This window comes from Pseudomonas sp. LJDD11 (genome assembly GCF_024584215.1).
GTDB lineage: Bacteria > Pseudomonadota > Gammaproteobacteria > Pseudomonadales > Pseudomonadaceae > Aquipseudomonas.
The window spans coordinates 115,343-226,116 of record NZ_JANJFL010000004.1 but is presented as its reverse complement, the minus strand read 5'-3'; the positions used below and the strand labels follow the sequence as shown (position 1 = coordinate 226,116).

The window sequence follows — 110,774 nt, the reverse complement described above, 5'->3', positions numbered from 1 at the left end:
GCAACTGGACCGGCCACCACGGCATGGGCTTGGCTCCCCGCGAGCTGGAAGCCACGCTGCACGCCGCCAATGACCTGACCCAGAAGGAGATTGCGCGACTGATGGGGATCAGCCCCAAGACGGTCGAGAAGCGTATCGAAGATGCCCGCTTCAAGCTGGGGGCAAAGACGACACGCAGCCTGGTTCTTGAAGCCTTCAAACGCCAGATCATCAGCCCCGCTGCCGCTCTCATTCTGCTCCTGACGGCTCACGGTGCCCTGGCTCCTGAACCATTGGCCATGGCTCGCCGTAGAGAGGGCAACGAATCCGAAGTCGAAACCCGCATCGTCTCGCAGCGTTATGAGATAGCGCTGACGGCTTAACCCAACCCTGATTTTTGCGAAAGCCAACCATCGCGGCAGGTCCTCGGCTTGCCTGGAAAAACTGAAAGGAGTTCTACCCATGTTGATTCTGACCCGCCGTGTAGGCGAAGTGCTTTGCATCGGTGATGACGTCACCGTGACCATTCTTGGCGTTAGCGGCATGCAAGTTCGCCTGGGCATTAACGCGCCGAAGAAGGTTGCAGTGGATCGCGATGAAATCCGTGCTGCCAAGCTCGCCAACCCACGCACCGAGGGCACCAGCCATGTTAGCGCCTGACCGCATTACCCTGGTGCTGCGCCCCGCCGAAGGCTCCACCCTGGAAAAGATCGCGCCCTTCGCCGAAGCCGGCATGAGTGTCGCCGTCGGCCGCAGCCTTGCCGTGGTAGACGCCAAGATCGACGGCAACCTGGTCATGCATGCGCAAGCGATGCTCGACCTGTTACGCCGGATCAATGCCAAAGTGGGGGGCTATGACGCAATCCTCCACCACGGCGGCAGCCCTTCTGAACAGGCGTGGGCTGAACGCAACAAGGCACTGGCTGACATCTGGGATCTGCTGGACAAGGTGCAGGGTGCTGCCGGTACTGCCAGCCCTGCTGGGCCCAGCGCGGAATCCGATCTGGACGAGTTGGTCCAGGTCGCTTTGAACGACGCCCGCTACCGCTTCCTTCGCGAGCGCCAGCAGCTTGAAACCTTTGGCGACGGCCTGCAGGTGATGCGCGGCGATACCTGCCTGAGTGGAAACGCGCTGGATGTCGAAATCGATACTCGCATCAGCTTACAGCGCCTGGAACAGGTGGAGGACTACTCATGCGCGCCTTGACCATTTTTGCCTTGGTGGCAGTAGCCGGTCCTCTGGTGGGGCTGGCCGTAGCCGCCACTGAGCACACCGACTACGACGCGATCGTGTCGGCACAGGACGATGAGTACGGCGCGGTGTGCTGGATGACCTCAATGGGCGGTATCAGTTGCCTGCCCATGAGTCAGCTCAACACCCAAGCCGGAGGTGGTGGCACGGGCAACGACAGAGAAGCCTTCGCCAGCGAACAGCCCAAGGCTTGGCCAACTCAGGTACTCACCCCTGCCCCACCTCAGCACGGGGAGGTATTCCGGCTATGACCCGACACCAGAACGGCCCGCTTGGGCGGGCCTTGGTTGCGCTGTGGGAGGCCTTGCAGCGCCGTGAAACCACATTCGGTGAAGTGCTGGCCAAGTCTGCCGCCTGCGGCCTGGACGGGCGGCGGGTGCTGGCCGACCACTTCAAGGGGGCGTGCGATGAACAGGCTTGCTGAAACCGCTTTGAACCGTGCTCGCCAGCGCCAGGCTGGCAAGCCCCGGAAAGCCCCCAAGTCGAAGCCAGCGAAAATTGGTACCGCCTCTAATCATGTCGAAAGAACGGGCGTGGTCTCGCCGACCAAGTCCGTGATCAGCACTGGCTTTGTCGCACCAGGGCCAGTAGACCGCTACCTGTTCCTGCAAGGCCGCGACTGGGCGGTGGATTTGGTCAGGGCGATGCGTACCGATCCGGCCGCAAGCGTGATCGAGCGTCTTGCCGGTGCAACGGTAGGCAAGCCGGCCAGCTACGAGGCGGGTGTGCAGTCGGTGATTCGGGCGTTGCAGGAAAGCCGACCATGAGAATGAACAGTTCAACCCTGTACTCGGGCCGCAACCTAACCTGCCTACCGCCGTGCGCGGTAGGCAGAACCTGAGGAACCCGCCATGACAGCTGCAGAGCGATGCCGAGAACCAATTAGTCGCGACTTTGTGACCGAGGCCCGGATGGCCGAAATCCTGGACACGACTGTCCATGCGCTGCGCGCAAGGCGCGCACGCAATCAGATACCGCTCGGCGTATGGAACCGACACGGGCGGCTCATCATTTACAGCATCAGAAGGTATGACGAATGGCTGGAAAGTCAGTGGATTTGCCCACCGGGGTGGAAATCTTCCGAAAATCACTGCGCATCCGATTCACCTGGAACGGCGTTCGCAGAAGCGAGACGCTCCCCTATCCCACGACGCAAAAGGGGATCAAGGCTGCATCCCTGCTTAGAGATCAAGTAGTCGGCCTGATAAAAATCGGGATGCTTGACGATGCCAAGTACGCCGAGCTTTTCCCCGGCTCTTCATCAGCCGAGCGAGGCCTGCCTACATTTGGCGAATACGCTCAGCTGTGGCTGGATGGCAGAGAGATCGAGCAAGGTACGCGGGACAACTATAAGGGCACGCTCAACCTTTACTGGATGCCCTACCTCGCACGGACACGAATTGATCTGATTACAACGACCGGTCTGCGCAGGATCATTTCAAACATCGACTGGCACTCTGCAGATGTACGACGCAATGCCCTGGTTCGCATCCGAACCATCCTGGATGCGGCGGTGATGGAAGAGTTGATCATCAAGAACCCCGCTGAAGTTCTGGATGTCCCGAAGCGAAACACAACGGAGCCTGATCCCTTCACGCTCGATGAGGCCAACAGGATCATCGCTCGCCTTTACGCGAACGAATACTGGCCGGGACGGATATGGGGCGCGTTCTTCGAGTTCGCTTTCTTCACCGGTATGAGGTTGCAGGAGGTCGCGGCGCTGCGCTGGGACGCTATCGACCTCGAAAACCGTCATGCCAAGGTCTGCCGGGCGCTGGCCCAGAAGCAGATCAAGGAAAGGACGAAAACCAAAAAGAATCGCCACGTACTGCTCAATGACAGGGCATTGCACGCCCTGGCCTATGCCAAGGAGTACGCTGCACGCCGGCTCAGCAGCGGCGACGGCAGGGTCAAGGAATTTCCATATGCCTTCCCGCCGACCAAAGGCAACCAGTACATTCAGGAGACCTCGGCGATGCACAAGCCTTGGGGACCGGCCGTTAGAGAGCTGGGGATTCGCTACCGCCCCCCATACAACTGTCGTCACACGTATGCGACAATATGTTTAATGTCTGGCATGAACCCCGCATTTATAGCCCAGCAGCTCGGCCATAGCGTGCAGATGCTGCTGTCGACGTATGCCCGCTGGATTAATTCAAGCTCCGACTGGAGCGAACTGGAAAAGCTGGATATTGGTATCAAATCGGTATCGGCTGCTTCAGGACATAGCTAAGTTATTGATAGGTAAGGCACTTGATCTCTACAGCAAATATCACCATGCAATTCGGACCCAAACCTCTGTTCGAGAACGTCTCGGTCAAGTTTGGTGCCGGTAACCGTTACGGCCTGATCGGCGCCAACGGCTGCGGCAAGTCCACCTTCATGAAGATCCTCGGTGGCGATCTGGAGCCTTCGGGCGGTCAGGTGATGCTCGAACCTAACGTGCGTCTGGGCAAGCTGCGTCAGGATCAGTTCGCCTATGAAGAATTCACTGTGCTCGACACCGTGATCATGGGTCATGAAGAGCTGTGGAAGGTCAAGGCCGAGCGTGATCGGATCTATTCGCTGCCGGAGATGAGCGAAGCAGACGGCATGGCCGTGGCGGAGCTTGAGACCGAGTTCGCCGAGATGGATGGCTACACCGCCGAATCGCGCGCCGGTGAGCTGTTGCTGGGTCTGGGTATCGGTATCGAGCTGCACAACGGGCCGATGACCGAAGTCGCGCCAGGCTGGAAGCTGCGGGTGTTGCTGGCCCAGGCGTTGTTCTCGGACCCGGAAGTGTTGCTGCTCGACGAGCCGACCAACCACCTGGACATCAACACCATTCGCTGGCTGGAGAACATCCTGACCCAGCGTAACAGCCTGATGATCATCATTTCCCACGACCGTCACTTCCTCAACAGCGTGTGCACCCACATGGCTGACCTGGATTACGGTGAGCTGCGCCTGTTCCCGGGCAACTATGATGAATACATGACCGCTGCGACCCAGTCGCGTGAGCAGTTGCTGGCCGACAACGCCAAGAAGAAGGCACAGATCGCCGAGCTGCAAACCTTCGTCAGCCGCTTCTCGGCCAACGCCTCCAAGGCCAAGCAAGCCACTTCACGGGCCAAGCAGATCGACAAGATCCAGCTGGCCGAGGTCAAGCCGTCGAGCCGGGTCAGCCCGTTCATTCGTTTCGACCAGACCAAGAAGCTGCACCGCCAGGCAGTCACGGTCGAGCGCATGGCCAAGGGTTTCGATGGCAAGACCCTGTTCAAGGATTTCAGCTTCACCGTCGAAGCCGGCGAGCGCGTTGCGATCATCGGCCCCAACGGTATCGGCAAGACCACCTTGCTGCGCACCCTGGTCAACGAGCTGACGCCGGATGCTGGCAGCATCAAGTGGACCGACTCGGCAGAGATTGGCTACTACGCCCAGGACCACGCCCACGACTTCGAAGACGACGTCACCCTGTTCGACTGGATGGGTCAGTGGACTCAAGGCGGCGAGCAACTGGTGCGTGGCACCCTTGGCCGGATGCTGTTCTCCAACGACGAAATCCAGAAGTCGGTGAAGGTGATTTCCGGTGGTGAGCAGGGCCGCATGCTGTTCGGCAAGCTGATCCTGCAAAAGCCTAACGTGCTGGTGATGGACGAACCGACCAACCACCTGGACATGGAATCGATCGAGGCGCTGAACCTGGCGCTGGAAAACTATCCGGGCACGCTGCTGTTCGTCAGCCACGACCGCGAGTTCGTCTCGTCGCTGGCCACGCGGATCATCGAGTTGTCAGCCGATGGCGTGATCGACTTCAGCGGCACTTACGATGATTATCTGCGCAGCCAGGGTGTAGTCATCTAAAAGGCGCCTTGAAGCATCTGGCGGCAGGTCCGGTTCAGCCCCTGCCGCCAGATTTCAACGCCGCGTTACAGGCTCAGGCCTGCGGGACGCGAACCATCTCGATCCACACCGCTCCTTTGCCCGATGGGGCTTCGCTGACCCGCTTCAATTCGCCCTCCTGGCCAATTGCATAACTGCCCACCGTGTCACTTTTTTCCCCGCTGACCAGCAACCATTGTCCATTAGGCGACACGGCGATATTGCGTGGCTGCTTTTCCTGCACGGCGTAGTTTTCCAGGAAGCTGACCCGGCCAGTGGCGGTGTCGACCTTGAATACCGAAACCGAGCTGCTGGCCCGTTCGCTGATAAACAACAGGTTGCCCTGCGGCGTGATGCGGATGTCGGCCGCCCAGATGCGCGGCGTCGGGTCGTCCTTCAGGTCGTTATTACGCGCGTCGCGCACTTCACCGTGGGCCAGCTTCAGCCGCTCGGGGATGCCTGCCGCTTCGTTGATCAGGCTCAGCGCCCCGCTGGTCTGATCAATCGCATAGCTGGTAACGCTGCCACTCATTTCGCCAACGACATAAACGAACTTGCCATCTGGCGAGAATGCCATGTGGCGAGGCCCGCTATTGACGCTGGCATCGACCTGTCCGCTGCCGATGGGCACCAGGCTGCCTTGCGCGGTATCAAGACGGTACTGCAACACATGATCGACTCCCAGGTTGCCAGCGTAGGCAAACCGATTGCTCGGGTCGCTGCGCAGCGAATGGGCATGCAGGCCGGTTTTGTAAGTCTTGATCTGCGCGGCATCTGTGCTATCAACCGGCTGGATGCTCACCAGATCAGCACCGTAGGAGGCACCCAGCAGGTAGCGGCCGGTGTGGTCCAGTGACAGGTAAGCAAGGCTGTCAGCCAACGGGGCTTCAGAGAGCGTTTTCAAGTGGCCGCTGCCCGGCTCGATCTGGTAGCCCAGCACCTTGAAGGGCTTGGCGCGCAAGGCAGCGTACAGACGGCTGCCATCGAGTGAGGCGGCCAGTGGATTGACCTGTTCACCGGCACGAATCTGCTGCACCAGACTCAAGGCGCCATTGCTTTCATCAAGGCGATATTGAGAGATCAGGCCATCAGCCGGGCTGGAGATATAGGCGAAAGTCGCGGCATGGGCATTGAGGCTCAAGCCGGCTGCGATAGCGAACAACAGGGGTTTGATCATGAAAGGCGCCTTTGTTGTTTTGATTGTTATCAGTCATCCTATGACCAAGTATCAACCAACGGCAATCCCCTTTTGATGAAATAGTTAGGGTGCTTTCCTTTGCCACCTGCCCACGCCATGATGAACCACGCCCACCCAGCCGCCAGCGAAGCCGTCTCATGCCTGTAACCCCCGCACAAACCGGCACCCTGCCCGTCACCCTGCAAATCGTCAGCATCGTGCTGTACACCTTCATCGCGTTCCTATGCGTTGGGCTGCCCATCGCAATCTTGCCCGGCTATGTCCATGACCAGTTGGGTTTCAGCGCCGTCGTCGCGGGGCTGGCGATTGGTGCGCAATACCTGACCACCCTGATGAGCCGCCCGCTGGCCGGGCGTATTACCGACAATCTGGGCAGCAAGCGGACCATCGTCTACGGCCTGGCGGGGTTCGTGCTCGGCGGCACACTGACCCTGTTCGGCACGCTGAGCCAGTCGATTCCAGCACTCAGCCTGAGCCTGCTGATCGTGGCGCGGATGATCATGGGGGTGGCGCAGGGTTTTATCGGCGTGGGCACCATCAGTTGGTCAATTGCCAAAGTCGGCGTCGAGCACACGGCCCGCTCGATTTCCTGGAACGGTATTGCGTCGTACGGTGCCATCGCCATTGGCGCTCCGCTGGGCGTATTGATGATTGATCAGGTCGGTATTCACAGTCTGGGGGTGGCGCTGTTGGTCCTGGCCGGTAGTGGTTTGCTGCTGATTCGCCACAAGCCCTCGGTGCCGGTCATCAAGGGTGAACGGCTGCCCTACTGGTCGGTGTTCAGCCGTATTTCGCCCTATGGGCTGGCACTGACCCTGGCGTCCATCGGTTACGGCACCCTGACGACGTTCATTACGCTGTTCTACATCAGCCGTGGCTGGGAGGGGGCGGCCTGGTGTCTGACGTTGTTTGGCGTGTGCTTCATCCTTTCGCGGCTCTTGTTCATCGGCGCAATCAATCGTCTGGGCGGCTTTCTGGCGGCGATGCTGTGCATGGGCGTGGAAGTGGTCGGCCTTGGCCTGTTGTGGCTGGCACCCAATACCGGTTTTGCGCTGGCAGGCGCCGGCCTGACCGGCCTGGGGCTGTCACTGGTGTATCCGGCGCTCGGGGTTGAAGCGATCAAGCGCGTGCCGGCCACCAGCCGTTCAGCGGGCCTGAGTGCCTATGCCGTGTTTTTCGATCTGGCCATGGCGGTCGCCGGCCCGGTGATGGGGGCCATAGCCCTGGGCCAGGGCTATGGTTTGATCTTCTTCTACAGCGCCCTGCTCTCGCTGCTGGCGCTGGGACTGACCTGGTGGCTGTCGCGGCGGGTCTGACAGGCGCTGCTACACAACCATCCGCTTCAGCCACGAACGCCTGGTGCTGCGTTCGCGGCTGAAGCCGCTGCTACAAGTGCAAAGCCCCCGAATTATCCGCGAGGCTTGAACACCACTACACCGAGCGGCGGCAGGTTGAGCAGCAGCGATGCCGCCTGGCCGTGGCTGACCTGCGCTTGAGCCTGAACCTCGCCGGCGTTGCCGACATTGGAGCCGGCGTAGGTTTGCGAGTCGCTGTTGAGCAGTTCTTGCCATGCCCCCTCGAACGGTACGCCAACCCGGTAGCCCTCGCGTGGTACAGGGGTCAGGTTGCAGACCACCAGCAGCGGCTCACCACCTTTGCTCCAGCGCAGCCAGGCGTAGACGCTGTTGGCGTGGTCATCGCCGATCAGCCACTGAAAACCCATCGGTTCGGCGTCGCGCTCGTGTAGCGCCTTTTCTTCGCGGTACAGCCGGTTGAGGTCGCTGACGAGCTTCTTCACCCCGATATGCTCGGCGTATTGCAGCAGATACCAGTCCAGTTGCTCGTCGTGATTCCATTCGCGCCATTGGCCGAACTCACAGCCCATGAACAACAGCTTCTTGCCCGGATGGGTCCACATGAAGGCCAGGTAGGCGCGCAGGTTGGCGAACTTCTGCCAGCGGTCGCCAGGCATCTTGTCAATCAGCGAGCGCTTGCCGTGTACCACTTCGTCGTGGGAGATCGGCAGGATGAAACGCTCCGACCACGCGTACACCAGACCGAAACTCAGTTCGTTATGGTGGTGTGAGCGGTGCACCGGATCTTGCTGAATGTAATGCAGCGAGTCGTGCATCCAGCCCATGTTCCACTTGTAGTTGAAACCCAGGCCACCTTGTTCGGTGTGTTGGGTAACGCCGGGCCAGGCCGTGGATTCTTCGGCGATGACCAGCGCACCGGGGGCCTCGACTGCGACCACATCGTTGAGGTGGCGTAAAAAGTCGATGGCTTCCAGGTTTTCCCGACCGCCATAACGGTTCGGTACCCACTCCCCGGCCTTGCGGGAATAGTCGCGGTACAGCATCGAGGCCACCGCATCGACCCGCAGGCCGTCGATATGGAACTGCTTGAGCCAGTGCAGCGCCGAAGCCAGCATGAAGCCGTGCACTTCGGTACGGCCCAGGTTGTAGATCAGCGTGTCCCAGTCCTGGTGAAAGCCCTCTTGCGGGTTGCCGTACTCGTACAGCGCGGTGCCGTCAAATTGCGCCAGGCCGTGTTCGTCGGTAGGAAAATGCGCCGGTACCCAGTCGAGAATCACGCCGATTTCGGCCTGGTGGCAGGCGTTGACGAACGCCGCGAAGTCTTCTGGCGATCCATAGCGCGCAGTGGGCGCAAACTGCGCCAGCAGTTGATAGCCCCAGGAACCGCCGAATGGATGCTCCATGATCGGCATCAGCTCGATATGGCTGAAGCCCAGTTCCTTGACGTAAGGGATCAAGCGGTCGGCCAGTTCCCGCCAGTTGTATTGCCGCCAGGCCGTGCCGTCCTCGTTCTGCTCCATCTGCCAGGAACCGGCATGCAGCTCGTAGATCGACAGTGGCGCAGCCGGCGAGTGGCGATCGGCGCGGCTGGCCAGCCAATCGTGGTCCTGCCAGTCAAATTGCAGCGGCGCGGCAACTTTCGAGGCGGTGTCTGGCGGCAAAGTGGTGGCGCGCGCCACCGGGTCGCATTTGAGCGGCAGAATGCCGTGGGCACCGAGGATCTCGTATTTGTAGACATCGCCAGGCTGCAGGCGCGGAATAAAGATCTCCCAGATGCCCGACGGATGACGCACGCGCATCGGGTGCCGGCGGCCATCCCAGTTGTTGAAATCGCCAACCACCGACACGCGCCGGGCATTGGGTGCCCAGACCGCAAAGCGCACGCCTTGTACGCCATCAACGTTGATTACCTGAGCCCCCAGGCAGGCGCCAAGATCGCGGTGGTTGCCTTCCGAGAACAGGTAGATGTCCATCTCGCCCAGTTGCGGGCCAAAGCTGTACGGGTCTTCGGTGATGTGTTCGCCGCCGGCCCATTGCACTCTCAGCAGATACGGCTGCTTTTCAGCGAACTGGCCAACGAACAGGCCAGGCACTTCGCCCATGTGCAACTCGCCCAGCTCTTGCTCAGTGCCGCGGGCCAGCACTCGGGCACTCAGGGCGCCGGGCAGGTAGGCGCGAATGAACTGCCCGCCCTTGCCGTCGTCATGGGGGCCGAGAATGGCGAACGGATCGTGGTGCTCGGCACGGATCAAAGCTTCCGTGTCGACGGCAGCGGGCATTGGTTGGCGGCCCGCGCCGCTTTTGTCAGACGCATTCATTTCGACTCTCCATCGTTCAATTCCAGCAACCCACGTAGCCCTTGCCATAACCCTTGCAAAGGTACGGCCAACCAATCCGGGCGATTCTCGGCTTCGTAGATCACTTCGTATGCAGTTTTTTCCAGCGTAAACAGTTCCAGCGCTGCCGCCTCTCCCTGCGGGTCTTGCCAGGCATGCGCCAGGCCTTGGGTCGCCTTGCGATAGCCCTCAAGAAACGACTCGCGGGCCTGACGCAGATACTCACTCGCCACATGCTCACGCGCCGCAATCGCCTCTGCCGAGGTGTCCGCGCTCTGCGCGCTGCGCACGGCCATCGCCGCAGCGTAGTCGAACGAACGCAGTACGCCGCCAACATCCTTGAAAGGGCTGTATTTGCCACGGCGCTCATCCAGCGCACGCACCGGCTCGCCTTCAAAGTCGATCAGGTATGCATCTCCTTTAACCACCAGCACCTGACCCAGATGCAGGTCGCCGTGGACCCGCATGCGCAGCCCGCCCACAGAGGCCTTGGCCAGGGTCTGGACGTGTTTATCCAGCGCTTTACGACGGGTGAGCAGCTGTTCGACCAACAGCCAATCGGCAGGTTGCAAACTTTCGCGGCGCTGCTCGAGTAATTTCAGGGCATGGTCGAGTTGGGCCTGCACCCGTTTGGCTGTGGCCTGCGCCTCTTTGGTGCCCGTGTTTTCGGTGGCGAAATCGGGGTTGTCAGTCGGCGCCGCCAACACCTGATGCATCTCGCCGAGTCGCTGACCCAGGGTACGGGAAAAATCGGCCAGTTCGGCCAAGGCGTTATAAGCCTGCTCCTGGCTGGCGGTGCGCCGCGTCAGCTCGTCGCGCACCGCACGCTCCAGGTTGTTCTGGGTCCATTCCCAGGCATCGCCCTGATTGTCCAGATAGCCTTGGGCGATCATCAGCAGGTGTGGCTGACCCTCCGTGCCGATGCGCTGCAGCGAGCCGAGCAGCGGTGAAATGTTCGGGTAGCCGGCGGCCGTCAAGTAGGCGCCCATTTCCAGTTCAGGGTGAACACCGGCGCTGACCTTGCGGATCATCTTCAGCACCAACGCTTCGCCCACCACCACCGAGCTGTTGGATTGCTCGGCCGACAAATAGCGCACGGTCGACTCCTGATCAAGGCCCAGCGGCTCAAGCCGGGCGGTGGCCTTGAACTGCAAGTCGCCCTCGCCGCTGTCGATCACGGTGCCGTCCTGCATCGCCTGAACCAGGTTACGGATGAAGGGCTCCCGGGTGAAGGCATCGGTGATCAGGCCGACCTGAGCACCGCGCCGCACCCGAGCCAGGGCCAATTGCTGGGGCAAGGCGCTGCTGATGTCGTCCTCGGCCAACAGGCCGAACGGCAACTGGTAGCGCTCGGTCTGGCCGCCAGCAGTCACCTCGATTTCACTGAGCAGCACCGGCCGCAGCCCGTCAGAGAAGCGCACCGCATGGGCGATATTGACCTTGTCGATGGGCTTGTCTTTGCTGGCGAACCAGCGCCGCTTGGGCAAGTAGACCGCCAGCGAAGTGTTTTCGATGGTGCCGCGCAGCGGTTGTTCGAGCAGCTCTTCCAGTCGTTTCTTGAGTACCAGGGTCGGGAAGTCCGGCATGCTCTGCGCCGGTTCAACGTGCCAACTGGGCATTTGATTCTCCGCAGCGAGTAGAAACCAATGAAACCCGTAGGGGGCAAAGGTCAGCAGGTAAGTGAGCTGGCCAATGGGCGGAAACGCACTGCCGCCGAGCATTTCCACCGGCACCATGCCGGCGTAGGCCGACAAGTCCAGCTCCACCGCCTGGGCGGCGCTGGACATGTTGGCGACGCACAAAATGATCTCGGTGTGTCCGTCGGTACCGGTGTATTCCCGGGTGTAGGCCAGAATCCGTCGGTTGTTGGGCGACAACAGGTTCAGCGCACCACGGCCGAAGGCTTTTTGTTGTTTGCGTACTGCCAGCATGCGCCGGGTCCAGTTCAGCAATGAATGCGGGTCACGGTCCTGAGTCTCGACATTGACCGACTGAAAGCCGTACAACGGGTCCATGATTGGCGGCAATACCAGGCTGGCCGGGTCGGCGCGGGAAAAGCCGCCATTGCGGTCAATCGACCACTGCATGGGGGTACGCACCCCGTCGCGGTCGCCCAGATAGATATTGTCACCCATGCCCAGCTCATCACCGTAATACAGAGTCGGCGTGCCCGGCATCGACAACAGCATGCTGTTGAGCAGTTCGATCCGCCGCCGATCGCGCTCCACCAATGGCGCAAGACGCCGCCGAATGCCCAGGTTGATCCGTGCCCGGCGGTCAGCGGCATAGTGGTTCCACAGGTAGTCACGCTCGCGGTCGGTGACCATTTCCAGGGTCAGCTCATCGTGATTGCGCAGGAAGATTGCCCACTGACAGTTGGCAGGAATCGCCGGCGTCTGGCTGAGGATGTCGGTGATCGGGAAGCGGTCTTCCTGAGCCAGCGCCATGTACATGCGCGGCATCAGCGGGAAATGAAAGGCCATATGGCACTCATCGCCGTCGGCGCCGTTGCTGTCGCCGCCCTTTACGTCACCGCCCTTGATATCACCGCCCTTCACGTCACCGCCCTTGATATCACCGCCCTTCACGTCACCAAAGTACATCTGCGTGTCTTCAGGCCACTGATTGGCCTCGGCCAGCAGCATCCGGTCGGGATAATTGGCGTCGATTTCAGCGCGGATGCGCTTGAGCACCTGATGGGTCTCGGGCAGGTTTTCGTTGTTAGTACCATCGCGCTCGATCAGGTACGGGATGGCGTCCAGGCGCAAGCCGTCCACCCCCAGGTCGAGCCAGAAGCGCATCACCCCTAGCACCGCGTCCATCACCTGCGGGTTATCGAAATTCAGGTCTGGCTGATGAGAATAAAATCGGTGCCAGAAGTACTGACCGGCCACCGGGTCCCAGGTCCAGTTGGATTTCTCGGTGTCGAGAAAGATGATCCGCGTGCCCTCGTACTTTTGGTCAGTGTCGGACCACACATAGAAGTTGCGCGCTTTGGAGCCGGGCTTGGCATGCCGGGCGCGCTGGAACCACGGATGCTGGTCGGAGGTGTGGTTGATCACCAGTTCGGTGATCACCCGCAGCCCGCGCTTGTGCGCCTCACTGATAAAGCGCTTGGCATCGGCCATGCTGCCGTAGTCAGGATGCACAGCCCGATACTCGGCAATGTCGTAGCCGTCATCGCGCCGCGGCGAAGGATAGAACGGCAACACCCACAGGGTATTGACCCCCAGCCCGGCGATGTAATCGAGCTTGGCGATCAGGCCTGGAAAGTCCCCGATGCCGTCATCGTTGGAGTCGAAGAATGACTTGACGTGGACTTGGTAGATCACCGCATCCTTGTACCAGAGCGGGTCGTTGATGAAGCTGGCGGACCGCGTTTTTTGCGACTTTGACTTCGACTTCGGCATGGCGAACTCCCTTTGAACTACGTCGCGCTGATCCGCCAGATACCGAACGGCTGATAATGAGGATCGATGCGCATCCATTGCACCTTGCCGTACCAGGTCCAGCGGTGGCCGTTCATCAAGTCTTCGCCCTGTGTTTCGGCAGTGTCATGCAGCCCCATTTCCCAGAGCGGCAACTCGAAATGCGCTTCCTGGACGTTGTACGGATCAAGGCTGACCGCAACCAGGATGAAGTTGCTGCCGTCCTCGGTGCGCTTGCCGAAATACAGGATGTTGTCGTTCCAGACGGTATACAGCTTCAGGCCCAGATGGGTCTGCAAGGCCGGGTTCTGCCGACGAATCCGATTGAGCTGGGCAATCTCGGCGATGATATTGCCCGACGCGCTGAAGTCACGAACGCGGATCTGATACTTCTCCGAATCGAGGTATTCCTCCTTGCCAGGCAGCGGCGCCGACTCGCACAGTTCGAACCCCGAGTACATCCCCCACAACCCCGAGCCCATGGTGGCCAGCGCGGCGCGGATCAAAAACCCGGCGCGCCCGGAGTGATGCAGGAAATGCGGGTTGATGTCCGGTGTGTTGACGAAGAAGTTCGGCCGGTAGCAATCGCGCAACGGCGCTTGGTTGAGCTGAGTGAAATACTCCGACAGCTCGGCCTTGTTGTTGCGCCAGGTGAAATAGGTGTAGCTCTGCGAATAGCCGACCTTGCCCAGCCGCGCCATCATCGCAGGCTTGGTGAAGGCTTCGGCGAGGAACATGACGTCGGGGTGCTTGCGGCGCACATCATCGATCAGCCATTCCCAGAACGGCAGCGGCTTGGTGTGCGGGTTATCCACGCGGTAGATCTTCACACCTTCCGCGACCCAGCCAAGAATAATGTCGCGCAGTTCCAGCCACAGCGCAGGAATGGCGTCGGGTGCGTAGAAATCGACGTTGACGATGTCCTGGTATTTCTTCGGCGGGTTTTCCGCGTAGCGAATGGTGCCGTCCGGGCGCCAGCTGAACCAGCCAGGATGCTGCTCAAGCCACGGGTGATCCTGGGAACACTGAATGGCGAAATCCAGGGCGATTTCCAGCCCGTGTTCTGCCGCCGCAGCAACCAGAGCGCGAAAGTCCTCGCGGCTGCCCAGTTGCGGATGAATCGCCTCATGGCCGCCATCGGGGCTGCCGATGGCGTACGGGCTGCCCGGATCATCGGGGCCTGCGGTCAGCGAGTTGTTCGGCCCCTTTCGATGCGCGCGGCCGATCGGGTGAATGGGCGGGAAATACAGCACGTCGAAGCCCATGTCACGGATCATCGGCAGCCGCGCATGCACGTCATTGAATGTCCCGTGGCGCTGTGGGTCATCGGTGATCGAACGGGGAAACAGCTCGTACCAGCTGGCAAACTGCGCCAGCTCACGTTCCACATCCACTGGAAATTGCGGGCTGATGCTCAGGTAGCCACGGTTATCCGCCTGGGCCATCAGCGCCGCTGTTTCACTGCGCAGAAACAGCTCAACCCGGTGCTGCGCATCCTGGCCCTCAAAGCGTTGCAGCAGCGCCTGAAGCTGTTCGCGCAAGGCGCCCTGGCTGCGTTCAGCAGCGTGCTGCAGATGAATACGCCCCTCTTCCAGTTCAAGCTCGACCGGCACCCCGGCTGCATGCTTTTTTTCCAGCTCGTAGCGATAGCTGGCGAACTGATCGATCCAGGCTTCGAGCCGAAATACATAGCGGTCGACCGAGCCTGGGGTAAAGCGCCCCTGCCAGCCATCGTTGCCCAGCTCACGCATGCGCACACTGTGCCACTGCTCATCGCCCTCGGCACGCCAGCTCAATTGCACCGCCAGCTTGTCATGGCCGTCGGCGTAGACCTTGCTGGTCACATGGACCGGCTGGCCGACGATAGCCTTGACGGCGAAGCGCCCCGCTTCGAGCACCGGCGTGGTGTCTTCAATCACCACCCTGGGCAGTTGCAGCGCCTGGGTCAGTGACAGCGGCCGATTGACTTGCGAAACGACAAAGGCCTGGGCATCCGGACCGTAAGACTGTTGATTCATCGAGCCTCTCTCCTTACGCCTCTGGGACGCTCCGTTGAAGTTGAATGAGCTGCGCTCTTGAACAGGACCCGCGCGACGGCGGCCGCAAAGATTCCGAACGACCTGCATATGGAAAGTTCAAAGGTTTTAACGCCGTTGCCGATAGCCTCCGGTGCGCTCTGGGCATAGGTTCTTAACCTGCCGGGCAAGCATAGGAGGCTCTGGCGGATTTGCCCGCGGCGGCCACTTGTTATGCAAGCCAAATGGCCATCACTGTCTGTATGCTGAGCAGCGTCGAACAGGAAGAGATTTCAATGCAGGGACGTCCATCACGCGATTCAAGCAGTGCCGCCGCCGGCCCGTTGCCAGAGGACCGTGAACGCGCCACGCAGCTGCTGCGCCTGACCGTCATATTCATGCTGCTGGTGATCAGCACCTTCATGGCTGTCGAAGGCTGGCGCGCCTGGCGCGATTACCGCCAAGCGTTCGCAGCGGCCGAGAACTCGGTGAACAATCTGGCCCGTGCGACGGCCCAGCACGCCGAAGACGCCATTCGCCAGGTCGACATCCTGACCTCATTGCTGGCCGAACGTATCGAAGGCGATGGCCTGGAAAATATCGACGTGGGCAGAATGCACGCGCTGATGATCGAGCAGACCCGCATCATGCCGCAGTTGCACGGGCTGTTTGTTTACGATGCCAACGGCAAATGGATTGTCACCGACAAGACCGCTACCCCTGACTCAGCCAATAACGCCGACCGCGATTACTTTATCTACCACCGCACCCATACCGACCGTGCGGTGCTGGTCAGCCGGGTGGTCAGTAGCCGCTCGACCCAGGAACTGATCATTCCTGTCTCGCGCCGCCTCAACAATCATGACGGCTCATTTGCCGGGGTCATGCTCGGCACCGTCCGGGTCAGTTACTTCGTCGACTATTACGGCGACTTCAAAATCGACGATAAAGGCGCTCTGGTGCTGGCAATCCGTGACGGGACAATTCTGGTGCGCCGCCCCTTCGTCGCCGCGACCATCGGCAAGAGCCTGTCGCAAAGTGAAATATTCACCCGCTATCTGCCTTGGTCCAGCGCCGGGGTGGCCGAGGTCCGCGCGGTGGTCGACGGCACTTGGCGCCTGTATGGCTACCGGGCACTGAGCCGCTACCCGCTGGTGGTCGAAGCCGGCATCTCGCGCAGCTCAATCATCGCCCCCTGGCGCCAGGACCTGTTCAAGACCGGCCTCATTCTGTTGCTGTTGATTGCCGGGCTGGCCAGTTTTGGGGTTATCGTGATCCGCCAGTTGCGCGCGCGCATGAGCATGGAGACCGAGCTGCGCCGGGTACACGGGCTGGTCCGGGACATGGCCCTGACCGACAGCCTGACCGGCCTGGGTAACCGGCGCCGACTGGATCTGGCACTGGCCGAAGAGATTGCCCGGGCCCGGCGGCAGAACACCAGCCTGGCGCTGATCATGCTGGATGTCGATTACTTCAAGCGCTTCAATGACCGCTACGGCCACTCAGCTGGCGATGAGTGCCTGCGTCAGGTCGGCCAGGCCATTGCAGGCACCTTGCAGCGCGAAACCGACCTGGCAGTGCGCTACGGCGGCGAAGAATTCACCATTCTGTTACCCGATACGTCGCCGGCAGCGGCGGCGAAGATCGTTAGTGACCTGCTGGAGGCAATTCGCGGCCTGGCGATCGAACACCTCGACCACCCGACCGGTCAGGTCACCGCCAGCGCCGGCCTGACAGTCCACGCACCGCGCCGCGAAGACATTACTGCGCAGCTGATGATCAAAAGCGCCGACGCTTTTCTGTACGCCGCCAAGCATCGTGGACGAGATCAGTGGTGCGCCGCGCTGCAGCCAGCCAACGAGCAGGCCGCCGCTGCCAGCCCTTGAGTGCTGGCTGGAAAAAAAGCGACGCCCGAAGGCGTCGTAGAGCGGATCAGGCGATCAGTCCTGCCTTGAGTGCCTTGATCCGGGTGTTGATGTCTTGCTGGGCAATTTCCTGCTGTTGCTTCAGTGCCTCGGTAAACTTCTGATCGACCGCCTTCTGCTGCTCAGGACTCATCGCCTCGTACTGCTGCTTGCTGACACCCGTCAATTGCTCACGCAAGCGCTCGCTGGCCGGCTGCTGCATATAGTCAAGGAAGGCCTGCTGCGTCGAGGTCAGGTTCGACCCCTGCTCGGTCGACACTCCGTTGTCACCGTCGGCGACAGAGGCGGACAGCGATGACTGCCCCTGAGTCTTCAGGTTGAGCATCATCCGGGCAAATGACTCGTTATAGCCGGTGTCGCCCTGAGCATTACCTTGTGAGGCGGCACTGCCTGAGCCGGAGCTGAGCGTCGCCGCCGCTGCCTGCGTAATCGTCGGCACAAAGGCGCCAAACTCCTGAGACAGGTCGTCCAGCGTTCTGCGCCCGTTGACGAACCTGGAGGCCAGGCCTTCGAGCGTATTGTTGCTGACAAACATGATTGATCTCCTGCCGTTGCGGGGCTTTGTGGCCCCGATGAAGGTTCAGCAAGATAAGTGCCACTGTCGCGAGGCCTTGAATAACAAGGTGTCGGCCAATGCGCACGCGATTCAGCTTGCGCCCCGCTCGGCCATGGCTTGCCAGACCCGGCAAGCCTTTGCCGATCAGTTGGTCAGTGGCAGCATCAGACTGGCTTCAGGCATCGGTCTGGAAAAATGGTAGCCCTGCGCCTGCCCTGCACCGATCTCACGTAGCAGATCCAGGGTGACCGGATCTTCGACACCTTCGGCCACTACCGTCAGATCCAGTGATTCGGCCATGCGCACAATGGCGCGGACGATGGCCCGGCTTCGCGCACTGCTACTGAGTTCAAAAATGAATGACTTGTCGATCTTCAAGCCACTGAAATGGTACTGGTGCACGTAACTCAAGGATGAGAAGCCCGCGCCAAAGTCGTCGAGAACCACCGACACACCGTTGTCCGCCAGTTGCTTCATGGTCTGCCGGGCACGCTCGGGCTCAGCCACCAAAGCCCCTTCAGTCAGCTCAAGACAAATCCGCGACGGCGCTACGCCATGGTCAGCCAACAACGCCAGCACTTCGGCGGCGAACTCCGCCCGTGTGATGCTGTAGGCCGAACAATTGACATGCACGGCTGGCCAGTGCGCATTTTCCGGTAACGCGAGGATCTCGATCACCCGCTGCAACATGTACAGGTCCAGACGACCGATCAGCCGCAAGCCTTCCAGCGCTGACAGGAAGTTGCCCGGTGCAATCACCCGACCGTCCGGTTGATGCCAGCGAATCAGTGCTTCCAGGGCCAATAGCTTGCCACTGGTCACACAGACGATGGGCTGGAAATACGGCACCAGTTCGTCAGTACGCTTGAGCGCATTGCGCAGCGCGCCTTCCTGCTCGATCTGATCAGACACTTCGCGACGCAACTGCTGGTTGAACACCGCAAAACTGTCACGCCCGGCGTTCTTGACCCGATACATGGCGATATCGGCATCGCGCAGCAAGTCGTCAGGTTCTTTATGGAACTGCCGGTCAGCCCCTACCACGCCGATGCTGCACGACGAAAACACCGTATGGCCGTCGATTTGAAACGGCAAGTCAAAGGCCACCAGAATCCGCTCGGCAATCACGCTGCCCATCTCCAGCGACGCGCCTTGCGCCAGCACCGCGAACTCATCGCCGCCGAGCCTTGCCAACAAATCGTTACTGCGCATGCAACTGCGCAGGCGCTCAGCGGCCTGGATCAGCAGATCGTCGCCGCAGTGATGGCCGAGGGTGTCATTGACCAGCTTGAAACGGTCCAGGTCGATGAACATCACGATCAACTGCCGGTCGTCGTCGCAAAACTGCTGCCAGGCCGCCTGCAGGCGTTGCTGCAGATGGCTGCGGTTGGCCAGACCGGTCAGCGCATCGTGGGAGTTCTCGTACTGCAACTGGGCATTGGCCAGGTCCAGCTCACGGGTACGGTCATTAACCCTGGCTTCGAGCTGCAGGTTGGCGGTATGGATGGCTTCGGCGGCGCTGCGCCGTGACAGCGCGGTATCGATGTGCCGCGATACGAAGGTCAGCAGCTCTTGGTCGCGCAAGGTGTAACCCACCTCGGGCGAGTAGCTCTGCACCACCAGGATGCCGCGTACTTGCTCCCCCTCGAACAGCGGGATGCCCAGCCAGGACCAGGAACGATGCGACTCTTTCTGGGCCTCGATCTCGCCCTGGGCCTCCAGGCGCAGGGCTTGTTCCCGATCAATCAGGCAAGGACGCTGTTGACGGATGACATACTCGGTAAAACCCCGCTGGCCACGCCGGGTGCCGGGACGCGCAGTGCGTTCATCGACAAAATACGGAAACGCCACTTCACCGGTCGCGTTGTCATACAGAGCAATGTAGAAGTTCTGCGCCTCAAGCAACTCACCGACAATCACATGCAGGCCATGAAACAGCGCATCCATATCACCCTGCTGGCTGGCCAGCTCGGTGATCTGGAACAAGGCACTCTGCAGATGTTCGGCACGTTCACGATCGACCACTTCCTGACGCAATGCATGATTGGCCGCCGACAACTGCTGAGTGCGCAGCAGCACGGTCTGCTCAAGGTCGGTGCGATGCAGCAGCCGCTCCAGCGCCATGCCCACATGCTGCGCGACCACCTGGAACAACGTGCGGTCTTCTGTGCTGTAAATTCGCGAAGCGTCGTAGACCTGCATCGCCAGCATGCCGAACACCTCGTCGGCGGCGTTTTTCAGCGGCGCCCCCATCCAGAACTCAGGACGTTTGCCGGCGCAGAAGAACCGCCCCTGCGCCTCGCCCAACTCAATGTCATGAGCATCGACGAACAATGACTGGCCGCGGGTCAGCACATGCCCGGTCAGGGTTATCCGCTTTGGATCAAGAAACTCATAGCTGTCTGCGGCGGGCGCATGCTCGTCAGTGTTGTCGATGTAGTAAGGGAAGGTAATCTTGGCCCGCAGGCGGTCGTACAGCGCCAGAGAAAAATTCTCGGCGTCGATCAATGTCGTCAGTTGCTGGTGTACGCCTTTGATGAAGGTGCCGCGATCACGAGTGGAGCTGGCCAGCGAGCTGATTTCGTATAGCACTCGCTGGGTGGTCTGGGCGCGAATCAATGCCGCGCTCTGTAACAGCGACCCCAGATGCAGCGCCAGATCCGCCAGCCACGGAGTGTTAGCACACGATGCGCAAGCCAGCACCCAGCCCAGAGGTTCCTCGCCCATACCGGCGACCCGGCGCTGCAGGCCTCTGGCGCGACAAAATGCCTCGACATCGCTACCGGCAATGCGCTCGGGCCAATCGTAACCCTGACCATCGCAGCCGAGCAGATGCTTGTGCTCACCGGCCAGATAGGCCGCCCAGCGCTGCCCGGGATGCGCCGCTCTCAGTGCGTCGAGCAGCTCAGTAATGGCCGCCGAACGATGGCTGCCAGCCCTGGCCAACGGGTCATGCAGCGAGCGATGGGCATCGTGGATCACTATGGGAACATTCATGAAAGCAGCACATCCATAAACGTGGAGTCAGGTCCCGCATCCTGCTGGGAGAAAAGCTGGCTATTCTAAGCGACCGCCACTGATCGCACATAGCCATAAATGGCCAAGGCCGGCCGACGGGCACCCGCCTGCTCGTCTCCTGGCCGTTGACACGCGGCTCACAGGCGCGCGCAATGGTTATCCGGTTGAAACAATGGAGAAATGAACATGGCTAAGATCAACGTTTTAGCGGGGGATTTTCTTCAAGGTGATGGCGAATATCGCTCGGGCACCATCACACTTGTCACCCCGTTGTTTCCATGGCCGGGTATCAGCTTTCGGCACAGCGACATCAAATCGGTAGAAATCGCCAGCCAGGGACATAATAGAAGCCTTGAAGGCACTCTCGGACGCGGCTTGGCCGGCGCGCTGGTGTTGGGTGCGGTGGGCGCAGCAGCAGGCATGATGCTGGGCGGCGAAGGAAAGGAAATCACCTTTCTGGCGACGCTCAAGGATGGCCGGGCATTGCTGGGCGCTACGGACGACGGAACCTATCGCGCAATGGCGCAGCAAGTCAGCACAGCCTCTGGGACCGGGGATTTCTGATTATTGTTGAAAGAGCCCGGCATGCCGGGCTTTTTCATACGTTCAGAAAACTCTGAACCTTTATCGCTACAAACGGGACAAAGCCTGCAATGGAGCGATCCGTCGCAGACAGGAACTGTAAGAACGATGAAAGCCAGAGCGACCGTTATCTGCAAGCGCGATAACCAGATTCTGTACGTACGCAAACCCAAATCCCGCTGGGCGTTGCCCGGTGGCAAGATAGAAGCCGATGAAACCCCGCAACAAGCCGCGATCCGGGAACTCTGCGAAGAAACCGGACTGCACGACCTCGACCTGCGCTATCTGGCTCAATATCCCGGCAATCAAGTGCTGCATTACGTGTTCATCACCGAAGTGCCACAGCACGAAACACCCCGCCCGCTCAATGAAATCAGCGATTGCCAATGGCTGGCCGACAGTGAAATAGGCCAACGCAAGGCCAGCAATGCGACCCGGCGCATCATCCAGTATCTTGCCCGTCGCCACTGATCCAGCAGCGCAACTGCCAAGCAGCGCACAACTTCACAACCCTGCGCGAACCGCGCCTTGGTGAAGAGGTCTTACCGGCATTGAAAACAACCGATGCCGGAAAAACCATGAGCCTGATCGACTGCCCTGAATGCAATGCGCGGATTTCCGATAAAGCCTACGCCTGCCCACAGTGCGGCAACCCGATGAATGCAGGCCCGGGCAATCGCCTGCTCAGCGAAAAGAACATCGGCCAGATCGCCGGCGCGACGGGTGTGTGGCTGACCGCGCCATGGATTGCGCGGATGATCTTTGGCGTGGTGCTAGTGATTGCCGGCGCGGCGGTGCTGATTTTCAGATAAGCCAATGGTCGCAAGCCATGCGACCGGCAGCTGAAACAAGTGCAAAACAAAAAGGGCAACCCTTGTGGATTGCCCTTTTTGATACCGCCAGCAGAGGCGGATTTGTTTGGTAGGCACGATTGGACTCGAACCAACGACCCCCACCATGTCAAGGTGGTGCTCTAACCAACTGAGCTACGTGCCTGCTGTGGGGCGCATTCTACGGATATCCATAACCCTGTCAATCAGTTTTTTTCACTAAGCCACTGAAAAGATGGATTTTTATAATCCTCTGTGTGAACCCTTCGCGCCTCAAGCGGCTCAAAGAAGCACATGACATCCGACGGAATAATCATCGGGCGTCTTGCTTTTGACGCCAGAATGCCATCATATGGTATTAACACTTTAGTAGAGGTCCGCCATGGTTTCACTAATGACATTGGGTATCGACGAGACGGACTTCTCCTCGGCCACCGTGCAGGCCACCCTGCTTGCAATCACGACCCGCATGAACCGCATGGACAGCAACACCCCGGACGACAGCGGCGAGCTGGCCATGGATTATTCGCAACTTGCACTCTATGCAGACCGGCTGACCAACTTGCTGGCAAGCCCGAGCCTGCTCAAGCGCCCCTGAGCGCAAGGCTTACGCCTCAAGCCGGTTACGCCCCTGCGCCTTGGCCCGGTACAGGGCCTCATCGGCCGCTTCGACGATGGAACCATCCGCCAATTGCTGGCCGTTGAAGCACGCCATGCCGATACTCACACTGACCCGCCCATAGGGGCTGGCAGGGTGAGGGATACTCAGCGCCTCCAGACGCTGCAGTATCAAGGCCGCCACCTCCGACACGCCTTGGCTGTCGGTATCAGGCAGAATCAACGCCAGCTCTTCGCCGCCATAACGAGCAGCCAGGTCAGTGGCGCGCCTGACGCACCCGCCGATCGTCTGGCCAACCGCTTGCAGGCACTGGTCACCCGCCACATGCCCCAGGCTATCGTTGAAACGCTTGAAAAAGTCGATATCGACCAGCAACAGACCCAGTGTCGTGCCATTTCTCTGTGCGCGGGAAGACTCCATGAGCAGACGCTCATCAAAGCAGCGTCGATTGGCCAGACCCGTCAATGGATCCTGCAACGCTAATTGTTCAAGCTTCTCATTACTGCTCAATAACTGTTGCCGAGCAATCAGCAACTCCGATTCGCTTTCAATGCGCCGTTTGATATGCCGTAACAAGACCAGGCCGGCAGCCACGACAAAAACGATCAACACCGCCAATACCGCCAATGACAGCAGCGCTTCAAAACGCCAGTTGCGCAGAACTTCACTCTTCTCCCGGGCGACACTGACCAACAACGGCAACGTGTCACTTTGGCGAAAGGTCGAGATCCGCTCTACACCATCCAGACTGGAAGTAAATGTCGCATTCCCCGAGGAGCGACCCATGAAGTATTTTTTATAAATGGGCGACTGGGAAAAATCGCGCCCCATTTCTTCTTCGCGAAATGGATAACGCACCAGTAATTGGCCATGGGTAAACGCCAGTGAAATCGTACCGTTGTCACCCACATCAATTTTGCCAAACAGGTCGAGAAAGTTTTTGATGCCCAATGTAGCGGCCACCACGCCGGCGAACTGACCCTGCGAATCATTGACCCGGCGACTGATGGTAATGACCCAGACATCGGTCGAGCGATTCTGGATGGGCGGACCAATGAATATTTCGCTGGAGGCACTGCGCTGGTGATGAATGAAGTACGCCCGGTCAGCACTGTTCAGACCTTGTGCATGCAAGCCGGTGGAAGACAACAGCCAGTTACCCTGCCGATCGTAAATGGTTAAACCGTTGAGTTGCGGCATGACCCGCTGTTGGGCATGCAGCAATTTATCCAGGCGATCCAGTTGATGCTCGCCAAAACCCTCTGCCTCCAGACGTTCGACCAGACCGTTGAGCAGCATTGAACTCTGCCGGACGACACCATCGGAATAAGTGATCAATGCCTGCGCGAGATTCGCACCGTTGACATAGACATTATTGAGTGCCGCTTTACGTGCCGTGAACACTTTCCAACCGGTAATGAAGGTCAGTGCAAAACACACCACACATAACAGCACCACGGCGAGGTGAAGATCACGTTTCACTTGAATACCTGAAGGCAAATGCGCATTCAGCTTGGCCAACTGTTGTCACAATGGCAAGCCTGACAGGTACTGCAATTAAAAGTGCGCCGCCGGACGGTCGTTATCGACGCCCATGATGCGCTTTGCGCGAACAGTCATGAATCAAACGAACATTATGAAAAGCATAAAAAAAGGGCAACCCGACTGGGTTGCCCTTTTTGATACCGCCAGCAGGGGCGGATTTGATGTGGTAGGCACGATTGGACTCGAACCAACGACCCCCACCATGTCAAGGTGGTGCTCTAACCAACTGAGCTACGTGCCTGCTGTGGGGCGCATTCTACGGATAACCATAACCCTGTCAACGGTTTTTTTCGCTAACGTACTGAAATCGAAAACTTTTTATGGGCAACCGGTGTTGCGTGTCAAAAATCTCGGGTAGGATCAGCTCATTCGTCAATAATTTTAAACGGAACCCTCGAATGGCGAACATCACATACCCTCAGTCGTTTTATGCCGCTTCAGCCAATCCTGCGCCCGTACATGCCGCCCTGCAAGGCGAGGCACAGACCGATGTATGCATCATTGGCGCCGGCTACACCGGACTTTCCAGTGCGTTGTTCCTGCTGGAGCACGGCTTCAAGGTCACGGTACTGGAAGCCGCCAGGGTCGGCTTCGGCGCCTCAGGGCGCAACGGTGGCCAGATCGTCAACAGCTATAGCCGCGACATCGACGTGATCGAACGCAGCATGCCGGCCGACCAGGCGCGGCTATTGGGGGACATGGCCTTCGAGGGGGCACGAATCATTCGTGATCGGGTGGCACGCTACGGCATCGACTGCGACCTCAAAGACGGCGGCGTATTCGCCGCACTGAACCCACGGCAGATGGGCCATCTGGAAGCGCAAAAGCGTCTCTGGGAACGCTACGGGCATAACCAGCTTGAACTGCTGGATGCATCGCGCATGCGCCAGGTCGTGGCCTGCGACCAGTATGTCGGCGGCATGCTGGACATGAGCGGCGGGCATATTCACCCATTGAACCTGGCGCTGGGCGAAGCCGCTGCAGTGCTGGCATTGGGCGGGGTAATCCATGAACAATCAGCGGCCACCCGCATTGAGCGCGGCGCCAACCCGGTCGTGCACACCGCTCAGGGCCGGGTGCGGGCCAAGTTCGTCATCGTTGCCGGTAATGCCTACCTGGGCAACCTGGTGCCGGAGCTGGCCGCCAAGTCCATGCCGTGCGGCACTCAGGTGATCACCACCGAACCATTGAATGAAGAGCTGGCCCGTTCGCTGCTGCCCGATGACTACTGCGTCGAAGACTGCAATTACCTGCTCGACTACTACCGCCTGAGCGCCGACAAGCGTCTGATTTTTGGTGGCGGCGTGGTCTACGGCGCGCGCGATCCGGCCAACATCGAAGCCATTATCCGGCCCAAGATGCTCAAGGTATTCCCGCAGCTCAAAGACGTGAAGATCGATTACGCCTGGACCGGCAACTTCCTTCTGACCCTGTCGCGCCTGCCGCAGGTCGGTCGGCTGGGCGACAACATCTATTATTCCCAGGGTTGCAGCGGCCATGGCGTGACCTATACCCATCTGGCCGGCAAGGTGCTGGCTGAAGCCCTGCGCGGGCAGGCCGAACGCTTCGATGCGTTTGCCGGCCTGCCGCATTACCCCTTCCCTGGCGGCCAGATGCTGCGCACTCCGTTGACGGCACTCGGCGCCTGGTATTACAGCCTGCGCGACAAGCTCGGCTTTTGACCCGCCCAAGTTGACCCGCCCACGTGCGGCAGTTACTGCCCTGCCTGGCGGGTCAGCGCCTTGCGCGCCTCACCGGCGGCCTGCTCCTGGCCCGCTCGGGATAACTCATCAGCGGCCTGTAACCAGCGCTGCTGATCGACCTTGGCTGGCAGTTGCCGTGCGCCCTGCACCAGCACCGCCCAATGGCCGGCATCTGCCCAGGCGGAAGTGAAGCTGCTGAAACTCATGGTCTGACGCGGGTTCATGCCCGCCTGGAGAATCACCACGTCGCGGTAACGGTCGTAGCCTTTGAGCACGGCATAGCGCGGCTCCTTCCACAGCACCGCGCCCTCGCTGAAGCGCACCAGCACCGGATAGCCCGCCGCGACCTGGGTCATTAACGCGCGAAAGTTCTGGTCCAGCGGGTAGACCACAAATCCGTACTCGCGGGCGACCCGCTGTAGGTTCTGTTCAAGTTGCGCCTCGGCGCCCGGCAGTTGCAGATTCTTTTCCAGCAACCCCGGCGTCGTACCAACCCTATGATTGGCCAACATGCTGGCCAGCGCACCCGGCCCGCTCTGGTAGGCATTGCCACGAAACACGGGCACGGCCTTGAGTTCCACCCGATCGGGCAAGCCTTGTGGGTCCGGCGGTATGGCCGCCAGACGATGCGCTGAAGTGCCACAGCCAGCCAGCAGCGACAGCATGAGCACGGCCAGCACGCCCCTGGCCGACCGCAATGGAAAAGATACCGACAGCATGTTCCCTCACTTTTTCGAACGCCAGGCAACCGCTGACCTGACGGGAACGCCGATCATAGAGCCCTGCCCTGCGTCGGTATAGCCCGGTGGCGCAGTCTGCGGCTGTCAATAGATCAAAACGGTCGAAGCACAACGCCATTGGTCAATTTGGCGCAACACTTCCCGGACTAGACTGTCGGTTATCTAGAGAGCGCTAGAGAATACGTGGAGGCACACCATGAGCCCGGAAATGACCATTGTGATGCTGATCGCCGCCTGGCTGGCCGTTGCATGCGCCATGCTGTGGGGCGTCATGCGCATCGCCCGCCGCCATCATCAGCCGCTACGCCAGCCACCTCAAGTCCGACCGGCCGCCCTGCCGTCACAGCCTCTTGCCAAGCACAAGAGCCACCCTGCCGCCGCACACTGAGTCCCGGCCACTGCTGCATCCGCCATTGCCAAGCCACAAAAGCCAACGGCCGATCCCCTCACAGGGATCGGCCGTTGGCTTTATCCGCAGCGCCGTTACTGGGCAGCAGCGGCTTTCTTGCGCTTGGCGCGACGGGCCATCATGTTCAGCATCTCGATCAGCGCCGAGAAGGTCATGGCGGCGTACACGTAGCCTTTCGGTACGTGGGCACCGAAGCCTTCGGCGATCAGGGTCATACCGATCATGATCAGGAAGCCCAGGGCCAGCATCACCACCGTCGGGTTATCGTTGATGAACTTGGCCAGCGGTTCAGCAGCGACCAGCATCACCACCACAGCGGTCACTACCGCGATGATCATGATCGGCAGGTGTTCGGTCATGCCCACCGCAGTGATGATACTGTCGATGGAGAACACCAGGTCGAGCAACAGGATCTGCGCAATGGCCGCGCCCATGCTCAACGCCACCTTACCGCCAACAGTCGCCTCTTTATCCTCGGTATGGTCCATGCTGTGGTGGATTTCCGTAGTCGCCTTCCAGACCAGGAACAGACCACCGGCAATCAGGATCATGTCTTTCCAGGAGAACGCCTGACCCAGCACCTCGATGACCGGCTCGGTCAACTGCACGATCCACGCCACCGTACCGAGCAGGCCCAGACGCATGATCAACGCCATGCCGATACCCAGACGGCGCGCCTTCTCGCGCTGATGCTCGGGCAACTTGTTGGTCAGAATCGAAATAAAGATCAGGTTATCGATACCCAGCACGACTTCCATCACCACCAGCGTTGCCAATGCGATCCAGGCCGCTGGGCTGGTCGCAAGTTCCAACAGGTATTCCATAGTCATGCCCTGCTTATACAAGAGTTAATGAGATCAGATTTCCTGGCCGTTTTTTTCGCTTTCAGCCTTGGGCTTGGGCGCTGGCTCTATCACTGACAATTCGTCCTTGGCCTCTTCCAGTGCCTTGGTGGCCGCCTTGTGAGTGTCGTCGATGGCTTGCTTGGCCGAGTTGGCCGCAGTATCGAGCAATTGCTTGCCGGATGATTCAACCTGATCACAACCACTGATGACAACCAGCGAACAGGTCAAGAGTGCAGCATACATAGCGCTTTTCATGATTCCCTCAATGAGCGATGCCGGCAACGTCAAAGGTGCCCGGCGTTGGGAAGCATTCTAATGACTCTGAAACATCCGGAAAATTCGTATTTACAAGGTATATACTTCGTTTTTTACGAACTATTCGGTCGTTATGCTCAATTATCGACAACTGCACTATTTCTGGGTGGTGGCCCGTACCGGTAGCATCGTGCGTGCCTGTGAGCAATTGAACCTCACCGCACAAACCATCAGCGGGCAAATCAGCCTGTTGGAAGACAGCCTGGGCGTGGATCTGTTCCAGCGTGTCGGCCGGCAACTGGAACTGACCGAGGCAGGCCGGCTGGCCTTACCCTACGCCGAGCAGATGTTCCAGCTCGGAAACGAACTGGAAAGCGTGCTGCGCTCACAGCCCGGTGAACAGCACACGCTGTTCAGGATCGGCGTGGCCGACGTGGTGCCCAAGTCGATTGTCTATCGCCTGATCGCCCCGACCATGGAGCTCAACGAGCCAATCCGTATCACCTGTCGCGAAGACAAACTCGAACGCCTGCTCGCCGACCTGGCCATCCAGCGCCTGGACATGGTGGTGTCTGACAGCCCGATGCCGCCGCATTTGGATATCCGTGGCTACAGTCAGAAACTGGGCGAATGCGGGGTCAGCTTTTTTGCCACTGAAGAGGTGGCGCAGCGTCTGACCATGGAGTTTCCGCAGGCACTGGACGGCGCTCCACTGCTGATTCCAGGTCAAGACACCGTGGTACGCGCCAGGCTGATGCGCTGGTTTGCCGAGCAGAAAATCCGCCCGCAGATCATCGGTGAATTTGACGACAGTGCCTTGATGAAGGCCTTCGGGCGCTCCGGCAGCGGTGTATTCGTCGCCCCCAGCGTAATTGCCCACGAGGTTCAGGAGCAATATGGCGTACGCCTGATTGGCCAGACCGAGGCGGTGACCGAGTCGTTCTACGCCATTACCGTCGAACGCAAGGTCCGCCACCCAGGCGTGGTGGCCATCACCGAGGGCGCGCGCAGCAAGCTGTTCAGCGACTGACTGCGGTCGGCAGCGGATCGAACCTGAGCATCGCCAGGGCCAGCAGGATCGCCAGGCCGACGATGGCCAGGATGATCCCGACCCCGAAACGCGCCACCGCCCTGCCCGCGTGTTCCGGGCCTGCAAGATTGACCACGGTCTCGCTGGCCAGCGACCAGAACACCGGCAAGGCCAGCGCCGGCAGCAGTCGCGCCAGCGCCATCACGCCATAAATCGAAACGCCCAAATCGCGAGCCATGGCAGGCAACAAACCGACAATCACCCTATGCGCGAGAAGCCTCGGGGTTTAGCCCGAGGTCGAGAGCGCGGACGCCGCAGGCGTCCTGGTTGGGAGTCTACTGTTCTTCGATGTATTGGCGCAGGATTTCAATCGGCGCACTGCCGCAGCTAGAGGCGAAGCAGGATGGCGACCAGAGGACACCCCTTCGCTTGAGCCAGGGGTGGAAATCCCCGAACTGCTTACGCAGCAGTCTGGATGATACCCTCTGAGTGAAGCCACCCGATTCGACAACGCCACCCATAGCTTGAAAGACCAAACCATAATTCATGCCATGAACCACACCAGGACCCTCAAGCTCCGAATCAAAGACAAGCACGCGAAAACGCTGCTTGCGATGGCGCGCGAGGTCAATCAGGTGTGGAACTACTGCAATGAAACGAGTCATCGCGCCATCCGGGAACGCCACCAGTGGCTCACCACCCAGACGTGCTCGTGCTGTGGAAGCATTTCCACCAGCAGTCCGAAAGGTAGAGCCGGTTTGCGAATAAGAGAATGGACTTGCGTGTGCTGCGGTACAGCCCACGACCGTGATGTAAACGCGGCCCGGAACATTCTTGCGGCGGGGCATCGCCGTCTAGCTGTAGGAATCCCCGCTCTTTAGGGCGGGGAGGATGTCAAAAACTCCGTGGTCACCACCGTGAAGCCGGCGGCAGACAACAGATAGACAGCTAACATCAGAACACTCCAACAACGATACGCCCCGCATGCGGGCCGTCGGGTGAAACAGAGGCCGAAGAGCCTCTGACATAAAGATGCGGCGATTCACAAAGGCGCGGCAATTATAGACAGCCGGGGCTGGCATGTTGTTGCGGGTTTTGCGCTAGGGGCTGTTGCCGTTTCAGCGCAGGCCGCGTTGCAGTGCCAAATCGTGTCAGGCGAGGCGAAGGGCGCAGGAAATGGTCGCTCCCTTTTCAACAAGTCCTTCAACGACGCATGGCGCGATTTGGGGCGCAACCTGCAGGGCCGTGGCTGTTTTGTCGCACGTATTCCAACAGGTGAAGCCTATACAGGCCGACAAAACAGACCTCGGCGCGGTTGTGATGAAACGGTAACAGTCCCTACCCACTGGCAATTGTGCCTGACAAGCCCTAGGCTGGCCGCCTGCCATTGTCCAGGGAGCACACCATGACCGACACCCCCGAATCCAGCAATGAATCCTCAGCCCTGCTGCTCGATGCCACGCAGGTCCGGATTCTCGGCAGCCTGATTGAAAAACAGGCCACCAGCCCGGAAAGCTATCCCCTGACCCTCAATGCCTTGATGCTGGCCTGCAACCAGAAAACCAGCCGCGAGCCGATAATGAACCTCACTCAGGGCCAGATCGGCCAGAGCCTGCGGAGCCTGGAAAACCTGGGACTGGCCAAGCTGGTGATGGGCAGTCGCGCCGACCGTTGGGAGCACAAGCTCGACAGGCATCTGGAACTGGTCCCGGCGCAATTGATCCTCACCGGCCTGTTACTGCTGCGCGGCCCGCAGACCGTCAATGAACTGTTGACCCGCAGCAACCGCATGCACGACTTCGAAGACGCCGAGCAAGTGCAGCACCAGCTCGAACGCTTGATAGCCCGCGGCCTAGTGTCACTGCTGCCGCGTCAGGGCGGTCAGCGTGAAGATCGCTACATGCACAAACTTGGCAGCGAAGCCGACCTGCAAGCCCTGCTCGACAGCCGCCAGCAGGCGCCAGAACGCAGCGCTTCGGCCTCCAGCGACCGGCTCGATGAACTCGAAGCGCGTATCGCCGCGCTGGAAGCGCGGCTGGCGCAACTGGAAGGCTGATCAGCCACGGGCAAATGCAGCCGCCCGCTGGTATTGCTCATCGCTGGGCCGCACCCCGGTGTACAGCACGAACTGCTCCAGCGCCTGGATCGCCGCCACCTGATCGCCGGTGATCAACTGTTTGCCGAGCTGACGCCCGGCCTGGATCAGCGGCGTTTCGGCCGGGGTGGCGACCACGTCGAACAGGGTCTGGGCCGCCTCGATGGCCGGCCGGTCGAACGCCAGCTCATCAGCCTGGGCGCCTGTCATGCCCAGCGGCGTGACATTGACCAGCAAGGCCGGCCTCTCAGCCCCCAACTCCGGCACCCAGCGCCATCCGCAGGTGGCCGCAAGCTGCTCGCCGGCCTGCCGGTTGCGGGCCACGATCACCCCGTCGCTAAAGCCGGCATCCCGCATCGCACAGGCCACCGCCTTGGCCATCCCGCCACTGCCACGCAAGGCAAAAGCAGTACGCGGCACGGCGTGGCTGTCGAGCAACTGCGCGACGGCGATGTAGTCGGTGTTATAAGCCTTGAGGTGGCCGTCCGTGTTGACGATGGTATTGATCGACTCAATGGCCGCCGCCGACGCATCCAGCTCATCGACCAGGGCAATGCAGTCTTCCTTGAACGGCATCGATACACCGCAACCGCGAATGCCCAGCGCGCGCATGCCAGTGACGGCGCCGATCAGGTCATTGGGGGCAAAAGCCTTGTAGTAGAAGTTCAGGCCCAGTTCACGGTACAGATAGTTGTGAAAGCGCACGCCGAAGTTTCCGGGGCGGGCGGCCAGGGACATGCACAATACGGTGTCCCGACTGGCAGTAATGGACATGCGAATCTCCTGAACGGTATTGGCTAAAATCTGGACAACAGGCGTAAACTTGTTGCGACAGACAAATGCTCGAAAAGTGCCGTCTGTCGTCAGGGCTTCCACCTTACACAAACTTTACCCAGCGGCTTCGCAGTTTGAACAAAACCGCTGTCTTAGTATTAACCCCGTGGCAGCACTGAAAGACGGTGCCCTGCGACAACGGGTCGAAAGCCGAGGAACAACCGTCATGATTCGTCATTTTTCCAAGATCGCCCTGTTTGCAGGTGCCCTGGCGCTGGCAGGTCAAGCCAATGCCGGTGGCCATGGCTGGGGAGGTCCGGCGATAGCGGGTGCAATAGTCGGTGCCGCCGTGGTGGGCGCCGCCGTGGCCGGCAGCCGCGACCGGACCGTTTACGTAGAGCGCGAGCCTGTCTACATCCAGCGTGAGCCCGTGTACGTGCAGCCACGCAACGTGTATTACGCACCACCACCGCCACCGGTCTACTACCGCCCGGCACCGGTCTATGAAGTGGTCGAGCGCTACCCCGGCCCACCACCAGGCTACTACCGTCACTACGGTCCACCGCCACAGCCGGTGTACTACGGCCCACCACGCGGCCGCTGGTAAGACTCACCCAACCCCGCCCTTATGGCGGGGTTGTCGTTTATGGCCGTTGTATCAATGACCACTATCGAAAGTGTTGATTTCTGTCAGCCACCGGGCGTGAGTAAGGTGAACTGCATCGGTTACGGAGGCAGTCATGAACAAGGTCAATATCATGTCGGTGGTAGGCAGTGCAGTCCCGGCGCAATTGCGCGAGCAAGGGCTGCTGGCGTGCTGGTATCTGATGCGCGACGGTGAGGCGGTCAGCGGCCCGCTGACCTCGCTGCCCGCCGCCCAGGCGCTGTACCAACAATTGGAAAAGCCCAGGCTCAATGGCTGAAGCCGCGGCTCAAAGACGCTCAGCGATCACTACGATGATCTGACAACGCTGCGCCAGCTTTTGCAAACGTCGTTCAATAACCGTATACACCGCCCGATCAGTGCGACCGCTGTCCAGTTCATCGATTACATCGTTGGCGATTTGGCGCAGTTCATGGACGACCACGATCCGGTCGTCATTCAGATCATGCTTATGCGACTCGAACAACCGGTGCAGGTAGTCCTGCAAGGTGAATTTCAGACGATGCCGGTCATTGGCGCGCAGGTGCAACAGATTAAGGCTGATGCGCCCCTGCATTTCGCTCAACTCACCGCACAGGTACTGGATGCGCCGTGCGTAGCCCACTTCGCGCTCGCGCAATTGCCGCTGCGCTTCACGCGCCTGCTGGCTGCGCTGGATGGCCGGCACCGCCACTGCCAGCAACAACGCCACGATGACCCCGGTGGCCTGCACCCAGCCGGCCCAGTCCACTGGCTTGACCAGAAAACCGGCGCCCAGCATAACCACTGTAATTACCGCAGCAACGACAACCAGTAACAGGTAATCCTTGCCGATCAACCCCTTGGGCATTGCCTGACTCCTTGAACCCGTGACATTCGAATGACGTGGGATGCTAATCGGTGTAGGTGACAGATACCACGAATATTACGGGCAATACCGTTTTGTCACTTAACCCTCTCTGAACAAATATCCAATGGCTCGACTTAATGCACAAATGCGCCACTCGCCCCATCGACTTTAGGCAAAAACTGCTTCTAAAATGCGCTGTTTTTCCTGTTTTGTCGTGTGCCGACGCACCTTCCATTGAGTGAGTACTGTTCTTGAAAATCCGTCTTTGTACGCTGGGCCTTTTAGTTGCACTTACAGGCTCGCTGATCGGTACTCAGGCACTGGCCAATGAGCCTGCCCCGTTCAATCGTGACCCGGCCAATCTGCACCTGGCCTCCGGCAGCACCATGGTTGTCGACCTGCAAACCAATAAAGTCATCTACGCCAATAACCCGGATGTGGTGGTGCCGATTGCCTCGGTCACCAAACTGATGACTGCCATGGTCGTGCTGGACGCCAAGCTGTCGATGGACGAACTGATCCCGGTCGATATTTCCCAAACCAAAGAAATGAAAGGGGTGTTCTCGCGGGTCAAACTGGGCAGCCAGCTTAATCGTCGTGACATGTTGCTGATTACCCTGATGTCTTCGGAAAACCGTGCGGCAGCCAGCCTGGCCCACAGTCACCCAGGAGGTTATCCGGCGTTTATCAAAGCCATGAATGCCAAGGCCAAGGCGCTGGGCATGAGCCATACGGCGTTCCTGGAACCGACCGGCTTGTCGGTGTTTAACGTATCGACGGCGCGCGACCTGACCAAACTGTTGATGGAAGCACGTAAATATCCATTGCTCAGCGAGTTGAGCGCGACCGAAGAAAAGACCGTGCGCTTCAGCAAGCCCAATTACACCCTCGGCTTTCGCAACACCGATCATCTGGTGCATCGGGAGAATTGGGATATTCGCCTGACCAAGACCGGCTTTACCAATCAGGCCGGGCACTGTCTGGTGCTACTGACCACCATGGCCAAGCGGCCGGTGTCGGTGGTGATTCTTGATGCCTTCGGCAAGCAGACGCACTTTGCCGATGCCAGCCGCCTGCGCAAATGGCTGGAAACCGGCCAGAGCGGCCCGGTACCCGCGGTGGCGTTGCAGTACAAAAAAGAGAAGAATCTGGCAATCAGGCAAAATGGCTTGCAACAGGCCAAGGAATAACTGCACACCTGACGTACCCCTGTAGGAGCGACCTTGGTCGCGAAGACGGCATGACACTCACAACAAATGTGCTGTTTCACCGTCCTCTTCGCGAGCAAGCTCGCTCCTACATACAGCGACTCAACCGAACTGGGTGACCAGTTTGGTGTTCAGGTAAGCCTCGATGGCCTCGGTGCCCCCTTCAGAACCGTAACCGGAGTCCTTGATGCCGCCAAACGGCACCTCCGGCAGGCCGATGCCTTGGTGGTTGATGCTCAGCATGCCGGCTTCGATACCGTAACTCAGCGCCTGGGCAGTCTTGATCGAGGTGGTGAAGGCATAGGATGCCAGGCCGTAAGGCACCCGGTTGGATTCGGCGATCGCCTCTTCGACACTGTCAAACGGCACCAGCAAGGCCACCGGCCCAAACGGCTCGTCGTTCATGATGCGCATGGCTGTAGTCAGGCCGCTCAGCACGGTGGGCTCGAAGAACCAGCCGTCGCCTTCAATCGCCTTGCCACCGGTTTCCAGGCGGGCACCATGGCTGACGGCATCGTCAACCAGTTCCCGTAGCGCCGGGACCCGGCGTGGGTTGGCCAACGGCCCCATGGTGGTGCCTGCGTCCAGCCCGGAACCGACCTTGACCTCGCGGGTCAGGCCGACGAACCGCTCAGTGAACTCATCGAACACCTCACGCTGCACCAGAATCCGGGTCGGCGAGACACACACTTGCCCGGCATTGCGAAATTTGCTGGCCGCCAGGGTGCGGGCGGCAAGATCCAGGTCAGCATCGGCAAACACCAGCGCCGGAGCATGACCGCCCAGCTCCATGGTGGCGCGCTTCATATGCTGGCCGGCCAGCGCTGCCAGTTGCTTGCCGACGGGTGTCGAGCCGGTGAACGTGACCTTGCGGATCACCGGGTGCGGGATCAGGTAGCCGGAAATCTGCGCGGGGTCGCCGTAAACCAGACCGATCACACCCGCCGGTACGCCGGCGTCGTGGAAGGCGCGGATCAGTTCGGCCGGCGATGCCGGGGTTTCTTCCGGGGCCTTGACGATGATCGAGCAACCGGCGGCCAACGCCGAAGACAGCTTGCGCACCACCTGGTTGATTGGAAAATTCCACGGTGTGAACGCGGCGACCGGGCCGACCGGTTCCTTGATGACTTTCTGCTCGACATGCACGTTACGCGACGGCACCAGGCGGCCGTAGCTGCGGCGCCCCTCTTCAGCCAGCCAGTCGATGATATCGGCGGCCGACAGTGCCTCGGCACGGGCTTCGGCCAACGGTTTGCCTTGCTCTTGGGTCATGATCCGGGCAATGGCCTCGGCGCGCTCGCGAACCAGCACCGCAGCCTGACGCATGATCTTGTAGCGCTCGAACGCCGGCGTCACCCGCCAGGTCGCAAAGCCGCGCTCGGCGGCGGCCAAGGCTTCGTCCAGGTCGGCGATATCGGCGTGGGCGACCTGGCCGATGGTCTGGCCAGTGGCTGGGTTCAACACCGGCTGTGAGCGGCCGTCACGTGCGGCGCGCCATTGACCGTCGATATACAGTTGCACATCTGGATACATCGTGACTCTCCATTGGCTAACTTAGAATAAAAACCGTCTGTCGTTTCTCTCTATGGGTTACATGGGGCTGTCTGCGCGCAGATCAACCACGGCATTACAAAATCGGCCGTCCGCCAGTGACACCAAAGCGTTCGCCTGACAGGAAGCTGCCTTCGTCACTGGCCAGCAGTACATACAGCGGCGCAACCTCGACCGGCTGACCGGGGCGACCTAGCGGTGTGTTGCTGCCGAACTGCTCGACCTCCTCTGCCGGCATCGTCGCCGGAATCAGCGGCGTCCAGATCGGCCCCGGTGCAACGCTGTTGACCCGAATACCCCGCTCACCCAGCAACTGCGCCAGCCCACCGGTGAAGTTGGCGATCGCACCCTTGGTGGTCGCGTAAGGCAGCAGCGTCGGTTTGGGCATGTCGGAATTGACCGAACTGGTGTTGATGATGGAGGCACCGGCCTGCATGTGCGGGACCGCCGCCTGGCAGATGCGGAACATCGCGGTGATGTTGATATCGAAGGTGCGCACCCACTCCTCGTCCGGGATATCTTCAAAGCGCTGGTGGGTCATCTGGAATGCCGCGTTATTGACCAGCACATCGAGGCGCCCGAATTGCGCCACGGTCTTGTCGACGATCTCCTTGCACATGGCTTTTTCAGCAAGGTCACCGGGCAGCAACAGACACTGGCGCCCCGCGCGCTCGACCCAGCGTGCGGTTTCCTGAGCGTCATCATGCTCATCCAGATAGGCCACTGCCACATCAGCACCTTCACGGGCAAAGGCGATTGCCACCGCACGACCGATACCGCTGTCGGCCCCCGTGATCAGCGCCACCTTGCCCTGCAAGCGGCCCGATCCGGTGTAGCTTTCTTCGCCGCAGTCGGGGTAAGGGTCCATGCGGCCCTGGCTGCCGGGCACCGGCTGGGTCTGTTTAGGAAACGGTGGGCGTGGATAGTCAGTCATGAAGGATTTCCTCTGCATGGGATGTCTTTGTGTGTCCCCCATGCGCCGCCTGGTGTTCAACACAGTCACCGGCGGCCCTGACGAATGGTCGGCATCGGGCATGCCGACCGGATGAGACCGCCGGTCGGAAACGGCCTGGCGACAAACCGCCGTCATTGGCGTGCGCACACGAACATCTCGCCCGCAAGTCCCTACCCCTTAACAAAATGTGTAACGGGTTTTGTATCAGCAACGGACTAACGCTTCGCGAGTCGACAAGCGGCTATATGCCAAGACTTTTTGATTTCATAATTTGAGCAGGTACGCAAGGCGCGTCGCATCATCCGCAGGAGGCACTGATGAAAACCCTGATACTCGCGCTGGCCTTTGTGGCTCCCACGCTGGCAGTCCATGCTGCCGACAAGCCGATCAACATTCCGCACGATCCGGGCGCCCAGCACGCACTGGTGAAAAAGTCCGGTCACCCACAGCAGCGTGTGGTCGTGACCCGACGTGAGGGCACGCTGGGTGTGTTGTACTCCCGGCACCTCTACAACTGCGAACGTGCCACGGTCTCGCTCCTGGGCACCGGTGAGAGCCTGGAGAGCCTGGACAGTGCCAAACCATTGAGCGGCATGTTGCCGGTGGTTGAAGACTCAACGGCTTACTACATCGCGGCGGAAGCCTGCAGTTGAGCGACACCGTACAAGCAAAAAAAAGGGCCATCCCCATGCCTTGGCGGGATGACCCGAAGCTCACTGTCTTGAAGGGGCAGTTGCTATTTCGCGGTAATCACTGACAACTTGGTAATACCGGCGCGTTCGATGGAGGCCATGGCCCGCGCCACTTCGCCGTAGTTCACGCCATTATCGGCCTGCAGTTGCACCCGAACCTTATCGTCCTTGGCCTTGGCCGCCTGCAGGTTGGTTTCCAGCAGATCAGGCTGGATCTCATCCTTATTGATAAACACCTTGCCCTGCCCGTCGATGCTGACCACCAACGGGTCTTTCTGCTCGGCCGGTGCAACTGCTTCAGTCTTGGGCAGGTTGATCGGGATCGAATTGGTCAGCAGCGGTGCGGTGACGATGAACACCACCAGCAGTACCAGCATCACGTCCACCAGCGGGGTTACGTTGATCTCGCTGAGCACTTCATCACTGTCTTGGGTCGAGAACGCCATATCAGGACGCCTCCTTCACTTTCTGGCCGCTGGCAGTGGCGCCGGACTTGAGCACCGGGTGCAGCAGCACGCGGAACGAATGCTTCTGGGCCAGGCTGTAGAAGTCATGGGCGAAATCGTCCAGGTCGGCAGCGGTCAGCTTCAGGCGACGCAGGAAGTAGTTGTAAACCAGTACCGCAGGCACTGCGACAGCGATACCGACACCGGTTGCGACCAGTGCCGCACCGATTGGCCCGGCGACGGTTTCCAGGCTGGCCGAACCGGCCGCACTGATACCTTTGAGCGCTGACATGATGCCCCACACGGTGCCAAACAGGCCGATGAACGGCGAGGTGCTGCCGATACTGGCCAGTACCGCCAGGCCGGTTTCCAGCGAGCGGCGTTCACGGACGATCTGCTGGCGCAAGGCGCGCTCCAGACGGTCCTGGTGGTTGATCGACTGGCTCAGGTCGTTCTGGGCGTTTTCCTGCACTTGGATGGCCGCGTAACCGGCCTGCGCGACACGGGCAGCGGAGCCTGGGTTGTTGTGCGCCAGCTCGGCTGCGGAGTCGAGACTGGAGGCGGCCCAGAATTTCTTGTGGAAGGCCTTGTCCTGGCCCTTCAGGCGTGAGAACTGCACGCCCTTGAGCAGGGCCAGGCCCCACGTCACAACGGAGAAGCCAATCAGCAGCCAGATGACCGCGTGTTCAACAGATTCGAATGGAGATGCCAGTAGGTTCATGTTCGGTACTCTCGTGCAGATGCATCAGGTCGGGTGTGCGATGCTCCTTTTGTCAGGTCGCCCGCTGAAATGGGGTAAAGCGCAATTTTTGGTTAGAAAACCGGGTAAAGCCGTTACTTGAGCTTGAAGTCGATCGGTACGCTGACCCAGCCATCGACCGGTTTGTCGCCCTGTTTGCCGGGTACAAAGCTCCAGCGCTTGACGGCGGTCACGGCGGCTTCATCGAGCTGGTCGCGGCCGCTGCTCTTTTGAATCTGGATATCGCCCGGACGACCACTGGCCAGTACATGCACTCGCAGCAACACAGTGCCTTCCCAACCGCGGCGCATCGCCAGCGACGGGTATTCCGGCGCCGGGTTACGCAGGTAACCGGCACTGGCCGATGGCGGAGTCACCGGCGCAGGCGCGGGTGGTGCCGGCGGTGCTGGCGCGGCGACCGGTTGCGGCGGAGGCGGCGTTGGCGCTGGTGGCTGCTCGACCGGCTTGGGCACAGGTTTTGGTGCAGGCTTGACCACCGGTTTCGGCTTGGGCTTGGGCGGCGGCGGTTTGACCGCCAGTTCGTCTTCAACCGGTGGCGGCGGCTCCTGAACCACCGGCTCAGGGATCGGCTCCGGCGGCGGAGGCTCGACCAATGGCGGAGTGGGGGCGGAAAATTCGATGGTCATCGGCGGAATTTCCGGCGGCACGACCGGCAACGCGGGGGTTGGTGTCTGGCTGACCCAGTAGATCACTGCGCCGTGCAACACCAGGGCGAAGGCGCCCAACAGAATGCCTTCCCGGCGGCCCAGAACCCGCTTGGGCGTGCTGTGCAAACGCGACAGCGCCAAGGGTCCACGGTAAGGACGGCCCAGGTCGACCAACTCGCCGCTTGGTGCCTGGCGCCAAGGCACCTCATGTGCACTGGCAGCGGTCTGGACATTGCCCATTGATTCACTCCTGCATTTTTTCGGTAAAAAAATCCAGGTTCTGTTGGTATCAGTCACCCTTCTTCAAAGTGGTTTTCGCTGAGGGCAATCATCTACGAAACCCTATACGCCAGAAAGGAATATTTAGTTCGTTGTTTATACACAAAAGAAATATGCAGTTTTTAGCCATGGATACTGCGCCGGTCCGCAGAGCCCTGTGCCAAAGCCGTTGCACAGCCGCTGACAAAAAGCGCTTTGACAACGCAGAGCAAATAGCCATTACTCATCGAACCCGCTCACCAGCGGTGCAGAACCAACAAGGAGCTGTTCATGCTGAAGGATTCAGAACTGCACGGCTGGATCAAGCCTGCCACTCAGGACACCGGGGTCATCATCATTTGCAGCGGTGACCTGCCCTGCTACCTGGTTGACACCCTTGCCGCCCGGATCAGCGATTGGGACCAGGTCGCGTGCCTGTATATCCCGTACCCGATGCAACTGGAGCATCAATGGCTGGCCGCCGAAGCCAGCAACCCCGATGCGCACCAGCCAACGCGCTGCGTTGCCAGCGAGTTGCTCGGCCAGATCCCCAAGACCTGCCATTTGCTGGACGTCGAAATGCTGCACAGCGTGCACCTGACCTGGCTGGGGTCGGTGTGCGGGCACCGCCTGCACTTTTTCGGTCTGGATGCCGCCGAACAGGCGCAAGCCGTAATGGATATCCAGATCGAGGAAATTCTCGACACCACCGGGCAATTGGTCAGAGGCTATCTGCAGGACCACTTTCTTTCGCCCGCGTAGCAATAATGCCGATCATTCAAGCCCCATGATGCGCTAAATCCGTGAGAGCGAGCTCGCCAGAGGGCCGGTGAAATCAGCACATTAGCGATCGGTTTCACGCCGCCTTCGTCGGTATGCCGCCCAGACCAAGGTCGCTCCTACACAGTGCCGTGTCTCAGGCACGGCAGCATGATGACCGGCTAAAACGCCAGTTGGGTGGTCGACAGCACCTGGCGCAGGCCCATGAACGAGCGTATCTGCCTGACCCCGGGCAGGTACAACAACTGCTCGGCGTGCAGTTTGTTGAAGCTCTGGCTGTCACGGGTGCGCAGCAGCATGAAGTAGTCGAACTCGCCGGTAACCACATGCACCTCCATGCAGCCGGAGATTTTCTGAGCGGCGGCTTCGAACTGGGCAAACGACTCCGGCGTCGAACGGTCCAGTACCACGCCAATCAGCACCACCATGCCCGCCTCGAGCGCCTCACCGTCGAGCAACGCAACCACCCCTTTGATAATCCCGGCCTGCTTGAGTCGCTCGACCCGGCGCAGGCAGGCCGGCGGGCTGAGGCTGACTTTCTCGGCCAGCGCCACGTTGGAGATTGAAGCATCGCGCTGCAAGCTGCGCAGGATCGCCTTGTCGATCCGGTCGAGAACCGGTGGCGAGCCAGGCTGGCGGGTTTTGCTGTGTTCATTTATTGCTTTCATGGTCCATTTCACGAAATAAAATGATCTTCAAATAGAAATCACGAACATTAAGTTCGTCAACTGATCATTCTTTGCAACCCGTCATTTCCACGCTTTTCTTAAGATGAGTCCATCGTTCGAGCACTGATGGAGCCTCACCATGAATCTGGGAAAATTCAAACGTTACCCGCTGACCTTCGGCGCCTCGCCGATCACCCCACTCAAACGCCTGAGTGAGCACCTGGGCGGCAAGGTCGAGCTGTACGCCAAACGCGAAGACTGCAACAGCGGCCTTGCCTTCGGCGGCAACAAGACGCGCAAGCTTGAATACCTGATTCCTGAAGCCATTGAAGGCGGCTACGACACGCTGGTGTCGATCGGCGGCATTCAGTCCAATCAGACCCGGCAGGTCGCGGCGGTGGCCGCCCATTTGGGCATGAAGTGCGTGCTGGTCCAGGAAAACTGGGTGAATTACTCCGATGCGGTGTATGACCGGGTCGGCAATATCGAGATGTCGCGGATCATGGGCGCTGATGTGCGCCTGGACAGCGCAGGCTTCGACATCGGCATCCGTCCGAGTTGGGAAAACGCCATGGCTGATGTCCAGGCCAAGGGCGGCAAGCCCTACCCGATTCCGGCCGGTTGCTCGGAACACCCGTACGGCGGCCTGGGCTTCGCCCGCTTTGCCGATGAAGTGCGGCAACAGGAAGAACAACTCGGCTTCAAGTTCGACTACATCGTGGTCTGCTCGGTGACCGGCAGCACCCAGGCCGGCATGATCGCAGGCTTTGCCGTCGATGGTCGCGCCCAGCGGGTGATCGGCATCGACGCCTCGGCCAAGCCGCAACAGACCCGCGAGCAGATCCTGCGCATCGCCCGGCATACCGCAGAGCTGGTCGAACTGGGTCGGGAAATCAACGACGACGACGTGGTACTCGACACTCGCTTTGGCGGTCCTGAATACGGCCTGCCCAGTGACGGTACGCTGCAAGCGATCCGCCTGTGCGCCAGGCTCGAAGGGGTACTGACCGACCCGGTCTACGAAGGCAAATCGATGCACGGGATGATCGAGATGGTGCGCAATAACGAATTCCCGGAGGGCTCGCGCGTACTGTATGCACATCTGGGCGGCGTGCCGGCGATCAATGCCTATAGTTTCCTGTTCAAAGACGGCTGAAACGCACGACAGATTCAGGGCCGCCTTGTGCGGCCCTGAAGAGCGGGGTCAATGGTGGGTGGCGGGCTTGCTGGTCCGGGTGGGCAGGCACACGGCATAGGCCATGGCCTCATCGCGGGTGTTGAAAATGGCCAGACGGTCGTGGTCGGTGCAGACCCGCCAGGGGCCGTTGTTCACACTGATCACCTGGTAGCCGTTGACTTGCACCTTGTGCAGCATCGCAGTACTCATGTTCACCTCCAGAGATACGGGTGTGTTGCATCATTTACCTTACACCTCTGAAGGCTGCATGACAGGACCGTTCGGCACATTGCAGACTCTGCGGCCCACCACCGCCGATCAATGACCGCTGTGTGCACCGTGCCCGGCATGCGCATCATGGTCACTGGTGTTCAGCGCGCGGACCTGGGCCTGTACTTCAACGCTCTGGCGCTCGCCCTTGGCGTCCTGCACCGTGAGGGTCAGCGGGATCTGGTCGCCTTCCTTCGCCTGAGCCACCAGACCAATCAGCATCACATGGTAGCCCTCGGCGCTGAACGTCACGGTCTTGCCGGCTGGCAGCTCGACGCTGCTGACAGGTTTCATGCTCATGACCTCGCCTTTCATGCTCATCTCGTGGATTTCCACGGTCTTGGCTGCAGGCGAGGCGACACCGACCAGCGTGCTGTCGCTGCTGGCAGTCAGTTGCATGAACGCACCGGTGGCCGGCTGACCGGCGACGGTGGCGCGCACCCAGGCATCCTTGACCTGAGTCTCGGCATGGGCAGGCAGGCTCAGGCCCAGCAACAGCGCGCAGGAGCCAACGACCTTCAACGATTTAACCATCAGCGTATTCATCAGCAGACTTCCATAAGGGTGAGCAGGTCTTCGGTGCATTGCTGGGCGGTCAGTTTGTGGCCCAGGCTCAGGCGCAGCACGCCGCGGCTGTCGTACACGTAGCTGGTTGCGGTATGGGAAATGGTGTAGCTGTCGCCCAGCGGGACTTTCTCAAAGAACACGCCGAACTCTTTGGCGGTAGCGGCGGTTTCTTCGAGGGTGCCAGACAGCGCCACAAACTCGGGATCGAAAGCCTTGACGTACTTGTCGATGATCTGCGGCGTGTCGCGCTCCGGGTCCAGGGTGATGAAGATCACCTGGAAAATCGGCGCATCGGCGCCCATCAGTTTCTTGATCTGCGCCGCACGGGCCAGCGCGGTCGGGCAGATCGCCGGGCATTGGGTGAAGCCGAAGAACACCATCGGCATGTAACCGCGAAAGCTCGACACGGTCTTGAGGTTACCGTCGACGTCACGCAATTTGAAATTGCGCCCGATGATCTGGTTGCTCATGTCCTTGCCGTGCTTGAACGGCAGGACGTTGGAGTTGCCGCATCCGGCCAGCAGGCCGCCCATGCTCAGCATGGACAGGCCGGCGACCACCTGGCGGCGGGAAAAGTGATGACTCATGCACTGCGGTCCTGTTTAGAGGATCGGGACGGGATCACTCCCGTACTGTCAGACAGCGCGCACCGTGTACACGGTGGGCCGCACAAAGATGCCACGCGGTGGTATCAGGGCGCCTGAGCGACACGGCCCGGTGAACAGTGGCGCAGCGATGTCCAGCTCAGGCGTTCGGGCATCAGGGCGCGGCGGCGCAGGGTTCGCACCAGCCAGCCCAGGGCTGCGAAGCCGAGCAATGCGCTGGTCAGTTTGCTGGCGTAAGCGCAGTCGAACAGCGCCAGTTGCATGAGCAGACCGTGGCCGGTCTGGTCCTGACTGTGTGCGGCAGGACTGTGCACGGCGGACTCGTCCGGGCCGCAGATATCGCTCATGGCAACAGGCATGAAGGCACTGAGCATCTGCCCGTGGCCGATGCTGCAGGCCAGGGCGCCGAGCAGGACCAGACCGGCAAGCAGGACGGCCAGCGGCGAGCGATGAGTGCGGACGAATTTCATGGCGGCGAATTTACCACTGCGCAGGCTGGGGGAACACCTTCATTGCGTCACCGGTGTCCGGTAGCCGGAGCAAAGCGCCTGCTGGCCGGGCGTGCGTGTCTGTGCGGCAAAATGGCGCATGGGGTCATATTCGTCTGACCGGCCGGGCGGCGAGCGGGTGCGCAGTGTGAGGTGCCTGTATTCGGCCTGGTAGATGTGTAAGCGTTTATGTAGCAACACGCCAGCAGCGGCCAATCCTCAACTAGGCTCAGGATGACTGTCTGAGGAGTCACTGCCATGTCTGAGAATCTGCCCGACGATCCGCTGGTCAAGCTGCTGGACCGGCTCATTCAGAACAACTCGGCGCTGGTCGCGACCGTCGAGGACATCGCCCTGTGGATCGACCAGCAAGGCGACCCGCACAGCCTGGCGCGCATCCATGAACATTTGGCGACAATCCGCGACAACAGCGAGGTGGTGCAGGCGAGCTTCGCGGAACTGGTCGCCCGCGCCGCGCTGAAGCACGAAGAAGACCTTGAGGATTAATCGCTAGCGAGCCGATAGCCGACGCCCGCCTCGGTGATGATGTACCTCGGCGCGGTCGGCTCATCGGCCAGTTTCTGGCGCAGGTGGCCGACCACGATGCGCAGGTAGTGGCTGTCCTGGGTGTGGGTCGGCCCCCAGATGTCCCTGAGCAGCTGTTGCTGGGTGATGACCCGGCCGGGATGGCGGGCCAGCGCGGCCAACACCGCGTACTCCTTGCGGGTCAGCGCGACGTCCTGGCCGTGCAGTTGCACACGGCGGGCCGCCAGATCAATGCTCAGCGGGCCGAGGGTCAGCACTGCCTGGGCCTGCTGAGTGTCGGCAGGCTGACGCAGCAACGCACGAATACGGGCGAGAAACTCCTGAATGCCAAACGGCTTGGTCACGTAGTCGTTGGCCCCGGCATCGAGGGCCTGGACCTTCTGCGCCTCGCTGGCGCGCACCGAGAGCACCATCACCGGGACCCGCAGCCACTCGCGCAGCTCGACCAGTAATTGCTGGCCGTCCATGTCGGGCAAGCCCAGATCAAGCACTACCAGGTCCGGGCGGTTGAGCGCCGCCTGGTTCAGACCTTCGGCGCCATCGCCCGCCTCCAGTACCTTGTAGCCCTGGGATGCCAGGCTGATGCGCAAGAACTTGCGGATCTGCGGCTCGTCGTCGATGACCAGAATGGTCGCTGTCTGCTGGGGGCTCACCGGCTGTAATCTCGTGGGGGATACGCGCTCATTCTGAGTCTGCCTGGGGTTGGGCTGGCAAGGGTAAATGCAAGGTCATGCAAGTGCCGAGCCCGTCGATGCCCTCGGCCACTGTGACCCTCCCGCCATGGGCGCCGACCATGCCCTGACAGATCGCCAGCCCCAGGCCGGTGCCGGGGCCACCGCGATCACCGCGTGCTGCGGTGTAAAACATGTCGAAGATTTTCGCCCGCTCGGCTTCGGGAATCCCAGGCCCCTGATCGCTGACCAGCAACTGCAACTCGCCCTCACTGACCCGGCTGTGCACGCGCAGCACCCCGCCGACTGGCGAAAAGCGTGCCGCATTCTCCAGCACATTGACCAGCGCCTGCTCGATCAGTGCCGCATGCACGTACAACAGCGGCAGTTCAGCGGCCATCTGCACCTCGACCTGCAACGGCGCCAACACCGCACGCAAGCGGCCCAGCGCGCTGCCGACGATGTCGGCCGGGGCCACCCAATCGCGAGCCAGTTTCAGTGAGCCATGGCCCAGGCGGGTCATGTCCAGCAGGTTCTGGATATAGCGGTCCAGCCGTTCGGCCTCGTCGCGGGTGCCTTCAAGCAGCTCGCGGCGGTCATCCAGCGGGATCGCTTCGCCCAGCGCCAACAGGCTATCGATGCTGCCGCGCATAGCGGTCAACGGCGTGCGCAGATCATGCGACACCGAGGCCAGCAAGGCGCTGCGCAGTTGTTCGGTTTCACCATGCAGGCGCGCCGATTCCAGATCCTGCACCAGTTGCGCACGGGCCAGCGCCTGGGCCAGCGGCTGGCTGAGGGCGCTGAGCAAACGCCGGTGCTGGGCCGTGAAGCGATGGCCTGGCCGAGGGCAGACGCCAAGCAGCGCCAGCGGCCCTTCTTCAGCCGACACCGGCCACCACCACCAGCGTCCGGACGGCAAAGTACCGGTGTCCAGCCCGGCTGCCTGATCGTGCTGCCAGGCCCAATCAGCCGCTACTCGCTCGGCCTCGCTGAAGGTCAGCGGGCCGCCCAGCTCCACCACCCAACTGGCGTTCTGGTCACGGCCGAGCAGGCACAGTTGCAGCTCCGGCCAGCCACTGAGGTGTTGCTCGGCGGCGCTGAGCACCGCCTGACGGTCAGTGGCGGCAGTAAGCTTGCGCGACAGGTCGAGCACCGTACTGGTTTGCTCCTGAGTGGCGCGCAAGGCCTTGAACTGACGGCGCTGGCGGCTGGCAAGCTGGCCGGTGAGTGCCGCCATGAGCAGAAAGAACACCAGCGTCAGTACGTCTTCCTCGCGCTGGATACTCAACGAAAAGTTGGGCGGCATGAACAGGAAGTCATAAGCCAGAAACGACAGTAATGCACAGAACAGGGCCGGCCCGACACTGCTGCGCACCGCCACCAGCAGCACCGCCATGAGGAAGATCAGCGAGATATTGGGTAACGCCAGAATCCCGGCAATCCCCCAGGCCACACCACTGGCCAGCGCGGTCGCGAGCACCGCCAGCGCGTAGTCCAGCCCCTTGATCGGGGCGCGCTGACGAGGCCGGTCGGGCAAGGCCTGGCTGTCCAGCACGCTGATTTCCAGACCGTGGGCCTCACGCAACAAACGCCCGGCCACCCCGCCACCGAACAGCCGCCGCCGCCACAGGTGTCGTGACTGACCGACCATCACCACGCTGGCCCGACGCTCGACGGCATGCTGCAACAGGGTCCGGGCCACCTCACCGGCGCGCAGGGTCACCACCTCGCCGCCCAGGCGCTCGGCCAGTTGCTGGGCGCCCTGCAAGTAAGCCCGGCCCTGCTCATCCAGTGGCCGGTCGGCGTCGACATGCACCAGGCTCCAGGGCAGGTGACGACGTTCAGCGACCCGGCTGGCATGGCGCACCAACAGGTCGGCCTGGATATCGCCGTCAATCCCGACCAACAGCCGGCCACGCACCGCCGGTGCCTGTTCGCCGCGTTGCCGATACCCCTGGGCCAGATCGTTGTCCACCTGCGCGGCGGCGGTCTGCATCGCCAGTTCGCGCAAGGCGGTGAGGTTGGTCTGGCTGAAAAACGCATCGATGGCTGCCCGTGCCTGCTCCGGCACATACACCTTGCCGTCGCGTAGCCGCTCCAGCAGCTCTCGCGGCGGCAGGTCGATCAGCACCAGCTCGAAGGCTTCCTGCAACACCCAGTCCGGCAGGGTTTCGCGGACCTGGACGCCGGTGATGGCGCGTACCTGGTCGTTGAGGCTTTCCAGGTGCTGGACATTGACCGTGGTGTACACGTCAATGCCTGCGGCAAGCAGTTCGTGCACATCCTGCCAGCGCTTGTCATGGCGGCTGCCCGGCACGTTGCTGTGCGCCAGTTCATCAACCAGCACCAGCGCCGGCGCCGCCCGCAACACGCCGTCGAGGTCCATTTCTTCAAGGGTCATGCCCCGGTATTCGCGGCGCAGCATCGGCAATTGCGGCAGCCCGACCAGCAGCGCTTCGGTCTCGGCCCGACCGTGGGTTTGCACCACGGCGGCGAGCAGGTTCACCCCTTGGCGCATGCGGCTGTGGGCGGCTTGCAGCATGGCGTAGGTCTTGCCCACCCCCGGCGCTGCACCGAGAAAAATTTTCAGGCGCCCGCGACCGTCGCGGGGCAGTTGGGCCAGGATGGCATCAGCTCGGCTGGAGTCACTCACGTGTCGGCTTGCTCGGTCAGGATCAATTAAGGGGGATCGCGAAGACATCACCACAAAGGTTACATTTTTGCCACGCGCGCCTGGGCGTCAAGGCTGCGATTGAGCGCCAGCACATTGACCACTGGCGGGCCGAACAACGGCCGTTCAGTATGGGCCTCGATCAGCGCACGCAGTTGTTGCTCGGGCAGATTGCGCGCGACCGCCACGCGCCCGACCTGCCAGTCGGCGGCTTCAGGCGGCAGGTGCGGGTCCAGGCCGCTGCCTGAGGTGGTCAGCAAGGCGATTGGCACTGCGCCCTGCCCTTGGCTTTTCAACAATGTGGCGGTTTCAGCCACCCGGCTGGCCAATGCCGGGTTAGCGGCGGACAGGTTGCTGGCGCTGCTGGCCACCGTGGCAAAAGCGCCGGCCGAAGGGCGTGGCTGGAACCACTGCGGGCCATCGAAAGGCTGGGCAATCAGTGCCGAACCGCGGACCTGGCCGCTGGCATCACGCACCAGGCTGCCATTGGCCTGTTCGGCAAACGCCAGTTGCGCAACGCCGGTAACCGCCAGCGGATAGGCCACACCAGTGACCAGGGTCATCAACAGCAACAGGCTCAGCGCCGGGCGCAGGATGGTTGTCATGTACATCTCCTCGCAAAATTGATTACCTGTAGGAGGGGCTTGAGCCCCGAAGCAACAAATACATAGTCGCCGTCAGGCTGTGTCACACCAGATTCAGTGCACCAAGCAACAAATCGATCAGCTTGATCCCCACAAACGGCACAATCAGCCCGCCGACGCCGAAAATCAGCAGGTTGCGGCGCAGCAGGTGGGCAGCGCTGGCAGCCTGGACGCGCACGCCACGCAGGGCCAACGGGATCAGTGCGACGATGATCAGCGCATTGAACACGATGGCCGAGACGATGGCGCTCTCCGGGCTGGCCAGTTGCATGATGTTGAGCACGCCCAGTTGCGGGTAGATCGCGGCGAACAGCGCCGGCAGCACAGCAAAATACTTGGCCACATCGTTGGCAATGGAAAAGGTCGTCAGCGCACCACGGGTCACCAGCAGTTCTTTGCCGACCTGCACCACATCCAGCAGCTTGGTCGGGTCGCTGTCGAGGTCGACCATGTTGGCCGCTTCGCGAGCCGCCTGGGTGCCGTCGTTCATCGCCACCCCGACATCGGCCTGGGCCAGCGCCGGCGCATCGTTGGCGCCGTCACCACACATCGCCACCAAACGACCCTGCGCCTGCTCAAAGCGGATCCGCTCAAGCTTTTTCTCCGGCGTGGCCTCGGCCAACACATCATCGACCCCGGCTTCGGCGGCGATGGCGGCGGCGGTCAGCGGGTTGTCGCCGGTGACCATCACCGTGCGGATGCCCAACTTGCGCAACTCGTCAAAGCGTTCACGAATGCCGGGCTTGACCACGTCCTTGAGATGGATTGCACCCAGCAAACGGCCCTCGCCGCACAGCAGCAACGGCGTGCCGCCGGACTTGGCAATGTGCTCGATTTCCCGTACCAGCGGCGCGGGCAGGTCGGCGCGGGTCTGGCCGAGAAACATCAGCAGCGAATCCACCGCACCTTTGCGATACACCTTGCCCTGATAGTCCACCCCTGACAGCCGGGTTTCGGCACTGAACGGCACGCCGGTGACTTCACTCAGCGCCGGGGCCTGAATCGGGTGCAGGTTACGCAGGTACTCGACAATCGATTTACCCTCGGCGGTGTCGTCGGTCAGCGAGGCCAACAAGCCGGCCTGGGCCAGTTGCTGCGGGCTGACACCGGGCGCCGCGTACAGTCCGGCGCAGCGACGATTACCGAAGGTGATGGTGCCGGTCTTGTCGAGCAGCAGTACATGCACATCCCCCGCCGCTTCCACCGCCCGCCCCGAACGGGCAATGACATTGAGACGCACCAACCGGTCCATACCGGCGATGCCGATGGCCGACAGCAGCCCGCCAATGGTGGTCGGAATCAGGGTTACCAGCAGCGCCACCAGAAACACCAGCGGCAGGCTGCCACCGGCAAACCGGGCGAAGGGCTGCAGGGTCATGACCACCAGCAAAAAGATCAGGGTCAGGCCGATCAGCAGGATGTCCAGGGCGATTTCGTTGGGGGTCTTTTGCCGTTTGGCCCCCTCCACCAAGGCAATCATGCGGTCGAGGGTCGATTCGCCGGGGTTGACCTGGATGCGCACCAGCAGCCAGTCGGAGACCAGCCGGGTGTTGCCGGTGACCGCCGAGCGGTCGCCGCCGGACTCGCGAATCACCGGGGCCGACTCACCAGTGATCGCCGCCTCGTTGACCGCCGCGATGCCTTCGATGACCTCGCCGTCACCGGGAATCATCTCCCCGGCTTCGATCCGCACGACATCGCCCTTGCGCAGGGTGCCGGCATCCACCAGCCGCCATTGGCCGTTTTCGTCCCTCAAGCGGGCCTTGAGCCCTTCGCTGCCGGCCTTGAGGCTATCAGCACGGGCCTTGCCCCGCCCCTCGGCCAGCGCCTCAGCAAAGTTGGCAAACAGCACGGTGAACCACAGCCACAGAGCGATTTGTACTGCAATACCGGTGGGCACCTGCGCATCGGGGATCAGGCACAGCACGGTGGTAAGCACGGCGGTCAGTTCCACCACCAGCATCACCGGCGAGCGCACCAGTTGACGCGGGTCGAGTTTGATAAATGCCTGGCGCAGCGCCGGGCGCCACAAGGCCGACAGGCTGGTCGCGGCAGGCAGGTTATGGGCCTGGACCGGCGGATGGTTGTCAGTGAGCATATTCATGTTCAATCCTCAGAAGGCCGCAGTCAGAAACCCAGGCTCATATGGTCGGCAATCGGCCCCAGCGCCAAGGTCGGCAAAAAGGTCAGGCCGCCCACCAGCAAGATGGTCACGGTCAGCAAAGCAACGAACAGCGGGCCGTGGGTCGGGAAACTGTCGCTGCCCTGCGGCGCGCTCTGCTTCAGCGCCAGACTGCCTGCCAGCGCCAGCACCGGCAGGATGTAGCCGAAGCGGCCAATGAACATCGCCAGACTGAGCATCAGGTTATGGAACGGGGTGTTGGCACTGAAGCCGCCGAACGCCGAACCGTTGTTGGCGGTGGCCGAGGTGTAGGCGTACAGCAACTGGCTGAAACCATGCGGGCCAGGGTTGCTGACCGCACTGGCCGCGCCTGGCACGCTCGCCGCGATGGCACCCAGCACCAGCACGCCCAGCGGCATGACCAGCAAGCTGGCGACCAGTAGCTTGACTTCCCGAGCCTGCAATTTCTTGCCCAGGTATTCCGGGGTACGGCCGATCATCAAACCGGCCAGGAACACGGCGATCAACACGTTGAGCAGCATGCCATTGAGGCCCACCCCGACGCCGCCGAAGATCACCTCGCCGACCATCATGTTGATCAGCGCGACCATCCCGGTCAGCGGGTTGAGGCTATCGTGCATGCCGTTGACCGAACCGTTGGAAGCAGCGGTGGTCGCCACCGCCCACAAGGTGGTGCCGGTCACGCCAAAGCGTGCCTCTTTACCCTCCAGCGACGGCGCCTGTTCCACGCCGCTGAACGCCAGGGTTGGGTTGGGCTGATACTCGGCCCACAACGCCAGCGCCGAGCCAATCGCCAGCAACAGCAGCATGCAGGCCAGGATCGCCCGGCTCTGGCGCAGGTCCTTGACGTAATGGCCGAAGCTGAACACCAATGCGGCCGGTATCAGCAGGATCGCCACCAGTTCCAGCAGGTTGCTCAGCGCCGTAGGATTCTCGAACGGATGCGCCGAGTTCACGCCGAAAAAGCCACCGCCGTTGGTGCCCAGTTGCTTGATCGCAATCTGGCTGGCCGCCGGCCCCATCGGCAGGCTCTGCTGACTGCCCTGCATGGTCAGGGCATCGACATAATGGGCGAAGTTCTGCGGCACGCCCTGCCACGCCAGCAGCAGCGCCAGCAGCAGACTGATCGGCAACAGGCCATACAAGGTGGCGCGGGTCAGGTCGGTCCAGAAGTTGCCCAGGTCATTGGTCGAGCGCCGCGCAATGCCCCGGCACAACACGGCCAGCACGGCAATGCCGGTGGCGGCGCTGACGAAGTTCTGTACGGTCAGGCCGAGCATCTGGCTCAGGTAGCTCAGCGATGCTTCGCCGCTGTAGGCCTGCCAGTTGGTGTTGGTAACAAAGCTCATGGCGGTGTTGAACGCCAGGGTCCATTCCAGGCCCGGCAGTTGCTGCGGATTGAGTGGCAGCGCACCTTGCAGCATCAGCAAGGCAAACAGCAGCACAAAGCCGGCGGCGTTGAATGCCAGCAAGGCCAGCGCATAGGTTTTCCAGTCTTGCCCGGCCTTGGGATCAACACCGCTGAGCCGATAGCAGCCGCGCTCCAACGGCCCCAGCAATGGTGAAAGCCAGGTGCGCTCCCCCTCCATTACCCGGTACCAGAAACGTCCCAGCAGCGGCGCGCTGCCGAGCAACAGCAGCAAAAAGGCGCCGATCAACAGATAGTCATAGCTGTGCATGGCCGCTCCTTACTGGCGATCGGCGCGCAGCAGCGCGACCAGCAGGTAAACGATCAGGCCGATGCCCAGCAGCAGTGAAACCCCATCCAGAACGCTCATTGATTTCCCCTCGGACCACAGTCAGGCGGCAAAGGCCGCGTGAGTGAATTGTCAGCAAGGGGGGCGTAAAGGAACGAGATCGAAGAAGCCCGGCGGGCATAAAGAATGTGTAAAGAAGCGCGGTAGCGCAGGCTCAGCGATGGCTAACCAGCCTTTTGCACGGGTTTTCTGCGCAAGGACTGTAGGGCTTCAGACAGGGTTCAAGACGGCCGGGTCATGACCGGGCCGTAAAAGGAAGGTAAGCGCCGGCCGCCCGCAACCAGGCCGGGTTCAAGCGGCTGGTCTAAGCCAGCCGCCGCATGGACAGCGTCATCTGCGCCATCAGATCCCGTTGCTCTTTCAGTGAAAGAACGACCTGGGCAATCGCCCGGCTGGTGCTCAGGTCAGACACAGGGATGCTTGCCACATACAGCTCGATCTCGCCCGAAGACGGGTTGATGAGTTTCACCGACAGGCTGTCATTGGGAGCCAGGCCGCACTCGCACTTGCTGGGCAGAAAGGCGGTTTCAAGAACACGCTGCAACTCGGTTTTCGAATACATGGGCTTTCCTTGTCTGATTTCTCGTCAGACCACTATAGACAACGCTAATGGTAGCGCAATTGAACAGCAACCGGTCATGCCGCCGGGCCGATGATCAAGACAGACATTGGGGCGCTAACCGGCATCCGAATGCCGTTCGGATTTGCGCTCAGCGAGGCAATCAAAGGCACAATGGCGCCAATCGAGGGCAAGACTGGCTCAGTCAGATTTGACCCGGCACCTCATGGAGTGAGCAGTCAGACCTGGGAGGTCAAATGCAAGATGGTCAAGCGGTCAACCAGCAAGCGATAGACGCAGCGTTGATCGCCTTCTACCGCTACAAGATCGGAGAGTTAAGGATTCTTGATCTGGAGCGCGCAATGAGCTTTGAAGTCGGTGACGCCCTTTCCCGGAGCGGCTTGGTAAGGATCACAATCACACGCCTGGAATCGGGACGCTATCGACTCAGTGATAAGGGGGAGCATGCGATCACCGATGCCGGGCGTGCTCGACTGGAGGCGCTGCGTGGGTCATAGGGATCACACCGGCTTGGCATATGGAAAAGTTGAGGGCGACGTTTATCTGGCTTGTGCCATATGGGTTTGCGCGCATTTTGCGAATATTTTGCGCGAACACAAAAAAGCCGATCTATCTGATCGGCTTAAATGTCTGATTTTACTCAGGAATAATGGTCGGGACGGAGTGATTCGAACACTCGACCCCTTGCACCCCATGCAAGTGCGCTACCGGGCTGCGCTACGCCCCGACTCCGGTGATGAAGCTCTTCCACTGCTGCGGAAGTGGTGAGGAATATACCCTAAGCTTTTGAATTATGGAAGCATTCTGGGTTTTTTGTTTCTCAGGACTTGAGCAACACCAGAACATCCTCCAGCTCGGCAATCATCTGCTGAATCATCTGCTTGTACTGCTGGGTGTCATCCTGAGGCTCGCCGCTGGTGAGGCGCAGACGCGCCCCGCCAATGGTAAAGCCCTGATCGTATAGCAGACCACGGATCTGCCGGATCATCAGCACATCCTGGCGCTGATAATACCGGCGGTTCCCGCGTCGTTTGACGGGGTTGAGCTGAGGAAACTCCTGTTCCCAATAGCGCAGAACATGCGGTTTTACCGCGCAAAGCTCGCTCACTTCACCAATGGTGAAGTAGCGTTTGCCCGGAATGGGCGGTAGCTCATGGTTATGGCTTGGTTCCAGCATAAGCTTCAACTCGGGCTTTCAACTTCTGCCCTGGACGAAAGGTGACTACACGGCGGGCTGTAATAGGGATTTCTTCCCCGGTTTTCGGATTTCGGCCCGGTCGCTGGCGTTTGTCGCGCAGATCGAAATTGCCGAAACCGGACAATTTCACCTGTTCGTTGTCTTCCAGCGCGTGCCTTATTTCCTCAAAAAACAGCTCGACCAATTCCTTGGCTTCGCGTTTGTTCAGGCCCAGTTCGTCATAGAGACGCTCGGCCATCTCAGCTTTCGTCAGAGCCCCCATACGTCATTTCCTTAACGTGGTGTTTAACCTCTCCTCAAGCGAGGTGAGGATTGCAAGCGTCGTTGCGTTGACCTCATCGTCATTAAGAGTGCGCGATGGATGCTGCCAGGTCAAGCCGACAGCGAGGCTTTTTCTATGCGGATCAATACCTTTACCTTGATACACATCGAACAGCCTGAGATCGGTGAGCCATTCACCGGCATTTTCGCGGATCACATCGAGAACCGCGCTGGCGGCAACATCGCGATCAGCCAGCAACGCCAGGTCACGGCGCACTTCAGGGAAGCGCGACAGCTCGCTGAACTTCGGCAGACGGCCTTCGGCAACTTCAGCCAGAACCAGCTCGAACACGAACACCGGGCGATCCAGGCCCAACTGCTTGGCCAACTCAGGGTGCAGAGCGCCCAGGTAGCCGACTTCGCGACCGTCGCGCTCGATCAGCGCGGTCTGGCCAGGATGCAGTGCCGGATGTTTGCCTGCTTTGAAAATAAAGGCGTTCAACGCCCCCGCGAAGCCCAACACCGCTTCAACATCCGCCTTGACGTCGAAGAAGTCCACTGCATCACGACCCTGCGCCCAGCCTTCAGGCAGGCGACTGCCGCACACCACACCGGCCAGCATCGGCTGTTGCTTCAGGCCATCGAGCTGACCGACGAAACGCAGGCCGCTTTCGAACAGGCGCACACGGTCCTGCTGGCGGTTGAGGTTGTGTTGCAACGCCTTGACCAGGCCCGGCCACAGCGAGGAGCGCATCGCCGCCATGTCGTTGGAGATCGGGTTGGCCAGCAGCAGTGGCTGTACGCCTGGGCTGAACAGTTCAAACCATTTAGGATCGATGAAGCTGTAGGTGATCGCTTCCTGGTAACCACGGGCCACCAGCAGACGGCGCAGCTCCGGCAGATCGCCACGCGCTTCGGCTTTGGCCTGAGGCGCCAGTCGGGCTTGCGGGTAGCGAACCGGCAGGTGATTGTAGCCATACAGGCGCGCCAGTTCTTCGATCAGGTCGACTTCCAGACTGATATCGAAGCGGTGGCTTGGCACTTCGACACGCCACTGGCCTTCACCTTCAGCGCTTGGGGTAAGGCCCAAACCTGTGAGCAGGCGCTCGATCTGCGCCGCATCGATGGCCAGGCCCAGCATCTGCTCGACACGAGCGGCACGCAGAGTGATTGGCTCGACTTTCGGCAGGTGCTGTTCGCTGGCCGCTTCGATGATCGGCCCTGCCTCACCACCGGTGATTTCCAGCAACAGGCCGGTGGCCCGCTCCATGGCTTCACGGGCCAGTTGCGAGTCAACGCCGCGCTCGTAGCGGTGCGAAGCGTCAGTGTGCAGACCGTAGGAACGCGCCTTGCCCGCCACCGAGATGGTGTCGAAGAATGCGCTTTCCAGGAAAATGTCCTGGGTCTTGGCGGTCACACCACTGTGTTCGCCGCCCATCACGCCGGCGATCGCCAGGGCGCGCTGGTGGTCAGCGATGACCAGGGTGTCGGCACGCAGGGTGACTTCCTGGCCGTCGAGCAGGACCAGTTTCTCGCCCTCCTCGGCCATCCGCACCCGAATGCCACCGTTGATTTCGGCAAGATCAAACGCATGCAGCGGCTGACCCAGTTCGATCATCACGTAGTTGGTAATGTCCACGGCAGCGTCGATGCTGCGGATATCCGAGCGACGCAGGCGCTCGACCATCCACAACGGGGTCGGACGCGACAGGTCAACATTACGGATTACCCGACCCAGATAGCGTGGGCAGGCCTGCGGTGCCAGCACGTCGACCGGGCGCACTTCATCATGGCTGGCCGCAACGGCAGGCACTTGCACACGAGTGACCGGCGCGTCGTACAGCGCGCCCACTTCACGGGCTAGCCCCGCGAGCGACAGGCAGTCGCCACGGTTAGGGGTCAGGTCGACCTCGATGCTGGCATCGTCCAGTTGCAGGTACACGCGCAGGTCTTCGCCCACCGGCGCATCGGCTGCCAGTTCCAGCAGGCCGTCATTGCCTTCACCCAGTTCCAGTTCAGCGGCCGAGCACAGCATGCCGTTGGACTCGACGCCGCGCAGCTTGGCCTTCTTGATCTTGAAGTCGCCAGGCAGTTGCGCACCGATCATGGCGAACGGAATTTTCAGGCCGGGGCGCACGTTAGGGGCGCCACACACCACCTGAAAGGTTTCGCTACCGCTGCTGACCTGGCAAACCCGCAGTTTGTCAGCGTCAGGGTGCTGCTCGGTGCTGAGCACTTCACCAACCACAACACCGGAAAATACACCGGCGACCAGCGCCACGCTGTCGACTTCCAGACCGGCCATCGACAGACGGGCCACCAGCTCGTCGCGGGAGACCTGCGGGCTTACCCAGCCACGCAGCCATTGTTCACTGAATTTCATCCTGTTCTCCTGAAAGATTCTTTACCGGCACGACCTAGCGAAATTGCGCGAGGAAGCGCAAATCGTTGTCGAAGAACAGGCGCAAATCGTTGACGCCATAACGCAGCATGGCCAGACGCTCGACGCCCATGCCGAAGGCGAAGCCCTGGAACTGCTCCGGATCGATACCGGACATGCGCAGCACGTTAGGATGCACCATGCCGCAGCCCATGACTTCCAGCCAGCCGGTCTGCTTGCAGACCCGGCAGCCGTTGCCGCTGCACATCACGCACTCCATGTCGACTTCCGCCGATGGCTCGGTGAACGGGAAGTACGAAGGGCGGAAGCGTACGGCCAGCTCTTTCTCGAAGAACACCCGCAGGAACTCTTCGATGGTGCCTTTGAGGTCTGCGAAGTTGATGTCGCGATCGACCAGCAGGCCTTCGATCTGGTGGAACATCGGCGAATGGGTGATATCGGAGTCGCTGCGATACACCCGACCTGGGCAAACAATACGGATTGGCGGCTGCTGCGCCTCCATGGAGCGGACCTGAACCGGTGAGGTGTGGGTGCGCAACAGCATGTTGGCATTGAAATAGAAGGTGTCATGCATCGAACGGGCTGGGTGGTGGCCCGGGATGTTGAGCGCCTCGAAATTGTGGTAGTCGTCTTCGACTTCCGGGCCTTCGGCAATGCCGTAGCCAATATGGGTAAAGAACTGCTCGATACGTTCCAGAGTGCGGGTGATCGGGTGCAGACCACCGGTGGTCTGGCCGCGGCCCGGCAGGGTCACGTCAATGCACTCGGCGGCGAGTTTGGCGGACAGTTCCGCTTGCTCGAACGACGCCTTGCGGGCATTGAGAACCTCTGTGACACGTTCCTTGGCATCGTTGATCAGGGCGCCGACTTTGGGGCGCTCCTCTGCCGGCAGGTTGCCCAGGGTCTTCATCACCTGAGTCAGCTCGCCTTTTTTGCCGAGGTAGTGAACCCGGATTTGCTCCAGGGCATTGATATCTTCGGCGCTTTGCACAGCCTCAAGAGCTTGGGAGACCAGCGCGTCCAGGTTTTCCATGTACAGACTCCAGATACGAAATAGGGGAAGAGCCCAGGCTCTTCCCCTATTTATGACGTTCAATACCGGCCCGGAAAATCCGGGCCAGTGACTGTCGGGGACTTAGGCCAAAGAGGCTTTAGCTTTCTCGACAATCGCAGCAAACGCCGCTTTTTCGTTCACTGCCAGATCGGCCAGTACCTTACGGTCGATCTCGATGGAAGCCTTTTTCAGGCCAGCGATCAGACGGCTGTAAGACAGACCGTTGGTACGAGCACCGGCGTTGATACGGGCGATCCACAGAGCGCGGAACTGACGCTTCTTCTGACGGCGGTCGCGGTAGGCGTACTGGCCTGCCTTGATAACCGCTTGCTTGGCGACGCGGAATACGCGTGAACGCGCACCGTAGTAGCCTTTAGCAAGTTTCAGAATCTTTTTGTGACGCTTACGGGCAATGACGCCACGCTTTACACGAGCCATGAGTTACTTCCTCTTAATCTTGATCAAAATTAACGCAGGCGCAGCATGCGCTCGACTTTTTGCACGTCAGACGGGTGCAGCAAGCTGGCACCGCGCAGTTGACGCTTACGCTTGGTCGACATTTTGGTCAGGATGTGGCTCTTGAAAGCGTGCTTGTGCTTGATGCCGTTGGCGGTTTTCAGAAACCGCTTGGCTGCACCGCTTTTGGTTTTCATTTTTGGCATGTTCGGATACTCCGCATTCAATTGATAAACATAACCGCAAGGCCTGCCGTGCCCTGGTGGTTACTTCTTCTTTTTCGGGGCGATGACCATGATAAGCTGGCGTCCTTCCATCTTCGGATGCTGCTCGACGGTCCCGTATTCCACGAGGTCAGCTTCGACCCGCTTCAACAGTTCCATCCCCAGCTCCTGGTGAGCCATCTCACGGCCGCGGAATCGCAAGGAAACCTTGGCCCTGTCCCCGTCACTAAGGAAACGTACCAGGTTGCGTAGTTTTACCTGGTAATCCCCTTCCTCCGTCCCTGGACGAAACTTGATTTCTTTAACCTGAATCTGCTTCTGGTTTTTCTTCGCTGCAGCGACCTGCTTCTTCTTTTCGAAGAGCGATTTGCCGTAATCCATGATACGGCAAACCGGGGGCACTGCGTCGGCAGAAATTTCTACCAGATCCAGTTTCGCCTCATCGGCGATACGAAGCGCTTCATCAATAGAGACGATGCCAATCTGCTCGCCATCAGCGCCAATTAACCGAACCTCGCGCGCCGAGATATTCTCATTGATCGGGGCCTTTGGTGCAGTTCGTTTATCTTGTCTCATATCACGCTTAATAATAATTACTCCGAATCTTGGCGACCACGCCGGGAAACCGCTTGCGTAAGGAATTCAGCGAATTGGGCGACCGGCATCGAACCTAGGTCGGCGCCTTCGCGAGTACGCACAGCGACAGTTTGCGTTTCGACTTCCCGATCTCCGATAACGAGGAGATAAGGAACCTTGAGCAAGGTATGCTCGCGGATTTTAAAGCCGATTTTCTCATTTCTCAAGTCGGACTTGGCACGGAACCCGCTTTCGAGCAGAGTTTTTTCGACCTGCTGGGCAAAATCGGCCTGTTTGTCGGTGATATTCATGATCACCGCCTGGGTCGGAGCCAGCCACGCCGGGAACGATCCCTCGTAGTGCTCGATCAGGATGCCGATGAAACGCTCGAACGAGCCCAGGATCGCGCGGTGCAGCATGACCGGATGTTTGCGGCCGTTATCTTCGGACACATACTCGGCGCTAAGGCGGATCGGCAGGTTGAAGTCCAGTTGCAGGGTACCGCACTGCCAGACACGCCCCAGGCAGTCTTTCAGGGAGAATTCGATCTTCGGACCGTAGAAGGCGCCCTCGCCCGGCTGCAACTGATACGGCAGGCCGGCACTGTCGAGCGCCGATGCCAGTGCAGCCTCGGCACGATCCCACAGCTCGTCGGAACCGACGCGCTTTTCCGGACGAGTGGACAGCTTGAGCTCGATATCCTTGAAGCCGAAGTCTGCGTACACGTCGAGGGTCAGTTTGATAAATGCCGCCGACTCGGACTGCATCTGCTCTTCGGTGCAGAAAATGTGTGCATCGTCCTGAGTGAAACCACGCACCCGCATGATGCCATGCAACGCACCGGACGGCTCGTTACGATGGCAGGCACCGAACTCGGCCAGCCGCAGCGGCAGCTCGCGGTAGCTCTTCAGGCCCTGATTGAACACCTGCACGTGGCACGGGCAGTTCATCGGCTTGATGGCGTAGTCGCGGCTTTCCGACTCAGTGGTGAACATGTTGTCGGCGTAGTTGGCCCAGTGCCCGGACTTCTCCCACAAGCTGCGATCAACCACCTGTGGCGTTTTGATTTCCAGGTAGCCATTGTCACGCTGCACTTTGCGCATGTACTGCTCAAGCACCTGATACAGGGTCCAGCCCTGCGGATGCCAGAACACCATGCCCGGTGCTTCTTCCTGGGTGTGAAACAGGCCCAGACGCTTGCCGATCTTGCGGTGATCGCGCTTTTCAGCTTCTTCGATGCGCTGCACGTAAGCCGCCAGCTGCTTCTTGTCAGCCCAGGCAGTACCGTAGACGCGCTGCAGCTGCTCATTCTTGGCATCGCCGCGCCAGTAGGCGCCGGACAGCTTGGTCAGCTTGAATGCCTTGAGGAAGCGGGTGTTCGGCACGTGCGGACCACGGCACATGTCGACGTATTCTTCGTGATAGTACAGACCCATGGCCTGCTCGTCCGGCATGTCTTCGACCAGACGCAACTTGTAGTCTTCCTGGCGGGCAGAGAAAACTTCGATCACTTCGGCGCGCGGGGTCACCTTCTTGATAACGTCGTAGTCAGTGTCGATCAGCTGTTGCATGCGCTGTTCGATGGCTGCCAGGTCATCCGGGGTGAAAGGCCGCTCGTAAGCGATGTCGTAATAGAAGCCTTCGTCGATCACCGGACCGATCACCATTTTGGCGGTCGGATACAGTTGCTTGACCGCGTGGCCGACCAGGTGCGCACAGGAGTGACGAATGATCTCCACGCCTTCCTGATCTTTCGGGGTGATGATCTGCAGGCTGGCATCAGTGCTGATCAGATCACATGCGTCGACCAGCTTGCCGTCGACCTTGCCGGCCACGGTGGCCTTGGCAAGACCGGCACCAATGGACAGTGCGACATCGTAGACCGATACCGGATTATCGAAAGAACGTTGACTGCCGTCGGGAAGAGTAATGATGGGCATGGCGCCTCCTCTCCTAGTGGTGACCCCTACCAAAGGTCACGTGGGTTGGGATGAGCCAGTAGCGATTCGGTGGTATGCCTGCCTCACAGTGGCAGGAGCCCTCAGGCCAACCGGACCGAACCCGATAACTGGATTGTACGAAACGTCTGCCTGCAGGGGCTTATAGAGAAAGCCGCCATTGCGACAGGAGCGGCATCCTAGCACAACCCGCGCGCGTGATACCTGCCGACATGAAATTAGATCCTTTTCTTCTATCAGGCTGAACCGCCGCCGCCTCAAACCGTCTCACAAGACGCAAGCCAGTAAAAAGTCTGACCAAGGAGAACACCATGAAGCTTCCAAGCCCGTCTGCCCTCCTCGCCTGCATCGCCCTGGCAGCCCCGCTGGGCGCGCAAGCGGCCATGGACAACACGACCCGTAGCACGTTCATCAACGAATGCGTCAGTGCTGCCAAGGCGCAGAATCTGGATGAGAAGTCGGCCAAGGCTCACTGCGACTGCGGCGCCAAACAGGTCGATGGGCATTTCAGCCAAGCGGAGATCACCAAGCTCAATAACTCTGGCGAGACCCCGGACCCGCAGCTGACCCAAAAGCTGCGTACCTTGGTCGCCGAAAACTGTGTCGCGAAAAAGAACTGACTCATCGCGCCTGCAAAAGGAACGATCGCCGTGATGCAGGTCAAAAATCTGCACCGGTGATCGCTACAGGCGGTTTTGAAAAACACCCCGGCGCGCTCAATTGAACTATCATGACAGCGTGTGCCCAGCAGGCTGAGCGACACGTTACTGAAATTCATGTTTCCGGAGATGCACCATGTCCAATCGCCAAACCGGCACCGTCAAGTGGTTCAACGATGAAAAAGGCTTCGGCTTTATCACCCCTCAAGGCGGCGGCGACGATCTGTTCGTACACTTCAAAGCGATCAAGGCGGAAGGCTTCAAGAGCCTGAAGGAAGGACAGACAGTCTCGTTCATCGCTGCACGGGGCCAGAAAGGCATGCAAGCTGAAGAAGTCACTATTGTCTGATTTGGCACCGCATAAAAAACCCCGTTGATGTTAACGGGGTTTTTTTATGCCTGGAGAAGCGTCTGCTCAGCCGCAGTTGACGCGAATCACCTTGCCAGTGGCATCGGTATTGACGTTGACCCGTTCCGAGCGGTACTCCAGCGTGACCATGTCGTTAGGGCCCAGGATGCGCGCATCCATCGCACCGGACTGGCTGCGAACCTGATTGAGCAATTCGAGCGTGGCCTGCTTGCCGACCGCCGACTGCGCGCCACCGGCATCGCAACGGCCATCACCGGCTGGACGCGCTGGCGCTTCAGCGGCCTTCGGCGCTTGGGATGGCGACTCGGGCGCGGATGTCGTGCTGCAGCCTGCCAGTAGCGATGTCACTGCGACAAAACCAAGTGTTGCGAATTTCCAGGGCATTACAGCCTCCTTTACCGATGAACAGGATCAGACCTTTTGCGACCACACGTAAGCGTATTGGTTGCACATAGCCGTCCGTGGGGCGGGAGTCTGCCCCAGTCGAGAGTTTACCGGGGTCGACAAATCGTCACAAAACGTTAATAGGTGCTTTGTGGTGACCCGCCATCCAATGCGTAAGTCGAAGTGCCAAAGAGGCGCGGTAGTGGTTTACTGCACGCGCCCGTTTTCAGCCAACAGAACGGGCTGCAAATAGCTGGACACCACACAGGACCATAGAAACATGTCAATCGTATCCATCGAAGCGGACATCAAGGCTCGCTGGCCGCAGGGGCAATGCGCGCACAGCCCCGGTTCCGCAGAAGAACTGGCAATCATTGCCATCGACTTGCTGATCAAGGAGCTGGGCACCGAAAACGCTCAAGCCTTTATCGGCCAGGTCTTGAGTCGCTACGCTGCACCGGCCATAGAAGCCTGAAGCCGGCATTCACTTCAGGCGCGCCAGACGCTCGCTGAGCAAGTCGAAAAACCCTTGAGCATCGCCATCAGCAACCCAGTACACGTTGTCGGGTTGCTTGAGGGTGCCGTACCAGTCTGCCACGGTCTGGCCAAAGCCAAGCCCCTCGCGGCTGTCGATAGCCAGGTTGACAGGCCTGCCCGAAAACAATTGCGGCTTGAGCAACCAGGCAATCACGCTGGCATCGTGCACAGGCCCGCCGGGCAAGCCGTAATGCTCCATGTCGAGTTTCACGTAGGCCTGCAGAATATCCTTGACCAGCTTGCCCGCCCGGTTACCCAGGCCGCCAATACGTGCAATGCGCGCGTCACTGGTGAGAATCTTGTGGGTGACATCCAGCGGAATGTAAGTCAGCTTCACGCCGCTAGCCAGCACCACCTGCGCGGCATGGGGGTCGGCAAACAGATTGAATTCGGCCACCGGGGTGATATTGCCGCCATTGAAGTGCGCACCCCCCATGACTACCACTTCCTTGATGCCCTGAGTAATTTCCGGCGCTTGGGTCAACGCCAGCGCCAGATTGGTCTGCGGCCCGAGCATGGCAATGGTGATACTGTGCGGCGCGGCATTGCTCAGCGTGCGAATCAGATAATCGACAGCATTGCCCTCAGCCAGCTTGGCCTGAGGCTCATAAACCTCAACCCCAGGCAGGCCTTCCTGGCCATGAACGTTTTCTGCGTAGATCGGCGGGCGCACCAACGGCCGTGGCGCACCGGCATACACCGGCACATTTTCGCGGCCGCCCCACTCCCTGGCCAACCGGGCATTGCGCGAGGTTTTGTCCAGCCGCACATTGCCCGCCACGGTGGTGATGGCCAGCAAGTTGAGTTCTTCAGGCGACGCCAGGGCCAGCAACAGTGCAACCACGTCATCGGCACCCGGGTCGGTGTCGATGATCAAATCACGCTTTTCTGCCGCCTGGGCAGTGGTTACCCCGAGCATGGCCACCATTGCTACTCCTGCAATCAGTTGTTTGAACCTTGATATCCCTGTCATGCAGCACTCCTCGTTTATTCACTAGAAAACAACACCCGCGACCAGCGCCACGTTGCTGTAAGGCTGGCATTCGCCGGTACGCACGATCGCCTTGGCCGTGCGGCTCAAGACTTTCAACTCCTCATGGCTGACCCAGCTCTGCCGCCCCAACTGGCCGTCGATCTGCAAGGTCTCGATGACTTGCAAGGCCGGCGGCTGGACCTCGATCATTTCCCGCGCCAGTACATGGCTCTCGACCTGCATTTCGCTAAGCACCACATCCAGCACGGCGATAAAGTCCGGAACGCCGCGGGTCAGCGCCAGGTCGATCAGTTCAACGCCCGGCGGCACCGGCATGCCTGCATCGACAATCAGCAGCACATCGCCATGCCCCAGCGACGCAATCACCCGTGACAGGGCAATATTGAGCAATGGAGTTTTCTTCATGACGCCATGAACCTCTTCACTTCATCCAGCACAGGAATCGAAGGTTGGGCACCCTCACGGGTCACCGACAGCGCTGCAGCCGCCTGCGCCAGACGCAATGCCTGCTCCGGCGCCTGCCCCCGGGCCAGGGCAGCGGCAAAACCACCGACAAAGGTATCGCCCGCCGCCGTGGTATCCACGGCCGACACGCGGTGGGCGGCACTCTGCTGCACGCCGGACTCGTTGACCCACAACACCCCTTGCCCACCGAGCGTGACAATCACGTTCGCCACCCCCGCGCTCAGCAGAACCCCTGCTGCGGCCTCGGCCTCGGCTACCGAGCTAACCGGCAAGCCGCTCAGCGCCTGAGCCTCGCTTTCGTTGGGAATCAGGTAGTCGATCAGACCGTACCAGTGCGCAGGCAGCGGCTCACTGGCCGGGGCAGGGTTGAGAATCACCGTACAGCCCAGCTCACGCGCACGTCGCAGGCTGTACTCAACAGTGGCTAGCGGGACTTCCAATTGGCAGACAACGACCTTGGCCGAGGCCAGCAGAGCATCGAAACGCTCAACCGAGGCCGGGAGCAATTCGCCGTTGCCGCCCGCCACGATCACAATCGCGTTCTGGCCATGCTCATCAACCAGGATTGACGCGATGCCGGTATTGACCCCTGGTACACAACAGACGCCCTGACAGTCGATCCCTTCATCAAGCAGCGCATCGCGCAATTGCCTGCCATAACCATCATCACCAACGCAGCCGATCATTGCCACCTGACTGCCCAACCGCGCTGCAGCAACCGCCTGATTGGCACCCTTGCCACCCGCTACGGTGACAAACGAACGACCGGTCAACGTCTCGCCCGGACGCGGCAGACGCGGCGCACGCACCACCAGGTCCATGTTCAGGCTGCCGATTACCACTACTTGTTCTTGCATGATTGTGGCCTTGGCCTCTCATCCAAACCGGATTGTTGTGCTGGCCAGCCTGCAACGGCTGACCGGATCGATTTAAAGCGCAGCGACTGGCGCGGTGGACTCCCGCACCACCACGTCGGGCCTGATCAGCAATTTTTCAACAGGCTCCCCCGGGTTGGCGATGCGCCGTAACAGTCGCTGCGCAGCGGCCTCGCCCAACTGCATGATCGACTGGCCGACCGTGGTCAGGGCCGGGTACACGAACCGACTGAGTTGTACATCGTCAAAGCCGATGACCGACAGCGCTTGCGGCACGCTGATACCACGCTCGGCCGCGGCACGCAGAACACCGATGCCAATCATGTCGTTGCCGGCGAAAATCGCCGTGGGTCGCTCACCCGCCAGCAAGGCGGCGGCCGCCTGGTGCCCCGCCGGGCTGGTGAAGTCGCTGTACAGCGCCCATTCCTGCCGGGCCGACACACCCGCCTGCTGCAACGCGCGCCGATAACCGGCCAGGCGCATGGCGGTGACGGCGGCGTGTTGCGGGCCAGCAATGCAAGCAATCTGCCGATGCCCCAGCTCCAGCAAATGGCGGGTCGCCAGCCACGCACCCTGCTCGTGATCGATGCGAACCAGATCGGCATCCACGCCTGCCAGCTCACGGTCGACGATCACCGTCGGGGTGCGCACCGCCGCCAACCCGCCGGCAATCCCCGCATCGCCATCCACGGAAGAAACGATCAGGCCATCGACGCGCTTTTCCTGCAGTACGCGCAAGTAATTGCGCTGTTTCTGCGGGTCGTCGTCGGAGTTGCAGAGAATCACACAGAAGCCGTTACGCTCGCAGTGATCCTCGATGCCTCTGGCCAGCTCCGCAAAATACGGGTTCATGCCGTTAGGCACCAGCAGCCCGATGGTTGCAGTGGCCTGAGCCTTGAGTGAACGGGCCACGGCGCTGGGTACATAGTCGAGCTGAACGATGGCCGCCTCGACCTTGAGACGCACCGCCTCACTGACCGGTCGGCTGTTATTCAACACGTGAGACACGGTTGTGTAGGAAATGCCCGCAAGGGCGGCCACGTCTTTGATAGTTGCCATTTCAGCCCTGCCGTTTGGCGCGATGACTGCGGTAGGTGTCGAGCACCACGGCAATCACAATCACCGCACCGGTAATGATGCGTTTGGTCGGTTCACTGGCACCAATCTGCGCCAACCCGGCGGCCAGCACCGAGATGATCAGCACACCAAAGAAGGTGCTGATGATCGACCCGCGCCCGCCCATCAAGCTGGTGCCACCGATAACTACCGCAGCAATGACTTGCAGCTCAAGACCCGCGCCAGCATTGGGGTCGGCCGCTTCGAGACGGGAAATCTGAAACAGCGCCGCCAGCCCGGCGAGCAGCCCCATAAGGGCGAACACCATGATTTTGTAGGGTTTTGGGTTGATGCCCGCCAGCCGCACCGCCTCTTCGTTGGTGCCAATGCCGATCAGGTAACGACCGAACACGGTGCGCGTCAACACCGCCTGAGCCACAAAAATCACTGACAACGCGATCAGAAACGACGGCGCGACCCCAAAGGCGATCGGATTGGAAAACCAGGCGAATGCGTCGCCGATATAAGCCGTGCGCGAGTTGGTCATCTGATAGGCCAGGCCACGGGCCATTTCCAGTACGCCCAACGAAACGATGAACGACGGGATGCGCCAGGCCACAGTAATCGAACCCGTCACCGCCCCTGCCAGGGTTGCACACGCCATACCCAGCAACGCGGCGGGCACAACACTCCAGCCCCAACCGAGGATCGCGACACTGACCGCCGAGGCGGCCAGGGCCAGCACCGACCCGACGGACAGGTCGATACCGCCAATGATCAGTACCAGGGTCATGCCCACGGCCAGAACCATCAGATCAGGAATCTGGTTGGCCAGGGTGCTGAAGGTCTGGTAAGACAAAAAGTGTTCGCTGAGCAGTGAGAACAGCACAACCATCGCCAGCAACGCGCCCGCCAAGCCCAGATAGGTGCCCAGCCCGAAATAGTGGGCGCCACGGCGAGCCGCCAGCGATGTGGCCGAAGTATCGGTTGAAGAATTCATTGGTTAATCCCGGCAGCGCTCTCGACAGGCTGCGCAGTAGAGGTCTGATAACCGGCAAACGCAGCCGCCAGCAGTTGGTCCTGGGTCCAGGTGGCACGCTCGAAGGTATCGATCAGGCGCCCGGCGCAAAGCACGGCGATACGGTCGCAGATCAGCATCAGCTCGCGCAGGTCGCTGGACACGACCACCAGCGCGCGCCCCTTGCGGGTCAGTTCGCCCAGCAGCGCGTAGATATCGAATTTGGCACCAATATCAATACCTCGGGTCGGCTCATCAAACAGCATCACCGGGCAGTCGCGCTCCAGCCAGCGACCGATCACCACTTTCTGCTGATTGCCGCCTGATAACTGCCCGACTTCCTGGTCAGGCCCGGAGCAGCGAACTCGCAACGCTTCGACCTGACGCAGCGCCAAGGCTCGCTCACGCGCTGCACTGACAATGCTGCCACGGGCGATGGCCGGCATATTGCCCAGAGCGATATTGGCACTGACGCTTTGCGACAACAGCAGCCCTTCTCCTTTGCGGTCCTCGCTGATCAGTGCAATGCCGTGGCGCACCGCATCACTGGGTGAGTCAATGTTCACCACACGCAATGGCTGCCCCACCTCGATCTGCCCGGCGTCGGCGCGGTCAGCACCGTAGATCAGGCGCAGCAACTCAGTGCGCCCGGCGCCGACCAGCCCGCAAATGCCGAGAATCTCGCCCTGGCGTACTTCGAACGAGACATTGTCAACCTTGCCCTTGCGCCCAAGGCCACGCACCGCCAGCGCGACTTCGCCGATGTGCCGTTGACCCATGTCGAACTGTTCACCCAACTCGCGCCCCACCATCAGCGCCACCAGTTGCTGGCTGTCGTAGCGACTCATGGGCTCGACACACACCAGCCTGCCGTCGCGCAACACCGCAATGCGCTGGGCGATCCGTGCCAGTTCTTCGAGACGATGCGAGATATAGATGATCGACACGCCGCCTGCCTGCAAACGGGCGATCTGCTCGAACAGCAAGCCGACCTCCCGTGCGCTGAGCATGGCCGTGGGCTCGTCAAGAATCAGCACCCGACAATCGCCGATCAGGTTACGAGCGATCTCGACCATCTGTTGATGGCCGACGCCCAATCGGGCACCGGGGTTGCAGGGACCTACCCCTGGAGGCCCGCCCCCCGCCTTGCCCCCCGGGGCCAGGGCTCACAGCCGCTTGCGGTCAATCCAGCCGACGCGACGCGGCAATTTGTCGAGAAACAGGTTTTCCGCGACGGTGAGGGTCGGCAGCAGGTTGAGTTCCTGCATGACCATGCGCACCCCGAGCTGCTCGGCCTGGGTCCGGCTGGCCGGCTGATAGGCCTGCCCCATGAACTGCATCTGCCCGGTGCCAGGCACCACCAACCCGCCGATGATCTTCGACAAGGTGCTTTTGCCTGCGCCGTTCTCGCCGGTCAGGGCCAATACCTCGCCGCGCAGCAGAGTCAGGTCGATATCAGCGAGCACCGGCTGAGCATAGTGCTTGCCGATACCGTGCACCGAGAGCACGACCTCTGTAGAGGCTGACATAGGTTGTACCTCTTACCTGGCCTGGGTAACCAGTTCCACCGGGGTCTGGATCACGCCATTGACGCTGCCCAGCGGCTCGCCCTTGAGGGACTTGAGCGCAGCCTCAATGCCGAATACCGCCTGACGTGCAGCGAACTGGTCGGCTGTGGCGAGGATACGACCGTCCTTGAGCATCGGCTTGATGGCGTTGATGTTGTCGTAGCCGACCACTTTGACCTTACCGGCCTTGCCCGCCGCACGCACCGCCGAAACAGCGCCCAGCGCCATGCTGTCATTGCCAGCCAGCAGCGCCTTGAGGTTGGGGTATTCATTGAGCATTGCCGCCGCGACGGCGTTGCCCTTGTCGATCTCCCAGTTGCCGGACTGCACTGAAACCACCTTGATCTGCGCCGCCTGCATGGCATCCTGGAAGCCTGCCGTGCGTTGCTGGGCATTGGTGGTGGTCGGCACGCCTTCGATAATGCCGACTTCATCCCCCGCTTGCAGTTGCTCGGCCAGGTAATCGCCGACCAGTTGCGCACCCTTGCGGTTGTCAGGCCCTACGAAAGGTACTTCGATATTCTTGCTCTTGAGCACTGCGGCATCGAGCTGGTTGTCGATATTGACGACCTTGATACCTGCATCCACGGCTTTCTTGATCACCGGCACCAGCGCTTTGGAATCAGCCGGCGCAATGACCAGCGCATCGACTTTCGAGACGATCATCTGCTCGACGATACGAATCTGGCTGGCGGTATCGGACTCATCCTTGATGCCATTGGAGATCAGATCGAAATCTCCGGCATGCTCTTTCTGGTAAGCCTTGGCGCCGTCTTCCATGGTCAGGAAGAATTCATTGGCCAACGACTTCATGACCAGAGCGACTTTGGGCTTTTGTTCCGTTTGAGCGTAAGCCGATGACAAGGGGATAAGGCTGGTGAGCGAGGCAAATACAGCGACAGCGAGCAGACGGCCAGCAAAGGGCAGCTTCATGAATGCATCTCCGATCTTGTGATTATTGTGCGGCGCGCAAACGTTTGCGAGACACTCACTATCGAAAACCATTCAAGGTTTGTCAACCTGATGACCTATCGCCATCAAGCCTGGGTGCTGACGCCGCTACCGGTGGTTCTGTTCAATGCGTTGATCAGCAGGCCCGATACCAATTGGATGTCGCCGTTAGTCACGGTGATCTGCCGCTGAAGGCTGAGGATACGCGGTAAGCGTACGATGTCCGGATTGGGCGAATTGACCGCAGCACGCAGTTCCTGACGCAAACGCCGCAGACGCTCATGCAGCTCTGACAACCGGTCAAGCAAGGTATCGACCACTTGCCCCTGCCCCGAGCCGCTCTTCTTGCCGGCCTTGGGCGAAAGATCATCAGGCACCTGTAACCCGGCCAACGCTTCTTCGCGCTCAGCCTCACTGGCCGCGACATCAGTCGGCGTGCTGGCCACCCCGGCAAACCTGACCGATGCACCAGCCATTGCGATTGACAATGACATGCTCCCTCCCTGTTCAATTCAGATCGCTGACAGGGAATCGGCCAGTTCCGGCATTTCTTCAATACCGTTGGGCCGGGCACAACGGGTAATGAATTGTCATTTACGCTATCGCCACGCCTGTTGCGAAAGCGCGCCAGTTAAAATACTGTATGCGCATACAGCAAAACAAGGAATGCTTCAGGTGGCAAAACAAAATGCAGCGCCCGCCTCACCCGGCACTTACGAGCGTCTCGGTATGCGCATCCAGAAAATCATCAATGCCCCGGCAGCGCAAAAAGCCCGTACCGCCCTGCTGCTGCCTCAGGCCGGCGAGCTGAACGAGGACTGGGCACGTCTGCTCGAAGAAATCTCCGAAAATGACAACGTCACCCTCGCCTGGCGCGACGATGGCGGTGTGCAGTTGTTCTGGACCGTACCGAAAGAAGACTGACGGCATGCCTGGCAGATTTTACACGGGCTGGTGTGCGGTGCTGCTGGTGGGCCTGTCGTTACAGACCCAGGCCGCAGCGCCGCGAACCTTCAGCGAGGCCAAGAAAGTCGCCAGAACGCTCTATGCTGCGCAGTCCACCGAGTTCTACTGTGGCTGCAAGTACAGGGGCAATCGTATCGACCTGGCCAGTTGCGGGTACATACCTCGCAAGAATCCGCAGCGTGCCAGGCGCGTCGAATGGGAGCATATCGTGTCGGCCTGGCAAATCGGTCATCAACGACTGTGTTGGCAAAACGGCGGCCGCGCCAACTGCTCACGCAACGACAGGCGGTTTCAGCTTGCCGAAGCCGACCTGCACAATCTGGTGCCTGCCATCGGCGAAGTGAACGCCGACCGCAGTAACTTCAGCTTTGCCTGGCTGCCGACGCGGCAGAGCCAGTATGGCGCATGCCAGACCCAGATAGACTTCAAGGCCCGCAAGGTCATGCCGCGCACCCAAGTTCGCGGCATGGTCGCCCGCACTCATTTGTACATGAGCAAACGCTACCAACTGCGCCTGTCGCGCCAGGACCAGCAATTGTTCCAGGCCTGGAACAAGACTTATCCGGTTCAAGAGTGGGAGCGTCAGCGTAACCAGCTTATTGCCTGTGTAACAGGCCGTGGCAACGAGTTCGTCGGGCCGGTCAATCTGAACGCCTGCCGGGCACGCAAATAGCCCGGTCAAAGACCGGGCCGCCGGGTTCAAATGGCGGGATAATCACCCGGACCATCAGGCCAGGGCGTCAATACCTCAAAGCCGTCATCCGTGACCGCCACCATGTGCTCCCATTGCGCCGACAACGATAGATCACGGGTCAACACCGTCCAGCCATCAGCCAGGGTCTTGGTCCCCGGTTTGCCGGCATTGATCATCGGCTCAATGGTGAACACCATGCCAGGCTTGAGCCGCAGCCCCTTGCCCGGCGTGCCGTAATGCAGAACCTGAGGCTCTTCGTGATACACCCGGCCGATACCATGACCGCAGTACTCACGCACAACACTGAAGCCATCACGATGGGCAACGGTCTGGATGGCGTGGCCGATATCACCCAGCGTCGCGCCGGGGCGAACCGCACGAATGCCGGCGCAGGTCGCTTCATAGGTGGTCTCGACCAGTTTCCTGGCCAGCGGGCTGACTTCACCCACCAGATACATGCGGCTGGTATCGCCAAACCAGCCATCCTTGATCACCGCCACATCGATATTGACGATATCACCGTCCTTGAGGATGTCCGATGCCGAAGGAATACCATGGCAAACCACGGCATTGGGAGAAATGCAGGTGGTCTTGGTGAAGCCGTGATAACCGACGTTGGCAGGAATCACCTTAAGCTCATTGACGATGTACTGATTACAGATGTCATCCAGCGCCTCGGTACTGACGCCCGCTTTGACATAAGGTGCGATCATCGCCAGCACGTCAGCCGCAAGCCGACCGGAAACGCGCAGCGCTTCGATATCCTGCGCAGTTTTAATGGTAATGCCACGGCTCATGAAGCCACCTTCTCGACCGCTGGCAGGTCCAGAACCTGCACACCCAGCGCTGCGCCGCCATTACTTTCAGCCTTGAGCAGCAACTGGCAGATTTCGCTGTAGGTCAGTGCCGGATTGAGTTCAGCCAACATCCCAACCCGCATCCAGTGTTCGGCTTGCGCGTTGATAGAGCGGCTTAGCGCCGCACTGGCAGCACGCACATTGGCGTGCATGTGTTCAGAAATTTTTACCAGGCCCATGCTTGCCCCTCTGCGTTGAATATACGAAGCATATATGTTTCATATACTCACAAACAAGCCATGCCCTGATTTACTGTTTGCGCATGCGCTCAGACAGAGAGGCCGTCAGCGCACTGATCGACTCTCGGTCTTCCGGCGCCATGGCACGAAAACTGGTGATCACCTCGCGCTCGGTTGCAGACAACCTGTCGAGGTCAAGCGCCGTGCGCCTGCCTGAAATCAGGTAAAGAACATCAACGCCGTTTTGCCATAGTTCAACCAGGTACGCAGATCGCGGAACCCGCACGCCGCTTTCATACATCGCCTGTGCATTAACCTCCACACCGCCCAGGCTCGCAAACTGCTGCTGGGTCAGCCCTAGAGTCTTGCGCTCTTGTTTCAAACGGGTTGCAAACGTATCCATGTGAGTGCCCCCAAACCAGGTCGACACTCATACCATAAACCCTATTTTGCCAGTGTGACGGATGTCCCGCGCTCAGGATTCCATGACCAAGGCCAGGCGTGGCTCTCGATCGAAACAGGAGGTTACCTCCCGCTCGGCCGCCAACGGCTGGTAGAGATTGAACTGGCGCAAGGCAGCTGCCAGAGCCAGGAAATCCTCACGCTGCATTTCTTCGAACATGGCGCCAGGACGCACTACATTCGCTACGCTGTTCTGCACGGACTCCATCAACATGATCGTCAACCTCGAAATACTGTATGGGCGTACAGTATTAGGATAATGACAACCCCGCAAGCCTGACCACGACGAACGGTAGCGTGTGCCCCCCATGATGCCGACCGGCGAATCATCTTCGCCCCGCCTGAACCGCAGGCAGCAGATTCATCCACATTGGTGCAGGTGACAGCTGAAGAAGCCGCTCCAGAGCGTTTCTGACGCCAGAAAAACCACGTTTTCGACTAAATGAATGAGAGCGTGTGACATTTACAGAAAAATGCAACCAGATATGAGCCTGACTGGTTATCCATGGTTCTCACTCGTCAATAGCCAGAGGTAGAATCCTTTCTGGCGACAGCGGAGAACCCATGCACCAGACAACGTCCAGTCAAGTCAGCGACGACGCGATCATCGAGACCGCTGCGCAGTGGTTCATGCGCCTGCAGGAAGACGATTGCACGGACGTCGAGCGCCATCAGTTCACCCAGTGGCTGGCCGCTGATCCACGCCATGCCCGCGAGTACCAGGCCATGGGCGGCACCTGGGCCGCCTGCGAAGGACTCAAGCCCGCAATCACAGCGCCAGTCTCGCCTGTGGCCGACAACGCCGCGCCCCCCGGCAGCCGACCAAGACGTCACCGGCAGGTCTTTTTGTTTGCCGCTGCCAGTGCCATGGCATTACTGGTCGGCTGGCACCAAGGCTGGATACCGAGCCAGTACGAGAGTCAGCAAGCCGACAAAAACACGCGCATTGTCACACTGCCCGACGGCAGCCGGGTGGAACTCAATATCAATACCCGTCTGACCTATACCGGCTACCGGGACCGACGCATCATCAGCCTGGATAAAGGCGAAGCGTTCTTTGAAGTGGCGCGCGATGCCCTGCATCCCTTCATCGTGCAGGCCGGCCAGGGCAGCATCGAGGCCACCGGCACGCGCTTCAACGTATGGCTGTACCAGCAGCAGGTGCAGGTCATGCTGGTCGAGGGTTCGGTCCAGGTGGTCAGTGACCGCGCCCACCCCGAGCACAGCGTGCAGCTCAGGCCCGGTATGCAGGCGGGTTACCAGGCCGGTGATACGCAACCGACCATCAGCCACTCCCGCACGGCCGACACCAGCCTGGCCTGGCGTTACGGCAAGCTGGTGTTCAATGACCTGCCGCTGCGCCTGGCACTGCCGCTGATCAACCGCTACCTGAGCACACCGGTGATGCTCGCCGACAGTGCAACCGGCGATCTGCGCCTGGGCCTCAATTACAACACCCGAGAGATGTCGGCACTGGTCAATGCACTGCCACAGGTACTGCCGGTGCAGATCATCCCCAACGCCCAGGGCAACCCGGTGCTGTATCGCCAGCCCGCCACGCCTCCGCGCAGTTGATCGGGCTCACCTCCCGACACGCAACCTTAAAAAATCTTCATGATCCCTTGCAGGCCACGGATATAAAGGTCTGCGAGAGCTTTTTGAGCATCCCGACAGTGCCTGCCGGCAAATTATTTCGCCCGGCAGATGAGGTTTTTTCGCGCTCATCCGTCTTAGTAGATGGAAACCGAGAAAATTGAAGCCTGAAAGGGAGTTTGCGCATGCTCAACCGCCAAGGAATCACCACCCGTTCCATCCTGAAGCAGACGGCCATGGCCGCCCAGGCCAGCGCCGCGCCGGCCGACCACGAACGGGGCGGCAACGAACAGATCAGAGCCTTGCTCAAAGCTTTCGGGCTGCGTACCAGCCTGGTTCGGCTCAAAGTACTCGACACCCTGCTGGCTGCTGGCGAAGAAGGTCAGCCCATGGGGGTTCGCGGCATTCACAGCCACTTGTTGCGCCTGGATGTGCCGCTGTCGTTTCTCAGCGTGCGCGAAGTGCTCAAGCGGCTGTGTGACGAAGGCGTGATTGTACTGGCCAGCGACAAGACCTACTCCTTGCATCCCAAGGCACTGCAATGGCTGAACACGGAAGATGACCAGCCAGTCCAGTGAACCGGATACCAGCAATGCTCAACGCTTGACCTTGCGGCGCATGATGCCGTTGAGAACCACCACCAGCACCGCCACCGCGATGGCAATGTACTGGAAGGTTTTTTCGCTGATCACACCGGTATCCTGTAAACGGGTGAGTCCAAGCATGATTGCCAGCACGCCCAAGGCAATCAGCAGCGAATAGATCAAGCGTTGTTTGTTACTCATGAGGGTTCCTGTCAATTCAACATGGGCTGCCCGATTGCAGCAGCCAGGCGCGCCTATGTTACGCGCAGAGCAGCACCGCAATAAACCATCCAGCGCCCTTCTCTGGCGCCTGTGCGAGCGCGATGCAACGCCGCCGACATTGCCCTGTCAACAATGCCTGTGTTTAATGCCGCTCTGCTCAGGCGCACGGCCTGATGCTGCTGTTATGCAAAGGAGTTTGACCATGCCCCATGAAGGCAGCCTGCTGCAGGCCGCTGTCGTTTTCCTGTTCGCCGCCGTCCTCACCGTTCCGCTGGCCAAGCGCCTGCAACTGGGCTCGGTGCTGGGTTACCTGTTCGCCGGTGTGATCATCGGCCCCTCGGTGCTGGGCCTGATAGGGAATCCAGAGAGTGTCAGCCACATCTCGGAACTTGGGGTGGTATTACTACTGTTCATCATTGGCCTGGAGCTGTCGCCCAAGCGCTTGTGGGTCATGCGCAAAGCGGTGTTCGGGGTCGGCATGCTGCAGGTGCTGCTGTGCGGCGTGGTGATTGGCGGCATCGCCCTGCTGGCGTTCGACCAGCCGTTGAACACCGCGATCGTGCTCGGCCTGGGCCTAGCACTGTCTTCAACGGCGTTCGGCTTGCAAAGCCTGGCCGAGCGTAAAGAACTCAACAGCCCGCACGGGCGCACTGCATTTGCCATTCTGTTGTTTCAGGACATCGCCGCCATCCCGCTGATTGCCCTGGTGCCAGTGCTGGCCGGTGCCAATCAGGACCTCGCCCCTGGTGCAAGCCTGACCCACGCCCTGGAAGTGGTCGGCAGCATCGCGATCGTGGTGATTGGCGGGCGTTACCTGCTGCGTCCGGTGTTTCGCATCGTGGCACGGACCAAGATCCAGGAAGTGTCCACCGCCACCGCCCTGTTGGTGGTGATCGGCACCGCCTGGCTGATGGAGCTGGTCGGTGTGTCGATGGCCCTGGGCGCGTTTCTGGCCGGCCTGCTGCTGGCTGATTCCGAATACCGCCATGAGCTCGAAGCGCAGATCGAGCCGTTCAAGGGCCTGCTGCTGGGCCTGTTTTTCATCAGCGTCGGCATGGGTGCCAACCTGAGCCTGCTGCTCAGTGCTCCGGTTACTGTGCTGGGCCTGACCCTGCTGCTGATTGCCCTGAAACTGCCGCTGCTGATGTTCATCGGCCGCATGGCTGCCGGGCTGGAGCGCCAGAGTGCATTTCAGTTAGGGCTGGTATTGGCTGCCGGTGGCGAGTTTGCCTTCGTGGTGTTCAAGCTCGGCAGCAGCAATGGCCTGTTCGAGCCACGGGTCTACGACATTCTGGTGCTGACCATCACCTTGTCGATGGCCATGACCCCGTTGCTGTTCATGGCCGTGGCACGCTGGATCAAGCCGCGCCCCAAAGCCGCCGCCCCGGTGCCCGAGGAGTACAGTGAGATCCACAGCGACAACCCGCGGGTAGTGATTGCCGGCATGGGCCGCATGGGGCAGATCGTCGCGCGGATCCTGCGTGCCCAGCAGATCCCTTTCGTGGCCCTGGACATGTCGGTGGAAACCATCGAGTTCACCCGCAGCTTCGGCAATGTGCCGGTGTTTTACGGCGACCCGCTGCGCCCGGAAATCCTGCGCGCCGCCAGGGTCCAGGACGCCGAATTCTTTGTCATCGCCACCGACGACCCGGACACCAACATCAAGACCGCCGAACTGGTGCGCAAGCTCTACCCGCACATGAAGATCATCGCCCGGGCGCGCAACCGCCAGCACGTGCACCGGCTGATCGACGTCGGTGCCCATGCGGTGCGCGAAACCTTCCACTCAAGCCTGGAAATGGGCCGCCAGACCCTGCTTGGCCTGGGCCTCTCGGAAAGCCAGGCCCAGGCGCGCATCCAGCGCTTCAAGTGCCATGACGAAGCAGTGCTGGCCGAACAGCACAAGGTCTACGACGACGCTGCCAAGGTTCTGCAGACCGCCCGCGAGGCGCGCAAGGAACTTGAGCAACTGTTCGAAACCGACCGCCTGGAAGAGCAGGCTGCGCTCAAACCCTGAGCGTGGTGGGCGGTGGCGGCCTCACCAGCCACCGCCCAGCGCTGCATACAGGCTGACCAAGGCCTGGGCCTGGGTGGTGGAGCTTTGGACCCACTGCTGCTGGGTACTGAGCAACGCCCGCTGCACCGACAGCACATTGAGAAAGTCCACCACACCCTCGACGTACTGGCGTTTGGCGGCGGCCAGAGCCATCCGGTTATGTTGCACCGCCTCCTGGAGCTTGCGCTGCTGCAACTGGCTGGCGTTGTACAGGCTCATGCCATCGTCGATTTCCTGCCAGGCTCGCAGCACGGTCTGCTGGTAGGCCAGCGCCGCCTCCTGTTCTTGGGCCTCACGCAGTTGCAACATGCCGCGCAAGCGCCCGCCATTGAAAATCGGCAGGCTGAGCTGCGGCCCGAACGCGAATTGCCGCGCCCCCCAACTGCCCAGGTCGGACAACTGCAACGCTTGCAGACCGACATTGCCTGACAGGGTGATGCGCGGGTAGAAATCACCTTGCGCCACGCCCGTGCTGGCCGTCGCGGCATGCAGGTGGGCGGCGGCGCGGCGGATGTCCGGACGCCGTTCGGCCAGCTCCGATGGCAAGCCGACCGGAACCTGCAACGGCACGGCGGCCATTTGTACCGGCTGCTCCAGCTCGCGCTGCAAGGCCCGCGGGGCTTGCGCCAGCAGCAGGCCCAAGGCGTTGATCAACTGCGCCTGACGCTGCTCCAGCACCGGCAAGCGCGATTCCACCGCCGCGACTTGCGCCGCCGCTTCAGCCACATCCAGCTCGGTGGCGACGCCGTTGCGCAGCCGCTCGCGAGACAGCTCAAGGCTGCTGCGCGCCAGCGCCAGATTCTGGCGGGTCACCTCATGGCTGCTCTGCACGCCACGCAGGGCCAGATACTGGCGCGCCACCTCGGCCTGTAAGGCCAGCAAGGCCGCGCGCTGATCGCTCTCAGCCATCTCGACCCGGGCGCCGGCAGCCTCGATTTCGCGGCGTACCCGGCCCCAGAAATCGAGCTCCCAACTGGCGCTCAGGCCGCTGTCCCACTGCTCAAACGGCGCCCTGCCCTGCTGGCCGGATGGATCGTTCAAGCCCTTGCCACTGTTGCGCTTGCGCTGGTAGCCGAGAGTGCCATCGAGCTGCGGCAACTGCTCACCAGTGCTCACTCGATACGCCGCCCGGCTTTGCTCCAGACGCGTGGCGGCAATACGCAGATCAAGGCTCGCCTGCGTTGCGCGGTCGATCAGCGACGACAGCAGCGGGTCGTTGAACACCTCCCACCAGCGCGCATTGATCGGCGCAGCAACCGGCTGGCTGGGCGCCGCCTCACCACTGACCGGCAACCATTCGATGCGGCTGTCGCTCTCTGGCCGCTGAAAATCCTTGCCCACCTGGCAGCCACTCAAAACCGCACAAGCGATCACACCCAACGCGCAGATTCGTAACCCGGTCATCGCGTCGTCACCTGCTCAGCGGCGTGCAACGCCTCGGTATCGATGCTGGCCTGTACCGACATGCCGACCCGCAGTTGCCGGGCCAGTGGCTGACCCGGCTCAAGGACGATTTTCACCGGAATGCGCTGCACGACCTTGGTGAAGTTGCCGGTGGCGTTATCCGGTTTAATCAGGGCAAAGGTCACCCCGGTGGCCGGCGCGATGCTGTCGACATGGCCCTTGAGTAGCTGGTCCGGATAAGTGTCGACACGCACCTGCACCGGCTGGCCGATGCTCACGTGGGTCAACTGGGTCTCCTGAAAGTTGCCGACAACATACGCCTGCTGCAACGGCACCAGCGACAGCAGGCGGCTGCCCGGCACCACGTAATTACCGACCCGCAAGGCCCGCTCGCCCACCGTGCCGTCAATCGGTGCGACGATGTGGGTGTATGACAATTGCAGGCGCGCCTGCTCCAGCGCCGCAGTCGCGCGCAGCAAGGCGGCTTCAGCGCTGTGTTGCTGGGCGAGGAGGATGTCGACCTGTTTATGCTCGGCAGCCAGCGATGCCACTGCACTGCTGTGCTGGGCATTGGCGGTTTCGATCCGGGTGCGTGCCTGCTGGGCATTTTGCACAGTGCCGGCGCCGCTGCCGGCCAGATGCTCATAACGGGTACGTTCCTGGCCGGCAAAGGTCAGCGCCGCCTGGCTGGCCAGTAACGCGGCGCGGGCCTTGGCGATCACTGAGTCCTGGCGCTGCAACAGGGCGCTGGCCTCATCGCGCCGGGCGGTGGCCGCCTGCACCTCGGCCTCGGCAGCGGTAACGGCCGTCTGCAGATCACGGTCATCAATTCGCGCCAACAACTGCCCGGCCTTGACCTGTTGGTTATCGTCCACCAGCACCTCACTGATAAAGCCCGAGACCTTGGGCGCGACCACCGAGTAATCGGCCGCAATGAAGGCGTCATCGGTGCTCTGCCGATCGCCCTGACCGGCCAGTGCGTACAGCCCGATCGCGGCGAGCAACAGCGCCGCGCCGCACAGCGCCAGGGTCTGTTTCGAGGTCATGTTCATGAACGTTGTTCTCCGGAAAATCAGGACAATGCCCGCGGCGGATAAACCCGCGTCGGCATGATCGGAATCAGCACAATCAGGGCTAACGCGAGCCAGCCCATGCAGTAATAAAGATCGGCACTGGTCAGCACCACGACCTGCTCATGCAGGCGATGGCTCAAGGCGGCCGGTTCGGCGCCGTCGCTCAGCCAGGGTGAATTGCCTAACCGGTCGACCAGGGTGTTGGAGTGAAAATGCTGACGGGCCGTGGTCAGGGCCTCCACGACCGCCGTGGCAACCACCGTGGCCAGGCCGCGCACGGTATTGAACCAGGCCGAAGCGAAGGGGCCGTCCGGCGGGGCGATGCCGCTGGTGGACTGAATCAGCAACGGCAGCACCGCCATGGGCTGGCCGAACACCTGCAACACCTGCAGCAGGTAAAAGTTGTCACGAATCCAGGCCGAGGTCATCTGCGTGGCCAGCGCGCAATGCACCGCCAGCAGCAGCAAACCGAGGGTCAGGATCCAGCGGCAGTCGACCCGACGGATGTTGCACAGCAGCGCAAGCAGCGGCAGCACCAGCAACTGCGGCACGGCCACCAGCAGCATCAGCGGCGCGGTCTGCAACGGCCGATAACCATGCACCTGGGCCAGGTAGGCCGAAGGAATCGAGGCCACGGCAGTGAGCACCACCAGCACCCCGCCAAGGGTCAGCAAGGCGTGGGACAAATTGCGCCCGGCCAGCAGTTGCAGCTTGAAGAACGGCACCTCGACGAACCATTCGCTGACCAGAAACGCCACCAGTAACAGCAGCCCGCCAACCAGCAAAAAGCAGATCAGCGACGATTCAAACCAGTCCAGCCGGTTGCCTTCCAGCAAGCCTGCGACCGTCATGACAATCGCCGGCAGCCCCAGCAACAGGCCGCGCCAGTTAAAAGTGCGGAAACGCTCCAGGCGCGGGGCATCCTGGACGATGCCATGGGCGATGGCGATCATCGCCACCAGACACGGCGGGATCACCTGCCAGAAGGTCCACTGCCAACTGAAATACTCGGTCCACAACGCCGCCAGTGGCGTGCCCAGCCCCGGCCCGAAAGTGGCGGTCAAGGCATAGCCAGCCAGGCCAAAGATCTTGATCGAGGGCGGCAGAAAGCGCAGCGCGACGGTCATTAGCATCGGCGGCAGACAACCGGCCGCCAGCCCTTGCAGTACCCGCAACAGCAGCAGGCTCGGGTAATTGGGTGCCAATGGGCAGAGCAGCGCCAGCAGGACAAAGACGGCAATCGCGCCGAGCGTAAACCGCCGTAACGACAGGGTGACCGCAAACCAGGGTGCGAAGGCCATGGCCGCGACGGAGCTGGCCGAGTAGCAGGCGATCAACCAACTGGCTTCATCCGCACCGATGAACATCGCGCCGCGAATATCGGCCATGGCAATGCGGGTCACCCCATCGTTGATACCGGCAACCAGCACAGCGAGCAATACGCCCAACAGGCCGATGATCCGCTCAAGGCCGAATGCCGGAGCGGCTGGCTGAACGGGCGCAGCCGCAGCAGGAGAAGCGAGGGAGGTCATCAACAAACAATCCGGGCATTCAATACCCGGAAAAGTCTAAGCAGCCGGCCTGGTAAAGAAAATTTACATTTAGGCAGCTTATTAGTGCATCAGACGCATGTGTAACAGCCCGCGGATTGCTCCTGGCGTTATTTCAGGCATAGGGGCTATCCCAGTAACGCTTGTACATGCCCAAGCGCTTTTTCCAGCGGGTCGGCAAGCGCTTTTCCTGACGGCTGAGCTTGTAGGCCAGCAGCTTCAAGGCATTGCGCACAATCGACATCGGCCACCACCACCAGCGCCGCGGGCCGATGTAGGCCAGCTCGGATTTCACGTAGCGCATGCCCTCCCCGGCGATGCCACCAAAGCTGTCGTAGATCCAGGCCTCACGGCATTGGAATACGCCAATATCGAAGTAACGGCGAAACTCTTCGACCAGGCTGTAGTTATGCGAGTGACGACACACCGCCGAGCCTTCGTAGGCGACTTTCCAGCCGTCGAGCAGCATCTTCGCCGCCACGTACATGTCTTCCGAGAGAATCACATGACGGGGAAAACCGCCCACTGCCAGCAGCGCCTCGCGGCGGTAGGCCGCGAACGAGTTGGACATGAACGGGGTCTTGATGCCCAGGCTGTCGGCATCGGCCAGGGTCTTGATCCGCGACACCGGCGGGTAGTTGAACAACCGGGCATGCTGAGCCAGCAGGTTGGCGTCCTTGTGTGGTAACTGGCGACCACAGACCGCAGCGACTTTCGGGTCGGCGAACGGCAGGAGAATATTGGCAATCGCGTCGCTCTGTTCCAGGTAGGCATCCTGGGTCAGGTACACATAGACGTCGTAGTCAGGGAAGCGCTCGACCATCATCTGTCGGGTGCCACCGTGGTTGAAGTCCTTGCTGTCGATGACCAGCACATTGGCGCAGCGCGCCTGGGCCAGCTCACCGGTGCCATCGGTGGAACTGGAGTCGACGATCAGGGTATCGAAGACGGCATTCTGGTGAAGCAAGGAATCAAGCAGACGCTCAAGGTCCCGACGCCCGTTATAAGTCGGGATGACACAAGCCACACGCAAAGACGGCATAACAATACTCCAGAGCGTAATCCATCGCTCAACTCGTTATCGCCTCTGAGGGTAGCTCATGCCGTGCGACTCAACCATTCAGCCCAGCACTTCGCTCAGCGGGATAAAGCTCACCAGTTCGCCCTCGGCCAGGGTCCGGTCTTCGCGTACCTCGATCAAACCATGCGCCCAAGCCGCGCTGCGCAACACCCCGGAGCTCTGGTTGGCGTAAGGGACGGCGCGGCCATTTTCCAGGCGGCCACGCAGGTACTCGCGGCGCTTGCCGGCCTTGCTCCAGGCAAAACCGGCCGGCACCTGGAACTGCAACGGCGCGACGGCCGCAACGCCCTGACGGCGCAACAGGTATGGCCGGGCCAGCAGTGCAAAGGTCACCAGGGTCGAAGCCGGATTACCCGGCAGGCCAATCACCGGGGTGCCCTGGTAATGGCCGAAGGTCAGCGGCTTGCCGGGTTTGATCGCCAGCTTCCAGAGCGCCAGCTCACCTTCTTCGCGCAGCACTTGGCCGAGAAAATCCGCCTCGCCCACCGAAACGCCGCCGGTGGAAACGATCAGGTCCACCCGGCTCAACCGCGCCAGGGCAGCGCGGGTCTGCTGCAGGTCATCGACCAGAATGCCGGCGTCCACCACCTCACATTCCAATGCCTGCAGCCAGCTGCACAGCAGCACCCGGTTGCTGTTGTAGATCTGCCCCGGCCCGAGCGGCAAACCGGGCTCGACCAGTTCGTCGCCAGTGGACAGCACGGCCACCCGTGGCCGCCGCACCACGCGCAATTGCGCCACGCCCAGCGATGCCGCCAGGCCCAGCTCGACCGGGCTGAGCCGGGTGCCGGCCTGCAATACCGTCTCACCCTTGCGGGTTTCCTGGCCTTGCGGGCGAATGTTCTGCTGCGCGCTCAGCGCTTGGGTGAACCGCACCCGGCCATCGTCCAGCAGCTCGGCGTTTTCCTGCATCTCGACGCAATCGGCACCGGCCGGCACTGGCGCACCGGTGAAAATCCGGGCGCAAGTGCCTGGCTGCAGTGGCTGTGGCGCCTGGCCTGCAAAAATCCGCTGACTGACGCTCAGCGGCTCACCATTCCAGTCAGCGACGCGCAAGGCATAGCCGTCCATGGCGCTGTTGGGCCAGGGCGGCAGGTCAAGGCTGGCGATGATGTCTTCGGCCAGCACCCGGCCTTTGGCATCAGCCAGAGTGACCTGCTCATGATCGAGAATCGGAGTGCTCGCGGCGCTGTCGAGCAGCCGGGTCAGGGCTTGTTCCAGAGCGATCATCGACAGTCAGCCCCGCGTGCCGCAAGGTTCGGCTTTTTTCAGGTGGGCGACAAAATTGCAAGGCCGGAAGCGCGAATCGAGTTGCTGGGCCAGAATGCCGTCCCAGCCGGTGCGCACCGCGTTGGTCGAACCCGGCAGGCAGCACACCAGCGTGCCATTGGCCAGGCCGGCCAGGGCCCGCGACTGAATGGTCGAGGTGCCGATATCCGCGACTGAAATTTGCCGGAACAACTCGCCAAACCCGTCGACCTGCTTGTCCAGCAGGCAGGCCACCGCTTCGGGGGTGCTGTCACGGCCGGTGAAGCCGGTGCCGCCGGTAATCAGCACCACCTGCACATCGTCGTCGGCAATCCAGGTCGCGACCTGGGCACGGATCCGGTACAGGTCATCCTTGAGCAACACCCGGGCAATCAGGCCATGACCGGCAGCGCTGAGGCGGTCGACGAACATCTGCCCGGAGCTGTCGGTTTCCAGGCTGCGGGTGTCGCTGACGGTCAGCACGGCGATGTTCAAGGGCACGAAGGGAGTATCAGGTTTGACGCTCATGGGCTTTGATCCGGTTGTGAAATGAGGCAGGCCGGTGTTATATCACAGCCCCGCTTTGTTCCACCTTATTGAGACCGACATGCCTGCCACAGCGCCCTTGCCTCCTTGTTCGATCCTGTTGCTGGCCGGCGGCCAGGGCCGGCGCATGGGCGGGCGCGACAAGGGCCTGCTGGAGTGGCGCGGCCAGCCGCTGGTAGCCACCTTGCATGCACTGCTGCGGCCATTGACCGACGACCTGATCATTTCCTGCAACCGTAATCAGGCCCGCTACGCCGCTTACGCCGACCGCCTGGTCGAGGATGACGACCGTGATTTCCCGGGGCCGCTGGCGGGCATTCGTGCTGCCCTGGCGATTGCGAAGCATGATTACCTGCTGGTGCTGCCCTGCGATACTCCGCTGCTCGAGGCGCAATTGCTCAATGAGCTGCTCGACTGCGCCGTACAGCACCCCGGCCGACCGGTGATGGTGCGCGAAGGCGAATACTGGCAGCCCTTGTTGTGCGTGATCCCAGTGCAACATGCCGCGCTGCTGGAAGCCGCCTGGCAACAGGGCGAGCGCAGCCCGCGACGTGCCCTGCAGCCTCTGGACCCGGTGGCGCTGCAATGTTTGGCGGGTGACCCGCGCCTGGCCAACCTCAATACCCCCGAGTTGTTGAGCCAGATCAATCCCCACGCCGGCCATTAGCCGCTTGGGGAACTTGCGTCTACGCTGCACGTCTTAGACGTCAGTAATCAGTATCCATCGGAGCCACTGCCATGAAACACAAGACACTTCCTGCCGCCTTCCTGCTTGCTCTGGGCCTCGCCTCGCTGGCCGGTTGCTCTTCACCTACAGTGATCACCCTTAACGATGGCCGCGAAATCCAGACCGTCGACACCCCTGAATATGACGAAGACGCCGGCTTCTACGAGTTCGAACAGCTCGACGGCAAGAAAGCCCGCGTGAACAAGGATCAGGTTCGTACCGTCAAAGACCTGTAATCCGCGTTACCCATGGCGAAGCGCGCTATACGGCGCTTCGCTAGCCTCGCGCCCGCCTGTCACTGGCCGGCCATGCTGAACGTCAGCCGCAAAGCACTTTCGAACGCCCTCGACTCGCCACTGAGCGGATCATTGAAGCGCAGCCCACGCGCCAGCAATTGCAACGGCTTCTGATAGTCGTCCGGCGCTGAAGCCACGACCTCGGGATAGAACGGATCATTGCAGATCGGCGCCCCCAGCGCGGCCATGTGGACCCGTAACTGATGCTTCTTGCCGGTCACCGGCGACAGTCCATAACGCCATAGATCGCCCTGCCGCTCCAGCACCTCAAGCCGGGTCAGGGTGTTGGCGGCGCCCTCACCTTCCTGCATGCGAAAAAACGGTACGCCATCGACCAGCCGGCTGGCGTGCTCGCGGGGAAACGCCAGTTGCGGCAGCGCCGGGGCAATGGCTTCGTAAAACTTGTCGATGCTGCGGTTGCGAAACAGCGCCTGGTAAGCCGAACGGCTGGCCGGGTTGGCGGAAAACAGCACCAGCCCGGCAGTGTGCCGGTCGATCCGGTGCAGCGGCACCAGATGCGGGTTGTCCAGGCGCTGAATCAGGCGGCGCAGCAGGGTCTGCTCAACGTATTCACCGGTAGGAATCACCGGCAAGAAATGCGGCTTGTCAGCGACCACCAGATGCTCATCGATGTGCACGATGGTTTCGAGCACCGGAATCGGTGTCTCGTTGGGCACTTCACGGAAATAGTGAATACGCAGGCCTTCGCGGTAGGCCAGATCGACACTGATCGGCTGCCCCTCAGCGTTGAGCACCCGACCACGATTGATGCGGTCCAGCCATTGTTCGCGGCTGATCGCCGGAAAGCGCGCACACAGGCACTGGAGCACTGTCGTCCAGGCGCCGGGCGGCAGGCACAGGGTACTGGCCTGATGCTGAGCAGGATTGAAAGACGATTCGGTCATGCGCGGTTCGGCCACTGAAAAACACGGATTATCCCCGAACCCAGGAGCGGGCGCGACCTGCCTGTTTCACCTGGCTGCCGCCGGGCGATCATCGAACACATTCAGGCGCAGCGTCTGGAACAGCTCATGCAGCACTTTGAACCATCTGGTACATTTCACGACAGCGTCCCGCATCACAACAACAAGAGATTTCCCGATGACCCAGACTCAACGACCTTCCGTGCTCGCCGGCCTGATCGGCTCCGGTATCCAGGCTTCCCGTACCCCCGCCCTGCACGAACACGAAGGTGACGCTCAGGGCCTGCGCTACCTGTACCGTCTGATCGATATCGACGCCCTCGGGCTTGACCCCAGCGCCCTGCCACGGCTGCTTGACGGCGCACAAAGCAGCGGCTTTACCGGCTTGAACATCACCTTTCCGTGCAAACAGGCAGTGATTCCCTTGCTCGACGAGCTGTCGGCCGAAGCGCGGGGCATTGGCGCGGTCAACACCGTGGTGTTCAAGGACGGCAGGCGTATCGGCCACAACACCGACTGCCTGGGTTTTGCCGAAGGCTTCACCCGTGGCCTGCAAGGCGCTGCGCGCCGCTATGTGGTGCAAATGGGCGCCGGCGGTGCCGGCGCTGCGGTGGCCCATGCGTTGCTGGACGCCGGGGTAGAGCGCCTGGTGATTTTTGAAGTCGAGGCGCAGCGTGCCCAGGCTCTGGTCGACAACCTCAATGCTCATTTCGGCGCCGGCCGCGCGCAGCTGGGGCTGGATCTGGCAGGTGCAGTGGCTGAGGCCGATGGTCTGGTCAACACCACCCCGGTGGGCATGGCCAAGCTGCCAGGCCTGCCGCTGCCGGCCGAACATCTGCATGGCGGGCTATGGGTGGCAGATATCATTTACTTCCCGCTGGAAACCGAACTGCTACGCCAGGCCCGCAGCCTGGGTTGCCGGACCCTGGACGGCACCACCATGGCCGTGTTCCAGGCGGTCAAGGCCTTCGAACTGTTCAGCGGCCAGCGTGCTGATGCCGAACGCATGATGGCGCACTTTCACAGCCTGCCGGCCTGAAGCTCAGGCGGGGTGACGATTCAGCCAGATGCTGAATCGTCGGCCTCGCTCAGCGCTGCAGATAACGCAGCACTGAATCGCAAATCATCAGCTTGTGGCGTTGCTTGACCTGCTCGTCAGCCAGATCGATCTTGAAAATCGCCCCCAGGGTGTGGCGGTTCGAGACCCGGTGGAAGCAGAACGAGGTCATCAGCATGTGCAGGTCCACAGCGTCGACGCCCTGACGGAACACCCCGCTGGTTTCGCCACGACGCAAAATGGCATCCAGCGTCTTGATGATGTTTTCACTCTTGGCGCTGATGCTTTCGGACTGTTTGACGTTCTCGCCGTTAAGGATGTTTTCGTTGCACACGATGCGCACGAAATCGACGTTACGGTCGTGGTGATCGAAAGTGAACTCCACCAGCCGGCGGATCGCTGCGTGGGGCTCCAGATCGACCAGATGCAGCTGGTCTTCGGTATTGCGGATATCGCCGTAGAGTTTCTCCAGCACCTCGACGTACAACTGCTCCTTGCTGCCGAAGTAGTAATAGATCATGCGCTTGGAGGTATGGGTGCGCTCGGCGATGGCATCGACCCGCGCCCCGGACAGGCCGTGGGCCACGAACTCGGCGATGGCGGCCTGGAGGATGTCGTCGCGGGTCTTTTCCGGGTTGTTCTTGCGGCTCTTGCGCAGTGTTTTTTCAGGCTGCAGCGCAGGAGAGTCGGTCATTGTATTCATTGTTGGCTCACGAGCACGGTTGAACCGCCAATTATGAGGCCCAGCGGCGGCACGATGGAAGGGAGCAACTGTTCGCTACGCCCTTTCGAGCAATGGAAAATCCTTCATCGCGTGATTTGATATGCAGGTTTCGCCCTGCTGGGCGACCTACTTTGGTTTTGCCCAAAGTAGGCAAAGGCATTTGCTCCTGGCTTGGGTCCGCCCTGCGGGCGAACTTCCCTCCGTCCGGCATCGATTCGGGGGTCGGCGCGATGGGCATCCCTGCCCAGCGCACCTGAAACCGACTTCCCTGTCGGTTTCTCCCCCGAATCGACGCCTACCCTCGGCCAGCGCCCAAGTCGCGATTCGTGTCGTCTGTGCCATCTAGTCATGCACGGCAACGGCAAACGACGATCCGGTTTCACTGACTGCTCGCACTGCGGCTACAGACGCGCCTTCGGTGCGGCGCCGCTGCGCGCCTTGGCCATCGCCGCCAGACGTACCGGCACGTTGGCTGCGCCGTAGCCGGCGTAGCCATTCTTGCGCTGGATGATCTCGAAGAAGAAGCGCCCGTCAAACGCCTCGGTGTACACGTGAAACAGCTCGCCGCCCTGGCTGTCACGGTCGTACAGCACGTTGTAGTAGGCCAACTCGCTGAGGAATTCGTCATCGAAGTCCATCCGCGCCGCCAAGTCATCGTAGTAGTTCAGCGGAATTTCCAGCAATGGCACCCCAGCTTCCTTGGCCCGACGCACCTCGGCGAAGATGTCCTCACAGGCAAACGCGATGTGGTGCACGCCCGAGCCGCGATACGTTGACAACGCATGGGAAATCGCCGTGTTGCGGTTTTCCGAGATGTTCAGCGGCAACCGCACGCTGCTGCAACGGCTACGCAAGGCGCGGCTTTTGACCAGGCCATAAGGGTCGGGCAGCACCACTTCGTCATCGGCTTCGAAGTCCAGCAAGCCTTTGTAGAACAGCACCCAGCTGTCCAGACTGTCAGCCGGCAAGGCCATGGCCATGTGGTCGATGCGTTGCAGGCTGCCGCTGGCCACTGCCTGCGGGTCAATGACGAAGTCGCTGTCATAGATCGACTGGCCAGGCTCGGCGCCTTGCACCAAGTAGATCAGGCTGCCATCCGGCGCACGCACCGCCGGCACTTCCCGCTCGTTGGGGCCGACCAGGCCGCGATAAGGCTGGCCCTTGAAGGCCCGGGCACGCTCCAGCGCCTGCTGTGCGTCATCGACCCGCAATGCGGTGGCACACAGCGACGGGCCATGGGCCTCGAAAAAACCATGGGCAAATGAATAGGGTTCGGCATTGAGCACGATGCGGATATCGCCCTGCCCCATCAGACTGACCGCCTTGGAGCGGTGCGTGCCCAGGCGGGCAAAGCCCAGTCGCTCCAGCCAGTTGCCCAACCGGGCGCCATGGCTCTCGTCCACGGCAAATTCAAGAAATTCGACCCCATCGAACTGGCTGGCGGCCGGCGGATTGAACAGTAGCTCGGGCGCCACAGGCTGATTCTCGCGGGCCATCAGCTCACGGGTCTTTTCTTCCAGATACAACAGCGAGCGCAGGCCATCGGCAGCATTGGCGCGGGTCGGCGCGGCGCGGAAACCATCGTTGAACACCTCCAGCGACAGCGGGCCGGTGTAACCGCTGCGCAGGATCGGCGCCAGGAACCCCGGCAGGTCGAACTCGCCCTGGCCCGGGAAGCAGCGGAAATGTCGGCTCCACTCCAGTACATCCATGGCCAGCAGCGGCGCGTCGGCCATCTGCACAAAGAAGATCTTGTCGCCCGGAATATCGGCAATCGCGCTCGGGTCGCCCTTGAGCGACAGGGTATGGAAACTGTCGAGCAATACGCCCAGCGCCGGATGATCGACCTCACGCACCAGATCCCAGACCTGCTGCCAGGTATTGACGTGCCGCCCCCAGGCCAGCGCTTCATAGCCTATGCGCAGCTTGCGCGCCCCGGCACGCTCGGCGAGCAGGTTCAGGTCATCGCGCAAGATGTTGCGTTCGCCCAGCGAGTCGGCGGCCACGTTACTGCACACCAGCACCAGGTCGGTGCCCAATTCCTGCATCAGGTCAAACTTGCGCTCGGCGCGATCAAGGTTGCGCTGCAGACGCTCGCGCCGACAGCCTTCAAAGTCCCGAAACGGCTGGAACAGCGTGATCGCCAGCCCCAGGTCGGCACACATCTGCCGGACGTTACGCGGGCTGCCGTCGTAATAAAGCAGGTCATTTTCGAAAATCTCGATCCCATCAAAGCCGGCGGCGGCGATGGCTTCGAGCTTTTCTGGCAGAGTGCCGCTCAGGCAAACGGTGGCAATGGAACGCTGCATATTATTGTACTCCTGGACGAGCGCGGCTATTTGACGCCGCGAAATCGCCGCCCTGTGCGCAGGATTCAAGTACAGGGTGGGCATGATCTCAGTATTTCCCCGGACGCGCGTCCAGGCAACCAGTTATGTACGAACTGGTTAGTTTTTCGTTCGTTTATCGCACAAAACTCATTTCGCTCGATTGACGAGGTTTTGTTCAACGCACACCATCTGTTCTGCAAGGCCGAAACATTCCACAATACGCGTCCGCCTTAACTGCCTTGTCTGTCGCTAAGACTGATGAACCTAAATAACAATTTCAAAAACAGGATAACGACTCATGCGCGCCTTCACTGAATCTCCTGCACGCACGCTTTCCAGGACTGGGACTTCGAGCAAACGAACCTGTTCGGTCATTTGACCGGGCGGACTCAAGTGGCCTGATACCCCAAAGCACGCCCACCTGCATCCGAATCTGTCAGAATCCGCGCCTCGCCTTGCATGCCTGTGCCTGCAACGCCGCGAATGCCCCTGACACTCTTGCTGCGGCGGGTAGTTACTCAGTCCGGCTGACGCCCTTGGCGCAGTCCTGGAACGGATGATCGAACCATCATGCTCAACACCCAAACCAATCCTCTGGCCAGCGCCGCACGCGCCGGCATCGGCGACAAGATCCGTGGCGCCATGGCAGTGGGCAAGACTCGCTGGGGCATGCTTGCCCTGGTGTTCCTGGCCACTACCCTGAACTACATCGACCGCGCCGCCCTTGGCGTCATGCAGCCCATCCTGGCCAAGGAAATGGGCTGGACGACGATGGATTACGCGAACATCAACTTCTGGTTTCAGGTCGGTTACGCGGTCGGCTTCATTCTGCAGGGGCGCTTCATCGACAAGGTCGGCGTCAAGCGCGCGTTCTTTCTCGCCGTGCTGCTGTGGAGCCTGGCCACCGGCGCGCATGGTCTGGCCACCTCGGCGGTGGGCTTCATGGTCTGCCGGTTCATTCTCGGCCTGACCGAAGCGGCCAACTACCCGGCGTGCGTCAAGACTACCCGGCTGTGGTTCCCGGCCGGCGAGCGCGCCGTGGCCACCGGCATCTTCAATGCCGGCACCAACGTCGGTGCAATGATCACCCCGGCCCTGCTGCCGCTGATCCTCAGTGTCTGGGGCTGGCAGGCGGCGTTCATCGCCATGGGTCTGTTGGGCCTGTTCTGGCTGGTCATGTGGCAGATCAACTACCACAACCCCGAAGAGCACCCCAGCGTCAAGAAAACCGAACTGGACTACATCAACCAGGACCCGGAGCCTGAGCCTGTCAAGGTGCCCTTCTCGCACATCCTGAAAATGCGCGGCACCTGGGCCTTTGCCCTGGCCTACTCGATCACAGCCCCGGTGTTCTGGTTCTACCTGTACTGGCTGCCGCCATTCCTCAACCAGCAATACAGCCTGGGCATCAGCGTGACCCAGATGGGTATCCCGCTGATTCTGATCTGGCTGACCGCCGACTTCGGCAGCATTGGCGGCGGCGTGTTGTCGTCCTGGCTGATCGGTCGCGGCATGAAGGCCAGCAAGGCACGCCTGGTGTCGATGCTGATTTTCGCCCTGACCATCTGCAGCGTGGTGTTCGCCGCCAATGCCAGCGGCCTGTGGGTGGCGGTACTGGCCATCTCGGTGGCCGTCGGTGCGCACCAGGCCTGGACGGCCAATATCTGGAGCCTGGTGATGGACTACACGCCCAAACACCTGATGAGCACGGTGTTCGGCTTTGGCGGCATGTGCGCAGCGATTGGCGGCATGTTCATGACCCAGATCGTCGGCGCGATCCTGACCGCGACCAATAACAACTACAGCATCCTGTTCATGCTGATCCCGGCGATGTACTTCATCGCCCTGACCTGGATGTACTTCATGGCGCCACGCCAGGTGCCTGATCTGAAGCAGTGACTGCCTGACCAGGGTAGCAACGCAAAGGTGCCTTCTTATTACGGGCGCGGGGCCTGGGTGTATATAAGCACGGGCAAGCGGCTACCCAGAAGCAAGCCTTTCGCGGCTAAAGCCGCTCCTACGAGGTAATGCCGATCAGTTAAGCGATTATCCGGCTCAACTCGGTCCCGGTGGGAGGGGGAGCACCCCGAAAGGGCTAGTAAAACCGGCATATCTGCTGTGGATGTACCGCAGCATTCGTCGGCAAACTCCCACCGGACCGCGTTGATCCTTAACTGATCGGCATTAGTCCTACGAGGTAATGCCTGTCAGCGCTTGCGCTGCTGCCAGGCCGCTGCCAGGCCACTGAGGCAGATGATCGCGATGCCGATCTGCGCATCCAGCGCCGGTACATGGTTGAACACCAGCCAACCCAACAGGCCGGCAAAGACGATCTGGCAATAGCTGAACGGCGCCAGAATCGCCGGTGCCGCGTAGCGAAACGCCTGGGTCAGCAGCAAGTGCGCCGCCATCCCGCAACCACCGAGCATCAGCAGGAACGGCCAGTGCTGAATTTCCGGGGTCACCCAGAAGAACGGCACCAGCGCGCTCATCACCAGGGTGTTGAACAGCCCGGCAAAGAAGTTGCTGGTGGTCGGGCTGTCGTAGGGGCTGACCAGCCGGGTCAGTAGCTGATACAAGGCAAAACACAGTGCCGAGGACAGCGGCAGCAGAATCGCCGGGGTAAACAGCTCACCGCCAGGGTGGATGATGATCAGCACCCCGGAAAAACCGACGATCACCGCGCACCATTGGCCACGGGTGACATGCTCGCGCAACAACGGCACCGACAGTGCCGTGACCAGCAGCGGCGCGAGGAAGTTGACGGCGGTGGCCTCGGCCTGAGGAATGAACAGCAGGCTGCTGGTGAACAGCAGGCTGGTGCCCAATAGTGCCAGCGCCCGCAGCACTTGCAGCAGCGGACGTTTGGTGCGCAACACGCGCAGCCCCGACGACGGCATGAAGATGCAGCTCATCAGCAGGGTATGCACTAGATACCGCGCCCAGACCACAAACATCACCGGGTAGAAACCCGACAGGTACTTCGACAGGGTGTCGTGGCTGGCAAACAACAATGTGGCCAGGAGGATGAAGCTGATCCCCTTCAGGGGATGATTGACGCCGGACAGGGGCGTGCTGGTCGTGCTCATCGGGCTTCCTTATTCGGTCAGCGACTGGCTGGGTCATGGTCAGGCCAGCGGCGGCCTGCTTGCAAGTCCGTTTTCTTTGTATCTTGCCGCAAGCAGCGCGGATGCCGGATAGCCACCAAACCAATAATGTTCTAACTGGTTAATTAACGTGCGATAATCGCCCTTTATCCCCTCCGCTCAATTGCAGACCCCGTACATGCGCCGCACTATTTCAAAGCGTTACATCGCACGTATCGCATTCAACCAATAACTACAAAAAGGCATTCGCCATGCGCTTTTCCAATCCTCGCGTTCCGCTGGGCAGCTTCTGTGCGCTCGTCACCGCCACTGTCCTGGTACCTTCCACCAGCCAGGCTGCCGGCTTGGTCGACGATGCCAAGGTCAATCTGAACCTGCGCAACTTCTTCATCAATCGTAACTTCGTCGATCCGGCCAACGCCCAGAGCGGTGCCCAGGAGTGGACGCAAAACTTTATCCTCGACGCCCGCTCCGGCTTTACTCAGGGCACGGTCGGTTTCGGTGTCGATGTATTAGGCATGTATTCGATCAAGCTCGATGGGGGTGGCGGGTCGGGCGGCACCCAATTGCTGCCGATCCACAGCGACGGCCGGCCTGCTGATGACTTCGGCCGTCTGGCCGTGGCGGGCAAGGCACGCTTTTCGAAGACCGAGCTGAAAGTCGGTGAGTGGATGCCGGTGCTGCCGATCCTGCGCTCCGACGACGGTCGCTCGCTGCCGCAGACCTTCCAGGGCGCACAACTCACCTCGAAAGAAATCGACGGGGTGACCCTGTATGGCGGCCAGTTCCGTGGCAACAGCCCGCGTAACGACGCCAGCATGGAAGACATGAACATGAACGGCCGGGCAGGCATCACCTCCGACCGGTTCAATTTTGCCGCCGGTGAATACAGCTTCAATGACAAACGCACCCTGGTCGGGGTCTGGTACGCGCAGCTCGAAGATATCTACCAGCAGCAGTATTACAACCTGGTCCACAGCCAACCGCTGGGCGACTGGACCCTGGGCGCCAACCTGGGCTACTTCGTGGGCAAGGATGACGGCCAGTCGCTGGCCGGTAACCTGGATAACAAGACCGCCTCAGCCATGCTTTCGGCGCGTTACGGGGCCAGCACCTTCTATGTCGGCCTGCAGAAAGTCAGCGGCGACAGCCTGTGGATGCGGGTCAATGGCACCAGCGGCGGGACGCTGGCCAACGACAGCTACAACTCAAGCTTCGACAACGCCAAGGAACACTCCTGGCAATTGCGCCATGACTACGACTTCAGCGCCCTCGGCGTACCCGGCCTGACCCTGATGAACCGCTACATCAAGGGCGACAACGTGCACACCGGGGCCATCACCGACGGCAAGGAATGGGCACGCGAATCGGAACTGGCCTATGTGGTGCAGCAAGGCAGCTTCAAGAGCCTGAGCATCAAGTGGCGCAACTCCACGATGCGCCGCGACTTCAGCACCAATCAGTTCGACGAGAACCGGCTGATCGTCAGCTATCCGCTGTCGATCCTCTGATTACCAGCGATATCCCGCCCCCAAAACCGCCGGGCCGGTCAGGACGATCCGTACCAGATCGGCCTGACGGCTGGTACCGGCCTTGTGCGCCGCCGCCTTGAATTGCACCCGCACCGTATGCAGCGACAACTGCTGGCGCTCGGCATACTCCTGCGGGGTCAGGCCATGCACCAGCGCTTCGGTCAGCCGGGCTTCGGCCGGGGTCATGCCGTACAGGCTGCGCAGCATGGCACTGAGCGGGGCCGGCGCAGCATCCGGGTTACTGATGAACACGGCCGCAGCGGTGTGCTCACCAAACGGCGAGGCCCAACCCGGCAAGGGCGCGACGACCAGTTCCAGGCAGGCCCCATCGAGCCCGCGCAACCGCAGGCCGGCACCGGCACCTTGCGCCGGTTGCCCGCGCCCGGTTTGCACGGCGCTATCCAGGCAGCGCTGCAAGGCCGCATCGTCCAGCACCGACACCGCTTGCAGGCGGTTCTGGCTGGCCAGGCGCAGCAGCGGCGAACGCGCGGTCAAGCGCTCGGCCAGGCTGTTGGCGTGTAGCACCCGGGACTTTTCATCAATCAGCACCACCCCGAACGGACTGGCCTCCAGGGCGGCGATGGTTGCGCCGGACAACACCTCCAGCCGATGCAGGCGCCGATGCAGGGCGAACGCGGCCTGCAAATGCGGCATCAATATCTCGATGACCTGCAACTCCTCGCGGCTGTAAGAGCCGGCCTGTTCACTGCGCACCACCGTGACATTCAGCGAGCGATCGTCCTGCCGGGCGACGATCGCCGCCGATGAGTTGAAGATATTTTGCGGCCGCAACCAGTCGTTGTAGTACTCGGTGCGTTTGAGCAACTCGTCCGGGTACAGGCTGGCCGAGGTCACGATCTGCCCCTCCTTGTGCCGCAACGGGTCGTCCATCCACACATTGCGCTGGCAGTAATACTCGGCAAACGACTCCATGGCCGCCGGATCAATACCGTAATGAGTGGCGATCGAGCCGCTGCGCCCGTCGATCTGCGCACTGCGATCACTGAAATCATGGCCCCATATCATCGCCGCATGCGAGCCGAGCCGCGCAGCGAACATGGCCAGAAATTGCTGCCAGCGCCGACTGTCCAGCGCGGCCTCGTAGATGCTGCCGATCATCGCGCCCAGATCGTGCGCGTTGTTGTCTGCCATGTGAGCCCCTGACGCGGATAGACGAAATCGCTGACCGCCCTCTGAGGCGGCGATTCGCCACACCATTTAGCCAATTGTGGTGATGCGCGCAATCGATGCGCGAAGAAAAATACTGGCCATGTGACAGACCCAACACTTGGCAGCCTGCAGCGCACACCCGCAAGAAGGTTTCCTGCCGCGCCGCCCTCCCTGGAGCAACACCTTGATGCGCACATTGACCGTAATAATGGGCTGCCTGCTGGCAGCGAACGCCGTCGCCGTGGAATTCCCGCAAACCAGCGATCCGCTGGAGCAGTCTTATATCGCTCGGTACAAGCAGGACCGGCCGCGCCTGGCATCGCCCGATCTGTTCGCCTTTCCGGCCAGCACACCGGCCTGGCCATGTGAGGTGCCGCAGATCGAGCAGTACCGCCTGGCCGGGCTGAACATGGCGCATCCTGAACTGAGCAAGGACATCGAGAAACAGACCCGCAAGCTGTTCCGCGCCCAGGGCATGTCGCCCGACAGCATCCCGGTGACGACCTATAGCAACATCCGCATCGTGCCGGTCAAGGCGCAATGCAGCGCCGGCAAACTGTCCGGTGAGCTGGTGCTGCTGGTCGCCTATGACAGCCTGATGGAGACCCGGATAGCCGCCGCCAGTGGCAATCAGGTTTCACGCATCCGCTCGCAGGTGGTCAAGCGCAGCGAACAGCGGATCGACGCCAGCAAGGAAAACCTTGCTGCGGCCCACTTCACGCGCACAACGACCTTCATCACCACCGACAACGACAACCCGCAAATGGACGCCATGAGCAAAAAGCTCGGCTTCAAGAACGCGGAGCCGTCGACCATCATCAGCGTCAATTACATGGGCGCATTCGGCACGCTGGCCTCGTTCACGGAAATGAACATGGGCCCGGCCGGCATCCAGTTACTCAGTTCGTTCATCGTAAATCCCACTGAACAGAGCGGCCGCCACAGCAACTACCTCGACCGCAGACTCACGACAATCACGCCCACCCGCGAAGGCCTGCCGCACGGTGAGCAAATCACCTACATGGACAACTTTGCGAAAAAGAGCAACCTGAAGCTGGACAAAATTCCCGGCATGGAAAACGCCAGAGAGGTCACCCTTAATGGGGTTGACCTGATTGAAAAACGCCAGTGTTTCCAGAATGGCCAGATGGTCATGATCTCACCTTGCCCGGCGAACTGAACATGAAGCCTCTTAGCTGGACAGTGCTGTGCCTGGTCAGTCAGCTAGCGATGGCCAAAGAGATCAGTGACCCGCAGCGTTACAGCTGCCTGCAGGGCGACTGCCGCATGGGTCAGGGGATCGTGCGTGACAACCTGCTGGGGGTCGATCTGCGCGGGCGCTGGTCGAACGCCAGCACGGTTGCCGGAGAAACCTACAGCGTGACCCTGCCCAGGGTGCCTGAACGCCAGTTTGTCCAGCGCTATGGCGCCGATGGCCTGCTCGACAGCGGCGACAGCCCGCTCAGCCTTGGGGTTATTGGCCAGGTGGTACCCAGCTTCAGCGGCACGTACAAACGCATTGAGCATCCGTTCGTGCGCAGTGTCGTGGCGGTCATCGACCAGGGTGTGTACGACACCGGCACCGGCATCCAGTACCGCGGCAGGTTTCAGTACCTGCCCTCGCGGGGTGTGGCCGCCGGGCACTGGCCCCATGGCTACTGGGTGTTTTATGGCGACCGGGTGGACCTGGAAGAAAACGAGCGCGAACACGGGCTGTACGTCAGCAGTGAGTCGGCAGCCGCGATGAAAGTCACGTTCTTCAAAGCCGACCCCGGCTACCTGGCGATTCTGGAGAACAAGCGCCGCCGCGACCTGGAGATTGCCGGCGAAGAGTTCGATGAGCAGGCGTCGCGCAAGCGCTGGCTCTATGCACTGTCGATCCTGGGTGAAGTCGCCACCACCGTGACCCGTGGCGGCCTGGACGCCGCTCAGCCAGGCGGTGGCTCACTGGCCGGCAGCCTGCTGGGTGCCGGCGGTCTCAAGGCCAATGTGGGCAACGACATTGCCATCGAGCTGGTGTCCTCGATGCTCAGCGGCAACACCGAGCAACTGGATATCACTCACCTGGCGTTGCAGGCCGTGGGCAGTTCGGTCAAGGACAAAGCGCTGGCCGGCCAGCTCAACACTGTGATTCGCGCTGTGCAGCAGGCGCCCTGAGCCACGCTTACTGATCCAGCGACTCGACACCCAACTCGTCCCACACCTCTTCGGCCATGTGAAAGGTCGCATTGGCCGCCGGAATGCCACAATAGATCGCGCTCTGCATCAGCACTTCCTTGATCTGGTCGCGGGTCACGCCATTGTTTTTGGCGGCGCGCAGATGCAGGCGCAACTCACCTTCGCGGTTCATGCCGATCAGCATGGCAATGGTGATCAGGCTGCGGGTGTGACGCGGCAGGCCGGGGCGGGTCCAGATGTCGCCCCAGGCATGGCGGGTGATCATTTCCTGAAACTCTTCATTGAACGGCGTGAGTTTTTTCAGGCTGTTGTCGACGTGGGTATCACCCAGCACAGCGCGGCGCACCTGCATGCCGGCGTCGTAACGGTCTTGCTCGTTCATTTGCAGTTCCTTGATTCAGTGAAAGTAGTGTGTTGCGCGACGGCGCGTTCGACCCAATGGCTGGCCTGGCCGAGGTAGTGCGCCGGGTCGAGCAGCCGGTCGAGGTCCGCCGCCGACAAGTGGTGGCTGACCTGCGGGTCGTCGCCCAGCACCTGGCGCAGATGCACGCCCTGCTCCACCGCCCGGCGGCAGCTTTGTTCGATCAGGTGATGGGCCGCATCACGGCCCATGCAGCGCGCCAGCGCGATGCTCACCGCCTCGGCCAACAGCAGCCCTTGGGTGGCATCAAGATTGGTGCGCATCCGCGCCGCATCCACTTGCAGCTGCGGCACCATCAGCAATGCTTGCTGCAAGGCGCCGGAAACCAGGCAGCACAGATCCGGCAGGGTTTCCCACTCGGCATGCCACAGGCCCAGGCTGCGCTCGTGCTCTTGCGGCATCGCGCTGAGCATCGTCGCCACCAGCCCAGGCGCACGGGTTGCTGCGCCAATCAGCACGGCAGCGCCCACCGGGTTGCGCTTGTGCGGCATGGTCGAGGAGCCGCCCTTGCCCGGCGCCGAAGGTTCGAACACCTCGCCGACTTCGGTCTGCATCAGCAAGCTGATATCGCGGCCCAGCTTGCCGAGGCTACCGGCCAACATGCCCAGCAGGCTGGCGAACTCCACCAGGCGGTCGCGCTGGGTGTGCCAGGGCTGTTCGGGCAGTTGCAGATCCAGCTCTTGAGCCAGCGCCTGAGCCACCTCGAACGCCTGCCCGCCCAGCGCCGCCAGGCTGCCGGACGCCCCCCCGAACTGCAGGCACAGCAAACGCGGCCTGAGTTCAGCGAGGCGCTGGCGATGGCGGGTCAAAGCGCCCAGCCAGCCGGCGATTTTCATGCCCAGCGTGACCGGTGTCGCCTGTTGCAACCAGGTACGCCCGGCCAACGGCGTGGCGGCATGGCGCTGGGCCTGAACGGCCAGCGCTTCGCCCAACTGTTGTAAATCGTCTTCCAGCAATTCGACGGCGCGACGCAGTTGCAGTACCAGACCCGAGTCCATGGCGTCCTGGCTGGTCGCGCCCATATGCACATAGCGCTCGGCCTCCGGATTGACCGCCGCGATGCGCTTGCCCAGCGCCTTGACCAGCGGGATCGCCGAGTTGCCAGCGCTGCCGATGGCGATGGCCAGCGCGTCGAAGTCAAACAGCTCGGCGCGGCACTGGCTCTGGATATCCGTCACCAGTGCCTGAGGCAGCAGTCCGACGCGCGCCTCGGCCCGCGCCAGTGCGGCCTCAAAATCCAGCATGCCCTGCACCCGACCGGTGTCAGAAAACACCTCGCGCATCTGCGCCTGGGTGAAGTAGGCATCGAACAGTTGATTGCTTGCGGTGCTCATTTCAGCGCTCCGGTAAAGATCAGGTTGCATCAGCATGGCTGACCCGGCCCTTGAGCAGGATCGCCAGAGCAGCGAGGCTGGCCGGCACAATCAGTGCGGTCAGTACCTGCTCGAAGTTCCAGCCCAGCCCCAGCAGTGTGGCGCCGGCCCAGGCGCCGAGAATCGCGCCGAAGCGGCCGATACCCAGCATCCATGACACGCCGGTGGCGCGGCCTTGGGTCGGGTAGAAGCGTGCGGCCAGCGACGGCATCGCCGACTGCGCGCCGTTAATGCACATGCCGGCCACCAGCACCAGGCTGGCGAGCAGCAACACGCTGTCAAGGCTCTTGCCCACCAGCCAGGCGAACACCCCGGCCAGCCCGTAGGCAATGCCGATCACCCAGTGCGGGTTATAACGGTCCATGGCCCAGCCGACCCCCACCGCGCTGAGCACCCCGCCCAACTGAAACAACGCGCCAATCACCGCCGACTGCTCCAGGCTCGCACCACTGTCACGCAACAGGGTCGGCAGCCAACTGGTCAGCAGATAGACGATCACCAGGCCCATGAAATAGGTCAGCCACAGCAGCAAGGTGCCGGTACTGTAGGTTCCGGAAAAGATCACCTTGAACACGTTGCGGCTGCTCACGGTGCTTTGTTCCGGCACACTGAAGTCAGTGACGCCGACCAGCGCGGCCGGGGCGATGGGCTCCAGCACTTTGCGCACCTTGGCGCTACCGCGGTTGCGCACCACCAGAAACCGCGCCGACTCGGGCAACCACAGCATCAGTGCCGGGACCAGCAGCAGCGGCAGCAGGCCACCGATCAGCAAAAGGCTGTGCCAGCCCAACGCCGGGATCAGTTTCGCCGAGACAAAGCCGCCACAGGCCATGCCCAGGTTGAAGCCACAGAACATGCTGGTCACCAGCAACGACTTGAGCCGCTCAGGGGTGTATTCAGACAGCAAGGTGGTGGCATTGGGCATCGCCGCGCCCAGGCCGATACCGGTCAGCAGGCGCAGGATCAGCAACTGATCGAGGTTGCTGCTGTAAGCCGACAACAGGCTGAACAGACCAAACAGAAACACCGCAGCCACCAGCACCAGCTTGCGCCCGAAGCGGTCGGCCAAGGGACCGGAGCCCAGCGCACCGAAGACCATGCCGATCAACGCGGCGCTCATCACCGGGCCAAGGCTGGCGCGTTCGATGCCCCACTCCTGGCTCAGGGCCGGGGCGATAAAGCCCATCGCGGCAGTGTCCAGGCCGTCGAGGAACACGATCAGAAAACACAGGATCACCACCCGCCACTGGAAGGCCGACAGCGGCTGGTCATTGATGAAGCGTTGTACATCGAGGGTCTGGCCCCCGCTTGCGCTTTTACCAAGCGTCATATGAGTTCCCTTTTGTTCTTATATGGGAAAGCCTCCGGGTTCAATGAACGCGGAGGCGTCAGGCACGCAGGATGGTTTTAGAAGTCGAAAAACACCGTCTCGCCCTCGCCCTGTACCCGGATGTCAAAGCGGTACGCCAGTTGCCCGTCGACCGTGCACCGCTTGGCCACCAGGGTATCGCGGCGCTGCACCTGCTCGACCAGGTTGATCACCGGGTCATTGGCATTGGCGGCGGCTTCATCATCGAAGTACAGGCGGGTGTGCAAGTGAATGTTGATACCGCGCGCGAACAGCGACACGTTGATGTGCGGCGCCATCGGCACCCCGGCGGCATTGTTGACCACACCCGGCTTGACGGTTTTCAGGTGCCAGACCCCGTCATCACCGGTGGCGGTGCGGCCAAAGCCGTTGAACGGCCGGGCCGGATCATAGGTCGGGTGATACTGCCCCTGATGGTCGGCCTGCCAGAATTCAAGGTAGGAATCACGCATCAACTGGCCATTGCCATCGAGCACCGTCCCCAGCAGCAGAATGTGTTCGCCGGCAGCACCGGGACGGGCCATCTGGTTCCAGATTTCCAGCTCGCGGGTCGGGTTGCCAGCCACTTCCAGGGCCAGGCCGATATGCACATAAGGGCCAGCCGTTTGCGACGGGGTTTCCGGCAGTAATTGAACAGGCATGACAAGCTCCTCAGCGATTCTCGAAGTGGGTCTGGCGCTGGCCGCGCAGCACGATGTCAAAACGGTAGGCCAGGCAATCCATCGGGTTGCCCATGCCCATGTCCAGCCGCGCCACCAGGCTCTGCACAGCCTCAGGATTGGCAATCGACTTGACGATCGGGCACAGCGGGATCAACGGGTCGCCTTCGAAATACAACTGGGTAATCAGCCGGGTGGCAATCGACGGACCACTGACCGAGACATGGATATGCGCCGGACGCCAGTCGTTGGGACCGTTGCGCCACGGGTACGGGCCTGGCTTGATGGTCCGGAAACTGTAGTTGCCATCGCGGTCGGTCAGGGTCCGGCCGACACCGCCGAAGTTCGGGTCGATGGGTGCCAGGTAGCTGTCACGCTTGTGCCGATAGCGACCACCGGCGTTGGCCTGCCAGATCTCCACCAGGGTGTGGGGCACCGGCTTGCCATACTGATCGATCACCCGGCCGGCAACGATGATGCGCTCGCCAATCGGCAGGCCGCCATGGTCGAAGTTGAGCAGCAGATCATTGTCGTGACGGCCGAGAATCAGATGGGAGAAATCCGGGCCGGTGGTTTCCGAGATCGACTGGCCGATGCTCACCAGGGCCTGGCGCGGCGAGCGCAGCACGGAGGTTTTGTAGTCAGGGGTCAGGGCTTTGGGGTGCCAGTTTCGATCGCGAATGACGAAGCGGCTGTTGTCGGCAACAGACATGGCTTGGGTCCTTGAAGTTGTTGTTATCGGACGCACAACCATGGGCTGCGCATCAGGCTGGGCGCAGTGTCACGCGATTCGAAGGTTGCGAAAATTGAAAAACCTGGGGCAATCCATAACCTTTTGGTTATGGATAATCAGGCGTAAAGCCCGTCACGGTATGCCCCGCCGACCTGGCGCAGTTGCTCGACGCACCACAGCGCCGCCCGTGACAGCGGCACGGCCGGATTACTGCACATTCCCACCGAGCCGCCCGGCTCGCGAATGCCCAGGTCCAGTTCCACCAGCGTGCCGTTGCGCAGTTCCTGCAAGACCGCATCCAGCGGCGCGATCCAGATCGCATTGCTGCGCTCCACGTAGCAGCGGCTCAAGGTCAACGACAGGGTTTCCAGACGCTGGCGCGGCGGCTGGATGCCGTACTGCACGAACAGGCTGTCGGCAAAGGCGCGAATGGTGGTGCCGGCCAAAGGCAGCACCAGCGGATAATGCTGCAGGCTTTCCCGGCGCAGCGGCGCCGCCAGCAATGGATGCGCCGGGCGCGCCACCAGGGTCATGGACTCGTTATACAGATGCTCGAAACTGAGGCCATGAATCTGCGGGCTATCGGTCATCCGCCCGACCACCAGGTCCAGTTCACCGACCCGCAGCTGCGCCAGCAGGTAGGCACTGGGCCCGGTCATGACACTGACGATCAAGGCCGGGTGCTGCTCATGCAGACGAGCGATGACTTCGGGCATCAGCAGGCTTTCAGCGGTGGACAATACCCCCAGCCGCACGGTCGCGGTTTCATGCTCGCCAGAGCGCAGGCTGTTGACTCCTTCGCGCAGCGCCTGGACGCTGGGCCCGGCAAAACGCATGAAGGCCACCCCGGCCTCGGTCAGCGTGGCGCCATGCTTGCCGCGCAGAAACAGCGTGGCATCGAGCAGCCCTTCCAGCTCCTTGAGTGCCTTGGACAGCGCCGGTTGACTGATCGCCAACTGATCGGCAGCTTTGGCCAGGCTGCCCTGGCGGGCGACTTCGAGAAAACAGACCAGATGGCGGTATTTGATCCGCGTGTCGATGTTCAACGCGACGCCGGCCGGCTGAGGAAAAAGGCGATCTGCTCGGTGTCGAAGGGCCAGTCCAGTTCGGCGCCGGTATCGATCCGGCGCAGTACCGGGATGCGCAGACCGTAGCGCTCGACCAGTTGCGGGTCATCGGCAATGTCCAGCAGTTCGACCAACAGGCCGTGCTCGACCAACGGCATCAGCTCGGCTTCGGCCAGTTCGCACAGGTGGCAGCCGAGGGTGCTTAAAAATTGACATTCGGGAGGCATGACAGGTACCTGCAAGCAGCAAGATATACGGCGAACAGCGTTATTCTATGCCGGGTCCGGGAACGCGTCGAGGTTGGCGGGGCGAGCATCTGCTGTGAATGTGCCGCCGTCTTCGCTGTGGTCCGGCACCCCGGCAAGCCAACGAATGCTGTGGCACATCGACAGAGCAAGCGCCCAAAGGCGGCCGAACGATCACCATAATCAGTGAAGTTGCCGCTAAACCGAAGCCACCGGCGCCCGCCTCGCAAAACGCTTTTTGCAGTACGCATTGGCCCGATCCAGGATCGGCTTTTCAAACAACCGATAGCCGACCCAGCCATAACACAGCACCGCCGCCATCATCAGCAGCGCAAAACCGACGTTGTCGAGATAGCTGCCCGGCCACGGCCCCAGCCACGCCCACAGTCGGCCGATCACCCCGAGCACCAGCAGGTGCGACAGGTAAATGGTGTAGGACATATCCCCAACCGCCACCAGCGCTGTGCTCAAGCGCAAATGAGCACGGCGCTCCAGCAGCACCATACTCAACACCAGCGCACCGAACACCAGCGCTACAGCCAGCATGCGTGGCAGGCCATGACTCTGGTAAAGGTGCCAATAGCCAACAAGCGGCATGCCCACCAGCGTGGCCAGCAGCAGCATTGCCCAGACCAGTCGATCCGGCAGCCGCGCACTGTGCGGGCTGTAAAAGAACAGCGCCAGCGCTGCACCAGCGATGAATTCCAGCGCATGCGGGTGCAGCATGATTTGTACCGCCGGCGAGTAGTCCCGCCAGTCCTGCAGGCTGTTGAACACCAACAGAATCAGCGCCCAGACCGCCAGTGCGGCGGGCAGCCAGCGTTCGCGAAAGGGCAGCAACGCGCTGAACACCAGATAGAACCAAAGCTCGAACACCAGCGACCAGGCGACCATGACCAGCAGCACCTTGTCACTGGGCAGCAGCAAGAACGACAGCAGCAGGTTGGACTCACCGTGGCTGCTATTGACCATGCCTGGCTGCGCGAGAAACACCGCCAGGGTCAGGAAGTAGTACAGCCAGTAGGTCGGGTAGATGCGCGACACGCGGTTGAAGACAAAGCGCTGGGCCTGCACGCGGTCCTGAAAGCGTCCGCGGCTGACGATCACCATCACAAAGCCGCTGATCACGAAAAACAGGTCGACGCCCAACTGGAAAAAATCCAGCCACGCCGGCAGCAGACGATCACCACCGGCGTATTTGGCCTCGACCGAGGTCATGTGAAACAGCACAACGCCCAGTACTGCCAGGCCCCTGAGCCCTTGCAGGGAAAACAGCCGCTCCATGCCCACCTCATGCACTACCCGATTCGCCGAGGATCGCTCCTCATCTTGCGGCTAGAGCATAGCAAGGCTGGCAGCTATTGCCGGTTTCAGTCCTGGCTGACCGCACCGATCTTGTGGATCGACAGGTCGGCGCCGTAGTACTCCTGCTCCTGGTTCAGGCGTAAGCCAACAGTAAACTTGAGCAGGCCATACACCGCAAAGCCGCCGGCCAGCGCCACCACAACACCGAGCAGGCTGCCGATCAACTGGCTGATCAGGCTGACGCCGCCCAGCCCGCCGAGTGCCTGCTGGCCAAAGATTCCGCAAGCGATACCGCCCCAGACGCCGCAGATGCCGTGCAGCGGCCAGACACCCAGCACATCATCGATCTTCCAGCGCACCTGGGCGGCGGTGAAGCACCAGACGAACATCGCGCCAGCAATCGCGCCGGTGACCAGTGCGCCAACCGGGTGCATCAGGTCAGAGCCGGCACAGATCGCCACCAGCCCGGCCAACGGGCCGTTGTGCAAAAAGCCCGGGTCATTGCGGCCAACGATCAAGGCCGCCAGGGTGCCGCCGACCATCGCCATCAATGAATTGACCGCCACCAGACCACTGACTGCAGGCAGGGTCTGGGCACTCATCACGTTAAAACCAAACCAGCCGACGATGAGGATCCACGAACCCAGGGCCAGAAACGGAATGCTCGACGGCGGGTAAGCCACCAGCCGACCGTCGCGATAGCGGCCGTTACGCGAACCCAGCAGCAACACCGCCGCCAGCGCCAGCCAGCCACCCATGGCGTGCACCACCACAGAGCCGGCAAAATCATGGAAGCTGGCACCGAAGCTGGCTTGTAACCAGGCCTGCAGGCCATAGTTGCCGTTCCAGATCATGCCTTCGAAGAACGGATAGACGAACGCCACGATCAACGCAGTGGCGCACAGTTGCGGGACGAACCGCGCACGTTCGGCAATGCCGCCGGAAATGATGGCCGGTATCGCAGCGGCAAAGGTCAGCAGGAAAAAGAATTTGACCAGCCCGTAACCATGGTCGGCATTGATCACCGCCGCCGGCTGCATGAAGGTCACGCCGTAGGAGATCCAGTAGCCGATAAAGAAATACGCCACCGCCGATACCGCGAAATCGCTGAGGATTTTCGACAGGGCATTGACCTGATTCTTCTGCCGGACCGTACCGACTTCAAGAAAGGCGAACCCGGCATGCATGGCCAGGACCATGACGGCCCCGAGCAACAGAAACAAGGTGTTGGAACTATGGACCAGAGTGTCCACGGCGCTGTGCAAATTTTCCATTGCGAAGGCAGACCTGCAAGTTCTTGGAAGCACCAAAGCGAGACGTTCTGCATCCGCGCGCACCGAACTGGAGCAGCGCACGGACTCCCCGATCCATAGGCCGTGCTCTGATAACGAGCACGAAACGAAAAAAGCTCAGGATGTTTCCCGGTTATTAAAGTTTGGCGTAAGGTTTGCGCCCGGCAGGCGCGCCTATCTGGCGCAGCCAGCGGCGTTGACGCACCATGACGAAGCAAAAGCTGTACCAGCCGCTATGAAAAACACACTGATTCAATTCAAATGAACCTTCTGCAACACGCCATACTCTGAACCCAGACACGCCATTTCACGGAGAACACCATGGCCCGCCGTACTGCCCAGACCGCCCAGGAAATCCTGCTGGCCGACTTCCAGACCCTGGTTGCCGACACCGAAAAACTCCTTGACCACACCGCCTCGCTGGCCGGTGAACAGGCCGACCAATTGCGTGATCAGATTAAGGACAGCCTTGAGCGCGCCCGTGAAACCCTGCAACTGACGGAGGACTCGCTGCGTCAGCGCGGTGAAGCGGCGGTGCAGGCGACCGAAGATTATGTGCAAAACAATCCCTGGCAGTCGGTGGGCATCGCCGCCGGGGTCGGTTTTCTGATCGGCCTGCTGGCCTCCAGGCGTTAAGGCCATGCACGGGCAAAACGAATCCGCCGCCCAGGCCGAGCAACCGGGGTCTGCGCCACGGCGCCTGGGCGCCGCGTTTCTAGGCTTGCTGCACAGTCATGTCGAGCTGTTCGGCATCGAGCTGCAAGAGCAGAAAGCCCGCACGGTGAGCCTGCTGCTGTTTGCCGGTCTTGCCCTGGTATTCGGCCTCCTGCTGCTCACCGGTCTCTCGGCGCTGCTGTTGATCGTGCTATGGGACAGTTATCGCCTGGTCGGCATCATCGGCCTGTGCGTGTTTTATTTCCTGGCCGCCGTGTTCTGTGGCTTGCGCCTGCGTGCGGCGATCTTCGACGAGTCCTCGCCGTTCAGCGCAACCCTCGAAGAGCTGGCCAACGACCGTGAGCGATTGCTGCCATGAGTGAACCGAAGTCTCATCAAGGCAATACCCGCCGGGAACTGCGCAAGGCACTGGTACGCCTGCGCATGGAAATGCATCGTCAGGAAATCCGCCACGAGTCGACCCAGGTCATGCAACCGCTGCGCCGGGTGCGCGGCATGGCTCAAGGGTTGCCGGGCTCGTTGGGGATTCGCCATGCGCCGTTATGGGGCGTGGGCGCCGTCGCGCTGCTGGGGTTTCTCGGCGGTCGCGGCGCCAATAAGCCACCCCGGCAAGGGGGCGGCGGCCTGGCTCGGCTGATACGTCTAGGGGTAACCCTGATGCCATTGATCAAACTGGCGATCCAGAGCCGTACCCGCAAGCCCTGATGGCTGTTTGGCCTCTGTCTTGCAACACACGATCACATTGACCGCGCTGCGCAGCATCTGCACCGCGCGGTTTTTTATTATGTGCGCAAGGAGTGTCATGTGATCACGGGGCAACCCATTGCCTGCTTCCAGCCCTTCATCGACACCGCTACGGGGCGAATCGCCGGTATCGAAGCACTGGGCCGGCTGCGCGATGAGCAGGGCCAACTGCATTCGGTAGGGCCACTGTTCAATGACCCCGCCCAATCGGCCGACAGCCTGCGCCAACTGGACCGACTGATTCGTGATGATGCGCTGAGCCGCTTGCATCTGGCGCCGCAGGACTGGTTTCTGAGCCTGAACATGTCGCCGCGCTGGATCAGCAGCCTGACACCCGGCGCGCCGCTGCCAAGCCTTGAGCAGTTGCAGCGCCATGGCGTGGCGGCGCAACGGATCGTGTTTGAAATCACCGAACTGGGCGGTGATATCCAGCGCCTGAGCGAGGTCGTCAGGCGCTACCGCGAAGCCGGGGCACGGATCGCCATCGACGACTTTGGTGCCGGCTATTCGCAGTTGGATCGGGTTCTGGCCTTGCAGCCGGACATTCTCAAACTCGACATGCGCCTGTTTCAGGCGGCGGCCCGCGGTGGTCCGAGCAGCGATGTAGTACGTGCGCTGGCGCAGATGGCTGAAAAGACCGGCTGCTGGATCATTGCCGAAGGCGTCGAGACCGAGGCCGAGCTGCATTTTGCCCTGGAGTGCGGTGCACGCTATGTGCAGGGCTTTCTGTTCGCCCGCGCCGAACCGGATTTCTTCGCTGCCGACAGTTTCGTCAACGCCTTTGCCGTGCTGCGCGACCGTTACGTGCTGGCTAAAGTGGCCGAGCGCGCCAGACTGATGGTGCTGCGGCGCAAGCTGGCCGCACTGATGAGCGCACTGCAACGCTGGACGCTAAACGAACTGCCGGGCAGCGAACTCAACGAGCTGGCCTGCCCCGAAGAATACCCTTGGTTGCTGCGCTTTTATCAGTGCGACCGGCATGGCACCCAGCTCACCCCGAATCTGGAGTGGCGCAACGGCACCTGGCAGGCCGATAGCCGCTACGTGGGGCATAACTGGTCGTGGCGGCCCTACTTCTACCACCTGCTGGCCGAGGGTTGGGAAGAACGCCGGCTGATTCTCTCTACCACCTATCGCGACGCGACCAGCAACCAGTACTGCCTGACCGCCGGGCAGTTCTTCGACGCCGGCCAGCGCTTGCTGTTGATCGACATCGATGCCGCCGGGTTATGAGCGCCCTGCCCCTTGCAGCCTGCGCCTTGAACCGGGAAGCTAGGGGTTTGTGAACAGACGGAGCAATGGCCTTGGACTGGCAGACCCTGCTTAACCGCGAACGACTCGGCAAACCGCTGCACAGCCCCGAAGAACTAGGGCGCAGTCCGTTTCACAAGGACCATGACCGGATCATCTTTTCCGGCGCGTTCCGGCGTCTGGGGCGC

Annotated in this window: 117 protein-coding genes, 3 tRNA genes and 4 pseudogenes (2 of these 124 running past the window's edge); 47 read left to right on the top strand and 77 right to left on the bottom strand. The window is 61.1% G+C overall.

Going from position 1 to position 110,774, the window contains the following annotated elements:
• The 8 genes from NRB16_RS07430 to NRB16_RS07395 all read left to right on the top strand — a co-directional run.
• Positions 1-362, top strand: partial view of a response regulator transcription factor gene (locus NRB16_RS07430; RefSeq protein ID WP_257105826.1) — the 3' portion only. 19 nt of this gene lie to the left of the window's left edge; the window shows 362 of its 381 coding nt (coding positions 20-381); the start codon falls outside the window, past its left edge; it ends in the stop codon at positions 360-362.
• A gap of 79 nt (positions 363-441) precedes the next feature.
• Positions 442-639 (top strand): carbon storage regulator CsrA, encoded by a 198-nt coding sequence (csrA, locus tag NRB16_RS07425; RefSeq protein ID WP_257105825.1) that lies wholly within the window; start codon positions 442-444, stop codon positions 637-639.
• Positions 626-1,186 (top strand): hypothetical protein, encoded by a 561-nt coding sequence (locus tag NRB16_RS07420; RefSeq protein ID WP_257105824.1) that lies wholly within the window; start codon positions 626-628, stop codon positions 1,184-1,186. Before csrA ends, NRB16_RS07420 begins: the two co-directional genes overlap by 14 nt.
• Positions 1,174-1,482 (top strand): hypothetical protein, encoded by a 309-nt coding sequence (locus NRB16_RS07415; RefSeq protein ID WP_257105823.1) that lies wholly within the window; start codon positions 1,174-1,176, stop codon positions 1,480-1,482. Before NRB16_RS07420 ends, NRB16_RS07415 begins: the two co-directional genes overlap by 13 nt.
• Positions 1,479-1,655, top strand: coding sequence for a hypothetical protein (locus NRB16_RS07410; protein WP_257105822.1), 177 nt, complete (start codon positions 1,479-1,481; stop codon positions 1,653-1,655). Before NRB16_RS07415 ends, NRB16_RS07410 begins: the two co-directional genes overlap by 4 nt.
• A complete protein-coding gene (locus tag NRB16_RS07405) occupies positions 1,639-1,998 on the top strand; it encodes a hypothetical protein (protein ID WP_257105821.1) in 360 nt (119 codons plus the stop codon). Before NRB16_RS07410 ends, NRB16_RS07405 begins: the two co-directional genes overlap by 17 nt.
• A 269-nt stretch (positions 1,999-2,267) precedes the next feature.
• Entirely contained in the window at positions 2,268-3,464 is a 1,197-nt protein-coding gene (locus NRB16_RS07400) for a site-specific integrase (RefSeq protein ID WP_257105820.1), read from the top strand.
• A 20-nt stretch (positions 3,465-3,484) separates the two neighbouring features.
• The gene (locus NRB16_RS07395) at positions 3,485-5,074 is read left to right on the top strand and encodes an ABC-F family ATPase (protein ID WP_084710042.1); all 1,590 of its coding nucleotides are present in this window, start codon (positions 3,485-3,487) and stop codon (positions 5,072-5,074) included.
• A 73-nt stretch (positions 5,075-5,147) separates the two neighbouring features.
• Here the strand turns inward: NRB16_RS07395 and NRB16_RS07390 are convergent, their stop codons facing one another.
• Complete coding sequence (locus tag NRB16_RS07390; protein WP_253139811.1) at positions 5,148-6,269, bottom strand: lactonase family protein; 1,122 nt, start codon at positions 6,267-6,269, stop codon at positions 5,148-5,150.
• Positions 6,270-6,427: 158 nt separating this feature from the next.
• Here NRB16_RS07390 and NRB16_RS07385 point away from each other — a divergent pair, with 158 nt between their 5' ends.
• Positions 6,428-7,606 (top strand): MFS transporter, encoded by a 1,179-nt coding sequence (locus tag NRB16_RS07385; protein WP_257105819.1) that lies wholly within the window; start codon positions 6,428-6,430, stop codon positions 7,604-7,606.
• Between the two features lie 92 nt (positions 7,607-7,698).
• Here the strand turns inward: NRB16_RS07385 and glgB are convergent, their stop codons facing one another.
• Genes glgB through NRB16_RS07370 form a run of 3 tightly spaced genes read right to left on the bottom strand, consistent with a single transcriptional unit; the run spans position 7,699 to position 15,388 of the window.
• Positions 7,699-9,924, bottom strand: a complete 2,226-nt coding sequence (glgB, locus tag NRB16_RS07380) for a 1,4-alpha-glucan branching protein GlgB (protein ID WP_257105818.1) — start codon at positions 9,922-9,924, stop codon at positions 7,699-7,701.
• Positions 9,921-13,352: a putative maltokinase gene (locus tag NRB16_RS07375; protein ID WP_257105817.1), complete on the bottom strand. Its 3,432-nt coding sequence runs from the start codon at positions 13,350-13,352 to the stop codon at positions 9,921-9,923. Before NRB16_RS07375 ends, glgB begins: the two co-directional genes overlap by 4 nt.
• A gap of 17 nt (positions 13,353-13,369) precedes the next feature.
• On the bottom strand, positions 13,370-15,388 hold the full coding sequence (locus NRB16_RS07370) for an alpha-1,4-glucan--maltose-1-phosphate maltosyltransferase (protein ID WP_257105816.1): 2,019 nt from the start codon (positions 15,386-15,388) through the stop codon (positions 13,370-13,372).
• A gap of 293 nt (positions 15,389-15,681) precedes the next feature.
• On the opposite strand from NRB16_RS07370, the gene NRB16_RS07365 reads away from it, so the two are divergent.
• The gene (locus tag NRB16_RS07365) at positions 15,682-17,271 is read left to right on the top strand and encodes a sensor domain-containing diguanylate cyclase (RefSeq protein ID WP_052483600.1); all 1,590 of its coding nucleotides are present in this window, start codon (positions 15,682-15,684) and stop codon (positions 17,269-17,271) included.
• A 46-nt stretch (positions 17,272-17,317) separates the two neighbouring features.
• On the opposite strand, the gene NRB16_RS07360 is transcribed toward NRB16_RS07365, so the two are convergent.
• Positions 17,318-17,845: a hypothetical protein gene (locus NRB16_RS07360; RefSeq protein WP_045490484.1), complete on the bottom strand. Its 528-nt coding sequence runs from the start codon at positions 17,843-17,845 to the stop codon at positions 17,318-17,320.
• Between the two features lie 165 nt (positions 17,846-18,010).
• Complete coding sequence (locus tag NRB16_RS07355; RefSeq protein ID WP_084710040.1) at positions 18,011-20,863, bottom strand: EAL domain-containing protein; 2,853 nt, start codon at positions 20,861-20,863, stop codon at positions 18,011-18,013.
• A gap of 207 nt (positions 20,864-21,070) precedes the next feature.
• Between NRB16_RS07355 and NRB16_RS07350 the strand changes: the two genes are divergently transcribed.
• The 3 genes from NRB16_RS07350 (at position 21,071) to NRB16_RS07340 (ending at position 22,278) form a co-directional block, all read left to right on the top strand.
• Positions 21,071-21,448: a hypothetical protein gene (locus NRB16_RS07350; RefSeq protein WP_045490483.1), complete on the top strand. Its 378-nt coding sequence runs from the start codon at positions 21,071-21,073 to the stop codon at positions 21,446-21,448.
• 126 nt (positions 21,449-21,574) lie between these two features.
• Positions 21,575-21,937 (top strand): NUDIX hydrolase, encoded by a 363-nt coding sequence (locus tag NRB16_RS07345; protein ID WP_045490481.1) that lies wholly within the window; start codon positions 21,575-21,577, stop codon positions 21,935-21,937.
• Positions 21,938-22,044: 107 nt separating this feature from the next.
• The gene (locus NRB16_RS07340; RefSeq protein WP_045490480.1) at positions 22,045-22,278 is read left to right on the top strand and encodes a zinc-ribbon domain-containing protein; all 234 of its coding nucleotides are present in this window, start codon (positions 22,045-22,047) and stop codon (positions 22,276-22,278) included.
• Positions 22,279-22,385: 107 nt separating this feature from the next.
• Here the strand turns inward: NRB16_RS07340 and NRB16_RS07335 are convergent.
• Positions 22,386-22,462 (bottom strand) — tRNA-Val (locus NRB16_RS07335).
• Between the two features lie 216 nt (positions 22,463-22,678).
• Between NRB16_RS07335 and NRB16_RS07330 the strand changes: the two genes are divergently transcribed.
• Positions 22,679-22,894 carry a hypothetical protein gene (locus NRB16_RS07330; protein ID WP_144403290.1) on the top strand — a complete coding sequence of 72 codons (216 nt, stop codon included), beginning with the start codon at positions 22,679-22,681 and terminating at the stop codon, positions 22,892-22,894.
• A gap of 9 nt (positions 22,895-22,903) precedes the next feature.
• On the opposite strand, the gene NRB16_RS07325 is transcribed toward NRB16_RS07330, so the two are convergent.
• Both NRB16_RS07325 and NRB16_RS07320 read right to left on the bottom strand, forming a co-directional pair.
• A complete protein-coding gene (locus tag NRB16_RS07325) occupies positions 22,904-24,397 on the bottom strand; it encodes a sensor domain-containing diguanylate cyclase (protein ID WP_045494628.1) in 1,494 nt (497 codons plus the stop codon).
• A gap of 227 nt (positions 24,398-24,624) precedes the next feature.
• Positions 24,625-24,701, bottom strand: a tRNA-Val gene (locus NRB16_RS07320).
• Positions 24,702-24,858: 157 nt separating this feature from the next.
• Between NRB16_RS07320 and NRB16_RS07315 the strand changes: the two genes are divergently transcribed.
• The gene (locus NRB16_RS07315; RefSeq protein WP_253140508.1) at positions 24,859-26,142 is read left to right on the top strand and encodes an FAD-binding oxidoreductase; all 1,284 of its coding nucleotides are present in this window, start codon (positions 24,859-24,861) and stop codon (positions 26,140-26,142) included.
• 32 nt (positions 26,143-26,174) lie between these two features.
• Here the strand turns inward: NRB16_RS07315 and NRB16_RS07310 are convergent, their stop codons facing one another.
• Entirely contained in the window at positions 26,175-26,882 is a 708-nt protein-coding gene (locus NRB16_RS07310) for a peptidase C39 family protein (protein WP_373568440.1), read from the bottom strand.
• 217 nt (positions 26,883-27,099) lie between these two features.
• Here NRB16_RS07310 and NRB16_RS07305 point away from each other — a divergent pair, with 217 nt between their 5' ends.
• Complete coding sequence (locus NRB16_RS07305; protein WP_045490472.1) at positions 27,100-27,291, top strand: hypothetical protein; 192 nt, start codon at positions 27,100-27,102, stop codon at positions 27,289-27,291.
• Between the two features lie 95 nt (positions 27,292-27,386).
• Here NRB16_RS07305 and NRB16_RS07300 read toward each other — a convergent pair whose 3' ends face one another.
• Positions 27,387-28,136, bottom strand: a complete 750-nt coding sequence (locus NRB16_RS07300) for a TerC family protein (RefSeq protein WP_257105815.1) — start codon at positions 28,134-28,136, stop codon at positions 27,387-27,389.
• A gap of 33 nt (positions 28,137-28,169) precedes the next feature.
• Entirely contained in the window at positions 28,170-28,412 is a 243-nt protein-coding gene (locus tag NRB16_RS07295) for a hypothetical protein (RefSeq protein ID WP_045490469.1), read from the bottom strand.
• 133 nt (positions 28,413-28,545) lie between these two features.
• Here NRB16_RS07295 and nhaR point away from each other — a divergent pair, with 133 nt between their 5' ends.
• On the top strand, positions 28,546-29,442 hold the full coding sequence (gene nhaR, locus NRB16_RS07290; protein ID WP_045490467.1) for a transcriptional activator NhaR: 897 nt from the start codon (positions 28,546-28,548) through the stop codon (positions 29,440-29,442).
• 58 nt (positions 29,443-29,500) lie between these two features.
• Here nhaR and NRB16_RS07285 read toward each other — a convergent pair.
• Together NRB16_RS07285 and NRB16_RS07280 are read right to left on the bottom strand one after the other, a co-directional pair.
• Positions 29,501-29,704: pseudogene (locus NRB16_RS07285) on the bottom strand (MFS transporter); the annotation flags it as partial.
• 73 nt (positions 29,705-29,777) lie between these two features.
• A pseudogene (locus NRB16_RS07280) lies at positions 29,778-29,959 on the bottom strand (transposase); the annotation flags it as partial.
• 34 nt (positions 29,960-29,993) lie between these two features.
• On the opposite strand from NRB16_RS07280, the gene NRB16_RS07275 reads away from it, so the two are divergent.
• Together NRB16_RS07275 and NRB16_RS07270 are read left to right on the top strand one after the other, a co-directional pair.
• The gene (locus tag NRB16_RS07275; RefSeq protein WP_306456385.1) at positions 29,994-30,323 is read left to right on the top strand and encodes a zinc ribbon domain-containing protein; all 330 of its coding nucleotides are present in this window, start codon (positions 29,994-29,996) and stop codon (positions 30,321-30,323) included.
• A 524-nt stretch (positions 30,324-30,847) separates the two neighbouring features.
• A complete protein-coding gene (locus NRB16_RS07270; protein WP_253110851.1) occupies positions 30,848-31,498 on the top strand; it encodes a YceH family protein in 651 nt (216 codons plus the stop codon).
• On the opposite strand, the gene NRB16_RS07265 is transcribed toward NRB16_RS07270, so the two are convergent.
• The gene (locus tag NRB16_RS07265; protein ID WP_257105814.1) at positions 31,499-32,311 is read right to left on the bottom strand and encodes a shikimate 5-dehydrogenase; all 813 of its coding nucleotides are present in this window, start codon (positions 32,309-32,311) and stop codon (positions 31,499-31,501) included. It lies immediately after the preceding gene.
• 226 nt (positions 32,312-32,537) lie between these two features.
• Between NRB16_RS07265 and NRB16_RS07260 the strand changes: the two genes are divergently transcribed.
• Both NRB16_RS07260 and NRB16_RS07255 read left to right on the top strand, forming a co-directional pair.
• Complete coding sequence (locus NRB16_RS07260) at positions 32,538-32,918, top strand: hypothetical protein (protein WP_045490460.1); 381 nt, start codon at positions 32,538-32,540, stop codon at positions 32,916-32,918.
• A gap of 133 nt (positions 32,919-33,051) precedes the next feature.
• Positions 33,052-33,234: a hypothetical protein gene (locus tag NRB16_RS07255; RefSeq protein WP_045490458.1), complete on the top strand. Its 183-nt coding sequence runs from the start codon at positions 33,052-33,054 to the stop codon at positions 33,232-33,234.
• A 9-nt stretch (positions 33,235-33,243) separates the two neighbouring features.
• Here the strand turns inward: NRB16_RS07255 and NRB16_RS07250 are convergent, their stop codons facing one another.
• Positions 33,244-33,804, bottom strand: a complete 561-nt coding sequence (locus tag NRB16_RS07250; protein ID WP_045490455.1) for a hypothetical protein — start codon at positions 33,802-33,804, stop codon at positions 33,244-33,246.
• Positions 33,805-34,055: 251 nt separating this feature from the next.
• Between NRB16_RS07250 and pbpG the strand changes: the two genes are divergently transcribed.
• Complete coding sequence (gene pbpG, locus NRB16_RS07245; RefSeq protein ID WP_373568439.1) at positions 34,056-34,994, top strand: D-alanyl-D-alanine endopeptidase; 939 nt, start codon at positions 34,056-34,058, stop codon at positions 34,992-34,994.
• Between the two features lie 120 nt (positions 34,995-35,114).
• Here the strand turns inward: pbpG and NRB16_RS07240 are convergent, their stop codons facing one another.
• Both NRB16_RS07240 and NRB16_RS07235 read right to left on the bottom strand, forming a co-directional pair.
• Positions 35,115-36,545, bottom strand: a complete 1,431-nt coding sequence (locus NRB16_RS07240; protein ID WP_253110841.1) for an NAD-dependent succinate-semialdehyde dehydrogenase — start codon at positions 36,543-36,545, stop codon at positions 35,115-35,117.
• 94 nt (positions 36,546-36,639) lie between these two features.
• Positions 36,640-37,497 (bottom strand): SDR family oxidoreductase, encoded by an 858-nt coding sequence (locus NRB16_RS07235; protein ID WP_257105813.1) that lies wholly within the window; start codon positions 37,495-37,497, stop codon positions 36,640-36,642.
• A 338-nt stretch (positions 37,498-37,835) separates the two neighbouring features.
• Here NRB16_RS07235 and NRB16_RS07230 point away from each other — a divergent pair, with 338 nt between their 5' ends.
• Positions 37,836-38,171: a hypothetical protein gene (locus NRB16_RS07230; protein ID WP_257105812.1), complete on the top strand. Its 336-nt coding sequence runs from the start codon at positions 37,836-37,838 to the stop codon at positions 38,169-38,171.
• An 83-nt stretch (positions 38,172-38,254) separates the two neighbouring features.
• Here the strand turns inward: NRB16_RS07230 and NRB16_RS07225 are convergent, their stop codons facing one another.
• The 3 genes from NRB16_RS07225 to NRB16_RS07215 all read right to left on the bottom strand — a co-directional run bounded on the left by NRB16_RS07225 (position 38,255) and on the right by NRB16_RS07215 (position 40,303).
• A complete protein-coding gene (locus NRB16_RS07225; RefSeq protein WP_045490441.1) occupies positions 38,255-38,656 on the bottom strand; it encodes a biopolymer transporter ExbD in 402 nt (133 codons plus the stop codon).
• 1 nt (position 38,657) lies between these two features.
• Positions 38,658-39,377 carry a MotA/TolQ/ExbB proton channel family protein gene (locus NRB16_RS07220; RefSeq protein ID WP_045490438.1) on the bottom strand — a complete coding sequence of 240 codons (720 nt, stop codon included), beginning with the start codon at positions 39,375-39,377 and terminating at the stop codon, positions 38,658-38,660.
• A 113-nt stretch (positions 39,378-39,490) separates the two neighbouring features.
• Positions 39,491-40,303, bottom strand: a complete 813-nt coding sequence (locus tag NRB16_RS07215) for an energy transducer TonB (RefSeq protein ID WP_257105811.1) — start codon at positions 40,301-40,303, stop codon at positions 39,491-39,493.
• 309 nt (positions 40,304-40,612) lie between these two features.
• Between NRB16_RS07215 and NRB16_RS07210 the strand changes: the two genes are divergently transcribed.
• Positions 40,613-41,083: a transketolase gene (locus NRB16_RS07210; RefSeq protein ID WP_257105810.1), complete on the top strand. Its 471-nt coding sequence runs from the start codon at positions 40,613-40,615 to the stop codon at positions 41,081-41,083.
• Positions 41,084-41,262: 179 nt separating this feature from the next.
• Here the strand turns inward: NRB16_RS07210 and NRB16_RS07205 are convergent, their stop codons facing one another.
• Entirely contained in the window at positions 41,263-41,769 is a 507-nt protein-coding gene (locus NRB16_RS07205) for an Lrp/AsnC family transcriptional regulator (RefSeq protein ID WP_257105809.1), read from the bottom strand.
• Between the two features lie 139 nt (positions 41,770-41,908).
• Between NRB16_RS07205 and NRB16_RS07200 the strand changes: the two genes are divergently transcribed.
• Positions 41,909-42,925 carry a 1-aminocyclopropane-1-carboxylate deaminase gene (locus tag NRB16_RS07200; RefSeq protein ID WP_257105808.1) on the top strand — a complete coding sequence of 339 codons (1,017 nt, stop codon included), beginning with the start codon at positions 41,909-41,911 and terminating at the stop codon, positions 42,923-42,925.
• A 48-nt stretch (positions 42,926-42,973) separates the two neighbouring features.
• Here the strand turns inward: NRB16_RS07200 and NRB16_RS07195 are convergent, their stop codons facing one another.
• From NRB16_RS07195 to NRB16_RS07180, 4 genes are all read right to left on the bottom strand, one after another.
• Positions 42,974-43,156, bottom strand: coding sequence for a hypothetical protein (locus NRB16_RS07195; RefSeq protein WP_045490420.1), 183 nt, complete (start codon positions 43,154-43,156; stop codon positions 42,974-42,976).
• A gap of 108 nt (positions 43,157-43,264) precedes the next feature.
• On the bottom strand, positions 43,265-43,762 hold the full coding sequence (locus NRB16_RS07190) for a copper chaperone PCu(A)C (RefSeq protein WP_257105807.1): 498 nt from the start codon (positions 43,760-43,762) through the stop codon (positions 43,265-43,267).
• The gene (locus tag NRB16_RS07185; protein WP_253110821.1) at positions 43,762-44,370 is read right to left on the bottom strand and encodes an SCO family protein; all 609 of its coding nucleotides are present in this window, start codon (positions 44,368-44,370) and stop codon (positions 43,762-43,764) included. The genes NRB16_RS07190 and NRB16_RS07185 overlap by 1 nt, the downstream gene beginning before the upstream one ends.
• A gap of 104 nt (positions 44,371-44,474) precedes the next feature.
• The gene (locus tag NRB16_RS07180; protein ID WP_045490411.1) at positions 44,475-44,858 is read right to left on the bottom strand and encodes a hypothetical protein; all 384 of its coding nucleotides are present in this window, start codon (positions 44,856-44,858) and stop codon (positions 44,475-44,477) included.
• 276 nt (positions 44,859-45,134) lie between these two features.
• On the opposite strand from NRB16_RS07180, the gene NRB16_RS07175 reads away from it, so the two are divergent.
• The gene (locus NRB16_RS07175; RefSeq protein ID WP_045490408.1) at positions 45,135-45,383 is read left to right on the top strand and encodes a hypothetical protein; all 249 of its coding nucleotides are present in this window, start codon (positions 45,135-45,137) and stop codon (positions 45,381-45,383) included.
• Here the strand turns inward: NRB16_RS07175 and NRB16_RS07170 are convergent.
• The 7 genes from NRB16_RS07170 to NRB16_RS07140 form a co-directional block, all read right to left on the bottom strand.
• A complete protein-coding gene (locus NRB16_RS07170; protein WP_257105806.1) occupies positions 45,380-46,075 on the bottom strand; it encodes a response regulator in 696 nt (231 codons plus the stop codon). The two genes, NRB16_RS07175 and NRB16_RS07170, sit on opposite strands and share 4 nt — an antisense overlap.
• A 28-nt stretch (positions 46,076-46,103) precedes the next feature.
• Entirely contained in the window at positions 46,104-48,746 is a 2,643-nt protein-coding gene (locus NRB16_RS07165; protein ID WP_257105805.1) for a sensor histidine kinase KdpD, read from the bottom strand.
• A 59-nt stretch (positions 48,747-48,805) separates the two neighbouring features.
• The gene (gene kdpC, locus NRB16_RS07160) at positions 48,806-49,369 is read right to left on the bottom strand and encodes a potassium-transporting ATPase subunit KdpC (protein ID WP_045490400.1); all 564 of its coding nucleotides are present in this window, start codon (positions 49,367-49,369) and stop codon (positions 48,806-48,808) included.
• Between the two features lie 82 nt (positions 49,370-49,451).
• The gene (gene kdpB, locus NRB16_RS07155; protein WP_373568438.1) at positions 49,452-51,512 is read right to left on the bottom strand and encodes a potassium-transporting ATPase subunit KdpB; all 2,061 of its coding nucleotides are present in this window, start codon (positions 51,510-51,512) and stop codon (positions 49,452-49,454) included.
• Between the two features lie 23 nt (positions 51,513-51,535).
• The gene (gene kdpA, locus NRB16_RS07150; protein WP_257105804.1) at positions 51,536-53,230 is read right to left on the bottom strand and encodes a potassium-transporting ATPase subunit KdpA; all 1,695 of its coding nucleotides are present in this window, start codon (positions 53,228-53,230) and stop codon (positions 51,536-51,538) included.
• A 9-nt stretch (positions 53,231-53,239) separates the two neighbouring features.
• On the bottom strand, positions 53,240-53,329 hold the full coding sequence (gene kdpF, locus NRB16_RS07145) for a K(+)-transporting ATPase subunit F (protein ID WP_253110809.1): 90 nt from the start codon (positions 53,327-53,329) through the stop codon (positions 53,240-53,242).
• A 283-nt stretch (positions 53,330-53,612) separates the two neighbouring features.
• A complete protein-coding gene (locus tag NRB16_RS07140) occupies positions 53,613-53,870 on the bottom strand; it encodes a DUF1652 domain-containing protein (protein WP_045490393.1) in 258 nt (85 codons plus the stop codon).
• Between the two features lie 254 nt (positions 53,871-54,124).
• On the opposite strand from NRB16_RS07140, the gene NRB16_RS07135 reads away from it, so the two are divergent.
• Positions 54,125-54,385 carry a hypothetical protein gene (locus tag NRB16_RS07135; protein WP_253110807.1) on the top strand — a complete coding sequence of 87 codons (261 nt, stop codon included), beginning with the start codon at positions 54,125-54,127 and terminating at the stop codon, positions 54,383-54,385.
• Positions 54,386-54,538: 153 nt separating this feature from the next.
• Here NRB16_RS07135 and NRB16_RS07130 read toward each other — a convergent pair.
• The 9 genes from NRB16_RS07130 to thrS all read right to left on the bottom strand — a co-directional run bounded on the left by NRB16_RS07130 (position 54,539) and on the right by thrS (position 61,998).
• A tRNA-Pro gene (locus NRB16_RS07130) sits at positions 54,539-54,615 on the bottom strand.
• 93 nt (positions 54,616-54,708) lie between these two features.
• Complete coding sequence (locus tag NRB16_RS07125; protein ID WP_045490390.1) at positions 54,709-55,065, bottom strand: MerR family transcriptional regulator; 357 nt, start codon at positions 55,063-55,065, stop codon at positions 54,709-54,711.
• Positions 55,046-55,348: an integration host factor subunit alpha gene (ihfA, locus tag NRB16_RS07120; protein WP_045490388.1), complete on the bottom strand. Its 303-nt coding sequence runs from the start codon at positions 55,346-55,348 to the stop codon at positions 55,046-55,048. The genes NRB16_RS07125 and ihfA overlap by 20 nt, the downstream gene beginning before the upstream one ends.
• A gap of 3 nt (positions 55,349-55,351) precedes the next feature.
• Positions 55,352-57,730, bottom strand: coding sequence for a phenylalanine--tRNA ligase subunit beta (gene pheT / locus NRB16_RS07115; RefSeq protein ID WP_257105803.1), 2,379 nt, complete (start codon positions 57,728-57,730; stop codon positions 55,352-55,354).
• 34 nt (positions 57,731-57,764) lie between these two features.
• Entirely contained in the window at positions 57,765-58,781 is a 1,017-nt protein-coding gene (gene pheS / locus NRB16_RS07110) for a phenylalanine--tRNA ligase subunit alpha (protein WP_253110793.1), read from the bottom strand.
• A 102-nt stretch (positions 58,782-58,883) separates the two neighbouring features.
• Entirely contained in the window at positions 58,884-59,240 is a 357-nt protein-coding gene (gene rplT / locus NRB16_RS07105; RefSeq protein WP_045490382.1) for a 50S ribosomal protein L20, read from the bottom strand.
• 29 nt (positions 59,241-59,269) lie between these two features.
• Positions 59,270-59,464: a 50S ribosomal protein L35 gene (rpmI, locus tag NRB16_RS07100; RefSeq protein WP_045490380.1), complete on the bottom strand. Its 195-nt coding sequence runs from the start codon at positions 59,462-59,464 to the stop codon at positions 59,270-59,272.
• Between the two features lie 60 nt (positions 59,465-59,524).
• Entirely contained in the window at positions 59,525-60,076 is a 552-nt protein-coding gene (gene infC, locus NRB16_RS07095) for a translation initiation factor IF-3 (RefSeq protein WP_173426720.1), read from the bottom strand.
• Positions 60,076-61,998, bottom strand: coding sequence for a threonine--tRNA ligase (gene thrS / locus NRB16_RS07090; protein ID WP_045490378.1), 1,923 nt, complete (start codon positions 61,996-61,998; stop codon positions 60,076-60,078). The genes infC and thrS overlap by 1 nt, the downstream gene beginning before the upstream one ends.
• 329 nt (positions 61,999-62,327) lie before the next feature.
• Between thrS and NRB16_RS07085 the strand changes: the two genes are divergently transcribed.
• Both NRB16_RS07085 and NRB16_RS07080 read left to right on the top strand, forming a co-directional pair.
• Positions 62,328-62,636, top strand: a complete 309-nt coding sequence (locus tag NRB16_RS07085; protein ID WP_045490376.1) for a hypothetical protein — start codon at positions 62,328-62,330, stop codon at positions 62,634-62,636.
• A gap of 175 nt (positions 62,637-62,811) precedes the next feature.
• Positions 62,812-63,024 (top strand): cold-shock protein, encoded by a 213-nt coding sequence (locus tag NRB16_RS07080; RefSeq protein ID WP_045490374.1) that lies wholly within the window; start codon positions 62,812-62,814, stop codon positions 63,022-63,024.
• Positions 63,025-63,090: 66 nt separating this feature from the next.
• Here NRB16_RS07080 and NRB16_RS07075 read toward each other — a convergent pair whose 3' ends face one another.
• The gene (locus NRB16_RS07075; RefSeq protein WP_045490372.1) at positions 63,091-63,429 is read right to left on the bottom strand and encodes an I78 family peptidase inhibitor; all 339 of its coding nucleotides are present in this window, start codon (positions 63,427-63,429) and stop codon (positions 63,091-63,093) included.
• Between the two features lie 280 nt (positions 63,430-63,709).
• On the opposite strand from NRB16_RS07075, the gene NRB16_RS07070 reads away from it, so the two are divergent.
• Complete coding sequence (locus NRB16_RS07070) at positions 63,710-63,904, top strand: hypothetical protein (RefSeq protein WP_045490369.1); 195 nt, start codon at positions 63,710-63,712, stop codon at positions 63,902-63,904.
• Between the two features lie 9 nt (positions 63,905-63,913).
• Here the strand turns inward: NRB16_RS07070 and NRB16_RS07065 are convergent, their stop codons facing one another.
• The 9 genes and pseudogenes from NRB16_RS07065 to NRB16_RS07030 form a co-directional block, all read right to left on the bottom strand.
• Positions 63,914-64,894 (bottom strand): nucleoside hydrolase, encoded by a 981-nt coding sequence (locus NRB16_RS07065; RefSeq protein WP_253111362.1) that lies wholly within the window; start codon positions 64,892-64,894, stop codon positions 63,914-63,916.
• A gap of 66 nt (positions 64,895-64,960) precedes the next feature.
• Positions 64,961-65,365 (bottom strand): D-ribose pyranase, encoded by a 405-nt coding sequence (rbsD, locus tag NRB16_RS07060; protein WP_045490365.1) that lies wholly within the window; start codon positions 65,363-65,365, stop codon positions 64,961-64,963.
• Complete coding sequence (rbsK, locus tag NRB16_RS07055; protein ID WP_257105802.1) at positions 65,362-66,282, bottom strand: ribokinase; 921 nt, start codon at positions 66,280-66,282, stop codon at positions 65,362-65,364. Before rbsK ends, rbsD begins: the two co-directional genes overlap by 4 nt.
• 72 nt (positions 66,283-66,354) lie before the next feature.
• Positions 66,355-67,359, bottom strand: coding sequence for a LacI family DNA-binding transcriptional regulator (locus NRB16_RS07050; protein ID WP_045490357.1), 1,005 nt, complete (start codon positions 67,357-67,359; stop codon positions 66,355-66,357).
• A gap of 1 nt (position 67,360) precedes the next feature.
• The gene (locus NRB16_RS07045) at positions 67,361-68,356 is read right to left on the bottom strand and encodes an ABC transporter permease (RefSeq protein WP_257105801.1); all 996 of its coding nucleotides are present in this window, start codon (positions 68,354-68,356) and stop codon (positions 67,361-67,363) included.
• Positions 68,353-69,471 (bottom strand): annotated as a pseudogene (locus tag NRB16_RS07040) (sugar ABC transporter ATP-binding protein); the annotation flags it as partial. The pseudogene NRB16_RS07040 and the gene NRB16_RS07045, both read right to left, overlap by 4 nt.
• Positions 69,472-69,543: 72 nt before the next feature.
• Positions 69,544-69,903, bottom strand: a pseudogene (locus NRB16_RS29590) (ATP-binding cassette domain-containing protein); the annotation flags it as partial.
• Positions 69,904-69,915: 12 nt separating this feature from the next.
• Entirely contained in the window at positions 69,916-70,875 is a 960-nt protein-coding gene (locus NRB16_RS07035; protein ID WP_257105800.1) for a sugar ABC transporter substrate-binding protein, read from the bottom strand.
• A 104-nt stretch (positions 70,876-70,979) separates the two neighbouring features.
• On the bottom strand, positions 70,980-71,387 hold the full coding sequence (locus tag NRB16_RS07030) for a hypothetical protein (RefSeq protein WP_257105799.1): 408 nt from the start codon (positions 71,385-71,387) through the stop codon (positions 70,980-70,982).
• Positions 71,388-71,568: 181 nt separating this feature from the next.
• On the opposite strand from NRB16_RS07030, the gene NRB16_RS07025 reads away from it, so the two are divergent.
• Positions 71,569-71,817 (top strand): DUF1654 domain-containing protein, encoded by a 249-nt coding sequence (locus tag NRB16_RS07025; RefSeq protein ID WP_084710253.1) that lies wholly within the window; start codon positions 71,569-71,571, stop codon positions 71,815-71,817.
• A gap of 4 nt (positions 71,818-71,821) precedes the next feature.
• The gene (locus NRB16_RS07020) at positions 71,822-72,532 is read left to right on the top strand and encodes an endonuclease (RefSeq protein WP_045490341.1); all 711 of its coding nucleotides are present in this window, start codon (positions 71,822-71,824) and stop codon (positions 72,530-72,532) included.
• Between the two features lie 26 nt (positions 72,533-72,558).
• Here the strand turns inward: NRB16_RS07020 and map are convergent, their stop codons facing one another.
• The 4 genes from map to NRB16_RS07000 form a co-directional block, all read right to left on the bottom strand.
• Positions 72,559-73,350, bottom strand: a complete 792-nt coding sequence (map, locus tag NRB16_RS07015) for a type I methionyl aminopeptidase (protein WP_045490338.1) — start codon at positions 73,348-73,350, stop codon at positions 72,559-72,561.
• Positions 73,347-73,589 carry a ParD-like family protein gene (locus NRB16_RS07010; protein ID WP_045490335.1) on the bottom strand — a complete coding sequence of 81 codons (243 nt, stop codon included), beginning with the start codon at positions 73,587-73,589 and terminating at the stop codon, positions 73,347-73,349. Before NRB16_RS07010 ends, map begins: the two co-directional genes overlap by 4 nt.
• Positions 73,590-73,659: 70 nt before the next feature.
• Positions 73,660-73,992, bottom strand: a complete 333-nt coding sequence (locus NRB16_RS07005; protein ID WP_045490334.1) for a helix-turn-helix domain-containing protein — start codon at positions 73,990-73,992, stop codon at positions 73,660-73,662.
• Positions 73,993-74,064: 72 nt separating this feature from the next.
• Positions 74,065-74,265 (bottom strand): hypothetical protein, encoded by a 201-nt coding sequence (locus tag NRB16_RS07000; RefSeq protein ID WP_144403288.1) that lies wholly within the window; start codon positions 74,263-74,265, stop codon positions 74,065-74,067.
• A 350-nt stretch (positions 74,266-74,615) separates the two neighbouring features.
• Between NRB16_RS07000 and NRB16_RS06995 the strand changes: the two genes are divergently transcribed.
• The gene (locus NRB16_RS06995; protein ID WP_253140474.1) at positions 74,616-75,626 is read left to right on the top strand and encodes a FecR family protein; all 1,011 of its coding nucleotides are present in this window, start codon (positions 74,616-74,618) and stop codon (positions 75,624-75,626) included.
• Between the two features lie 203 nt (positions 75,627-75,829).
• A complete protein-coding gene (locus NRB16_RS06990) occupies positions 75,830-76,222 on the top strand; it encodes a Fe2+/Zn2+ uptake regulation protein (RefSeq protein ID WP_045490330.1) in 393 nt (130 codons plus the stop codon).
• 18 nt (positions 76,223-76,240) lie between these two features.
• Here NRB16_RS06990 and NRB16_RS06985 read toward each other — a convergent pair whose 3' ends face one another.
• Positions 76,241-76,429 carry a hypothetical protein gene (locus tag NRB16_RS06985; protein WP_045490327.1) on the bottom strand — a complete coding sequence of 63 codons (189 nt, stop codon included), beginning with the start codon at positions 76,427-76,429 and terminating at the stop codon, positions 76,241-76,243.
• 223 nt (positions 76,430-76,652) lie between these two features.
• Between NRB16_RS06985 and NRB16_RS06980 the strand changes: the two genes are divergently transcribed.
• Positions 76,653-78,467 (top strand): monovalent cation:proton antiporter-2 (CPA2) family protein, encoded by a 1,815-nt coding sequence (locus NRB16_RS06980; protein ID WP_253140472.1) that lies wholly within the window; start codon positions 76,653-76,655, stop codon positions 78,465-78,467.
• Between the two features lie 21 nt (positions 78,468-78,488).
• Here the strand turns inward: NRB16_RS06980 and NRB16_RS06975 are convergent, their stop codons facing one another.
• The 6 genes from NRB16_RS06975 to moaB all read right to left on the bottom strand — a co-directional run bounded on the left by NRB16_RS06975 (position 78,489) and on the right by moaB (position 85,390).
• Positions 78,489-79,910 (bottom strand): efflux transporter outer membrane subunit, encoded by a 1,422-nt coding sequence (locus NRB16_RS06975; RefSeq protein WP_045490321.1) that lies wholly within the window; start codon positions 79,908-79,910, stop codon positions 78,489-78,491.
• Positions 79,907-80,962, bottom strand: coding sequence for an HlyD family secretion protein (locus NRB16_RS06970; RefSeq protein ID WP_045490318.1), 1,056 nt, complete (start codon positions 80,960-80,962; stop codon positions 79,907-79,909). Before NRB16_RS06970 ends, NRB16_RS06975 begins: the two co-directional genes overlap by 4 nt.
• A 20-nt stretch (positions 80,963-80,982) precedes the next feature.
• A complete protein-coding gene (locus NRB16_RS06965) occupies positions 80,983-82,515 on the bottom strand; it encodes an MFS transporter (protein ID WP_257105798.1) in 1,533 nt (510 codons plus the stop codon).
• A gap of 133 nt (positions 82,516-82,648) precedes the next feature.
• Positions 82,649-83,575 carry a glycosyltransferase family 2 protein gene (locus NRB16_RS06960; RefSeq protein WP_257105797.1) on the bottom strand — a complete coding sequence of 309 codons (927 nt, stop codon included), beginning with the start codon at positions 83,573-83,575 and terminating at the stop codon, positions 82,649-82,651.
• A 78-nt stretch (positions 83,576-83,653) separates the two neighbouring features.
• Positions 83,654-84,844: a gephyrin-like molybdotransferase Glp gene (glp, locus tag NRB16_RS06955; RefSeq protein ID WP_257105796.1), complete on the bottom strand. Its 1,191-nt coding sequence runs from the start codon at positions 84,842-84,844 to the stop codon at positions 83,654-83,656.
• A gap of 6 nt (positions 84,845-84,850) precedes the next feature.
• Positions 84,851-85,390, bottom strand: coding sequence for a molybdenum cofactor biosynthesis protein B (gene moaB / locus NRB16_RS06950; protein WP_257105795.1), 540 nt, complete (start codon positions 85,388-85,390; stop codon positions 84,851-84,853).
• A 79-nt stretch (positions 85,391-85,469) separates the two neighbouring features.
• On the opposite strand from moaB, the gene mobA reads away from it, so the two are divergent.
• Both mobA and NRB16_RS06940 read left to right on the top strand, forming a co-directional pair.
• On the top strand, positions 85,470-86,075 hold the full coding sequence (gene mobA, locus NRB16_RS06945; RefSeq protein ID WP_253140468.1) for a molybdenum cofactor guanylyltransferase MobA: 606 nt from the start codon (positions 85,470-85,472) through the stop codon (positions 86,073-86,075).
• A gap of 71 nt (positions 86,076-86,146) precedes the next feature.
• On the top strand, positions 86,147-86,371 hold the full coding sequence (locus NRB16_RS06940) for a YgdI/YgdR family lipoprotein (protein ID WP_045490304.1): 225 nt from the start codon (positions 86,147-86,149) through the stop codon (positions 86,369-86,371).
• Positions 86,372-86,430: 59 nt separating this feature from the next.
• Here the strand turns inward: NRB16_RS06940 and NRB16_RS06935 are convergent, their stop codons facing one another.
• On the bottom strand, positions 86,431-87,336 hold the full coding sequence (locus NRB16_RS06935; RefSeq protein ID WP_257105794.1) for a pseudouridine synthase: 906 nt from the start codon (positions 87,334-87,336) through the stop codon (positions 86,431-86,433).
• A 196-nt stretch (positions 87,337-87,532) separates the two neighbouring features.
• On the opposite strand from NRB16_RS06935, the gene NRB16_RS06930 reads away from it, so the two are divergent.
• Positions 87,533-88,393, top strand: a complete 861-nt coding sequence (locus NRB16_RS06930) for a shikimate dehydrogenase (protein WP_257105793.1) — start codon at positions 87,533-87,535, stop codon at positions 88,391-88,393.
• Between the two features lie 49 nt (positions 88,394-88,442).
• On the opposite strand, the gene NRB16_RS06925 is transcribed toward NRB16_RS06930, so the two are convergent.
• A complete protein-coding gene (locus NRB16_RS06925) occupies positions 88,443-89,114 on the bottom strand; it encodes a TetR/AcrR family transcriptional regulator (protein WP_045490290.1) in 672 nt (223 codons plus the stop codon).
• Between the two features lie 422 nt (positions 89,115-89,536).
• Positions 89,537-91,444 (bottom strand): 3-dehydroshikimate dehydratase QuiC, encoded by a 1,908-nt coding sequence (gene quiC, locus NRB16_RS06920; protein WP_257105792.1) that lies wholly within the window; start codon positions 91,442-91,444, stop codon positions 89,537-89,539.
• Positions 91,445-92,035: 591 nt separating this feature from the next.
• On the opposite strand from quiC, the gene NRB16_RS06915 reads away from it, so the two are divergent.
• Complete coding sequence (locus tag NRB16_RS06915) at positions 92,036-93,364, top strand: MFS transporter (RefSeq protein ID WP_045490286.1); 1,329 nt, start codon at positions 92,036-92,038, stop codon at positions 93,362-93,364.
• Positions 93,365-93,672: 308 nt separating this feature from the next.
• Here the strand turns inward: NRB16_RS06915 and NRB16_RS06910 are convergent, their stop codons facing one another.
• On the bottom strand, positions 93,673-94,554 hold the full coding sequence (locus tag NRB16_RS06910) for a DMT family transporter (RefSeq protein ID WP_257105791.1): 882 nt from the start codon (positions 94,552-94,554) through the stop codon (positions 93,673-93,675).
• Between the two features lie 269 nt (positions 94,555-94,823).
• Here NRB16_RS06910 and NRB16_RS06905 point away from each other — a divergent pair, with 269 nt between their 5' ends.
• The gene (locus tag NRB16_RS06905; protein WP_253140466.1) at positions 94,824-96,083 is read left to right on the top strand and encodes an OprD family porin; all 1,260 of its coding nucleotides are present in this window, start codon (positions 94,824-94,826) and stop codon (positions 96,081-96,083) included.
• On the opposite strand, the gene NRB16_RS06900 is transcribed toward NRB16_RS06905, so the two are convergent.
• Entirely contained in the window at positions 96,084-97,256 is a 1,173-nt protein-coding gene (locus tag NRB16_RS06900) for a PAS domain-containing protein (protein ID WP_257105790.1), read from the bottom strand. It abuts the gene before it with no gap.
• Between the two features lie 205 nt (positions 97,257-97,461).
• Here NRB16_RS06900 and NRB16_RS06895 point away from each other — a divergent pair, with 205 nt between their 5' ends.
• Positions 97,462-98,454: a hypothetical protein gene (locus tag NRB16_RS06895; RefSeq protein WP_257105789.1), complete on the top strand. Its 993-nt coding sequence runs from the start codon at positions 97,462-97,464 to the stop codon at positions 98,452-98,454.
• 2 nt (positions 98,455-98,456) lie between these two features.
• A complete protein-coding gene (locus NRB16_RS06890) occupies positions 98,457-99,431 on the top strand; it encodes a hypothetical protein (RefSeq protein ID WP_257105788.1) in 975 nt (324 codons plus the stop codon).
• A gap of 7 nt (positions 99,432-99,438) precedes the next feature.
• Here the strand turns inward: NRB16_RS06890 and pcaC are convergent, their stop codons facing one another.
• The 9 genes from pcaC to NRB16_RS06845 all read right to left on the bottom strand — a co-directional run bounded on the left by pcaC (position 99,439) and on the right by NRB16_RS06845 (position 107,898).
• A complete protein-coding gene (gene pcaC / locus NRB16_RS06885) occupies positions 99,439-99,834 on the bottom strand; it encodes a 4-carboxymuconolactone decarboxylase (RefSeq protein ID WP_253140463.1) in 396 nt (131 codons plus the stop codon).
• Complete coding sequence (locus NRB16_RS06880; RefSeq protein WP_257105787.1) at positions 99,831-101,207, bottom strand: 3-carboxy-cis,cis-muconate cycloisomerase; 1,377 nt, start codon at positions 101,205-101,207, stop codon at positions 99,831-99,833. Before NRB16_RS06880 ends, pcaC begins: the two co-directional genes overlap by 4 nt.
• 19 nt (positions 101,208-101,226) lie before the next feature.
• Entirely contained in the window at positions 101,227-102,576 is a 1,350-nt protein-coding gene (locus NRB16_RS06875) for an MFS transporter (protein ID WP_045490265.1), read from the bottom strand.
• Positions 102,577-102,653: 77 nt separating this feature from the next.
• Positions 102,654-103,256 (bottom strand): protocatechuate 3,4-dioxygenase subunit alpha, encoded by a 603-nt coding sequence (pcaG, locus tag NRB16_RS06870; protein ID WP_253110667.1) that lies wholly within the window; start codon positions 103,254-103,256, stop codon positions 102,654-102,656.
• Positions 103,257-103,266: 10 nt separating this feature from the next.
• Positions 103,267-103,986 (bottom strand): protocatechuate 3,4-dioxygenase subunit beta, encoded by a 720-nt coding sequence (gene pcaH / locus NRB16_RS06865; protein WP_257105786.1) that lies wholly within the window; start codon positions 103,984-103,986, stop codon positions 103,267-103,269.
• A gap of 137 nt (positions 103,987-104,123) precedes the next feature.
• Positions 104,124-105,053 (bottom strand): pca operon transcription factor PcaQ, encoded by a 930-nt coding sequence (pcaQ, locus tag NRB16_RS06860; RefSeq protein WP_257105785.1) that lies wholly within the window; start codon positions 105,051-105,053, stop codon positions 104,124-104,126.
• Positions 105,050-105,301, bottom strand: a complete 252-nt coding sequence (locus NRB16_RS06855; RefSeq protein WP_045490256.1) for a glutaredoxin family protein — start codon at positions 105,299-105,301, stop codon at positions 105,050-105,052. Before NRB16_RS06855 ends, pcaQ begins: the two co-directional genes overlap by 4 nt.
• Positions 105,302-105,517: 216 nt before the next feature.
• A complete protein-coding gene (locus NRB16_RS06850; protein WP_257105784.1) occupies positions 105,518-106,603 on the bottom strand; it encodes an acyltransferase in 1,086 nt (361 codons plus the stop codon).
• Between the two features lie 86 nt (positions 106,604-106,689).
• Positions 106,690-107,898: an ammonium transporter gene (locus tag NRB16_RS06845; protein WP_253110644.1), complete on the bottom strand. Its 1,209-nt coding sequence runs from the start codon at positions 107,896-107,898 to the stop codon at positions 106,690-106,692.
• A 339-nt stretch (positions 107,899-108,237) separates the two neighbouring features.
• On the opposite strand from NRB16_RS06845, the gene NRB16_RS06840 reads away from it, so the two are divergent.
• The 5 genes from NRB16_RS06840 to NRB16_RS06820 form a co-directional block, all read left to right on the top strand.
• Positions 108,238-108,552: a YqjD family protein gene (locus tag NRB16_RS06840; RefSeq protein WP_045490249.1), complete on the top strand. Its 315-nt coding sequence runs from the start codon at positions 108,238-108,240 to the stop codon at positions 108,550-108,552.
• 4 nt (positions 108,553-108,556) lie between these two features.
• Positions 108,557-108,949, top strand: a complete 393-nt coding sequence (locus NRB16_RS06835; protein ID WP_045490247.1) for a phage holin family protein — start codon at positions 108,557-108,559, stop codon at positions 108,947-108,949.
• The gene (locus NRB16_RS06830; RefSeq protein WP_257105783.1) at positions 108,946-109,296 is read left to right on the top strand and encodes a hypothetical protein; all 351 of its coding nucleotides are present in this window, start codon (positions 108,946-108,948) and stop codon (positions 109,294-109,296) included. The genes NRB16_RS06835 and NRB16_RS06830 overlap by 4 nt, the downstream gene beginning before the upstream one ends.
• Before the next feature lie 99 nt (positions 109,297-109,395).
• On the top strand, positions 109,396-110,568 hold the full coding sequence (locus NRB16_RS06825) for an EAL domain-containing protein (RefSeq protein ID WP_257105782.1): 1,173 nt from the start codon (positions 109,396-109,398) through the stop codon (positions 110,566-110,568).
• A 71-nt stretch (positions 110,569-110,639) separates the two neighbouring features.
• Positions 110,640-110,774: the 5' end (the start) of a deoxyguanosinetriphosphate triphosphohydrolase gene (locus NRB16_RS06820; RefSeq protein ID WP_257105781.1), read on the top strand. Its footprint extends 1,200 nt past the window's final position; 135 of the gene's 1,335 nt are visible here — the first part of the coding sequence; its start codon is at positions 110,640-110,642; its stop codon lies off the right edge, out of view.

Coding starts and splice junctions, on each gene's coding strand:
- csrA (WP_257105825.1), top strand. CDS start 442: ATGTTGATTCTGACCCGCCGTGTAGGCGAAGTGCTTTGCATCGGTGAT.
- NRB16_RS07420 (WP_257105824.1), top strand. CDS start 626: ATGTTAGCGCCTGACCGCATTACCCTGGTGCTGCGCCCCGCCGAAGGC.
- NRB16_RS07415 (WP_257105823.1), top strand. CDS start 1,174: ATGCGCGCCTTGACCATTTTTGCCTTGGTGGCAGTAGCCGGTCCTCTG.
- NRB16_RS07410 (WP_257105822.1), top strand. CDS start 1,479: ATGACCCGACACCAGAACGGCCCGCTTGGGCGGGCCTTGGTTGCGCTG.
- NRB16_RS07405 (WP_257105821.1), top strand. CDS start 1,639: ATGAACAGGCTTGCTGAAACCGCTTTGAACCGTGCTCGCCAGCGCCAG.
- NRB16_RS07400 (WP_257105820.1), top strand. CDS start 2,268: ATGGCTGGAAAGTCAGTGGATTTGCCCACCGGGGTGGAAATCTTCCGA.
- NRB16_RS07390 (WP_253139811.1), bottom strand. CDS start 6,269: ATGATCAAACCCCTGTTGTTCGCTATCGCAGCCGGCTTGAGCCTCAAT.
- NRB16_RS07385 (WP_257105819.1), top strand. CDS start 6,428: ATGCCTGTAACCCCCGCACAAACCGGCACCCTGCCCGTCACCCTGCAA.
- glgB (WP_257105818.1), bottom strand. CDS start 9,924: ATGAATGCGTCTGACAAAAGCGGCGCGGGCCGCCAACCAATGCCCGCT.
- NRB16_RS07375 (WP_257105817.1), bottom strand. CDS start 13,352: ATGCCGAAGTCGAAGTCAAAGTCGCAAAAAACGCGGTCCGCCAGCTTC.
- NRB16_RS07370 (WP_257105816.1), bottom strand. CDS start 15,388: ATGAATCAACAGTCTTACGGTCCGGATGCCCAGGCCTTTGTCGTTTCG.
- NRB16_RS07365 (WP_052483600.1), top strand. CDS start 15,682: ATGCAGGGACGTCCATCACGCGATTCAAGCAGTGCCGCCGCCGGCCCG.
- NRB16_RS07360 (WP_045490484.1), bottom strand. CDS start 17,845: ATGTTTGTCAGCAACAATACGCTCGAAGGCCTGGCCTCCAGGTTCGTC.
- NRB16_RS07355 (WP_084710040.1), bottom strand. CDS start 20,863: ATGAATGTTCCCATAGTGATCCACGATGCCCATCGCTCGCTGCATGAC.
- NRB16_RS07350 (WP_045490483.1), top strand. CDS start 21,071: ATGGCTAAGATCAACGTTTTAGCGGGGGATTTTCTTCAAGGTGATGGC.
- NRB16_RS07345 (WP_045490481.1), top strand. CDS start 21,575: ATGAAAGCCAGAGCGACCGTTATCTGCAAGCGCGATAACCAGATTCTG.
- NRB16_RS07340 (WP_045490480.1), top strand. CDS start 22,045: ATGAGCCTGATCGACTGCCCTGAATGCAATGCGCGGATTTCCGATAAA.
- NRB16_RS07330 (WP_144403290.1), top strand. CDS start 22,679: ATGGTTTCACTAATGACATTGGGTATCGACGAGACGGACTTCTCCTCG.
- NRB16_RS07315 (WP_253140508.1), top strand. CDS start 24,859: ATGGCGAACATCACATACCCTCAGTCGTTTTATGCCGCTTCAGCCAAT.
- NRB16_RS07310 (WP_373568440.1), bottom strand. CDS start 26,882: ATGCTGTCGGTATCTTTTCCATTGCGGTCGGCCAGGGGCGTGCTGGCC.
- NRB16_RS07305 (WP_045490472.1), top strand. CDS start 27,100: ATGAGCCCGGAAATGACCATTGTGATGCTGATCGCCGCCTGGCTGGCC.
- NRB16_RS07300 (WP_257105815.1), bottom strand. CDS start 28,136: ATGGAATACCTGTTGGAACTTGCGACCAGCCCAGCGGCCTGGATCGCA.
- NRB16_RS07295 (WP_045490469.1), bottom strand. CDS start 28,412: ATGAAAAGCGCTATGTATGCTGCACTCTTGACCTGTTCGCTGGTTGTC.
- nhaR (WP_045490467.1), top strand. CDS start 28,546: ATGCTCAATTATCGACAACTGCACTATTTCTGGGTGGTGGCCCGTACC.
- NRB16_RS07275 (WP_306456385.1), top strand. CDS start 29,994: ATGAACCACACCAGGACCCTCAAGCTCCGAATCAAAGACAAGCACGCG.
- NRB16_RS07270 (WP_253110851.1), top strand. CDS start 30,848: ATGACCGACACCCCCGAATCCAGCAATGAATCCTCAGCCCTGCTGCTC.
- NRB16_RS07265 (WP_257105814.1), bottom strand. CDS start 32,311: ATGTCCATTACTGCCAGTCGGGACACCGTATTGTGCATGTCCCTGGCC.
- NRB16_RS07260 (WP_045490460.1), top strand. CDS start 32,538: ATGATTCGTCATTTTTCCAAGATCGCCCTGTTTGCAGGTGCCCTGGCG.
- NRB16_RS07255 (WP_045490458.1), top strand. CDS start 33,052: ATGAACAAGGTCAATATCATGTCGGTGGTAGGCAGTGCAGTCCCGGCG.
- NRB16_RS07250 (WP_045490455.1), bottom strand. CDS start 33,804: ATGCCCAAGGGGTTGATCGGCAAGGATTACCTGTTACTGGTTGTCGTT.
- NRB16_RS07240 (WP_253110841.1), bottom strand. CDS start 36,545: ATGTATCCAGATGTGCAACTGTATATCGACGGTCAATGGCGCGCCGCA.
- NRB16_RS07235 (WP_257105813.1), bottom strand. CDS start 37,497: ATGACTGACTATCCACGCCCACCGTTTCCTAAACAGACCCAGCCGGTG.
- NRB16_RS07230 (WP_257105812.1), top strand. CDS start 37,836: ATGAAAACCCTGATACTCGCGCTGGCCTTTGTGGCTCCCACGCTGGCA.
- NRB16_RS07225 (WP_045490441.1), bottom strand. CDS start 38,656: ATGGCGTTCTCGACCCAAGACAGTGATGAAGTGCTCAGCGAGATCAAC.
- NRB16_RS07220 (WP_045490438.1), bottom strand. CDS start 39,377: ATGAACCTACTGGCATCTCCATTCGAATCTGTTGAACACGCGGTCATC.
- NRB16_RS07215 (WP_257105811.1), bottom strand. CDS start 40,303: ATGGGCAATGTCCAGACCGCTGCCAGTGCACATGAGGTGCCTTGGCGC.
- NRB16_RS07210 (WP_257105810.1), top strand. CDS start 40,613: ATGCTGAAGGATTCAGAACTGCACGGCTGGATCAAGCCTGCCACTCAG.
- NRB16_RS07205 (WP_257105809.1), bottom strand. CDS start 41,769: ATGAAAGCAATAAATGAACACAGCAAAACCCGCCAGCCTGGCTCGCCA.
- NRB16_RS07200 (WP_257105808.1), top strand. CDS start 41,909: ATGAATCTGGGAAAATTCAAACGTTACCCGCTGACCTTCGGCGCCTCG.
- NRB16_RS07195 (WP_045490420.1), bottom strand. CDS start 43,156: ATGAGTACTGCGATGCTGCACAAGGTGCAAGTCAACGGCTACCAGGTG.
- NRB16_RS07190 (WP_257105807.1), bottom strand. CDS start 43,762: ATGAATACGCTGATGGTTAAATCGTTGAAGGTCGTTGGCTCCTGCGCG.
- NRB16_RS07185 (WP_253110821.1), bottom strand. CDS start 44,370: ATGAGTCATCACTTTTCCCGCCGCCAGGTGGTCGCCGGCCTGTCCATG.
- NRB16_RS07180 (WP_045490411.1), bottom strand. CDS start 44,858: ATGAAATTCGTCCGCACTCATCGCTCGCCGCTGGCCGTCCTGCTTGCC.
- NRB16_RS07175 (WP_045490408.1), top strand. CDS start 45,135: ATGTCTGAGAATCTGCCCGACGATCCGCTGGTCAAGCTGCTGGACCGG.
- kdpC (WP_045490400.1), bottom strand. CDS start 49,369: ATGACAACCATCCTGCGCCCGGCGCTGAGCCTGTTGCTGTTGATGACC.
- kdpB (WP_373568438.1), bottom strand. CDS start 51,512: ATGAATATGCTCACTGACAACCATCCGCCGGTCCAGGCCCATAACCTG.
- kdpA (WP_257105804.1), bottom strand. CDS start 53,230: ATGCACAGCTATGACTATCTGTTGATCGGCGCCTTTTTGCTGCTGTTG.
- kdpF (WP_253110809.1), bottom strand. CDS start 53,329: ATGAGCGTTCTGGATGGGGTTTCACTGCTGCTGGGCATCGGCCTGATC.
- NRB16_RS07140 (WP_045490393.1), bottom strand. CDS start 53,870: ATGTATTCGAAAACCGAGTTGCAGCGTGTTCTTGAAACCGCCTTTCTG.
- NRB16_RS07135 (WP_253110807.1), top strand. CDS start 54,125: ATGCAAGATGGTCAAGCGGTCAACCAGCAAGCGATAGACGCAGCGTTG.
- NRB16_RS07125 (WP_045490390.1), bottom strand. CDS start 55,065: ATGCTGGAACCAAGCCATAACCATGAGCTACCGCCCATTCCGGGCAAA.
- ihfA (WP_045490388.1), bottom strand. CDS start 55,348: ATGGGGGCTCTGACGAAAGCTGAGATGGCCGAGCGTCTCTATGACGAA.
- pheT (WP_257105803.1), bottom strand. CDS start 57,730: ATGAAATTCAGTGAACAATGGCTGCGTGGCTGGGTAAGCCCGCAGGTC.
- pheS (WP_253110793.1), bottom strand. CDS start 58,781: ATGGAAAACCTGGACGCGCTGGTCTCCCAAGCTCTTGAGGCTGTGCAA.
- rplT (WP_045490382.1), bottom strand. CDS start 59,240: ATGGCTCGTGTAAAGCGTGGCGTCATTGCCCGTAAGCGTCACAAAAAG.
- rpmI (WP_045490380.1), bottom strand. CDS start 59,464: ATGCCAAAAATGAAAACCAAAAGCGGTGCAGCCAAGCGGTTTCTGAAA.
- thrS (WP_045490378.1), bottom strand. CDS start 61,998: ATGCCCATCATTACTCTTCCCGACGGCAGTCAACGTTCTTTCGATAAT.
- NRB16_RS07085 (WP_045490376.1), top strand. CDS start 62,328: ATGAAGCTTCCAAGCCCGTCTGCCCTCCTCGCCTGCATCGCCCTGGCA.
- NRB16_RS07080 (WP_045490374.1), top strand. CDS start 62,812: ATGTCCAATCGCCAAACCGGCACCGTCAAGTGGTTCAACGATGAAAAA.
- NRB16_RS07075 (WP_045490372.1), bottom strand. CDS start 63,429: ATGCCCTGGAAATTCGCAACACTTGGTTTTGTCGCAGTGACATCGCTA.
- NRB16_RS07070 (WP_045490369.1), top strand. CDS start 63,710: ATGTCAATCGTATCCATCGAAGCGGACATCAAGGCTCGCTGGCCGCAG.
- NRB16_RS07065 (WP_253111362.1), bottom strand. CDS start 64,894: ATGGTGGCCATGCTCGGGGTAACCACTGCCCAGGCGGCAGAAAAGCGT.
- rbsD (WP_045490365.1), bottom strand. CDS start 65,365: ATGAAGAAAACTCCATTGCTCAATATTGCCCTGTCACGGGTGATTGCG.
- rbsK (WP_257105802.1), bottom strand. CDS start 66,282: ATGCAAGAACAAGTAGTGGTAATCGGCAGCCTGAACATGGACCTGGTG.
- NRB16_RS07050 (WP_045490357.1), bottom strand. CDS start 67,359: ATGGCAACTATCAAAGACGTGGCCGCCCTTGCGGGCATTTCCTACACA.
- NRB16_RS07045 (WP_257105801.1), bottom strand. CDS start 68,356: ATGAATTCTTCAACCGATACTTCGGCCACATCGCTGGCGGCTCGCCGT.
- NRB16_RS07035 (WP_257105800.1), bottom strand. CDS start 70,875: ATGAAGCTGCCCTTTGCTGGCCGTCTGCTCGCTGTCGCTGTATTTGCC.
- NRB16_RS07030 (WP_257105799.1), bottom strand. CDS start 71,387: ATGTCATTGTCAATCGCAATGGCTGGTGCATCGGTCAGGTTTGCCGGG.
- NRB16_RS07020 (WP_045490341.1), top strand. CDS start 71,822: ATGCCTGGCAGATTTTACACGGGCTGGTGTGCGGTGCTGCTGGTGGGC.
- map (WP_045490338.1), bottom strand. CDS start 73,350: ATGAGCCGTGGCATTACCATTAAAACTGCGCAGGATATCGAAGCGCTG.
- NRB16_RS07010 (WP_045490335.1), bottom strand. CDS start 73,589: ATGGGCCTGGTAAAAATTTCTGAACACATGCACGCCAATGTGCGTGCT.
- NRB16_RS07005 (WP_045490334.1), bottom strand. CDS start 73,992: ATGGATACGTTTGCAACCCGTTTGAAACAAGAGCGCAAGACTCTAGGG.
- NRB16_RS07000 (WP_144403288.1), bottom strand. CDS start 74,265: ATGTTGATGGAGTCCGTGCAGAACAGCGTAGCGAATGTAGTGCGTCCT.
- NRB16_RS06995 (WP_253140474.1), top strand. CDS start 74,616: ATGCACCAGACAACGTCCAGTCAAGTCAGCGACGACGCGATCATCGAG.
- NRB16_RS06990 (WP_045490330.1), top strand. CDS start 75,830: ATGCTCAACCGCCAAGGAATCACCACCCGTTCCATCCTGAAGCAGACG.
- NRB16_RS06985 (WP_045490327.1), bottom strand. CDS start 76,429: ATGAGTAACAAACAACGCTTGATCTATTCGCTGCTGATTGCCTTGGGC.
- NRB16_RS06980 (WP_253140472.1), top strand. CDS start 76,653: ATGCCCCATGAAGGCAGCCTGCTGCAGGCCGCTGTCGTTTTCCTGTTC.
- NRB16_RS06975 (WP_045490321.1), bottom strand. CDS start 79,910: ATGACCGGGTTACGAATCTGCGCGTTGGGTGTGATCGCTTGTGCGGTT.
- NRB16_RS06970 (WP_045490318.1), bottom strand. CDS start 80,962: ATGAACATGACCTCGAAACAGACCCTGGCGCTGTGCGGCGCGGCGCTG.
- NRB16_RS06965 (WP_257105798.1), bottom strand. CDS start 82,515: ATGACCTCCCTCGCTTCTCCTGCTGCGGCTGCGCCCGTTCAGCCAGCC.
- NRB16_RS06960 (WP_257105797.1), bottom strand. CDS start 83,575: ATGCCGTCTTTGCGTGTGGCTTGTGTCATCCCGACTTATAACGGGCGT.
- glp (WP_257105796.1), bottom strand. CDS start 84,844: ATGATCGCTCTGGAACAAGCCCTGACCCGGCTGCTCGACAGCGCCGCG.
- moaB (WP_257105795.1), bottom strand. CDS start 85,390: ATGAGCGTCAAACCTGATACTCCCTTCGTGCCCTTGAACATCGCCGTG.
- mobA (WP_253140468.1), top strand. CDS start 85,470: ATGCCTGCCACAGCGCCCTTGCCTCCTTGTTCGATCCTGTTGCTGGCC.
- NRB16_RS06940 (WP_045490304.1), top strand. CDS start 86,147: ATGAAACACAAGACACTTCCTGCCGCCTTCCTGCTTGCTCTGGGCCTC.
- NRB16_RS06935 (WP_257105794.1), bottom strand. CDS start 87,336: ATGACCGAATCGTCTTTCAATCCTGCTCAGCATCAGGCCAGTACCCTG.
- NRB16_RS06930 (WP_257105793.1), top strand. CDS start 87,533: ATGACCCAGACTCAACGACCTTCCGTGCTCGCCGGCCTGATCGGCTCC.
- NRB16_RS06925 (WP_045490290.1), bottom strand. CDS start 89,114: ATGAATACAATGACCGACTCTCCTGCGCTGCAGCCTGAAAAAACACTG.
- quiC (WP_257105792.1), bottom strand. CDS start 91,444: ATGCAGCGTTCCATTGCCACCGTTTGCCTGAGCGGCACTCTGCCAGAA.
- NRB16_RS06915 (WP_045490286.1), top strand. CDS start 92,036: ATGCTCAACACCCAAACCAATCCTCTGGCCAGCGCCGCACGCGCCGGC.
- NRB16_RS06910 (WP_257105791.1), bottom strand. CDS start 94,554: ATGAGCACGACCAGCACGCCCCTGTCCGGCGTCAATCATCCCCTGAAG.
- NRB16_RS06905 (WP_253140466.1), top strand. CDS start 94,824: ATGCGCTTTTCCAATCCTCGCGTTCCGCTGGGCAGCTTCTGTGCGCTC.
- NRB16_RS06900 (WP_257105790.1), bottom strand. CDS start 97,256: ATGGCAGACAACAACGCGCACGATCTGGGCGCGATGATCGGCAGCATC.
- NRB16_RS06895 (WP_257105789.1), top strand. CDS start 97,462: ATGCGCACATTGACCGTAATAATGGGCTGCCTGCTGGCAGCGAACGCC.
- NRB16_RS06890 (WP_257105788.1), top strand. CDS start 98,457: ATGAAGCCTCTTAGCTGGACAGTGCTGTGCCTGGTCAGTCAGCTAGCG.
- pcaC (WP_253140463.1), bottom strand. CDS start 99,834: ATGAACGAGCAAGACCGTTACGACGCCGGCATGCAGGTGCGCCGCGCT.
- NRB16_RS06880 (WP_257105787.1), bottom strand. CDS start 101,207: ATGAGCACCGCAAGCAATCAACTGTTCGATGCCTACTTCACCCAGGCG.
- NRB16_RS06875 (WP_045490265.1), bottom strand. CDS start 102,576: ATGACGCTTGGTAAAAGCGCAAGCGGGGGCCAGACCCTCGATGTACAA.
- pcaG (WP_253110667.1), bottom strand. CDS start 103,256: ATGCCTGTTCAATTACTGCCGGAAACCCCGTCGCAAACGGCTGGCCCT.
- pcaH (WP_257105786.1), bottom strand. CDS start 103,986: ATGTCTGTTGCCGACAACAGCCGCTTCGTCATTCGCGATCGAAACTGG.
- NRB16_RS06855 (WP_045490256.1), bottom strand. CDS start 105,301: ATGCCTCCCGAATGTCAATTTTTAAGCACCCTCGGCTGCCACCTGTGC.
- NRB16_RS06850 (WP_257105784.1), bottom strand. CDS start 106,603: ATGGAGCGGCTGTTTTCCCTGCAAGGGCTCAGGGGCCTGGCAGTACTG.
- NRB16_RS06845 (WP_253110644.1), bottom strand. CDS start 107,898: ATGGAAAATTTGCACAGCGCCGTGGACACTCTGGTCCATAGTTCCAAC.
- NRB16_RS06840 (WP_045490249.1), top strand. CDS start 108,238: ATGGCCCGCCGTACTGCCCAGACCGCCCAGGAAATCCTGCTGGCCGAC.
- NRB16_RS06835 (WP_045490247.1), top strand. CDS start 108,557: ATGCACGGGCAAAACGAATCCGCCGCCCAGGCCGAGCAACCGGGGTCT.
- NRB16_RS06830 (WP_257105783.1), top strand. CDS start 108,946: ATGAGTGAACCGAAGTCTCATCAAGGCAATACCCGCCGGGAACTGCGC.